This window comes from Citrobacter sp. ANG330 (genome assembly GCF_047467925.1).
In the GTDB taxonomy this organism is placed as follows: Bacteria; Pseudomonadota; Gammaproteobacteria; order Enterobacterales; family Enterobacteriaceae; genus Citrobacter_A; species Citrobacter_A amalonaticus_G.
Map to the genome: position 1 here is coordinate 288,357 of NZ_JASJUI010000004.1, position 115,343 is coordinate 403,699.

At 53.7% G+C, this 115,343-nt stretch carries 102 protein-coding genes and 1 pseudogene (2 of these 103 cut by a window edge); 33 read left to right on the forward strand and 70 right to left on the reverse strand.

What is annotated here, in order from left to right:
* The 3 genes from QNN88_RS12125 to QNN88_RS12135 all read right to left on the reverse strand — a co-directional run.
* On the reverse strand, nt 1-3,899 hold the start of the coding sequence (locus QNN88_RS12125; protein WP_414240445.1) for an autotransporter outer membrane beta-barrel domain-containing protein. It extends 5,425 nt beyond the left edge of the window; the window shows 3,899 of its 9,324 coding nt (coding positions 1-3,899); the start codon lies at nt 3,897-3,899; its stop codon lies beyond the left edge, outside the window.
* A 189-nt stretch (nt 3,900-4,088) separates the two neighbouring features.
* Nucleotides 4,089-4,667, reverse strand: coding sequence for a LuxR C-terminal-related transcriptional regulator (locus tag QNN88_RS12130; RefSeq protein ID WP_414240446.1), 579 nt, complete (start codon nt 4,665-4,667; stop codon nt 4,089-4,091).
* A gap of 555 nt (nt 4,668-5,222) precedes the next feature.
* The gene (locus QNN88_RS12135; RefSeq protein WP_414240447.1) at nt 5,223-6,398 is read right to left on the reverse strand and encodes a DNA repair protein; all 1,176 of its coding nucleotides are present in this window, start codon (nt 6,396-6,398) and stop codon (nt 5,223-5,225) included.
* A gap of 298 nt (nt 6,399-6,696) precedes the next feature.
* On the opposite strand from QNN88_RS12135, the gene QNN88_RS12140 reads away from it, so the two are divergent.
* From QNN88_RS12140 to pheP, 3 genes are all read left to right on the forward strand, one after another.
* On the forward strand, nt 6,697-7,782 hold the full coding sequence (locus QNN88_RS12140; RefSeq protein ID WP_414240448.1) for a YncE family protein: 1,086 nt from the start codon (nt 6,697-6,699) through the stop codon (nt 7,780-7,782).
* Between the two features lie 63 nt (nt 7,783-7,845).
* The gene (locus QNN88_RS12145; RefSeq protein WP_414240449.1) at nt 7,846-10,029 is read left to right on the forward strand and encodes a TonB-dependent receptor; all 2,184 of its coding nucleotides are present in this window, start codon (nt 7,846-7,848) and stop codon (nt 10,027-10,029) included.
* A 116-nt stretch (nt 10,030-10,145) separates the two neighbouring features.
* The gene (gene pheP, locus QNN88_RS12150; RefSeq protein WP_414240450.1) at nt 10,146-11,537 is read left to right on the forward strand and encodes a phenylalanine transporter; all 1,392 of its coding nucleotides are present in this window, start codon (nt 10,146-10,148) and stop codon (nt 11,535-11,537) included.
* A 44-nt stretch (nt 11,538-11,581) separates the two neighbouring features.
* Here pheP and QNN88_RS12155 read toward each other — a convergent pair whose 3' ends face one another.
* From QNN88_RS12155 to QNN88_RS12185, 7 genes are all read right to left on the reverse strand, one after another.
* Nucleotides 11,582-12,829, reverse strand: a complete 1,248-nt coding sequence (locus QNN88_RS12155) for a mechanosensitive ion channel family protein (RefSeq protein ID WP_414240451.1) — start codon at nt 12,827-12,829, stop codon at nt 11,582-11,584.
* A gap of 66 nt (nt 12,830-12,895) precedes the next feature.
* Nucleotides 12,896-13,288 carry a helix-turn-helix domain-containing protein gene (locus tag QNN88_RS12160; RefSeq protein WP_414240452.1) on the reverse strand — a complete coding sequence of 131 codons (393 nt, stop codon included), beginning with the start codon at nt 13,286-13,288 and terminating at the stop codon, nt 12,896-12,898.
* A 709-nt stretch (nt 13,289-13,997) separates the two neighbouring features.
* Nucleotides 13,998-15,677, reverse strand: a complete 1,680-nt coding sequence (locus QNN88_RS12165; protein ID WP_414240453.1) for a ShlB/FhaC/HecB family hemolysin secretion/activation protein — start codon at nt 15,675-15,677, stop codon at nt 13,998-14,000.
* A 101-nt stretch (nt 15,678-15,778) separates the two neighbouring features.
* On the reverse strand, nt 15,779-18,430 hold the full coding sequence (locus QNN88_RS12170) for a filamentous hemagglutinin N-terminal domain-containing protein (protein WP_414240454.1): 2,652 nt from the start codon (nt 18,428-18,430) through the stop codon (nt 15,779-15,781).
* A 395-nt stretch (nt 18,431-18,825) separates the two neighbouring features.
* Nucleotides 18,826-19,479 (reverse strand): oxygen-insensitive NAD(P)H nitroreductase, encoded by a 654-nt coding sequence (gene nfsB / locus QNN88_RS12175; protein WP_414240455.1) that lies wholly within the window; start codon nt 19,477-19,479, stop codon nt 18,826-18,828.
* A gap of 98 nt (nt 19,480-19,577) precedes the next feature.
* Complete coding sequence (locus QNN88_RS12180; RefSeq protein WP_414240456.1) at nt 19,578-19,946, reverse strand: MmcQ/YjbR family DNA-binding protein; 369 nt, start codon at nt 19,944-19,946, stop codon at nt 19,578-19,580.
* Nucleotides 19,946-20,527 (reverse strand): TetR/AcrR family transcriptional regulator, encoded by a 582-nt coding sequence (locus QNN88_RS12185; RefSeq protein WP_414240457.1) that lies wholly within the window; start codon nt 20,525-20,527, stop codon nt 19,946-19,948. The genes QNN88_RS12180 and QNN88_RS12185 overlap by 1 nt, the downstream gene beginning before the upstream one ends.
* A 191-nt stretch (nt 20,528-20,718) precedes the next feature.
* Here QNN88_RS12185 and QNN88_RS12190 point away from each other — a divergent pair, with 191 nt between their 5' ends.
* Nucleotides 20,719-21,852 carry an MBL fold metallo-hydrolase gene (locus tag QNN88_RS12190; protein WP_414240458.1) on the forward strand — a complete coding sequence of 378 codons (1,134 nt, stop codon included), beginning with the start codon at nt 20,719-20,721 and terminating at the stop codon, nt 21,850-21,852.
* Nucleotides 21,849-22,190 carry a RamA family antibiotic efflux transcriptional regulator gene (locus QNN88_RS12195; protein ID WP_043001487.1) on the forward strand — a complete coding sequence of 114 codons (342 nt, stop codon included), beginning with the start codon at nt 21,849-21,851 and terminating at the stop codon, nt 22,188-22,190. Before QNN88_RS12190 ends, QNN88_RS12195 begins: the two co-directional genes overlap by 4 nt.
* A gap of 67 nt (nt 22,191-22,257) precedes the next feature.
* Here the strand turns inward: QNN88_RS12195 and QNN88_RS12200 are convergent, their stop codons facing one another.
* The gene (locus QNN88_RS12200) at nt 22,258-22,506 is read right to left on the reverse strand and encodes a DUF1158 domain-containing protein (protein WP_043001486.1); all 249 of its coding nucleotides are present in this window, start codon (nt 22,504-22,506) and stop codon (nt 22,258-22,260) included.
* Between the two features lie 69 nt (nt 22,507-22,575).
* On the reverse strand, nt 22,576-23,691 hold the full coding sequence (locus tag QNN88_RS12205; protein WP_414240459.1) for a YbdK family carboxylate-amine ligase: 1,116 nt from the start codon (nt 23,689-23,691) through the stop codon (nt 22,576-22,578).
* Between the two features lie 144 nt (nt 23,692-23,835).
* On the opposite strand from QNN88_RS12205, the gene QNN88_RS12210 reads away from it, so the two are divergent.
* The gene (locus QNN88_RS12210) at nt 23,836-24,537 is read left to right on the forward strand and encodes a GNAT family N-acetyltransferase (RefSeq protein ID WP_414240460.1); all 702 of its coding nucleotides are present in this window, start codon (nt 23,836-23,838) and stop codon (nt 24,535-24,537) included.
* Nucleotides 24,538-24,542: 5 nt separating this feature from the next.
* On the opposite strand, the gene betA is transcribed toward QNN88_RS12210, so the two are convergent.
* From betA to betI, 3 genes are read right to left on the reverse strand one after another with little or no spacing between them, the layout of a single operon-like run.
* On the reverse strand, nt 24,543-26,219 hold the full coding sequence (betA, locus tag QNN88_RS12215) for a choline dehydrogenase (RefSeq protein WP_414240461.1): 1,677 nt from the start codon (nt 26,217-26,219) through the stop codon (nt 24,543-24,545).
* Between the two features lie 13 nt (nt 26,220-26,232).
* Nucleotides 26,233-27,705, reverse strand: a complete 1,473-nt coding sequence (gene betB / locus QNN88_RS12220; RefSeq protein WP_414240462.1) for a betaine-aldehyde dehydrogenase — start codon at nt 27,703-27,705, stop codon at nt 26,233-26,235.
* A 17-nt stretch (nt 27,706-27,722) separates the two neighbouring features.
* A complete protein-coding gene (gene betI / locus QNN88_RS12225; protein ID WP_414240463.1) occupies nt 27,723-28,313 on the reverse strand; it encodes a transcriptional regulator BetI in 591 nt (196 codons plus the stop codon).
* A 126-nt stretch (nt 28,314-28,439) separates the two neighbouring features.
* On the opposite strand from betI, the gene QNN88_RS12230 reads away from it, so the two are divergent.
* Nucleotides 28,440-30,473, forward strand: coding sequence for a choline transporter (locus QNN88_RS12230; RefSeq protein ID WP_414240464.1), 2,034 nt, complete (start codon nt 28,440-28,442; stop codon nt 30,471-30,473).
* Between the two features lie 158 nt (nt 30,474-30,631).
* A pseudogene (locus tag QNN88_RS12235) lies at nt 30,632-30,781 on the forward strand (Hok/Gef family protein); the annotation flags it as partial.
* A 109-nt stretch (nt 30,782-30,890) separates the two neighbouring features.
* Here QNN88_RS12235 and QNN88_RS12240 read toward each other — a convergent pair.
* Genes QNN88_RS12240 through QNN88_RS12255 form a run of 4 tightly spaced genes read right to left on the reverse strand, consistent with a single transcriptional unit; the run spans nt 30,891 to nt 35,663 of the window.
* Complete coding sequence (locus QNN88_RS12240) at nt 30,891-32,405, reverse strand: FGGY family carbohydrate kinase (RefSeq protein WP_414240465.1); 1,515 nt, start codon at nt 32,403-32,405, stop codon at nt 30,891-30,893.
* A 32-nt stretch (nt 32,406-32,437) separates the two neighbouring features.
* On the reverse strand, nt 32,438-33,856 hold the full coding sequence (locus QNN88_RS12245) for an L-fucose/L-arabinose isomerase family protein (protein ID WP_414240466.1): 1,419 nt from the start codon (nt 33,854-33,856) through the stop codon (nt 32,438-32,440).
* Between the two features lie 36 nt (nt 33,857-33,892).
* A complete protein-coding gene (locus tag QNN88_RS12250) occupies nt 33,893-34,840 on the reverse strand; it encodes a transketolase family protein (RefSeq protein WP_414240467.1) in 948 nt (315 codons plus the stop codon).
* Nucleotides 34,833-35,663, reverse strand: coding sequence for a transketolase (locus tag QNN88_RS12255; RefSeq protein ID WP_414240468.1), 831 nt, complete (start codon nt 35,661-35,663; stop codon nt 34,833-34,835). The genes QNN88_RS12250 and QNN88_RS12255 overlap by 8 nt, the downstream gene beginning before the upstream one ends.
* Nucleotides 35,664-35,975: 312 nt before the next feature.
* Between QNN88_RS12255 and QNN88_RS12260 the strand changes: the two genes are divergently transcribed.
* Nucleotides 35,976-36,929: a sugar-binding transcriptional regulator gene (locus QNN88_RS12260; RefSeq protein ID WP_414240469.1), complete on the forward strand. Its 954-nt coding sequence runs from the start codon at nt 35,976-35,978 to the stop codon at nt 36,927-36,929.
* Between the two features lie 52 nt (nt 36,930-36,981).
* Here QNN88_RS12260 and QNN88_RS12265 read toward each other — a convergent pair whose 3' ends face one another.
* From QNN88_RS12265 to QNN88_RS12290, 6 genes are all read right to left on the reverse strand, one after another.
* A complete protein-coding gene (locus QNN88_RS12265; protein ID WP_414240470.1) occupies nt 36,982-38,073 on the reverse strand; it encodes an ABC transporter permease in 1,092 nt (363 codons plus the stop codon).
* A 1-nt stretch (nt 38,074) separates the two neighbouring features.
* The gene (locus QNN88_RS12270; protein WP_414240471.1) at nt 38,075-39,601 is read right to left on the reverse strand and encodes a sugar ABC transporter ATP-binding protein; all 1,527 of its coding nucleotides are present in this window, start codon (nt 39,599-39,601) and stop codon (nt 38,075-38,077) included.
* Nucleotides 39,601-40,209, reverse strand: a complete 609-nt coding sequence (locus tag QNN88_RS12275; RefSeq protein ID WP_414240472.1) for a DUF2291 family protein — start codon at nt 40,207-40,209, stop codon at nt 39,601-39,603. The genes QNN88_RS12270 and QNN88_RS12275 overlap by 1 nt, the downstream gene beginning before the upstream one ends.
* Nucleotides 40,210-40,220: 11 nt before the next feature.
* A complete protein-coding gene (locus QNN88_RS12280; RefSeq protein ID WP_414240473.1) occupies nt 40,221-41,162 on the reverse strand; it encodes a D-ribose ABC transporter substrate-binding protein in 942 nt (313 codons plus the stop codon).
* Nucleotides 41,163-41,279: 117 nt separating this feature from the next.
* Entirely contained in the window at nt 41,280-41,942 is a 663-nt protein-coding gene (gene entD, locus QNN88_RS12285; protein ID WP_414240474.1) for an enterobactin synthase subunit EntD, read from the reverse strand.
* Between the two features lie 51 nt (nt 41,943-41,993).
* The gene (locus tag QNN88_RS12290; RefSeq protein ID WP_414240475.1) at nt 41,994-44,267 is read right to left on the reverse strand and encodes a TonB-dependent siderophore receptor; all 2,274 of its coding nucleotides are present in this window, start codon (nt 44,265-44,267) and stop codon (nt 41,994-41,996) included.
* Nucleotides 44,268-44,504: 237 nt separating this feature from the next.
* Here QNN88_RS12290 and fes point away from each other — a divergent pair, with 237 nt between their 5' ends.
* The 4 genes from fes to wzz(fepE) all read left to right on the forward strand — a co-directional run bounded on the left by fes (nt 44,505) and on the right by wzz(fepE) (nt 51,199).
* Nucleotides 44,505-45,713: an enterochelin esterase gene (gene fes, locus QNN88_RS12295; protein ID WP_414240476.1), complete on the forward strand. Its 1,209-nt coding sequence runs from the start codon at nt 44,505-44,507 to the stop codon at nt 45,711-45,713.
* Between the two features lie 30 nt (nt 45,714-45,743).
* A complete protein-coding gene (locus QNN88_RS12300; protein ID WP_414240477.1) occupies nt 45,744-45,962 on the forward strand; it encodes an MbtH family protein in 219 nt (72 codons plus the stop codon).
* Nucleotides 45,959-49,855, forward strand: coding sequence for an enterobactin non-ribosomal peptide synthetase EntF (gene entF / locus QNN88_RS12305; protein ID WP_414240478.1), 3,897 nt, complete (start codon nt 45,959-45,961; stop codon nt 49,853-49,855). Before QNN88_RS12300 ends, entF begins: the two co-directional genes overlap by 4 nt.
* 210 nt (nt 49,856-50,065) lie before the next feature.
* Nucleotides 50,066-51,199, forward strand: a complete 1,134-nt coding sequence (wzz(fepE), locus tag QNN88_RS12310; RefSeq protein ID WP_414240479.1) for an LPS O-antigen length regulator Wzz(fepE) — start codon at nt 50,066-50,068, stop codon at nt 51,197-51,199.
* Nucleotides 51,200-51,232: 33 nt separating this feature from the next.
* Here the strand turns inward: wzz(fepE) and fepC are convergent, their stop codons facing one another.
* From fepC to fepD, 3 genes are read right to left on the reverse strand one after another with little or no spacing between them, the layout of a single operon-like run.
* Nucleotides 51,233-52,027, reverse strand: coding sequence for an iron-enterobactin ABC transporter ATP-binding protein (gene fepC, locus QNN88_RS12315; protein ID WP_414240480.1), 795 nt, complete (start codon nt 52,025-52,027; stop codon nt 51,233-51,235).
* Complete coding sequence (fepG, locus tag QNN88_RS12320; protein ID WP_414240481.1) at nt 52,024-53,016, reverse strand: iron-enterobactin ABC transporter permease; 993 nt, start codon at nt 53,014-53,016, stop codon at nt 52,024-52,026. The genes fepC and fepG overlap by 4 nt, the downstream gene beginning before the upstream one ends.
* Nucleotides 53,013-54,017, reverse strand: coding sequence for a Fe(3+)-siderophore ABC transporter permease (gene fepD, locus QNN88_RS12325; protein ID WP_414240482.1), 1,005 nt, complete (start codon nt 54,015-54,017; stop codon nt 53,013-53,015). Before fepD ends, fepG begins: the two co-directional genes overlap by 4 nt.
* 111 nt (nt 54,018-54,128) lie before the next feature.
* Between fepD and entS the strand changes: the two genes are divergently transcribed.
* The gene (gene entS, locus QNN88_RS12330; protein ID WP_414240483.1) at nt 54,129-55,367 is read left to right on the forward strand and encodes an enterobactin transporter EntS; all 1,239 of its coding nucleotides are present in this window, start codon (nt 54,129-54,131) and stop codon (nt 55,365-55,367) included.
* Between the two features lie 33 nt (nt 55,368-55,400).
* On the opposite strand, the gene fepB is transcribed toward entS, so the two are convergent.
* Nucleotides 55,401-56,339 carry a Fe2+-enterobactin ABC transporter substrate-binding protein gene (gene fepB / locus QNN88_RS12335; RefSeq protein WP_414240484.1) on the reverse strand — a complete coding sequence of 313 codons (939 nt, stop codon included), beginning with the start codon at nt 56,337-56,339 and terminating at the stop codon, nt 55,401-55,403.
* A gap of 184 nt (nt 56,340-56,523) precedes the next feature.
* Here fepB and entC point away from each other — a divergent pair, with 184 nt between their 5' ends.
* The 7 genes from entC (at nt 56,524) to QNN88_RS12370 (ending at nt 63,904) form a co-directional block, all read left to right on the forward strand.
* Nucleotides 56,524-57,699, forward strand: a complete 1,176-nt coding sequence (entC, locus tag QNN88_RS12340) for an isochorismate synthase EntC (RefSeq protein WP_414240485.1) — start codon at nt 56,524-56,526, stop codon at nt 57,697-57,699.
* 9 nt (nt 57,700-57,708) lie between these two features.
* Nucleotides 57,709-59,316, forward strand: a complete 1,608-nt coding sequence (gene entE, locus QNN88_RS12345) for a (2,3-dihydroxybenzoyl)adenylate synthase EntE (RefSeq protein WP_414240551.1) — start codon at nt 57,709-57,711, stop codon at nt 59,314-59,316.
* A gap of 13 nt (nt 59,317-59,329) precedes the next feature.
* Nucleotides 59,330-60,187, forward strand: coding sequence for an isochorismatase family protein (locus tag QNN88_RS12350; RefSeq protein WP_414240486.1), 858 nt, complete (start codon nt 59,330-59,332; stop codon nt 60,185-60,187).
* On the forward strand, nt 60,187-60,942 hold the full coding sequence (gene entA, locus QNN88_RS12355; RefSeq protein WP_414240487.1) for a 2,3-dihydro-2,3-dihydroxybenzoate dehydrogenase EntA: 756 nt from the start codon (nt 60,187-60,189) through the stop codon (nt 60,940-60,942). The genes QNN88_RS12350 and entA overlap by 1 nt, the downstream gene beginning before the upstream one ends.
* Nucleotides 60,943-60,944: 2 nt before the next feature.
* Nucleotides 60,945-61,358: a proofreading thioesterase EntH gene (entH, locus tag QNN88_RS12360; protein WP_414240488.1), complete on the forward strand. Its 414-nt coding sequence runs from the start codon at nt 60,945-60,947 to the stop codon at nt 61,356-61,358.
* Between the two features lie 185 nt (nt 61,359-61,543).
* Entirely contained in the window at nt 61,544-63,649 is a 2,106-nt protein-coding gene (gene cstA, locus QNN88_RS12365; RefSeq protein WP_125368887.1) for a pyruvate/proton symporter CstA, read from the forward strand.
* Nucleotides 63,650-63,706: 57 nt separating this feature from the next.
* A complete protein-coding gene (locus tag QNN88_RS12370) occupies nt 63,707-63,904 on the forward strand; it encodes a YbdD/YjiX family protein (RefSeq protein WP_043001453.1) in 198 nt (65 codons plus the stop codon).
* A 47-nt stretch (nt 63,905-63,951) separates the two neighbouring features.
* Here the strand turns inward: QNN88_RS12370 and QNN88_RS12375 are convergent, their stop codons facing one another.
* From QNN88_RS12375 to dsbG, 3 genes are all read right to left on the reverse strand, one after another.
* Complete coding sequence (locus tag QNN88_RS12375) at nt 63,952-64,569, reverse strand: IbrB-like domain-containing protein (RefSeq protein ID WP_414240489.1); 618 nt, start codon at nt 64,567-64,569, stop codon at nt 63,952-63,954.
* Complete coding sequence (locus QNN88_RS12380) at nt 64,554-65,777, reverse strand: phosphoadenosine phosphosulfate reductase (protein WP_414240490.1); 1,224 nt, start codon at nt 65,775-65,777, stop codon at nt 64,554-64,556. The genes QNN88_RS12375 and QNN88_RS12380 overlap by 16 nt, the downstream gene beginning before the upstream one ends.
* Nucleotides 65,778-66,091: 314 nt before the next feature.
* Entirely contained in the window at nt 66,092-66,838 is a 747-nt protein-coding gene (dsbG, locus tag QNN88_RS12385; protein ID WP_414240491.1) for a thiol:disulfide interchange protein DsbG, read from the reverse strand.
* A gap of 376 nt (nt 66,839-67,214) precedes the next feature.
* On the opposite strand from dsbG, the gene ahpC reads away from it, so the two are divergent.
* Both ahpC and ahpF read left to right on the forward strand, forming a co-directional pair.
* Entirely contained in the window at nt 67,215-67,778 is a 564-nt protein-coding gene (gene ahpC, locus QNN88_RS12390; protein WP_004859485.1) for an alkyl hydroperoxide reductase subunit C, read from the forward strand.
* Nucleotides 67,779-67,966: 188 nt separating this feature from the next.
* Nucleotides 67,967-69,532 carry an alkyl hydroperoxide reductase subunit F gene (ahpF, locus tag QNN88_RS12395; protein ID WP_414240492.1) on the forward strand — a complete coding sequence of 522 codons (1,566 nt, stop codon included), beginning with the start codon at nt 67,967-67,969 and terminating at the stop codon, nt 69,530-69,532.
* Nucleotides 69,533-69,606: 74 nt separating this feature from the next.
* Here the strand turns inward: ahpF and uspG are convergent, their stop codons facing one another.
* From uspG to rnk, 3 genes are all read right to left on the reverse strand, one after another.
* Nucleotides 69,607-70,035: a universal stress protein UspG gene (uspG, locus tag QNN88_RS12400; RefSeq protein ID WP_414240493.1), complete on the reverse strand. Its 429-nt coding sequence runs from the start codon at nt 70,033-70,035 to the stop codon at nt 69,607-69,609.
* Nucleotides 70,036-70,145: 110 nt separating this feature from the next.
* Entirely contained in the window at nt 70,146-70,235 is a 90-nt protein-coding gene (yldA, locus tag QNN88_RS12405) for a small membrane protein YldA (RefSeq protein ID WP_414240494.1), read from the reverse strand.
* Between the two features lie 147 nt (nt 70,236-70,382).
* A complete protein-coding gene (rnk, locus tag QNN88_RS12410) occupies nt 70,383-70,793 on the reverse strand; it encodes a nucleoside diphosphate kinase regulator (protein WP_414240495.1) in 411 nt (136 codons plus the stop codon).
* 274 nt (nt 70,794-71,067) lie between these two features.
* Between rnk and QNN88_RS12415 the strand changes: the two genes are divergently transcribed.
* Together QNN88_RS12415 and QNN88_RS12420 are read left to right on the forward strand one after the other, a co-directional pair.
* The gene (locus QNN88_RS12415) at nt 71,068-71,904 is read left to right on the forward strand and encodes an alpha/beta fold hydrolase (protein ID WP_414240496.1); all 837 of its coding nucleotides are present in this window, start codon (nt 71,068-71,070) and stop codon (nt 71,902-71,904) included.
* Nucleotides 71,905-72,000: 96 nt separating this feature from the next.
* On the forward strand, nt 72,001-72,624 hold the full coding sequence (locus QNN88_RS12420) for a flavin reductase family protein (protein WP_414240497.1): 624 nt from the start codon (nt 72,001-72,003) through the stop codon (nt 72,622-72,624).
* Between the two features lie 37 nt (nt 72,625-72,661).
* Here QNN88_RS12420 and rna read toward each other — a convergent pair whose 3' ends face one another.
* From rna to citC, 8 genes are all read right to left on the reverse strand, one after another.
* Nucleotides 72,662-73,468 carry a ribonuclease I gene (rna, locus tag QNN88_RS12425; protein ID WP_414240498.1) on the reverse strand — a complete coding sequence of 269 codons (807 nt, stop codon included), beginning with the start codon at nt 73,466-73,468 and terminating at the stop codon, nt 72,662-72,664.
* Between the two features lie 111 nt (nt 73,469-73,579).
* Nucleotides 73,580-75,043: a citrate/succinate antiporter CitT gene (citT, locus tag QNN88_RS12430; protein WP_414240499.1), complete on the reverse strand. Its 1,464-nt coding sequence runs from the start codon at nt 75,041-75,043 to the stop codon at nt 73,580-73,582.
* A gap of 25 nt (nt 75,044-75,068) precedes the next feature.
* Nucleotides 75,069-75,977 (reverse strand): triphosphoribosyl-dephospho-CoA synthase CitG, encoded by a 909-nt coding sequence (gene citG, locus QNN88_RS12435; protein WP_414240500.1) that lies wholly within the window; start codon nt 75,975-75,977, stop codon nt 75,069-75,071.
* Complete coding sequence (citX, locus tag QNN88_RS12440) at nt 75,949-76,500, reverse strand: citrate lyase holo-[acyl-carrier protein] synthase (RefSeq protein WP_414240501.1); 552 nt, start codon at nt 76,498-76,500, stop codon at nt 75,949-75,951. The genes citG and citX overlap by 29 nt, the downstream gene beginning before the upstream one ends.
* 3 nt (nt 76,501-76,503) lie before the next feature.
* Nucleotides 76,504-78,036 carry a citrate lyase subunit alpha gene (citF, locus tag QNN88_RS12445; RefSeq protein WP_414240502.1) on the reverse strand — a complete coding sequence of 511 codons (1,533 nt, stop codon included), beginning with the start codon at nt 78,034-78,036 and terminating at the stop codon, nt 76,504-76,506.
* A gap of 10 nt (nt 78,037-78,046) precedes the next feature.
* Nucleotides 78,047-78,955, reverse strand: a complete 909-nt coding sequence (gene citE, locus QNN88_RS12450) for a citrate (pro-3S)-lyase subunit beta (RefSeq protein ID WP_102602295.1) — start codon at nt 78,953-78,955, stop codon at nt 78,047-78,049.
* A complete protein-coding gene (gene citD, locus QNN88_RS12455; protein ID WP_042320725.1) occupies nt 78,952-79,248 on the reverse strand; it encodes a citrate lyase acyl carrier protein in 297 nt (98 codons plus the stop codon). Before citD ends, citE begins: the two co-directional genes overlap by 4 nt.
* Complete coding sequence (gene citC, locus QNN88_RS12460; protein WP_414240503.1) at nt 79,245-80,321, reverse strand: [citrate (pro-3S)-lyase] ligase; 1,077 nt, start codon at nt 80,319-80,321, stop codon at nt 79,245-79,247. Before citC ends, citD begins: the two co-directional genes overlap by 4 nt.
* 388 nt (nt 80,322-80,709) lie before the next feature.
* On the opposite strand from citC, the gene dpiB reads away from it, so the two are divergent.
* Together dpiB and dpiA are read left to right on the forward strand one after the other, a co-directional pair.
* The gene (gene dpiB / locus QNN88_RS12465; protein ID WP_414240504.1) at nt 80,710-82,371 is read left to right on the forward strand and encodes a sensor histidine kinase DpiB; all 1,662 of its coding nucleotides are present in this window, start codon (nt 80,710-80,712) and stop codon (nt 82,369-82,371) included.
* The gene (dpiA, locus tag QNN88_RS12470; RefSeq protein WP_414240505.1) at nt 82,340-83,017 is read left to right on the forward strand and encodes a two-component response regulator DpiA; all 678 of its coding nucleotides are present in this window, start codon (nt 82,340-82,342) and stop codon (nt 83,015-83,017) included. Before dpiB ends, dpiA begins: the two co-directional genes overlap by 32 nt.
* 55 nt (nt 83,018-83,072) lie before the next feature.
* Here dpiA and dcuC read toward each other — a convergent pair whose 3' ends face one another.
* Nucleotides 83,073-84,458 (reverse strand): anaerobic C4-dicarboxylate transporter DcuC, encoded by a 1,386-nt coding sequence (gene dcuC, locus QNN88_RS12475; protein WP_414240506.1) that lies wholly within the window; start codon nt 84,456-84,458, stop codon nt 83,073-83,075.
* A 445-nt stretch (nt 84,459-84,903) separates the two neighbouring features.
* On the opposite strand from dcuC, the gene pagP reads away from it, so the two are divergent.
* Entirely contained in the window at nt 84,904-85,482 is a 579-nt protein-coding gene (pagP, locus tag QNN88_RS12480; RefSeq protein WP_414240507.1) for a lipid IV(A) palmitoyltransferase PagP, read from the forward strand.
* A 173-nt stretch (nt 85,483-85,655) separates the two neighbouring features.
* Nucleotides 85,656-85,865, forward strand: a complete 210-nt coding sequence (gene cspE, locus QNN88_RS12485) for a transcription antiterminator/RNA stability regulator CspE (protein ID WP_000034826.1) — start codon at nt 85,656-85,658, stop codon at nt 85,863-85,865.
* A 51-nt stretch (nt 85,866-85,916) separates the two neighbouring features.
* Here cspE and crcB read toward each other — a convergent pair whose 3' ends face one another.
* Nucleotides 85,917-86,300 (reverse strand): fluoride efflux transporter CrcB, encoded by a 384-nt coding sequence (gene crcB, locus QNN88_RS12490; RefSeq protein WP_414240508.1) that lies wholly within the window; start codon nt 86,298-86,300, stop codon nt 85,917-85,919.
* A 92-nt stretch (nt 86,301-86,392) separates the two neighbouring features.
* Between crcB and QNN88_RS12495 the strand changes: the two genes are divergently transcribed.
* Together QNN88_RS12495 and tatE are read left to right on the forward strand one after the other, a co-directional pair.
* Nucleotides 86,393-87,181: a deaminated glutathione amidase gene (locus QNN88_RS12495; protein ID WP_414240509.1), complete on the forward strand. Its 789-nt coding sequence runs from the start codon at nt 86,393-86,395 to the stop codon at nt 87,179-87,181.
* 128 nt (nt 87,182-87,309) lie between these two features.
* Entirely contained in the window at nt 87,310-87,513 is a 204-nt protein-coding gene (gene tatE / locus QNN88_RS12500; RefSeq protein ID WP_414240510.1) for a twin-arginine translocase subunit TatE, read from the forward strand.
* Between the two features lie 99 nt (nt 87,514-87,612).
* On the opposite strand, the gene lipA is transcribed toward tatE, so the two are convergent.
* The 11 genes from lipA to QNN88_RS12555 all read right to left on the reverse strand — a co-directional run bounded on the left by lipA (nt 87,613) and on the right by QNN88_RS12555 (nt 98,343).
* Nucleotides 87,613-88,578 carry a lipoyl synthase gene (gene lipA, locus QNN88_RS12505; protein ID WP_414240511.1) on the reverse strand — a complete coding sequence of 322 codons (966 nt, stop codon included), beginning with the start codon at nt 88,576-88,578 and terminating at the stop codon, nt 87,613-87,615.
* Nucleotides 88,579-88,786: 208 nt separating this feature from the next.
* Nucleotides 88,787-89,740 (reverse strand): YbeF family transcriptional regulator, encoded by a 954-nt coding sequence (locus tag QNN88_RS12510; protein ID WP_414240512.1) that lies wholly within the window; start codon nt 89,738-89,740, stop codon nt 88,787-88,789.
* A 298-nt stretch (nt 89,741-90,038) separates the two neighbouring features.
* Nucleotides 90,039-90,680 carry a lipoyl(octanoyl) transferase LipB gene (gene lipB / locus QNN88_RS12515; RefSeq protein ID WP_414240513.1) on the reverse strand — a complete coding sequence of 214 codons (642 nt, stop codon included), beginning with the start codon at nt 90,678-90,680 and terminating at the stop codon, nt 90,039-90,041.
* 102 nt (nt 90,681-90,782) lie between these two features.
* Nucleotides 90,783-91,046 carry a DUF493 family protein YbeD gene (gene ybeD / locus QNN88_RS12520; protein ID WP_042320704.1) on the reverse strand — a complete coding sequence of 88 codons (264 nt, stop codon included), beginning with the start codon at nt 91,044-91,046 and terminating at the stop codon, nt 90,783-90,785.
* 107 nt (nt 91,047-91,153) lie between these two features.
* On the reverse strand, nt 91,154-92,365 hold the full coding sequence (gene dacA, locus QNN88_RS12525; RefSeq protein ID WP_414240514.1) for a D-alanyl-D-alanine carboxypeptidase DacA: 1,212 nt from the start codon (nt 92,363-92,365) through the stop codon (nt 91,154-91,156).
* A 147-nt stretch (nt 92,366-92,512) separates the two neighbouring features.
* Nucleotides 92,513-93,628, reverse strand: a complete 1,116-nt coding sequence (rlpA, locus tag QNN88_RS12530) for an endolytic peptidoglycan transglycosylase RlpA (protein ID WP_414240515.1) — start codon at nt 93,626-93,628, stop codon at nt 92,513-92,515.
* Between the two features lie 10 nt (nt 93,629-93,638).
* Nucleotides 93,639-94,751, reverse strand: a complete 1,113-nt coding sequence (gene mrdB / locus QNN88_RS12535) for a peptidoglycan glycosyltransferase MrdB (RefSeq protein WP_061076819.1) — start codon at nt 94,749-94,751, stop codon at nt 93,639-93,641.
* 2 nt (nt 94,752-94,753) lie between these two features.
* Nucleotides 94,754-96,655 carry a peptidoglycan DD-transpeptidase MrdA gene (gene mrdA, locus QNN88_RS12540; RefSeq protein WP_414240516.1) on the reverse strand — a complete coding sequence of 634 codons (1,902 nt, stop codon included), beginning with the start codon at nt 96,653-96,655 and terminating at the stop codon, nt 94,754-94,756.
* A 29-nt stretch (nt 96,656-96,684) separates the two neighbouring features.
* The gene (gene rlmH, locus QNN88_RS12545; RefSeq protein ID WP_414240517.1) at nt 96,685-97,152 is read right to left on the reverse strand and encodes a 23S rRNA (pseudouridine(1915)-N(3))-methyltransferase RlmH; all 468 of its coding nucleotides are present in this window, start codon (nt 97,150-97,152) and stop codon (nt 96,685-96,687) included.
* A gap of 3 nt (nt 97,153-97,155) precedes the next feature.
* Nucleotides 97,156-97,473, reverse strand: a complete 318-nt coding sequence (rsfS, locus tag QNN88_RS12550) for a ribosome silencing factor (protein ID WP_012904988.1) — start codon at nt 97,471-97,473, stop codon at nt 97,156-97,158.
* 258 nt (nt 97,474-97,731) lie between these two features.
* Nucleotides 97,732-98,343 (reverse strand): adenosylcobalamin/alpha-ribazole phosphatase, encoded by a 612-nt coding sequence (locus QNN88_RS12555; protein WP_414240518.1) that lies wholly within the window; start codon nt 98,341-98,343, stop codon nt 97,732-97,734.
* A 97-nt stretch (nt 98,344-98,440) separates the two neighbouring features.
* On the opposite strand from QNN88_RS12555, the gene cobD reads away from it, so the two are divergent.
* Nucleotides 98,441-99,526, forward strand: coding sequence for a threonine-phosphate decarboxylase CobD (gene cobD, locus QNN88_RS12560; RefSeq protein WP_414240519.1), 1,086 nt, complete (start codon nt 98,441-98,443; stop codon nt 99,524-99,526).
* Here cobD and nadD read toward each other — a convergent pair.
* The 4 genes from nadD to leuS are packed head-to-tail and all read right to left on the reverse strand — an operon-like array spanning nt 99,501 to nt 104,362.
* Nucleotides 99,501-100,142 (reverse strand): nicotinate-nucleotide adenylyltransferase, encoded by a 642-nt coding sequence (gene nadD / locus QNN88_RS12565; RefSeq protein ID WP_414240552.1) that lies wholly within the window; start codon nt 100,140-100,142, stop codon nt 99,501-99,503. The genes cobD and nadD overlap by 26 nt on opposite strands.
* 1 nt (nt 100,143) lies before the next feature.
* The gene (gene holA, locus QNN88_RS12570; protein ID WP_414240520.1) at nt 100,144-101,175 is read right to left on the reverse strand and encodes a DNA polymerase III subunit delta; all 1,032 of its coding nucleotides are present in this window, start codon (nt 101,173-101,175) and stop codon (nt 100,144-100,146) included.
* Complete coding sequence (gene lptE / locus QNN88_RS12575; RefSeq protein WP_414240521.1) at nt 101,175-101,765, reverse strand: LPS assembly lipoprotein LptE; 591 nt, start codon at nt 101,763-101,765, stop codon at nt 101,175-101,177. Before lptE ends, holA begins: the two co-directional genes overlap by 1 nt.
* Before the next feature lie 14 nt (nt 101,766-101,779).
* Nucleotides 101,780-104,362 (reverse strand): leucine--tRNA ligase, encoded by a 2,583-nt coding sequence (gene leuS, locus QNN88_RS12580; RefSeq protein WP_414240522.1) that lies wholly within the window; start codon nt 104,360-104,362, stop codon nt 101,780-101,782.
* 235 nt (nt 104,363-104,597) lie between these two features.
* Between leuS and QNN88_RS12585 the strand changes: the two genes are divergently transcribed.
* Complete coding sequence (locus QNN88_RS12585; RefSeq protein ID WP_044266378.1) at nt 104,598-105,080, forward strand: zinc ribbon-containing protein; 483 nt, start codon at nt 104,598-104,600, stop codon at nt 105,078-105,080.
* Between the two features lie 90 nt (nt 105,081-105,170).
* Here the strand turns inward: QNN88_RS12585 and rihA are convergent, their stop codons facing one another.
* The 10 genes from rihA to miaB form a co-directional block, all read right to left on the reverse strand.
* Nucleotides 105,171-106,106 (reverse strand): pyrimidine-specific ribonucleoside hydrolase RihA, encoded by a 936-nt coding sequence (gene rihA / locus QNN88_RS12590; RefSeq protein WP_414240523.1) that lies wholly within the window; start codon nt 106,104-106,106, stop codon nt 105,171-105,173.
* A gap of 116 nt (nt 106,107-106,222) precedes the next feature.
* A complete protein-coding gene (gltL, locus tag QNN88_RS12595) occupies nt 106,223-106,948 on the reverse strand; it encodes a glutamate/aspartate ABC transporter ATP-binding protein GltL (protein WP_043001415.1) in 726 nt (241 codons plus the stop codon).
* Complete coding sequence (gene gltK, locus QNN88_RS12600; RefSeq protein WP_414240524.1) at nt 106,948-107,622, reverse strand: glutamate/aspartate ABC transporter permease GltK; 675 nt, start codon at nt 107,620-107,622, stop codon at nt 106,948-106,950. The genes gltL and gltK overlap by 1 nt, the downstream gene beginning before the upstream one ends.
* Nucleotides 107,622-108,362 carry a glutamate/aspartate ABC transporter permease GltJ gene (gltJ, locus tag QNN88_RS12605; protein WP_414240525.1) on the reverse strand — a complete coding sequence of 247 codons (741 nt, stop codon included), beginning with the start codon at nt 108,360-108,362 and terminating at the stop codon, nt 107,622-107,624. Before gltJ ends, gltK begins: the two co-directional genes overlap by 1 nt.
* Before the next feature lie 163 nt (nt 108,363-108,525).
* Nucleotides 108,526-109,434: an amino acid ABC transporter substrate-binding protein gene (locus tag QNN88_RS12610; RefSeq protein WP_414240526.1), complete on the reverse strand. Its 909-nt coding sequence runs from the start codon at nt 109,432-109,434 to the stop codon at nt 108,526-108,528.
* A 419-nt stretch (nt 109,435-109,853) separates the two neighbouring features.
* Nucleotides 109,854-111,392, reverse strand: coding sequence for an apolipoprotein N-acyltransferase (lnt, locus tag QNN88_RS12615; protein ID WP_414240527.1), 1,539 nt, complete (start codon nt 111,390-111,392; stop codon nt 109,854-109,856).
* 23 nt (nt 111,393-111,415) lie between these two features.
* On the reverse strand, nt 111,416-112,294 hold the full coding sequence (gene corC / locus QNN88_RS12620) for a CNNM family magnesium/cobalt transport protein CorC (RefSeq protein WP_414240528.1): 879 nt from the start codon (nt 112,292-112,294) through the stop codon (nt 111,416-111,418).
* A gap of 98 nt (nt 112,295-112,392) precedes the next feature.
* Nucleotides 112,393-112,860 carry an rRNA maturation RNase YbeY gene (gene ybeY, locus QNN88_RS12625; RefSeq protein ID WP_414240529.1) on the reverse strand — a complete coding sequence of 156 codons (468 nt, stop codon included), beginning with the start codon at nt 112,858-112,860 and terminating at the stop codon, nt 112,393-112,395.
* On the reverse strand, nt 112,857-113,906 hold the full coding sequence (locus QNN88_RS12630; RefSeq protein WP_414240530.1) for a PhoH family protein: 1,050 nt from the start codon (nt 113,904-113,906) through the stop codon (nt 112,857-112,859). The genes ybeY and QNN88_RS12630 overlap by 4 nt, the downstream gene beginning before the upstream one ends.
* Before the next feature lie 209 nt (nt 113,907-114,115).
* Nucleotides 114,116-115,343 carry the 3' portion of a tRNA (N6-isopentenyl adenosine(37)-C2)-methylthiotransferase MiaB gene (gene miaB / locus QNN88_RS12635; protein ID WP_414240531.1) on the reverse strand. 197 nt of this gene lie beyond the right edge of the window, so the window shows 1,228 of its 1,425 coding nt (coding positions 198-1,425); its start codon lies beyond the right edge, outside the window — the gene reads right to left on this strand; its stop codon occupies nt 114,116-114,118.

Below are 115,343 nucleotides of genomic sequence, written 5' to 3' on the forward strand. Positions count from 1 at the left end.
GCCAGCGATACATTACCGATGTTGGCCTTGTTGTTGGCCGTCCCTGCGAAGTTCACCTCCCCGGCGAACGTTCCGCTGTTCCAGATAAATCGATCGCTACCGGCGCCGGTATTGATGATACCGCGCGTATTGCCGCCGCTGATGTCGATGATGTCATTGCCTTTACCGGACTGAATTACGACATCCCTGTCGGTGGCCGCGAGGATCGTCCCGGTGTTGGTGATGGTTTTGCTGCTGTCGCCACTGGCATCCACCACCGGACCGTTCACGCTGTTAGAGGTGATTTTGCCACTGTTGGTGATGGCGGAAACGTCTTTTGCCAGAATCGCTGAACCGCCCGTCGCGTCCTGAATGGTAATATCGGCGCGGGTGGTCAGTTTGCCGTTGGTACGGGCATCGATCCCATTCCCCGTGGCGTTTCCGGCATCGTTGTGCACCAGCACCGTATAACCAGTGCCGATAGCCAGATCGCCGGTCGCGTTGTCGCCGTTGTCTTTCATGAAGGCAAAGCCTGAACCCGCGCCGGTGACGTTGAGTAGATTGTTGGCACCGTCTTTCACGTTCAGCGCCACGCTGGTGCGGATCCCCGGACCGTCGTTGGCGTTAATCGTCACGTCGTTCAGCGTGATATTTGAACTTTCGGCATGGTTTTGAATCCCGGCGCCGCTGCCCAATGCGCTAATGGTGACGCCTTTGGCGGTCAGCGAACCGGCCCCTGCTTCGAGGCGAATCCCATCTGCCGAGCCGTTGGTGGTAATGGTATCGGCTACGCCACCGGTTCCCGTCGTGATATTCAGCGTTGCGCCGTTGGTAAGCAGCACCCCCGCAGTACCGTCATCCACCTCAATCGCGCCCAGCTTTTTGATCTGCGCATCTTTGCCGGAGGCGCGAACGCCGATCCCGTTGCTGACATGCAATGCCTTTAATGCATTGTTGGTGAAGCGTCCTCCCTCCTGCACGTCGACGCCGATGCTATCTTTACTGGCGAGATCGATAACTGCGTCCTGTTGCAGAACGATGTTGCCAAGATTCTTCGCCACATAGGCGATGACGTTCAGCCCGTTTTCCAGGGATTTAATAATGGCGCTGGAGTTAAGAATGGTTTCGACAGGGGTGCCCTGTTTGTTACCGTTCAACTGGTGCGCCTGACCATCGACAATCCCGGCGGTGGTGTTTGATCCGGTCAGGTCGATAAGCGTCTTTTCGCTGATGGTCCCTGTTGCGCCCCCTTCGAGCAGCAGGGCGGCAGCCCCCTTACCACTAACGGTGAAGGTCGCCTCGCCCGTATCCACGATGCTGCCTTTACCGGTCGCAAAGACGCCTATGGATTGCTCACCAGTTAAGGTCATCTTCAGTGAAGACGACTCTTTATTCGCTGGATTGATCGTATTTCCGGCAAAGTTTGCGCCATTAGCAATGCGGAACAACGTGGTGCGCGCCTGACCATTATCGTTCATATCGGCTTTGCCGATATTGGCGGTCGCGCCATTTCCGTACAGGTAGTAGCCAATTTGATCGCTACTTTTGAACAACGGACTGCTGGAACTGTTAATGTTTGCCACCGCGTTATCGCGAAGATGAACGCCGATGTTGCCGACTTCTTCGAGTGTGATCGACGAAGATACGTCTACGGTTGCCTGAGCAGTCTTACTCCCTTCGGCCCAGATCGCATAGTTACGGTTTGATGTGCCACCGTCGCCCGCGACCGTGATCACACCAGTATCGCTGGATGTTACATGCGCGTTCTTCGAACTGGCGGTCAGATGGATACCGACGTTGTTGTGACCATTGACGGTAATTTCACCGTCATTGCGGATCTGCTGGTTGCTTTCGCTGCCGCTGTCGCGCACCGAAATACCGAAGTTGTGGCTGGTGCCGCAGGACGAGTCGCCATTGAGGATGATTTTACCCGTGTTAGTGACGTTTCCGCTGGCGTTGCCGACCAGGATCCCCGCAGCGTTACGTACGCCGGTTCCAAGGGTGATCGTTCCGGCATTGGTGACATCGCCTGAGCTTCGGGTCAGGATCCCGGCGCTGGGGCTTGCGCCGCCTGCCATATCGACATCCTGTGTGAGATCGTTAGCGTTACGTCCCAGAGAGATGGCGGCATCAAGGGCGTTTGTGAAGGTGGCATTGTCGGATACTTCAACGCCGTAAGCTGTCCCCTTACCAAATGAGACGCCGTTACTGCGCCCGTCAACGACGTTAATCGCGCCCTTGTTCATCCCGGTGGTATTTCCGGCCAACTGCATACCGATGGCAAGCGTCAGCGAACTGTCAGGATTATCTGTTGACCACGGATCGGCCGCCGCCGCGGTTCCGTAGTTGTTCGTTGTAATGGCCTGGTTAATGGTTCCTTCGTTCACTACGGTACTGTTTCCCAGCCCCTGCATACCGTAGGCACCGTAACTGTTGACCTTTTGATTACCATCCTTATCGATAAACAAACCGGCGTTGATCGTACCGCGGTTAGTGGCGCTGGCGTCACTGGCCAGCATGCCAATCGCCAGTCCCTGCCCGGTAGAGGTCCGCAGCACGTTCAGGTTGCCGTCATTAACGACAGACCCCTTGCTATCGGCCTTCATTGCGCCATTGATGCTGCCATCGACAGCCAGAGTCGCTCCCGCGGCCAATGTGCCGGTGGCGCCGTCTCCATTAGCATAGATAGCATGCAGTTCCCCTCGACCAGCCGTGGTGTTGTTGATGTGGGCCTCTCCGTCGGTCCAGACATCGTAATCCCAGGTCAGCAGGTCGGCATTGGTGCTGGAGGTCAGCAATTGATTGATGAGACTGGCATAGTACGCCTGTGCATCAGAAACTTTACTGATGGTGCCAGAATCCAGCCATAGCTGAATCTGGCTGATATTTTGCCCGTCAGGTGTTTTGGCGCTCTCACTGCCAGCGCCAATCAGCCAGTCGTTGAAATTCGCCAGATCCGCCGCGCTTTTGATGGAAAAGGTACGGCTGCCCGTTTCAACAACCTTGCCCTCTTCGTCGTAGCCCCAGGTCATTAAGGTAATATCATCGCCAAATACGGTGGTCTGTTTCGAACCGGCAAAGGTTTGGGTCGGAACGACGGGGGCCGCACCGAACTGGATGTAGTTATTGGATTGCCAGTTGACCTTACTGCCTGAGCCTTGCGCTTCGAGCAGAGAAGAATCTTTTGCCAGCAGACGGATAGCATTGTCACGTGCGTTAAGTGGGGTATTGCTGATATTCAGATTGGCGGTTGCGCCATTTTTGGCAACAGCAAAACCAAACTGCTTATAGATTTGCGATACATTGGCATCAAACGTATTAAGCACCGCGTCACCAATCTGCGAAACGCTAATAAAGTTTGCCAGGCTTGCGGTATCAAACACTTTCAGGGTAGAGGTTGTCTCTGGATCCGCCGGGTCAATCACCTGAAACTCCACGCTTTGCTGCGGGGTAGACGACTGCGTATGACTGAGGTATTCCGCGAGTTCTTCAATGGTGTTGATGGATTTTGGCTCGTGGGCGGGGCTGGTGGCGGTAATCGTAATTTTGTTACTTTCCAGCAGATCCCGGATGGTTGACGATTCCACAATGCCGCTCTGTCCGAAGGCGATGTCGGGGATCGCGCCGGTGATGTTCAGTTCGCTGCCAGCAGTAATGTTTTCATATAAAAAACCGTAGTTGTGGACGTTTTGATGGACGCCAGCGGTGATTCTGTCCTGATAATCCTCGGTGATAACATGTGTGCCCGTGGCCTCAAGCGGCACGGCGACGGCGGTGAGAGAAACGCCGGCGAATAAACCAGAGGCGACAAGCAGTACGGTTTTGCGCGAGCTGCTTTTTTTCTTCCCTTTTGATAATTCGGAGGCGACAACCCAAAGCCCGAGCGCCGCATTCCATATAATGTTGTAAACCTTATTCATAATAACCTCGTCTGCATTTCTGATTTTTGTTGGTTGGTATGTTGCGTTTGTGGTTAGTGGCGGCTCAAAATGTGTGCGGCCTGGTTGCCAATTTTCGAAAACGGGAATCCCTTCCGCAGGGCGGAATAATTTTTACTGATTGAAAACGCCTTAAAAAATAGTCAGTCGTCCGTGTCTTATTTCCTCTTTTTAAAGTTGTCGATAATGGGAAAGCATATATTTCAGATGGGTATTGCTGTGCCCCAGTTTTTTGGCAATATTGCTTTTATAGGCACCGATTGTTTTTTCACTTTTATGCGAGAAATGGGCGATCCTGGTCAGTGACCAGCCCCGTGAAAACATCATCATGACGTTAAATTCATTAGCGCTTATGGCATTATCCAGCGGGTGGTTCACGCTTTGGTTCTTGCTGTTAATAAGTTCAGTCAACCGCCGAAGCAGTGCGTCAAGGCCCAACGCCTGGTCGATAAAGTGCATCTGCATACCGCAAATGGCCTGGAACACCGTAAAGGTTTCGGCATCCGTCAGAACGAGAAGCACCAATGACGACTGTGAAGAGAGATGGCGAAGGGTGCTGGCGTATTTTAGAATATTGTTTGGTTCAGGATGAATAATGAGGTAATCATTATTCTGGACCACAGGAAGAGAGGAAGGGGATGAATTAGCCGCGTAATATTGCATGCCATAATAAATTGATGTGCCGCGCAGGATATTTTTCATGCCAAGCCAGGCGTAATAATTATCACCATAAAAAATAGCGTTTGACATAAATTTCTCCTTGCGTCGTCGATAGCATCCTGCCCCTCTTTATTCATTAAAAAGGGTTCTTTCACGGGTTGGTGATCCGTTTTAATCCGTATCCTGTATTGGGATTATTCTCAATTGAAATATTACGCTTTGTTAAAATTTAAGATAAATCGTTTATTTCGCCCTCCGGAGAATGATTGATAGATTTTACTTATTGATTGATGAAAACAGGAGAGAAAATAATGAAGGATATACGGGGTTGTCCTAAAAAATAATAGAGACAAAAGAGAAAAGAGCAGCACAAGCTGGTGAAGTGGAATAAGCGTGGCGTGACGACGTATCGCAGCTTAAGAATTTTCCTGGTAAACAGGAGGGTGGTGAAATGTCGCGCGGATGAAGATGTCTGAAAAATTCAATTATATAGCTCATTGTTCTGGATTATATAAATTTTAATGTAATTAAATCCTGTTTTAAGTTAGATGTCTGAATTTAAACTTTGTTTTTGACTATTCGTGCTTATTCCGTCCCGGTGGGTAAATCCGGGTTTACCAGTAAGCAACTTGTTGCAAAAAAGCGTTAACCTGCCAGCAGATCCTGCTCAACGTGTTTGACCTGGGTCTCCAGCGTATCGCGTAGTTCGGCCAACGCGCGTTCCTGCTCGGCAAAATAGGCCTCTTTATCGCGAAGCGATGTCGCCAGACGCCAGGCATTTTCTGCTTCCAGCCCGGCAATTTCTTTCAGCAGCGCCTCTATCTGACTTCTCAATTGCTGGATTTTCTGCCGCAGATGCTCGAGGTTGTTCAGTCGATCGCTTGCCATCATCGGCTCCAGACCGCTTTGCAACTGAGTGAGCAGGGCACGAATGGTTGCCAGATCGGCGTTTTGTCGTGCCAGATTAAGCTGCACCATCATCTGGTGTGCTTTCTCTTTCAACTCATCGGCGACGACGTCCGGGTGACACAAACGGCTGGCCTGACGCCACAGACGTTTAAGCTCATTGCGCTCATCCATCGAAAGGCGCTGATCGCGAGCGAAACGGTGCTGAGCATCCTGCTGCTGTTCCTGATACTCCTCATATTCATGCGCTGCCTCTTCTTGCGCCTGTCGTGTGTCACTGTCGTCCTGGCGGGAAAAATTATCTTCCAGTTCACGGATCTCGGCGAGGAGATCGGTAATCAGCTCCGTTTGTTGCTGGATACGCTGACGGATGTCGACCGCAGCGCGAGAGGCCGAATCCATGCCCATCCACTGCTGTTTAAGCTGGGCTAACCGATCGACCGCCAGTGAGATGTACTGCTGACAGGAGAGGTAATCTTTCTCGCGACGTCTGCGTTCCGCTTCCTGACGGCGCAGGGCGCTGGCTGCGAGCTGTTTACGCAGCTCGAGAATACGGCTCATTAAAGGCCCGAGGCGCAGATGATACTGGTCGTTAAACTCATCCAGAATCTGAATGCGGGTATTACGGGTGTCGATCAGCTCACGCAACTGATTTTCCAGCGCCTTAAGTTCCAGCTTGCTGGCGGCAATCGCCGGATCCTGCCAGTGGGTTATGGCGTGCTGATTTTGTAGCCAGGCGGCAATCTCACGCATCGCATCACTGAACCGGCGCGTCCCGATAGCCTGGACAATTGCCGTTATTACGGGATCGCCAGATTCCCGCTGCAGATGCACAAGCTGCTGCTGGATGATCTCTTCATCCTCAAGTTCGATGGCGCTTTTAATGATTTCGAGTCGTTTGATGATTTTATTCATGACACCGTTGCCTGGCGTGACCGACACATGAATGACGATATTTAGCTTAAGTCATTCGTTTGAAAAATATAAAAAAAGTGCAAATCGCATTCTGTGGCCTGCGGGGCCTGTTCGTCCAGAATAATTCGCAGAAATTATCATTCACTCGCCATTTTCGTTTGGGCTCTCACAATTCGAACCTCTGTTTCATGAAGGGTATTTTTTGCGCGAAATACGCTTGCTTCGAAAAAGAGAATAAGTATAGTTCTCATTCTCTTTATTATTTAATGCGTGTCTTTTTTTGGTAAGGAACCCAGGAATGAAAAAAAATATTACGGCGCTGGCCGTGCTGATCGCAGCAACATTAAGCGGTTGCGCCACCACTACGCCCGCCACTACCCCGTCAAATAACGTTGAAAAAGCGACGACGCCAGCGGTGGCGACCGATTCGTTAAAACGCGATCTGGCGGATGGCCTGTATGAGATGGCGTTAAATCCCGCCGGGGATGCGCTGTATGTCGCCAGTGCCGAAGGTTTTAAAGATGTTCAGGGCGGGGTGGTTTACAAGCTGGATGCCAAAACCCTTAAGACTACGGGTCGCAGCCACACGGATCTGAAAAACTTTGGTATGGCGATTTCACCTGATGGCAAAACGGTGTACGTCACCAACTCGCTGGACGGTGGCCTGAGCGCGCTGAACACTGCGGATGGCAAAGTCAAAAATCGCGTCCTGTTCCCGGAGCGGAACGCGGAGGGCTTCCCATATGGCGCCCGCCAGGTACTGCTGCATAACGGCCTACTGTATATCGGGGCAGTCGCCGATCCTGCAGTGATCTGGGTGGTTGATGCCGAAACGCTGAAGCTGAAAACGCGCATTAAAAACACCGGCAAATGGATGACCGGTCTGCACTACTCTGAAGCGACCCAGCGCATCTATGCCGCAAATGGCGGCGGTGAAATCCTGGTGATCAACCCGCGTAACCAGCGCGTTGAGAAACGCTGGAAGCCGCTGGGCGACAAACCGGCTCTGCTGCTGAATATGGCAGAAGACCCACAAACAGGACGCCTGTTTGTGACCGATAACTCCAAAGCGAAAACCACGCTGGTGCTCGATATCCGCACCGGCAAGGTGCTGAAGCAACTGGACGTGGGGGATTCTCTGGCGGTGACATTCAACGCGAAACGCAACGAAATTTACATCACCCAGCGTGATTCCGGGAAGCTGCTCAGCCTTAACGCGAGCGATTACAGCGTGAAGAAAAGCTGGGACCTGTCGCCGAATCCAAACAGCCTGCTGCTCTCTGCTGACGGCCAGACGCTGTATGTCACCGTAAAACAGAAATTTAATAAAGATCACTCAACCGACGCGCCTGACAGCGTTGTACGTATTGAGTTGAATAAATAATAAAAATCAGCCGGGGGACGGATGTTGTCCCCCGACACATTGACTCTTTTTAATGGCATTCACATGAACAACACCAAAACGATTCTGGCGCTGACGATGGGCGCAATCTCTGGCTCGGCCTGGGCGGCTGACACCGCGAAAAAAGCGGAAGACACCATTGTGGTTCAGGCAACAACCCAAAATGATTTCAAACCCGGTGGCGACACGCTGCTGCCGGCATTTCTTGATGGACAAGTCGCCAACGGCGGCAGACTGGGCATGCTCGGTCAACAAAGTGCGATGGACGTACCGTTCAATGTCATCAGCTACACTTCTAAACTGGTTGAAGATCAACAGGCGAAAACCATCGCCGACGTCGTGGCAAACGATGCGGGCGTGCAGTATGTCCAGGGCTACGGCAACAGCGCGGAAAGCTTTCGCATTCGAGGTTTGAAATTTGACGGCGATGATATGACCTTTGGCGGCCTTTCGGGTGTCCTGCCGCGTCAGGTGGTGGATGCGCAGATGGTGGATCGCATCGAAATCTTCAAAGGGGCGAACGCCCTGATGAACGGCGCCGCGAGTTCTGCCGTCGGCGGGATGATCAATCTTGAACCGAAACATGCAGGCGACATCCCGCAGGCTAAAGTCGGCGTGGACTACACGTCGGATTCACAGATTGGTACTACGCTGGATGCCGGTCGTCGTTTTGGCGACAACGATCAGTTTGGTGCGCGGGTGAATCTGGTCCACCGTGAAGGCGAAACCCGAATTCAGGACGATCGCCGTCGCACCACGTTGCTCTCCACCGGTCTGGACTACAGAAGCGATAACTTCCGCACCTCACTGGACGTGGGTTATCAGAAAAAAACCTTCCACGGCAGCCCAACCAGCGTCAACATTTCTGCGGTTGATTTCGTTCCAACGCCGCCCAAAAATGACCGCAACTTCTCGCAGAAATGGGCGTATAGCGACATTGAAAATGAGTTCGGCATGTGGCGTAGCGAATACGACATCTCTGACAACTGGACTGCCTACACCGGACTTGGCGCTCAGCACGCGCATGAGGAAGGTCTCTACAGCGCGCCGAAACTGTTGGATAAGAGCGGGACGGCCACTGTCAGTCGCCTTGATACCAATCGCATCAGCGACACGGTCAGCGGCATGGCGGGAATTCGTGGTAATTTCGCGACCGGCGTTGTCTCGCACAAAGTGAACGTTGGCTACTCGGCACAAAGCAAAAACGAAAAAATCGCGTGGAAGATGTCAAAAGCGGCGGATAACCCGTATACCAACATCTATCACAACCGCGGCGTTGACGCGCCGGCCAGTACCAACTCGAACGGTAAAGGCGGTAACTACAGCGATCCGCTGACCAGCGGACGTACCCGGACCCAGGGTTGGCTGCTGAGCGACACGCTGGGCGTGCTGGATGACAAACTGCTGTTTACCGTCGGGGCACGCCATCAGAAAGTGGTGATTCGGGGTTATGACAAAGTCACCGGCGCGGAAAACGCTGCCGACGGTTTTGACGGTAGCCGCTGGATGCCGACTTACGGCGTCGTCTACAAGCCGTGGGAAGAGATTGCTTTCTACGCCAACCACACCGAAGCGTTACAGCCGGGTAAAACAGCGCCCAACACGGCGACCAACTATGGTCAGAGCACCGGCATTGTCCATTCCAAACAGAATGAAGTGGGGGTGAAGGCGGACTTCGGGCGTGTTGGCGGTTCGCTGGCGCTGTTTGAGATCAAGATGCCATCGGCGATCCTCGATAGCGAAACCAAACATTATGGTCTGGATGCCGAACAGCGTAACCGTGGCGTTGAGCTGAATGTCTTCGGTGAGCCGATGCTGGGCATGCGTCTGAACGCCAGCACCACCTGGCTGCAGGCGGAGATGACCAAAACCAACAACGGTCTGAACCAGGGCAACGATGCGATCGGCGTGCCGAATTTTTACGCCGTGCTGGGCGCCGAGTATGACATCAAGCCGATTGAAGGTCTGACCGCTACCGCGCTTGTGAACCATTCCGGTTCTCAGTATGCGGATCTGGCTAATAGCAAAAAGCTCGATAGCTACACAACGCTGGATCTGGGCATGCGCTATCGCTTCGCGCTTAACCAGAACCAAAATCAGATGACCGTTCGCGCGGGCATCGATAATGTGACCAACGAAAACTACTGGGCCAGTGTTGATGATTCCGGCACGTACGTCACCCAGGGGAAAGCGCGCACCTTTAAAGTGTCCGTTGGTTACGAGTTCTGAGTTCCACCTCGTTATCAGGGGCAAGGATGCCCCATCCATTCCAGTGCCTTTAACTTGCTACCTCCAGCATGAAGTGTTAAAACGTGCCCCTTCTAAAAAAGAGACAGGGGTAGGACGTGAGAAACGCGTCATCCGCTTCAGGCATCGGTCGTTCTGAAGCTTCGTCGGAGCAGAGTCCGACGCTGCAACGTGGTTTGCAAAATCGACATATTCAGTTAATCGCCCTCGGCGGCGCGATTGGTACCGGGCTGTTTCTCGGCATCGGGCCCGCGATTCAGATGGCGGGGCCAGCGGTGCTGCTGGGGTACGGCATCGCCGGAATTATTGCGTTTCTGATAATGCGCCAGCTCGGCGAGATGGTCGTTGAAGAACCGGTATCGGGCTCCTTCGCGCATTTTGCCTATAAATACTGGGGGCCGTTTGCGGGCTTTCTGTCAGGCTGGAACTACTGGGTCATGTTTGTACTGGTCGGGATGGCTGAACTGACGGCTGCCGGCATCTATATGCAGTACTGGTTACCCGAGGTTCCCACCTGGGTCTGGGCCGCGGCCTTCTTTATCATCATCAATGCCGTCAACCTGGTGAACGTTCGTCTGTACGGCGAAACCGAATTCTGGTTTGCGCTCATCAAAGTGCTGGCGATCATCGGTATGATCGGCTTTGGTTTGTGGTTGCTGTTCTCGGGGAATGGCGGCGAGCGGGCGACCATCGATAATCTGTGGCAGCACGGCGGTTTTCTGGCGACAGGCTGGAAGGGACTGATTTTGTCGCTGGCGGTGATTATGTTCTCCTTCGGCGGCCTGGAACTTATCGGGATCACCGCTGCGGAAGCTCGCGATCCGCATAAAAGCATCCCCAAAGCGGTTAACCAGGTGGTATATCGTATTCTGCTGTTCTACATCGGCTCGCTGGTGGTTCTGCTGGCGCTCTACCCGTGGGTGGAAGTGAAATCCGACAGTAGCCCGTTTGTCATGATTTTCCACGATATGAACAGCAATGTGGTGGCGTCAGCGCTGAACTTCGTGATTCTGGTGGCATCCCTGTCGGTTTATAACAGTGGCGTGTATTCCAATAGTCGTATGCTGTTTGGTTTGTCGGTGCAGGGCAATGCACCGAAGTTTCTGACCCGCGTCAGCCGTCGTGGCGTGCCGGTGAATTCACTGCTGCTCTCTGGTGCTATCACCTCGCTGGTGGTGTTGATCAACTACCTGTTGCCGAAAGAGGCCTTCGGTCTGCTGATGGCGCTGGTGGTCGCGACGCTGCTGCTGAACTGGATCATGATTTGTCTGGCGCACCTGCGTTTTCGTGCCGCGATGCGCCGCAAAGGGCGCGACACGCAGTTCAAGGCGCTGCTGTACCCGGCAGGTAACTATATCTGTATCGCCTTCCTGGCGATGATCCTCGTGTTGATGTGCACCATTGACGACATGCGTCTGTCAGCCCTGTTGCTGCCGGTATGGGTCATCTTTCTGTTTGTCGCGTTTAAACTTTCTCGCAAAGTACGCTGAGGGTAAGCCGATCTCATTCGCATAATGAGATCGGCGTTTTCGCATTATCGTTGAAATACCCCCGCCAGCGAGCGAATGTCATTGCCCGTTGGTGACTGATGAATGCGCAATCCAAACTCTTCTAAGACAGCAAAAATATGGTCGAAAATATCGGCCTGAATGCTTTCATATTCCAGCCAGACTACGGTATTAGTAAACGCGTAAATTTCGAGAGGGAGACCGTGATCGTCGGGCGCCAGTTGACGTACCATTAAGGTCATATCTTTGCGAATGCGTGGATGATTTCGCAGATATTCATTCAGATAAGCGCGGAAAGTCCCAATATTGGTCATCCGCCGGTGGTTTAATACCGATTCCGGCGCATCCAGCTGTTGATTCCACTCATCGATTTCCTGATGGCGTGTCTCCAGATAAGGCTTCAGCAGACGCGCTTTATACAGTTTTTGCTTTTCATCATCGTCCAGAAAATGAATGCTGGTGGCGTCAATATTAATACTGCGTTTAATGCGTCGACCACCGGAGGCTGACATGCCGCTCCAGTTTTTAAACGAATCAGAAACCAGCGACCAGGTTGGAATTGTGGTGATAGTATTGTCCCAGTTGCGGACTTTCACCGTCGTCAGGCCAATATCAATGACCGCGCCGTCAGCACCGTATTTCGGCATCTCCAGCCAGTCACCCAGTTTTAGCATGTCGTTAGCAGAAAGCTGAATACCGGCAACCAGCCCCAGAATCGGGTCTTTAAATACCAACATCAGCACTGCCGCCATCGCGCCCAGGCCGCTAATCAGAATCGCGGGCGACTGGCCGATTAATAGCGATATCATTAAGATACCGACAATTATCGCGCCAATGAGCTTTATCCCCTGAAATATCCCCTTGAGAGGAAGTTGAGAGGCGGAAGGAAATTTTTGCGCCAGATTTAATATGACATCCAGTAACGAAAATAATGAAAGCAGGGCATATATCATGATCCACAACTGTGCGCAGACAGTGAGAATTTCTGCGGCTTCGCTGCCTTTTTGCAACCACAGCGCGGCCTGAATATTGACAATAATACCCTGCAGGGTGAATGCCAGACGGTGAAATAATTTATTCTGCGTAATGATTTGTAGCCACAGACGGGAGCTGGCAACGGCGCGCCTTTCAAATGTACGCAACACCACCCAGTGCAAAATAATATGCACAATGACGGCGGTTAGAATAATAATACCAAAGATCATCACCAGCGAAGTGGTGTGATCCATTTCAATACCTGCTAAATCCTCGACCCGGGTAATTAATTCCTGCATAACCTCTCCTTTACAAAACAGCGGCCTATGATGACCGCTGTAAGGGAATTATGCAAATGAGCCGGGTCAGTACTGTTCGGGAAGACGGTTGATCCGGATAAGAATACCCCGCTCCATTTCGATATGGTTGCCCAGACGCAGATCGCTCAAAATTTTCATCACCCGGCTACGCGAAAGATGCGTTTTTTCCTGGATGTAATCACTCGCGTTAACCGCCAGACGCAGCTCTTCTTTCTCTGCCATCAACGCGATGAGATTAGTGCGAATCAGTTCATAGGTAGATAAACCAACAGAGGAACGGTGTGCTTCCAGCAGCTTTTTAATCGCGTACATATAGGTATATGAGGCATCCTGCCAGAGGTCGTTCTGCGCAATGATATCCAACACCTGCGATGTTGGAATGATCTCAAACTGGATTTCCCCACTGGCCTGATAAAAGAAATCGGCATTAGTATTCATTAACGCATTCATGCCAACAATCATAGGTGCTTTAAGATGTTTAAGTAACAACGGGTCGCGGCTACGGTAAACACCTACGGTGCCTTTATGCAACACAAAACTCATCGATTCAGCATGGTGTTCGAGAGAAATAATTTGACGTTCCCGGCCCTGGCGAATGCGGGAAGGGTCAGAGATAGCATCAATTATTTGTATGACATGGTGTTCTGGCTTCATATAGGCATAGCAATTCGAATTAAATTATCTAAAGATTATACTCTATTATATTAAAAGGCGAATGTTTTATGGGATAGTGTAAGAGGATGTTTGGGCTAAAGTTGAAAGTAAATATTGCAATTCATTGAAATTAAATAAATCACACTGAGTGATGATGACTTCAGGTAGTGGGAAATATCACTTTTAGTGAGTACTCGTTTAATTTGCCTGCCAGAGTCAGTGTTACCGGACCTTGTTAGCGACAAAACTCTATCGTCCTCAAATTGACAGATAAGCACTACATTATTTTGAGTGACAGGTTAAGACGTTATTCGCTTCAGCACGAGTTTTCAGGATGCGAATGGCGGTATAAATATCGACTCAGATTTGAGAAAAGCGAACATTCGGGCGGGCATCATATTTTTAAGTGGATAAACCGGTATTGTATTTACCCACTCAAAAGGGCGCTATTTAAGCTCTGTCCATTCTAAGACATATCCATTCAGGTATCGGTTTAATATTGCCACTGCACCGAAAAGCCTAGCGCGAACGGGCTGGTTTGCATATCGTCAGGTTTTATCACCGGAATGCCAGCGAAAAGATCATAGCCAAAATTGCCTTTGACGCCGCGTACACCCGCAACTGCACCGGCGATGCGCGTGCCGCTCCAGTAATCATTTTTCGAACCGCTGACTTCCCCGTAATCGAAACCAAGATAGGGCTGCATTCCCCATCTGGGGAGGTTCAGGTTAATGTCATTACGCAGATACCAGCCCTTATCGGCATAAATGGATGATTCACCATCGAAACCACGCACCGTCCAGCGGTTACCAATAGTGAATTTATCCGGCTGCGTCAGCTTATCCGGCGACGTTTGCTGCATAAAGTGAGGCTCATAGCTCATCGACAGATCGCCTGCTTTAAACGGAAACGTGCCGTCGACGCTCAGCGTGATGATGCGCGCTAACGGATCGGCGCTGCCTGCCATCTCTTCGGCATCGGCTTGTTCACCAAACCAGTGTGCGGCGTGCTGATAACCGAGACGGGAGGTGAGCTGTCCAAAGGGCAGATAGGCCAAATGCTCCAGACTGAATTGCCAGCTACTGGTATCCCGGTGCTGCACTTCTACTTCGACATCGTTGAGTTTATATTGCGAATCACGTTTGATGCCTTTAAAACCCAGCGTCGTTTTTTGGCTGGCGCTGCGGTAGATAACGCGCTTAATTTCGGCAGTCAGTAACTTTTCAGTGCTGCTGTACTGATAGTGGAAATCGCCACTGTGTATTGTCTGCACCGTACGATATTTACTGCCATAAAGCTCAAGTAGCCAGTAGCCCCAGGGAACGGAATAGAAGGCGGAGGTGTTGTCGTTGCGCCGGCCATCTTCATTTTTAAAGCCGCCGCCGTATGCGACGTACAGAATGTCATTCAGCGTCGTTGGGTTATTGAGATAAAAGGCCAGCCCGCCTTCATAACGCCCCGTTTTTTTGCTTCCCGCATCATCCATCCACGTCCCCAGACGCCACGCTTTACCCTGACTTCGACTCACTTCCACCTGCGTATCGCCAGGATTTTCACCTGGTACGAGATGAATACTTGCCTGCGAACCGGGAATACGTTGTAAATTTTCCAGCCCTTGTTCCAGTCCGCGTAAATCAAGAACTTCGCCTTCTCCTTCCGGAAAGTTATTCCAGCTATGAACAGTACGACCTTCCTGGTTTTGTAATAACCATTTACTGATGCGTCCGGGCAAAATTTTCAGGGTTAATGTCCCTTCTTTTAAATTTTGTTCGGGCACTAAAACGCGACTGGTAATATATCCATGAGAGATTAACCGGTTCTGTACGGCTTTATGCAGGGCTTTTATTCCTTCAATGCCGACACACCGGTATTCCGTCTGATGAATCAGATCGTTAAAAGTTAGCCAGTGGGGGAGGGCTGCTGTTTTATCAATGATGACATGTTTCATGTTATAGCAGACCGATTCTTCTGGCAGGGTCAGCTTATCACTATCCTGCACATTTTCCGCTGTGAGTACTGTTTTACTTTGTGGTGCAAGCTGGTTATGTCTGGCCTGGTCTTGTTGTTGAGTTGTGGCACTTTGGCCTGAAACTGGCTCGGCTTTCGCGATATCCGGGCGTATTCCAAACAGTGAAAAAAGGATGAGACTGAGGCTGATACGATAAATAATCATGGTCTTTTTACTATTCCCTGTAGGTACTGAACCTCAGAAGCATTTTGTGAATAAATTAATAAAGCCCCATTGAAAACATGGGGCTTTTGAATTAATGAAAATTATATGGCAGTGTAAATAGCATATCCGCCTGGGTAATAAACAATATCCTGAACCACATAACCATAGTAAAGATCGCCTGGATGGTAGACTACGCCATCCTCCCAGACGCCATTACCTTCCGGCGTACCGTTAGGCTGAATTACAGTATTACCACCGTTGTTGGCAGAACCACCTTCATCAGTATTACCACCGTTATTGGTCGAACTGCCATTATCGGTATTATTGTTGTCAGGAGTATTCGCGCCATCATCCTGATTAGTCGAACCCGTTTGGGTGATGACGCCCATATTGTTGACGTTACCGGTGGTGTAAACGTGATCGCCTGTAATGGTACCGGTGCTTTCGTTAAACATACCATTCGCGTTATTCAGCGTAACATCGCCCGCACTGGCGATCACTCCACTGTTACTCAGGGTATTAGTGGACAGAATAACGCCGTTATTGGCTGTCAGCGTACCGGCATTCATCAATGTGACGCGGTCCATTTGCGCATTTAACGTATTACCAGCAGCAATAGTACCGTTGTTATAGACCGTCGTACGTGAATAACCATAGCTGCCCATGACATTGAGATTTACATCATGCTCTGCACGGATATCACCGGTGTTGTTCATGCCGGACATGACAAACAGGTTTGCGTCTTCGCCTGCATGGATGGTGCTTCCGGTATCGGTCATCAGAGAAGAGGTATTAATGCTGATGCTATGACCCGCATTCATGTTGCCATGCATCAGGTTATAGACATTGTTGGCGTTAACGTTGATGTCATTGCTACTGGAGATCGTACCGCTGTTAGCAAGATCGGACAGTTGCAGGTCCATTTGATTAGCGTGGATTGAACCGCTGTTATTAAACACGCTGCTATTCATCTGCAGATTCAGATTACCGTCGGCGGTAATAGAACCACTGTTCTGGGCTGGGCCACCGTAACTGTTCCAACCGTTGGAACCGATGGTTAATGACATATTCTGTCCCGCAGCAAGAGTCCCTGCGTTCTGGAAGGTATTGGCTACCGTCATATCAATGTTGTGACCCGCTTCCAGCTTGCTGGCAAGATCAGAATAATAAGACGAACCATACATGAAGATATCTTGACCGGCTGAAATCGTGCCGGACGTGTTATCCAGTGCGCCATTGATAGAGATGGAACCATCGTTATGAATAATGCCGTTATGGTTAGAGAGCATATTATTGCCGCTTACCTGTAACTGGCTGTCACGTCCCTGAGCCTGAATAACGCCGTTATCATTATTCAACACAGAGGCGTTAATCATATTCCAGCCATTACCTGCAGAAATTACCCCGTTATTGTTGGTCAGCGTATCGACGTTAACACTCATCGAGCCGTTGCTTGTCAGACTGCCAGACGAGTTGTCCAGATTTGCCGAGTCCACGGTCAGTGTGCCTTTAGCATTGATACGACCGTTTGTATTATTGACGCCGGTCGCTCCCCAGGAGTGATAGTTGTTAGAATGGCGAGCGATGCTCAGAGAGCCTTCGCTGGTGATTTCACCCTGGTTGTTATCCAGCGAATCCGCTATGACGGTGGTCTGGCGATTGCCCTGAATTTTCCCCTGGGTGTTCACGGTGTCTTTGCCAGAGACATCGACGTATTCGCCTTTGATTTGACCCTTGCTGTTGTCCAGCAATTCATCGGCAGAAACGGAAACCATGCCATCAGACGTGATCTGACCATTATGGTTCAGAACGGATGAACCCATGACAACCGCGGAGTTTTTACCACTAATATGGCCGCCATTGTTTTCGATAACACCGTCAACATTGAGAGAGAGAGTATCAGTCGCGGTCAGATCCGCATGATCGATACGCACGCCGACGCCGCTATCTGTACCTTCCATGTAAATTTTATTGGCATACATGGAGCCCAGTGCGGATACATCCAGCGCGACATCCGGGCTGGCGCTGGCGTCATATTTCTTCTGCACGCGACCATTTTTATCAATACGGTTATTACCGGTAATGATGTTCAACTCATTCGCTTGCAGTTTTGCATTGACCTTCACGGAGCGGGCAATAATGTCGGTGTACTGAGTGGAGCGGGTGTCCATACCTTTACCGGTAATAGAAACCTGGCCTTTGCTGACGTCCAGACCGGTTACGTTACCCTGGTTATCATATGTGGCGGTACCCGTGGTTAGCGTCGCGTGGTTGGTGTTAATAAAACCGCAACCGTCGCAGGTAATGCCTGATGGGTTAGCAATAATAACCTGAGCGGACTGACCGGCGACTTCGATCATGCCGTTAAGCTGGCTGGGGTCGGAGGAGCGCACTTCGTTAAGAATCACTTTTGCACTGCCATTCGCCATATTAGCGTTGCCATCAATCTGGCCGGCTAACTGAGTATTCGAATTGCTGCTGCTGTTGTTCAGAATAACGCCGTTGCTGTCTACGTTGAATTCAGAATAAACGTTATGCGAAACGCCACCCGCACTGGCTTTATTAATATCAACAACGGTAGTGCCATTTGCGTTGGTATGAATACCCGGTTGGTTAGTATTACCTGCGACAACCGCAGCGTGAGCTGGCATAATCATTCCAAGCGCAAGCATCGTTGCAAAGCAGGTCGGAGCCAGCTTTGCATGTAAAACCTGACGATTATTGCGCATGATATTAATGTTTTTGCTTTTCATTTACTTATCCTTGTATTTCCTTGACTATAAATTCCCCATTCCAATGATGAGAAATGGGGGGAATATGAAAGCATGCGTTCTCTACAATCCTGAAAAGGACTTGTAACGATTCATTTTAGTTACACAGGAAATATGAGTGGCAAGGGAAAGTGAGCTATTGCTGGTTGCGCAAAAAAATAGCGTAATTATTCGCTATGGAAATGTGATTATGCGGTGATCGAGTAATATGAAAAAGAGGCTGTATAACAAATGAAAAAAAACATTGATCATGGGTATGGATGATTTCTGCGCGACATATTTCTGAGGTGTTACACAATGTGTAAGAAATTTGGAAAAGCCTTAAGGAGGAGGGGAAATAAGAACAGGCACGCCGCAGCGCAACGTGCCAGAAGGTGTTAGCATTCGGTCATAATCGTGCTCAGCGGCAGGCGAGATTTCGGCAGCGAGGCATTAAAATCTTCCACGCTGTGATGACCGACAGGCACCACCACCACGCTGGTGAAGCCTTTTTCTTTCAGGCCAAATTCCGCATCAAGAATGGCGGCGTCGAAACCTTCGATGGGCACTGCGTCCAGACCCAGTGCGGCAACGCCTAACAGGAAGTTACCGACGTTCAGATACACCTGCTTTGCCATCCAGTGTGCATCGTCTTTCAGCTCTTTACGGTGCATGTCGGCAAAAAACGTGCGACCTTTGTGATTAGCGGCTTTCGCCTCCGCGGAAGCAAAACGCCCATCGGCCTCTTCCTGATCAACCACGCGTTCCAGCCAGGCATCATCCATTGCCGTTTTGGCGCAGAACACCACGACATGCGAAGCATCAAGCATTTTTCGCTCGTTGAAGACAAAGTTACCGGCGGCAGATTTCGCCACGCGCGCTTTGCCTTCCTCTGTGCTGGCGACGATAAAGTGCCACGGTTGAGAGTTAGTACTGGATGGGCTGAACTGCAGCAGTGTTTTGATTTTTTCGGCTTCTTCAGCGGTCAGCTTTTTAGCTGGGTCGAATGCCTTGGTTGAATGACGCTTTAAGGCAACTGAAACGATATCCATAACGACTCCCGGTTGGTTTTAATCTTCGCAGGTTACAGGGTTCTCCCGGAGATGATAAGAGAGAAATGGCGAACACAGTTTTCGTTATTTGAGACTAATCAGACAGGGCGGATGCGTTTCTGGCTGCGTTTGGGCAGGCCATCGACCACTAAATTCCACGAGTCGTTCACCAGTTCTTCCAGTAACGACTCTGTAATATCGTCACCGGGCGCAACGGAAATCCAGTGCTTTTTATTCATGTGATAACCGGGGGTTATGCTGGGGTAAATCTGCTGATTTAACAACGATTTTTCCGGGTCGGCTTTCAGGTTAATCACCGTGCGACGGTTAACGTCGGTGACGATCATAAAAATCTTTCCTTCGACTTTAAACACGTCGTACTCCGGGCCGAACGGCCAGCAGTGCTCAGTATAGGGGAAGGCTAATGCCAGGCGTTTCGCGCACTCGTGCAGCGTTTTTTCGTCCATTAATTTTCCTCGCGGGTGAGGGCGCGCCACATCGCTTCAAAGCCCAGAGAAATAAACTCTTCGGCGCGAGCCGGTTCACGGGCGGCAAATTCCATCGTTGTTTCTGCCAGCGTTAAAAACAGCGCATCGCCGAAGGCGCGATATTCATCGGACATAAAGACCGGCAGCACCGAGCGGTGACAGAGATCGCGCAGTTCAGGAAACAGATCGTCGGCTTTCTGTTCTGTCTCTTTGGTGATTTTTTCGCTGACGGCCAACTGGCGTATGGCGCGATGCCCCTGCGTATGGTTTATCCCCCAACTGATATAGCTGCGCCAGATATAAAAGGTCAGCGCTTTGGCATCGGTCAGTGAACGATCCAGATTGGCGATCATTGACTGGCAGAGACTCTGCTTAAGATAAAGATACAGTTCGTTGATTAACTCGTCTTTGGTTGCGAAATAGCGAAACAACGTTCCTTCCGCCACGCCAGCATTGCGGGCAATCACTGCGGTTGACGCCGCGATCCCGGACTGCGCAATTGCCGTGGTTGCTGCCTCCAGTAATGCCTGTTTTTTGTCTTCACTCTTCGGACGAGCCACTACACTTTACCCTCAGGTTGGTCTAAAACTGTGATTGAAACACGGCGTATGCAGCGCCGCAACGGTGAATGTCAAAGATTGAAAATCATCTTGACGCGAAACGTCCGATTTCTATAATGAGTGCTTACTCACTCATAATCAAGAGTCAGTCGCGCAAACCATCGGACAGGCGCGCGTTTTCAGGTCAGGATATGAAGCGTCTCACAGTTTGTGTGGTTGTTATTATGCTCATTGCCAGTGCAGCAGCGTTACCGTTTGTCCTTAATGCTGGCTTCGGCCAGGCGCCGCAGGGGGCTCAGCTTAGCCAGGTTGAACAATCTGCAAACTACCGGGACGGACAATTCCATAATCAGATACCGACACCGGGCTATACCGGAAACAAAAGTATGCTCGCGGCGTGGTGGGAGTTTCTGGTCGCAAAGCGTGAGAATGCGCGCCCCGCTCAGCCGCTGCCGCTGGTTGCGACCGATCTTGCCAGTCTGCCTGCTACTGAAGATACCCTGATCTGGCTCGGGCATTCTTCGTGGTATCTGCAACTGGACGGCAAACGTATTCTGATTGACCCGGTGCTCAGCAGTTATGCCGCGCCGTTTTCCTTCCTTAATAAGGCCTTTGCGGGAGACTATCCGTGGACGGCGCAGGCGATGCCGGCAATCGATCTGCTGGTCATCTCGCACGACCACTATGACCATCTGGACTATGCCACCATCAAGGCGTTAATGCCCAAAGTGAAGCGTGTGCTGACTCCGCTGGGCGTCGGTTCGCATTTGCGTTATTGGGGAATGAATAGCGACATCATTGAAGAGCGCGACTGGAATCAGTCCGTGCGAATTGACGATTCGCTGATGATTCACGTTCTGCCTGCGCGGCATTTTTCTGGCCGCGGCATCAAGCGCAACCAGACGCTGTGGGCCAGTTTTCTGTTCGAAACGCCGGAACAGAAAATTTATTACAGCGGTGACTCCGGCTACGGGCCTCATTTCCGGGCCATCGGCGAACAGTTTGGCGGCATCGATCTCGCCATTATGGAAAACGGTCAATATGACCAGGACTGGAAGTACATTCATATGATGCCGGAAGAGACCGCTCAGGCCGCTGTGGATTTGCGGGCAAAAGCGATACTGCCCGGCCACGCCGGCCGCTTTGTGCTGGCCAAGCATACCTGGGACGACCCGTACAAACGGCTGGCGCTGGCCAGTCGACATAAAGCGTACCGTCTGCTCACGCCGATGCAGGGTGAACCGGTAAAACTGGACGACCCGGCGCAGCCGTTCACCGTCTGGTGGCAGCAGACCTCAAATTTGCAGGAGAGGAGTTCCGAATGACCATTTCTGCTCAGGTTATCGACACGATTGTCGAGTGGATAGATGATAATTTGAATCAGCCGCTGCGCATCGACGACATTGCGCGCCACGCGGGGTATTCCAAGTGGCATCTGCAGCGTCTGTTTTTACAGTACAAAGGGGAGAGTCTGGGACGCTACATTCGTGAGCGCAAACTGCTGCTCGCGGCGCGGGATCTGCGTGAGTCCGACGAAAAAGTGTATGACATTTGTCTGCGTTACGGGTTTGACTCTCAACAGACCTTTACCCGCATTTTCACCCGCACATTCAACCAGCCGCCGGGTGCCTACCGTAAAGAAAACCACAGTCGGGCGCACTGAAGTGACAGAGAACCGTGTTGTATGACAGCACGGTTCTGTTCACCACAAATTGCGGGATTTCACCGGCTCAGTGAGCCAGCGAAAACCAGCGACGCCAGACGTAGCGAATCACGAAATATTCAACAGCGCCAAGTGCTAAAAACCACAGGCAGAACAGCAGCGTATAGAACTGGTTGAGATCCATCAGATGGAAGGTCGCAACCAGCTTTTGCGCCAGCACCAGCCCCAGCGAAGGCGCTGGCAGCAACAGGCAGGAGAGAAAGGCCATCAGCAGAATACCGGCGGCGGTCATCAGTGATTCAAGCGGGTGTTTCATGGCAATGTTAAAGGTGAGTTAAAAAAGCCATTGTCCGGGATCTTCACCGCTAACGCAAACCGGCGCCGCTTACCCGGCCCAAATCTCACCATGTTTTTTCACCAGCCCGATGAGCGATCCGCCATCGCTGACAAACTCACGCATTTTTTGCGCTTCGCTGGTACCCTGTTTAACCTGCCGGGTCACGGCTTCAATCGCGCTTGCGGCGCCAACTTTATCGGCGGATGGCGCGACTTTTTCCAGCAGGCGCAGCGTGTCCTCTGAGATCGAACGATGGTCGCCGGTATGCACGTCGGTCAGAATCCCCTCCAGTCCGTAGCGACAGGCCTGAAAACGATTGAATTTATACAGCAGATAGTCACGCTCTTGATGCTTAAACGGCCGTTCCGTCAGTATCCAGTGCGCGGTCGCCTGAATTAAACCGGCCATATTGATAGCATGGCTGAGCGTGAGCGGTGTATCCATCACTCGCACTTCGACCGTACCAAAATGGGGGCTGGGGCGAATATCCCAGTGCAAATCTTTAATGCTGTCGATCATGCTCGTATAGCTGAGTCGACGGAACAATCCTTCAAATTCCTGCCAGTTGCTGACCCACGGCATGGGGCCGTTATCCGGAAAACCAGAGAAGATGTTCAGTCGCGACGAGGCGAAGCGGGTGTCTGATCCTTGCATGTAAGGTGAAGAGGCTGAAAGGGCAATAAAATGCGGGACAAAGTGCGACAGCCCGTGCAGCAGGTAAATCGCATCATCTCCACTGGCGCAGCCGACGTGAACATGCTGGCCAAATACGGTGGCCTGTTGAATGAGATAGCCAAAGTTTTCCAGCGTGCGTTGATAGCGTTCGTTATCGCATACTTCCTGGCGCTGCCATTTCTGAAACGGATGCGTACCGCCGCCGCAAATCTCCAGATGATGTTCCGCCGCCGCTTGCAGGATCACCTGCTGCATCGCGGAAAACTGCGCCGCCGCCTGATCGATATTGTGGCAAACGTCAGTGGCCATCTCCAGCATGCTTTCGGTGATATCGTGCTTCACTTCGCCGGCGCGCACCCGGTCTTTCACTGCGGCAATCAGCGTCGAAGAGTCCTGGCTCAAATCATATCCCGGCGGATTAACCACCTGCATTTCCAGTTCAATGCCGAGGGTGTACGGTTCAGAAACGTGAAAATCGGGTAGTGGCATAGTGTTCGCTTCTCCTTTGATTTGTCAGATGAGTATAGAAGCGAGCGCGGGTTTCGGCGTGGCGGAAGAAATCTGAATTCGCTGCTTTGAAGGTGCATCGGGAACTGCTATAACCAGATTTTATCCTTGCGTAAGGAGTAATCGGTGCCGGAAATAAATGAATACGGTCAGACGGTGGGCGACGCGCTACCGGACTGGCATGGCGCGTCCGTTCTGCAACGGAGCGTGCTGGAAGGCCGCTACTGTCGTCTTGAGCCGCTCGATCCTGAACGTCATGCCGCCGATCTGTTCGATGCCTATGCGCAAGCGAACGACGAGCGGGACTGGACGTGGCTGGCGAGCCGCCGACCCGATAGCGTTGCGGCGACGCTCCACTGGCTCAGTGGAAAAGCGAACGATGACGCGCTGGTGCCATTTGCCGTCGTGGATAGTCATGCGGAACGCGCGGTAGGTCTGGTCTGTTATATGGCTATCGAACAGGCGCATGGCTGCGTTGAAATTGGCCATGTCACCTGGTCGCCGCGGATGAAAAATACGGTTCTCGGCACTGAAGCTGTCTGGTTGCTGTTGCGCTACGCCTTCGCCCAGGGATATCGCCGTGTGGAGTGGAAATGCGACTCGCTGAATCTGGCGTCGCGCCGCGCGGCAGAGCGCCTGGGATTTGTCTTTGAAGGCCGCTTTCGCCAGAAAATCGTCCGTAAAGGCCGCAACCGGGACAGCGACTGGCTATCGATGATTGATGGCGAGTGGCCTGAATGTGACCGCGCGTTGCAGCGCTGGTTAGCGGCGGAGAATTTTGACGCGCAGGGCCAGCAGATCAAAACGCTGGCCCAGTGTCGACAGTAACAGACTTAACGTCGCGCCGGTTTGCGTACCGGCGCATCGCCTGCCACGTAATAACGCGCTGTGCTTTTCGCCAGCGGAGCGCGACCGCGAATGGCATCGGCAATTTTCTCGCCAATCATAATGGTCGTTGCATTCAGATTGCCGGTGATAATTTGCGGCATGATCGACGCATCCACTACGCGCAGATTCTCAACGCCATGCACTTTCCCTTCACCGTCGACCACCGCCATCTCGTCAAAGCCCATTTTACAGGTGCCGCAGGGGTGAAATGCCGTTTCTGCATGCTCACGCACAAACGCGTCCAGTTGTTCGTCAGTTTGACATGCGATGCCGGGGCTGATCTCGCGCCCGCGGAATTTATCCAGCGCCGGTTGGTTGATGATTTCCCGCGTGATACGAATCGCATCGCGGAACTCCTGCCAGTCTTGTTCTGTTGACATATAGTTAAACCGAATCGCCGGATGTTCGCGTGGGTCGCGGGATTTCAAATGTACATGACCGCGACTCGGCGAGCGCATTGACCCGACGTGGCACTGGAAACCATGTTCTTTCACTGCGTTAGAACCGTTGTAATTGATCGCCACCGGCAGGAAATGGTACTGAATGTTCGGCCAGGCAAAGGCTTCGCGGCTGCGGATGAAACCGCCCGCTTCAAAGTGATTGCTCGCCCCGATGCCGGTTCCGCCAAACAGCCATTCAGCGCCAATCTTCGGCTGATTCCACCATTGCAGAGCGGGGTAAAGCGACACAGGCTCTTTGCACTCATATTGCAAATACATTTCGAGATGATCCTGCAGATTTTCCCCAACGCCGGGCAGGTGATGAACCAGCGGGATCGCAAAGGCCTTTAATAACGCAGCATCACCCACGCCGGAGCGTTGCAGGATTTGCGGTGAAGCAATCGCCCCTGCGCACAGCAGTACTTCTTTGTTTGCCCTGGCGCGGGTCGGGATCGTGCTGTCGCCTTCCAGCCACTCCACGCCGACGGCTTTCTTGCCGTCAAAGACAATATGGTCAGTCAGCGCATGGGTCACAATGGTGAGGTTAGGGCGCTTTCTCGCCTGATCCAGATAGCCTCGCGCGGTGCTGGCGCGGCGTCCATGAGGCGTGACGGTACGATCCATTGGGCCAAAGCCTTCCTGCTGATAGCCGTTCAGGTCGTCAGTCCGCGGATAGCCTGCCTGAACACCTGCCTCGATCATCGCTTCAAATAACGGATTTACGCCCGGTTTTGAGGTGGTCACGCTAACCGGACCGTCGCCGCCGTGATAGTCATTGGCGCCGATATCGCGTGCTTCCGCTTTACGGTAATAGGGCAGGCAGTTGAGATAACTCCAGTGTTCGAGTCCAGGCTCTTGTGCCCAGTTGTCGAGATCCATCGCGTTGCCACGAACATAGCACATGCCGTTAATCAGCGAAGATCCACCAAGTCCTTTTCCGCGTCCGCACTCCATCCGGCGGTAGTTCATATGCGGTTCGGGTTCGGTTTCGTAGGCCCAGTTGTAGCGTTTTCCCTGTAACGGAAAGGCGAGTGCTGCCGGCATCTGGGTACGGAAATCCGCACGGTAATCCGGGCCGCCCGCTTCCAGCAGCAGGACGGTGGTATTGCTGTCTTCTGTCAGTCGTGTAGCCAGTACGTTACCGGCAGAGCCGGCACCAATAATGATGTAGTCAAAATGCAATGAAACCTCCTGGTTAAAAGACGGACTGGAAGGGGGCCATCTCGAGCTGGATGGACTTCACCTGGGTGTAGCTTTGCAGCGTCATCAGGCCATTTTCGCGGCCGATACCGGAATGTTTGTAGCCGCCAACCGGCATTTCGGCAGGGGATTCACCCCAGGTGTTGATCCAGCAGATCCCTGCTTCAAGCTGATGGATGACGCGATGGGCGCGGTTGAGATCCTGAGTGACCACCCCCGCCGCCAGGCCGTAATCGGTGTCGTTGGCGCGACGAATAACCTCGTCTTCACTCTCGTAAGTCAGAATGGTCATCACCGGTCCGAAGATTTCCTCGCGCACAATGCTCATGTCGTCGCGGCAATCGGTAAACACCGTTGGTGCCACCCAGGCTCCCTCATCGAATGCTTTTCCTTTCAGCACATCACCGCCGCAGAGCAGCGTCGCACCTTCTTTTTTACCGCTTTCGATATAGCGCAGGACGTTTTCGCGGTGGGGGAAGCTGACCAGTGGGCCAAAGTTGGTGGCGGGATCAAACAGATCGCCTGCGCGGATCCGCGCGACGCGAGCAAGAAGGGTCTGTTCGAAAGCACTTTTCATCCGCGCCGGAATGAACACGCGGGTTCCGTTGGTGCAGACCTGTCCGGAACTATAGAAATTTGCCATCATCGCGATGTCTGCGGCGAGATTAACGTTAGCATCCTCGAAAACAATCAGCGGCGATTTACCGCCCAGCTCCATCGTTACCTCTTTTAGCGACGAGGCGGCAGCGTTTGCCATCACTTTTTTACCGCTGGCGACGCCGCCGGTGAAGGAGACTTTGGCGATGCCCGGATGGTCGGTCAGATAGTGGCCCGTTTCCGCGCCCTCGCCCGGCAGGACATTAAAGACGCCGTCCGGCAGACCCGCTTCGCTGTAGATTTCCGCCAGCTTCAGAGCGGTCAGTGGGGTGACTTCGCTGGGTTTGAAGATCATTGCATTGCCTGCTGCCAGCGCAGGTGCGGATTTCCACAGCGCGATTTGAATCGGGTAGTTCCACGCGCCAATCCCGGCGACGACGCCCAGCGGCTCGCGGCGAGTGTAGACGAACGCGGTCTCGCGTAGCGGGATTTGGCTCCCTTCAAGCGCGGGAATCAGCCCGGCGTAGTATTCCAGTACGTCTGCGCCGGTGACGATATCGACACTGGCGGTTTCGCTGAATGGTTTGCCGGTATCCAGCGTTTCCAGTCTCGCCAGTTCATCATTGCGTTCGCGCAGGATGTCCACTGCACGGCGCAGAATGCGCGAGCGCTCCATAGCGCTCATCGCCGCCCAGATTTTTTGTCCGCGCTGAGCACTTTTTACTGCGCGATCAACATCTTCACGTCCGGCGGCCTGGACGGTTGCCAGGGCTTCACCCGTGGCCGGGTTGATCGTCTCGAAGGTACGACCGCTGGTGGCGTTGGTATAGCCACCATCAATATAAAGCTGTTGTTCTGCCATTCGGGACATGCATTCTCCTCGGTGAGTCAGTGGCTTTTGGGTAAGTGCTGCCTGATGAAATGGGTGGTCAACGCCTGCGCAAGACTGAGATTAAACGGCTTACCGCTTAGCGCGGCGCGTAGCCACAGCCCGTCGATCAGCGCCGCAAGTCCATAGCCTGCCTGTTGCGCCTGTTCACGAGGCAGTTCACGCGTAAATTCGTACACGATATTCGATAACAGACGTTTGCTGGCGACCTGTTGCAGGCGATACAGCATCGGCTGATGCATGCTGCTGGCCCAGAAGGCCAGCCAGGCTTTCATGGCGGCATGGCTTATCTGCGTCTCGTCAAAGTTTCCCGCCACGATGGCCCGCAGGCGCAGTTCGGCGCGTGCTCCCTGTAACGCATGGAGTCGATGCAAAACGGCGTGACGAAGCTGGCTGGTGATGTCGCGCATCGTTGCCTCAAGCAATCCATTTTTATCCTTAAAGTAATGGCTAATGATCCCGGTTGAGACCCCGGCACGGCGGGCGATTTGCGCAATCGTCGCATCATGCATTCCGACTTCATTAATCGCTTCCAGCGTGGCGTCAATCAGTTGCCTGCGCCGAAGGGTTTGCATCCCCAGTTTGGGCATGTTACGGCTCCATTCATCAGTAATGTTTATGTATTTAACCTTTTATTGATTGAACGTTCAATATAAATGTGTCTTAATTGTTGCGGATTTGATTTCAAATAGTTACAGGAAAAGTGAGGATAATTGATGTCAGACCTTCCGCAGAGCAGAGAAAAGGACAAAATCAATCCGGTGGTGTTTTACACCTCCGCCGGGCTGATTTTGTTGTTTTCCCTGACGACCATTTTCTTTAGTGATTTCTCCGCCGTCTGGATTGGCCGGACCCTAAACTGGGTCTCAAAAACCTTTGGCTGGTACTACCTGCTGGCCGCCACGCTGTATATCGTCTTTGTGATTTTTATCGCCTGCTCACGCTTTGGTTCGGTGAAACTCGGTCCGGAACAATCGAAGCCGGAATTCAGCCTGCTGAGCTGGGCAGCGATGCTGTTTGCCGCCGGCATTGGGATCGACCTGATGTTTTTCTCGGTGGCGGAACCCGTCACGCAGTATATGCAGCCTCCGGAAGGGGCAGGGCAGACCATTGAGGCAGCGCGTCAGTCGATGGTCTGGACGTTGTTCCACTACGGGCTGACCGGCTGGTCGATGTATGCCCTGATGGGCATGGCGCTGGGTTATTTCAGCTACCGCTATAACCTGCCGCTGACCATTCGTTCTGCGCTCTATCCGATCTTTGGTAAACGCATCAACGGACCGATAGGGCATAGCGTTGATATTGCAGCGGTCATCGGCACCATTTTCGGGATCGCCACCACTCTGGGCATTGGTGTGGTGCAGCTTAACTACGGTCTGAGCGTGTTGTTTGATATTCCTGACTCGATGGTGGCAAAAGCGGCGCTGATTGTCCTGTCGGTGGTGATCGCCACCATCTCCGTTACCTCCGGGGTGGATAAGGGCATTCGCGTACTTTCAGAGCTGAACGTTCTGTTGGCGCTGGGGCTGATCCTGTTTGTGCTGTTTATGGGCGACACCTCGTTCCTGCTTAACGCGCTGGTGCTCAATGTGGGCGACTATGTGAATCGCTTTATGGGGATGACGCTCAACAGCTTTGCCTTTGACCGCCCGGTTGAATGGATGAACAACTGGACGCTCTTTTTCTGGGCGTGGTGGGTGGCCTGGTCGCCGTTTGTCGGCCTGTTCCTCGCGAGAATCTCACGTGGGCGCACTATTCGCCAGTTTGTTTTCGGCACGCTGATTATTCCGTTTACCTTTACCCTGTTGTGGCTGTCGGTGTTCGGCAACAGTGCGTTGTATGAAATTATCCACGGCGATGCGGGTTTTGCCCAGGAAGCGATGGCGCATCCGGAGCGCGGATTCTATAGCCTGCTGGCACAATATCCCGCATTCACCTTTAGCGCTTCCGTCGCCACCATCACCGGTCTGCTGTTTTATGTGACGTCAGCCGATTCCGGCGCGCTGGTGCTGGGCAACTTCACCTCGAAGCTGAAGGATATCAACAGCGATGCGCCAAACTGGATCCGTATCTTCTGGTCGGTGGCCATCGGGCTGCTGACGCTGGGAATGCTGATGACCAACGGGATTTCAGCCCTGCAAAACACGACGGTGATCATGGGCCTGCCGTTCAGCTTTGTGATTTTCTTTGTGATGGCCGGATTATATAAATCGCTCAAGGTAGAAGATTACCGCCGCGAGAGCGCCAGCCGCCATACCGCGCCGCGCCCCATGGGAACACAGGATCGGCTGAGCTGGAAAAAACGCCTCTCGCGACTGATGAATTACCCCGGTACGCGCTATACCCGCGAGATGATGAAAACGGTCTGTTATCCGGCGATGGAAGAGGTCGCGCAGGAGCTACGGTTGCGTGGCGCGAGGGTTGAACTGCAAAGTATGCCGCCAGAAGAAGGGGATAATCTCGGTCACCTCGATCTGCTGGTGCATATGGGCGATGAACGTAACTTTATCTACCAGATCTGGCCGCAGCAGTATGCCGTGCCTGGTTTCACCTACCGTGCGCGCAGCGGGAAATCGACCTATTACCGGCTGGAGACCTTCCTGCTGGAAGGCAGTCAGGGCAATGATCTGATGGACTACAGTAAAGAGCAGGTGATTACCGATATCCTCGACCAGTACGAACGTCATCTGAACTTCATTCATCTGGATCGTGAAGCGCCAGGAAATGGCGTGTTGTTCCCGGGCATGTAGGACTTTCTAAACGTTTTCCGAAAATGCGTTTGAGCTGTATAAATATACAGTGATGAATAAAAAGAAAGCCCCAGGGTGACAGTACTATCAACCTTGAGGCTACTACTCCAAACCTGAACAATTCGGATTGCAGTCTCTTCTTCGCATGGAGGCAATATATGCTGACGAAATATGCCTTAATGGCAGTCATCGCACTTTGCATTACGGTGCAGGGATTCACGCTCCTGGTGAGGGACTCACTCTGTGAGTTCAGCGTCAGGGAGCGTGGCATTGAGTTTAAGGCAGCTTTCGCTTACGAATCGAAGAAGTCGCCGTTATGCGGGGAGTTATCCCCGCGTATCCGCTTGCCTGGTCTGGATGAGACGGCACCCGCTTAATCACCTCGCCCGCAGTCAGTCATGGCTGCGGGCGAATTTTTTAATTCTCCTGCGTTTGCCAGCGGGTACGTTCAACGGCGTGCTGCCATTCATGCCAGCGTTTTTGTAACCGCCCATGGCGTTCGGCGTTGGGCTGGAAGGTAACATGTTCGGGCAGATAACGTCGGAGCTGATCAGTATTAACGTTGAGCAGGGCTTTGCGTGCCAGTAATGCCGCGCCGATCGCCGAAAGTTCAGGCACGTCGCTGCGCATCACCGGGCAGCCCAGCAGATCGGCCTGATATTGCATCAGCCAGTCGTTTTTGGTCGGGCCGCCATCCACCATCAGCGCCGTCAACTGAAAGTCACTGTGCTGGCGCATCGCCAGCATCACATCGGCAATTTGATAAGTGATCGATTCCAGCGCCGCACGAACCAGATGAGCACGCTTCACGCCGCGGCTTAATCCGTGAATGAGTCCGCGGGCATTCTCATCCCACCAGGGTGCGCCCAACCCGGTCAGGGCTGGAACAAAATAGACGCCCAGCGTGGAATCGACCGTGGCGGGTAGCGTATTGAGTTCATGAGCCAGTTGCGCTTCAGGAAGCTCGCTTAACCCGGTGCTGTCCACCATCCAGGCCACGGCGTCACCGGTATGGGGAATATTGCCTTCCAGGCCATATACCCGTTTGTCGCCATCGTGCCAGGCGACCGTCGTGGCCAGCGCGCTGACGTCGCACTGTGCTGACAGCACGGGCGCCATCACCGAGGAACCTGTTCCGTAGGTGGCTTTGACGCATCCCTGCGCGCCCAGTCCGTGAGCAAACAGCGCCGCATGCGAGTCGCCAATCATCGCCAGAATCGGAATGCCGTCGGGGATCTCGCTCAGTCCCTGGGTTACGCCGAAATGGGCACTGGAAGGTGAAATCTCCGCAAGCGCCTGTCGTGGGATACCAAACAGCGCCAGCATGTCGTCGTCCCACTCGCCGCGGGTCAGATTAAGTAATTGCGTACGTGATGCATTGGATTGGTCGCAGTGAAATGCGTTGCCACCGGTCAGATTCCACAGCAGCCAGCTGTCAATCGTTCCCAGGCAAATTTCACCTTGCTGTGCGAGTTGAAAGCCATTGGGAACGCTCTGTAGCAGCCAGCGCATTTTAGAGGCGGAAAACAGAGGGGCGACGGGGAGACCGGTCACGGCTTTAATTTGCGCCTCCCGGCCGTGTTCACGTAATGTTCGGCAAAAATCAGCGGTACGCGAACATTGCCAGGTTATCGCCGGGCCGAGGGGCCGCCCACTGGCCCGATACCAGCCGATGGCCGTTTCACGCTGGTTGCTGATGGCCAGCGCCGCTACGCGATTCGCCCCGACGGCCTTTATCGCCTGCGCCACCACCGCCAGCGATGCGGCGATCAGCGCCTCGCCGGATTGTTCAACCCAACCCTCTCGCGGCGTTTGAATCGTCAACGCCCGGGAAAACTTCGCCACCACGTTGCCATTGCCATCCAGCGCGACCGCCTTTGCGTTCGTGGTTCCTTCATCGAGCGCAATAATAATGTCTTGTTCTGCTGACATAGTCTTCTCCAGCCTTATATTGTCCCGATGGCTTAGCGATGGAAAAACGTATCCACGCCGAGGTAACGGGTGAAGGCTTCATGCAGAATTTCGGCGCTGGCTGAATGGTTCATGGCAACATGGTGCTCAAAGCCATTACGACAGATCCACGCCAGCAGGTTTTCCAGGTGAGGCACCTGAATCACCGCCCGGCAACCGACAGTATCGAGCGCATCGTCCACCGACTGTCCTTCGCCGACGTAGGCCTTGATTTCCCCGGTCAGATCGTCAGTGCTCATGCGGAAGTAGGTTAACGTACCGGGCTTCATCCTGCCGTGTACGGCGCCGCAAGTATTCTCTTTGCCAACGGTGGTGCCGATGATGTCTGCGGTCCCCATTTTGGGGTTTTCCAGACTGGCTGAGGCGAAGTTCCCACAGTGGAACAGGACGCACTTATCGCGATCGTCGCCGAAGTTATTGTTCCAGTCGGCGATTGAGGCCGGACTGAGATTACTGCTGGCGAGCGCATACATTGAGAGCGCGCCCATCACGTCCACTTCACAGGCGCTGGGCATCAGTTGCCCGGACATGACGCTCATGATCGAGCAGACGTTGATGCCGAGATTTTCCTGTAACGAGGTCCAGCACTGGATGGCAGTGGTATCAATATCATTGGCGATCACCCAGTCGCTTATCACCACAAACAGTTTTGCCATGGTGACGAGTTTATCTGCGGGGATCGCACTGGCGTCGGCGTTATCGATCAGCAGACGGCGTTTTTCATCCACGCGGATATCGTCATCGCGCAGCTGTTTGATACGGGTAAATACTTCGGACAAATCCAGCGTTTCGACGGCAATACCCAGTCTTTCCAGCAGTTTTTCGCTATAACGAACGGTGTTGAACCCGGCAGGCCGCGCGCCAATGGCCCCCACACGCACGCCGCGCATACTGCTGACAACGCGGCAAATTTGCTCAAAGCGTTTGAGATCTTTTTCAAATACCTCCCCCGCTAAATCACACACATGCTGGGTGGTCAGGGTGAACGGAATCCCGTACTGACGCAGGTTATTACATAGCGAGATTTTACCGCAGAAGCTGTCGCGGCGGGTCGCCAGTCCCATTTTATCAAGATTATCTTCCTGAGCCTGAACCAGTACGGGGACATTCAGACCGGAGAGGCGCAGCGTCTCGGCCACCGCTTTTTCATCGCCAAAGTTGGGCAGCAGGACCACGACACCGTGGATCTCATCGCGATGCGCACGAAACAGTTCTGCGCAAATTTTGGCATCCTGGCGGGTTTCCACACCGCCGAGCTCGGTTTGGGTGTCGTCGAGCATGATGGTTTTGATGCCGAGGCGGTTAAATAAAGCAGTTGCCTGTTCGCGGGCTTCTGCGACCAGATAACTCGGGAAGAAACCCCGGTTACCAATGATCACCGCCATGGTCAGCTGTTGAGGGATTCGGGACATAGCTTTCTCCAGTAAGGGTTCTGAGTTGTTATTGTTTTATCTTGCTGTCTTCAGTAAGGCCGTCGCATTCTTCACGATACCCGCGACGTCTATTTCATGGCGCGCACGGGTTGCCGCTCTGTCCGCCGCGATAGCGTACTGACCATCGGCGATGCCCAGACGACGCAGGGGAATCGCGCTGGCGGCTTCTGCCAGTACTTCCGCAACCAGGCTTCCCACACCGCCGTTGATGTTATGTTCTTCCACACTCACCACTGCACGGCATGGCGTCAGCGCCGCCAGCAGTTGTGCGGTATTGCAGGGACGAATAGACGGTACACTGATTACGCTGGCTTCAATACCGGCTTGTGCCAGCTGTGCGGCAGCGTCGACAATTTCATGCACCGTCGACCCCATTGCGACCAGGGCGACGTCTTTTCCCTCGCGCAGAACGTCGATGTGTCCCGGCACGAAGCGGTAAGCATCATCGTGTAATTCCGGCAGGGCTTTACCGTCCAGACGGATATAAACCGGGCCGACATGCGACAGGGCGTAATCGATGATCTGTCGGCACTCCACCGGGCAGGACGGGGCATAAATTTCAATGTTGCCAAAGCCGCGCAGTACCGCAATATCATCAATACTGTGGTGAGTACTGGCGAGTGGGCCATAGCTGGCGCCAGCGTTCAGACCAAAGAGCTTGACGTTGGTGTTGTTGTAGCAGATGTCGACTTTAATCTGCTCATTCGCGCGTGAGATTAAAAAGGGCGCAGCGTTACAGGTGGCGGCGATTTTACCGCCAAGCGCCAGACCGGCGGCGGTGCCCACCAGCGTTTGTTCGGCAATGCCGACGTTGACCAGTCGGCCAGGAAACTTCTGCATAAATGGCGCAATTTTGGCGGTGGAGGTGGAATCCGCAACAACCGGCACCAGATCCATTCCGCCTTCGACCGCGTCGATAAAGGCATTCACCATCACTGTGGCGAGATGTTCACTTTTACTCATCTTTCAGTTCCTCCAGCGCCAGTTCCACTTCGTCACCTTTAGGCACGCGGTGATGCCATTCCGGACGTCCCTGAATAAAGGAAACGCCGGCACCCTTGGTGGTATTTGCAATTACCACATGGGGCTTGCCCTGCGGTGTTAATCCTTCCAGTGTCCTGACGACATCGGCCATATCGTTGCCGCGACACGTAGTGACCTGCATACCGAATGCACGCCATTTTTCATCAAGAGGATCGGTGTTCATGATCTCTTTGGTTGCTCCGGCCAACTGGAGATTATTCTTGTCATTAATAATGATCAGGTTGTCGAGCTGGTAGTGCGCAGCGACCAGGGCGGCCTCCCAGTTGCTGCCTTCGGCGAGTTCGCCGTCGCCGGTAATGACGAACACGCGACGCTTGCTGTTACTGCGTTTTGCCGCAAGCGCGAGGCCGACCGCGACCGGTAAGCCGTGTCCCAGCGCGCCGGTATTGAGTTCGATGCCGGGCGTTTTATGTTTCACCGGATGGCCGGGTAAATGCGAATCGGCATGCTGATAGCTGGCCAGCCAGTCCAGCGGAATAAAGCCGGCTTCGGCCAGAACGCAATAGTATCCGCCGACCGCATGGCCTTTTGACTGGATATAAATATCGCGTTCATCGCTCTCTTGTAGGGCGGGAGAGCAGTTAAGAATACGAAAGTAAAGCGCCGTCAACAGCTCAACCTGCGACAGATCAGCTCCGGTATGGCCGCCCGCCGGGCTCTCAGCATTCAACACAATGATGCGACGGCGTACCGCACGCGCTTTCTTTTCAAGCTCCGCAACAGAGAGCAAAAACGGATTCATATAACACCTCTTGAATGTTTAATCCTGCTTGAATATATATTCAAGCAGGATGTAATAACCTGACGACTTCCTAAGGTAAGAGATTTTCTCCTTATTACGTGACTTTATAGGTCAATGGAATATATATTCACTATTGATTTATTATTCATGATTAAAGATATTCCTTGTCCTGAGGTTTGTCTACGCTTTGTGCAGGCAAATTTTGGAGAAAGGAGAAAAGGATCACACTTGCCTGGCGGGCGGGATGCAGGAGATCGCTTGTTATCTATTCAGGTATGAATAAAAATAACGGGACTTTACAGGGGGATTGCCATGTCGAAGCAGGATGAACAACGGTTGTTGGTGAAGATTGCCACACTCTATTACGCCGAAAATAAAAAACAGTCAGAAATTGCTACGCTGCTGCACCTTTCGCAGTCCTTTGTGTCACGAGCGTTAACGCGATGCCAGAAAGAAGGGCTGGTAAAAATAACGGTGGTACAGCCGACCAATATTTTTGTCTCGCTGGAAAAGGCGCTGGAAGAACAATACGGCATTCGCCAGGCGATCGTGGTGGATGTTGGCGACAACCCGACGGGAGCGCAAATCAAGCACGCGATTGGCAGTGCGGCGGCGCATTATGTTGAAACCCGCATTCGTCCTGAGGATCTGGTAGGAATTTCTTCCTGGAGCAGTACGATTCGTTGCATGGTCGATGAGATGCATCCGCAGAATATTCGTGCGGCGGGTGTGATCCAACTTTTGGGTGGTGTTGGGCCAAATGGCAATGTACAGGCGACGATCCTCACGCAACAACTGGCCGCGCATCTGGGCTGCCCATCGTGGCTATTACCCTCGCAAAGCATTGAGCACTCTGTTGAAGAACGCACCCGGTTGGTGAATAGCCCGGATGTTGCCGCTGTAGTCGATAAATTTGCCGAAGTGGACGTGGCGATTGTGGGGATAGGCGAACTGGAGCCGTCGCAACTGCTGAAAAATTCCGGCAACTACTATAACGAAGAGATGCTCAAACTGTTGGCTGAACGCGGGGCGGTGGGCGATATTTGCCTGCACTATTATGATGCGGCCGGAAAACCGGTTCTGAGCCATGAAGAAGATCCCGTGATTGGTATGGAACTGGCGCAAATTCGTGACTGTAAGCATGTGATTGCGCTGGCGGGGGGAAAAGACAAGCGTAACGCCATTCGCGGCGCGCTGCAGGGTAACTACATTGACGTGTTGATTACCGATTATCCGACTGCGCGCAGCCTGATAAAGAAAGCGTAGCGAGATGAAAATCTGCTCCGGGAATTTTACCCGGAGCAAGTTGAGCCGGGCTTTACGACGTGCTTTCCATCGCCGCTTTTTGCGCAACCACTGCGGCTTTTTGCTGCATCCGGTTCTGCATCTGGTCGATGATGACGGCAACGATAATCACGATCCCCTTAATCACCATCTGCCAGAATTCGCTCACCCCCATCATCACCAGTCCATCGGCGAGAAAGCCGATGACAAATGCGCCGATCAGGGTCCCGAGAATGGTACCGCGCCCCCCGGCGAGCGAGGTCCCGCCCAGTACGACCGCTGCAATCGCATTCATTTCAAACGCGGTGCCGTTAGCCGGGTGGCTGGCGGAAAGCTGCGCCGATACCACAATTCCCGCGATAGCGGCGCACAGGCCGGAAAGGGTATACACCCAGATCTTAACCTGTTTAACCTTCACGCCGGAGAGTTCAGCGGCGCGTTCGTTATCGCCAATGGCATAGACATGACGGCCAAACGGCAGGCGTCGCGCCACATAGGCAATGATTAACGCCAGCACTATCATCATCCAGATAGCCCAGGGGATGCCAAATAGCGTACCGGCGCCAATTTCATCAAAGCCGGTATTACCGAGTTGCGGATTACCGGAAAGCCCCGGAAAGGTCTGTCCATCGGAGGTTAACATCGCCGCCCCCCGCAGAACGTACATGGTGCCCAATGTACAGATGAACGGCGCAACGTTATAGCGTGTGATAATCCAGCCGTTTGCGGCGCCAATGAGTCCACCAATCAACAGCACCAGCGGGACGATTACCCAAACGCTGGGGAAAATGGCGATGCCAAACATCGGCAGCACAATCCCTTTGGTTATCAACCAGCCGGCAATCATGCCGCACAGCCCCAGCGTTGCGCCAATCGACAGATCGATACCTGCCGTGATAATGACAAAGGTGATCCCCAGCGCCAGGAAGGCGTTGATGGCGATATGTTTGATCATGATGACCATGCTACCGCCGGAGAGAAATCCCGGTACGGTAAAAGCAAAGAATCCGACTATCAGAAACAGCGCAATAAAGGTCCGCAGCTTCAGGATCAGCAGCAGGATATTTTCTCGTGAAAATGACACCCCGGAGCGGGGGGCAATGGCGACGGATTGAACAGTTTTCATGTCAGAACCCCTGAGCACTTGCGGTTACCAGCGCCGATTCTTCGGCCCGATCGCGTACGATATCGGCGGTCAGTTTCCCGCCGGACATCACCAGAATGCGGTCAGACACCGCCATAATTTCTTTTAAATCTGAGGTGGAAAAGACCACGGCAATCCCCTGCTGTGAGAGTTGCACCATCATGCGAAAGACATCGGCTTTCGCGCCTACGTCTATACCGCGCGTGGGTTCGTCGAGAAAAAGGATTTTCGGATTGGTCAGCAACGAGCGGCCAATGACCACCTTTTGTTGATTGCCGCCGCTCAGTGCCTGAATTTCCACGTCGGGTGACGAGACTTTGATCGACAGATCGCCAATCGTACTGGCTACCACGGCCTCTTCATCACGGCGAGAAATGGCAAAGCCGCGCTGAAGTCGTCGCCACAGGCTGGCGATGGTCAGATTGGTGGCGACAGACGATATCGGGAAAATTCCGGTGCGCTTGCGGTCTTCCGGCACCAGACTCATCCCCATACGGATACGTTCGGCGGTGGTGAGTCGCTGCGGAACCGGCTTGCTGTCCAGCCACAGCTTGCCCAGATAGTTTCGTTCGGTACCGAGAAGACATTCAAACAGCTCAGTGCGTCCCGCCCCCATCAGCCCATATATCCCGACAATTTCCCCGGCATGGACGCGGAAGCTGACATCGTTCACGACCGCGTTCCCGGCTGCGTTCACGCAGGTGATGTGTTCCGCTTCGAGTACTGGCGCGCCAAAGGTGCGTCCAGGTTCGAGGAAGTTGCTGACCGGATCGCTCCCCAGCATTTCACGGACAATCCACGGCACGTCGATATCGCAGACTTTTGCTTCGGCCTGGAATCTGCCGTCACGCAAAATGGTGATCACGTCACCGATCGCCATCAGCTCTTCCAGACGGTGTGAAATGTAGATAATTGACACGCCCTGGCGGGTCAGCTCGCGGATCACCCGGAACAGAATTTCCACTTCGGTTTTGCTCAGTGCAGAAGTGGGTTCATCCAGAATCAGAATGTCGGCGTCTTCTGCCAGCGCTTTGGCGATTTCGATGAGCTGCTGTTGTCCCACCTTAAGATTGCCCACCAGTTCGCGTGGCGAGATGGGCTGGTCGAGACGTTGTAACAGGGCTTCGGCGCGCTTTTCCTGTTCTGCCTCATTAATGGGCGTGACGCCTTTTTGTAACTCCCGGCCCAGAAAGATGTTCTCAGCCACGTTCAGGTTTTCGAACAGATTCAGCTCCTGATGCACCATGCCGATACCGTGCGCGGCGGCATCCCGGGTGCTGGCAAAGCGCACGGGTTGACCGTTAAGCCGCATTTCACCGCTGCTGGGCTGCTGAACGCCGGCAAGGATCTTCATCAGCGTGGATTTCCCCGCGCCATTTTCGCCAATAATGACGTTCACTTTGCCGCGCCAGACGCGGTAATCCACCGCATCCAGCGCAACTGTACCGGGAAACAGCATTGAGATAGCCTGCGTTTCCAGGATGACTTCATCAGCAGGGACATCGTTCATTACGGAGCCTCCTGTTTCAACGCCAGGGCGGCGGCATTCTCTGGTTTACCGCCGTTAAGGGTCACCGCGAGGGTCACCGTCGCGGTTTTGCCTGACCAGCTCTCATCCACCGGCGGCAGCGCGTTTACCGCCTCCCGGTTATAGGCACGGGAAAGCTGTGCAAACTGCACCTGGTTGGTAAAGTCCTCAAACTTAAAGCCCGCGGCATCACGAATCGCGTTACCGCGCATCACTGGTCCTGTCTGAATTTCTATCGGGTGTCCGTTGACGTTCATCACAAATGATTTCTCCCTGGTGTTGGAGATATCGACTTTTTCGATCCGACTGGTCAGACGAACGAACACGCTTTCCGGCGCGGCTGTTGGTGTCGCCATACGGGCGCTCAGCGCGGTTGCATCCAGGGCGTGTTGATTCGCGGCGTCCAGTACGCGAGGCTGCCAGGTTTGTTGCGCGATCTGCTGGGGCGTCAGATTGTCGAAGCTGGCTTTGGCATTCGGATCGGCGGGGATCACGGGCTTACCATTTTCGTCAAGATCGACTACCGTGCAGGCCGTCAGCAACAGGGTGGTGCAACCTAACAACGCAGCACCCCATTGTGTTAACGACATAACGCCTCCGCTTAGTGGCTCAGATTGAATTTGTTCAGCTTGCTGGCGTTGGTCTCATCAATCAGCACGCAGTCCATCAGCTGTTTTTCGTCTTTCTGGGCTTTTCCGTTTTTCAGGTAAAAGTCAGCCTGCTCGACAGCCATTTGAGCCTGCTGCCAGCCGGGTTGCAGAACGGTTGCTTTGATATTGCTCTTGTTGATGATGGAGTCGCGGGTGTAGTCGCTACCGTCGAAGCCCACCACAATGACGTTATTTTTCCCGGCGGCTTTCAGCGCCGCTTCAGCACCGAGCGCCATGGTGTCGTTACCGGATATAACGCCCACAATATCGGGGTTGGTTTGCAGGATGGCTTCCATACGGGTGAAGGCTTCCGTCTGGCTCCAGTTAGCGGTCTGTTGAGCCACCATCTTCATGTCCGGATAATCGTCCAGTATGTCGTGATAGCCCTGTGAACGTACGTGGGCGTTGGTATCAGACTGGCGGCCCAACAGCTCAACATACTGGCCTTTACCGCCCAGTAATTTGGCGAATTTTTCAGCGCCAAGCTGCGCGCCCTGATAGTTGTTAGAGACAATCTGCGCCACGGCAACCCCGGTTTTATTGATCTCTCTGTCGATAAGAAATGCCGGAACGCCAGCGGCTTTCGCTTTCTCCAGTGGGCCGACGGTCGCATCGGCGCCTGCGTTATCCAGAATGATGGCTTTTGCTTTACGGGCAATCGCCGTTTCAATGAGCTGGTTCTGCTTGTTCACATCATCATCGTGCGATGCGACGAGCGTGGTATAGCCCAGTTCTTTCGCTTTCGCCGCCGCGCCATCAGCCTCGGCTTTAAAGAACGGATTATCATGGGATGGGGTAATGATGGCGATGAGTCCATTATCGGCTGCGTAGAGCGAGCCGGATGCAGTAAGGATCGAAGCCAGTAAGACGGATTTTACAAAGGTCGTGTTCATCGTTTTCTCCACATTGAATATATATTCAAATATGATTTATTATTCAAAGTAACGATAAATCGACTTTATTGAACTGTCTACGTTTTGTGCGGCTAATTGTTTAAAAGGAGAAAAGGATCACGATCCTGATGCGAGATGAGGGAATAACGTGATGACCGTGTCCTGATGTTGTTTCCAGTACACGTTGGCTTCATGATAGGCAAAATTAGGCGAAAATAGGGGTGATAAACGTAGCGTTAGCTGCGTAGTTGTCAGTGCGGTGACTTTTGCGCTCGCAAAGCCCGGTAGGGGCAGCGCCCATTGGGACAGCGCTTTGAATACGCTCTCTCTGGCTGAAAAAGCCAGCGTTAAGGCAAGAGGGAAAGGCAACGCGCTGGAACGTAAAACACGTTCTTCTTCATTATCAACAAAAGATGAGCACAATTCTCCTGCCGTCTGCGGCGTCATTATTTCTTCAATATCAACCCCCACTGGCTGATGGGAAACAACAGCCAGCGCGCGGGTAGCACAGTGACTGATGCTGCCGGACAGACCTTCCGGCCATAACGGTTGTCGTTGTTCGCCCATTCCCGGGACATTTTTATGTCCCTGCTCGCGTAGCGCATAAACCGCGGCAATACGACCAGCCAGATGTTCGGCCTTACGTTTACGCCCGGCATGTGCCAGTTGTGCATGATGGGGAAGCCACAGCAGATCGTGTTCATGAAAGGTGTCTGGTTCAAACGTCACACAATGCACGGTGTGGTGAGCCAGAATGAGAGGGGAGTGCGTTGTCTGCATCGTGTCATTAAAACCAAAAACCCTCCTCCGTATGGAGGAGGGGAGTGGGTATCAGAAGTGGGTGTTAACGCTCATGTACCACGTACGACCCGGTTCATTATAGGTGTACGCGCCCGCGCCACGCATATAGGAGACATCGGTCGTGCTACCGGTCGTTTGCGCATTACCTTCACGCCACAGACGCTTGTCGAAGACGTTATCCACGCCGCCGGTCAGGCTGACATTTTTGGTCACGTCCCAGGTTGCGCTCAGACCCACGATGCTGTACGGGCTGATGGACTGTTTATCCGAACCTGTCACCGGTTTACCCTGGTAATCGTATTTCTTCGGCTCCTGTTTGCCATACCAGGTAAAGGTGGATTGCAGAGAAACATCCTGATGTACCTGCCAGCTCAGCGTTGAGTTCAGCGTGTACTCTGGAATAATCGACAGGCGTTCGCCGGTCTCTTTGTTTTTACTCTGCAGCATGTAAGTGATGTTGTTGGTCCAGTTAACGGTGTTGCTAACCGGTACGTTCAGCGTTCCTTCCAGCCCTTCCACGACCGCTTTAGGTACGTTCTCCCACTGATAGATATCGGTGTAGGTGGTTTTACCTTTGCTGGTAATAGAGGTGCGGTCCATTGGTACAGTGCCGGCTTCGATCTTATTGCGATAATCATTACGGAACCAGGTCACACCCGCCAGCCAGCCATCGCGTTTGAACTCAAGGCCAATCTCTTTGTTGATACTGGTTTCCGCTTTCAGATCGTCGTTACCCATCATGTAACAGCCGATACCGGTCGCGGCGCCTGTGGCATAGCAGCCCTGGCCTTTACTGTAGAGAATGTAGTTCGGGTTGGTCTGATACAGGCTCGGTGCTTTATACGCCCGCGCAATGCCCATCTTCAGGGTGAAGTCATCGCCCAGACCCTGTGACAGGTTCAGCGACGGGCTCCAGTTGTTCCCCACAATGGTATGGTGATCAAAACGCAGACCCGGCGTCAGCATGGTGCTGTCGGTCAGCTCCATATTGTTCTCAGCAAACAGCGAGAAAATTTCCGCTTTCGAATAGGGGCTGCGGTCGGTACTGCTGGAACCCGGAATATCGCCGCCCATAAAGGTCTGCGAGTTAGAGAGCATGTCCTTCATGCGCTGTTGGGTCCATTCGGTGCCCAGCGTCAGGTTCTGGTTAACCAGAAAATCGAACGGCATGCTGATTTCACTGTGCAGCGTGACGTCGTTCAGGTCGGCATCAACATATTTCTGTGACGCTTTCGGGTCGAAGATCCCTTCCGTACCCCCCGCCAGGCCTTCCGGCGTACGGGAGTTACGGGTATGTTCGTACTGCACCCAGTTGGTGGTGGTGACGCCGTTATCCCAGCCGCCGTTCCAGGTCAGCGAGTAGTTCTGACGATAGAGACGGTTAGTCTCTTTGCCGTAGTTATCTTTCACCAACTGGTTGGTATTGGTGTTCTGCGTGTCCCCGGCATACAGGTTACCCTGACGGCTGTATCCGGCTTCCAGTTCAAGAGACTGCATCGGTGCGAAGTCCCAGCGCACCACGCCGTTAATGTCCTTGTTGATGACGCCTTCACGACCGGCTGGCAGCGTGTCGGCATAGGTGCCGGTTCGTTCAGACTGATGGCCCTGGTTGATGTTACGCGCGTCGGCCTGGGTTTTATCGAGATTACCGAACAGGCGGAAGCTGAAATCACCGCCCAGCGGGCCGTTCAGGCTAAAGTTGGTGCGTTTGGTCGCGCCTTCGTCTTTGTGTTCCGGTGCGTTGAAGTAGGTGTTCCAGGATCCGTGCCACTCGTTGCTGCCTTTTTTGGTGATGATATTCACCACGCCGCCGGCGGCACCGTTTCCGTAGCGCGCAGCCGCAGGCCCACGCAGAACTTCAATGCGTTCAATCATCTCAGGTGGCACCCAGGAGGTATCGCCACGGGTATCACGCTCGCCGCGCCAGCCGAGGCGTACGGAGTTACGGCTGGTCACCGGTTTACCGTCGATCAGGATCAGCGTGTTTTCCGGCCCCATACCGCGAATATCAATCTGACGGTTATTACCGCGCTGACCGCTGGTTGAATTGCCGGTCAGGTTCACGCCGGGCATAGTACGAATGATTTCAGCAACGTCACGTGCGGGAGGGTTTTTACGAATTTCATCCGCGGTAATCGTCGATACGCCTGGTGCCTGCAGGTTCTGCTGGGCGGCGGTGACGACAATCGTATCTTCATGAGAGACTGCAGTGTTATCGGTGGTGTCTTCTGCCATCGCAGGCAGTGCGACGCCGTAAATCCCTAAGTTGACCAATATGGCCAGGTAATGAATCTTCTTGTTCATTGTCTTTCCTGCTTTTCTTTAGCCACGTGTACCAGACACCTGAGATCGGTATCCGGCCCGATGTCGCCCGCCTCTGCGAAACCCCCTCATTCCAGAAAAGCCCGCAGCGCGGTTGGTTAAAAACTGTTCGCGCTTCCCACGGCGCGTCAATACGCTATTGCAAATGCAAATAGTTATCAATAATATTATCAATATATTTCATCAAACAATGAAAAAAATCACAATAAACATGAGGTTATGAAGGTGACGGCGTTGACGGTAGGCAGCGAGACCTGGTGGCAGTCAAAAAACGGTCCGCAATGGACGCGTGAAGCAGACGGAAATTACCGGGTGACCTTCTGGTGGCGCGATCCGCAGGGAAGTGAATGTCACTCTGCTATTCAGCGAGTCTGGGTGTATATCACCGGCGTCACCGATCATCACCAGAATATCTTTCCTCAGACGATGCAGCGCATTGCCGGAACAGATGTCTGGCAGTGGCAGACCGTGTTAAGCGCTAACTGGCGCGGCAGCTACTGTTTTATTCCTACAGAACGCGACGATACGTTTACTGCCCTCAATGCGGACGACGTCCCGGACCGCGCGGCGTTGCGCGAAGGCTGGCGACAACTGTTACCGCAGGCGATTGCCGACCCGCTTAATCCGGTGAGCTGGAAAGGCGGGCGAGGGCACGCCGTTTCCGCGCTCGAGATGCCGCAGGCCCCTGTACAGCCCGGCTGGGATCTCCCGCAGACACCCGCGACACCGCCAGTGGTTTTGCGCTGGAACAGCACGCGTCTCGGCAATACGCGTCGCGTGTGGGTTTTTACTACTGGCGATGCGCAGTCAGAAGACCGACCGTTGGCGCTCCTTCTCGACGGGCAATTCTGGGCGCAGAGCATGCCCGTCTGGCCTGCGCTCACTTCACTTACTCAGCGTGGTCAACTTCCACCGGCGGTTTATCTGCTCATTGATGCGATCGATAACACCCATCGCGGCCGGGAACTTCCCTGTAATGCAGATTTCTGGCTGGCAGTGCAACATGAGTTATTGCCGCAGGTGCAAAGCGTTGCGCCGTTTAGCTCTAACCCGCAACGGACGATCGTCGCAGGGCAAAGCTTTGGTGGACTGTCATCACTGTTTGCTGGTCTGCACTGGCCGGAACGCTTTGGCTGCGTGCTCAGTCAGTCCGGCTCTTACTGGTGGCCTCATCGCGGTGGTCAACATGACGGGCTGATTATTGAACAACTTAAAGCCGGTACGCTGTCTGCGAAGGGCCTGCGGATTGTCCTCGAAGCGGGAGTCCGCGAACCGGTTATCTTCCGGGCGAACCAGGCGCTTTACACACAACTACAGACGACACAGCAGCCGGTTTTCTGGCGTCAGGTTGACGGCGGACATGATGCGCTTTGCTGGCGTGGTGGCCTGATGCAGGGGTTAATTGATCTCTGGAATCCGCAGCGCTGAGCAAGCGATTTTCCACGACAGGAGTTGAGTATGGAATTCAGTAATCCCTTCGATAATCCGCAGGGACAGTTCTACATTCTGCGAAATTCGCAGCAACAGTTTAGCCTCTGGCCGCAGCACTGTACATTGCCTGCCGGCTGGCAGGTGGCATGCGAACCGCAATCTCAGGAGGCCTGCCAGCAGTGGCTTGAACGTCACTGGACCACGCTTATTCCCGGTCATTTTGCCGTTTCGCAGGAGGCGCAATGAGCCCACGTTTACCGCTTGTCGCCGCACAGCCTGGCATCTGGATGGCTGAAAAACTCTCTACGCTACCTTCCGCCTGGAGCGTCGCCCATTATGTGGCGCTAACCGGCGAACTGGATGCACCGTTGCTGGCGCGTGCGGTGGTCACCGGCATGCAGCAGGCCGACACCTTACGGATGCGTTTTACCGAGGATAACGGCGACGTCTGGCAATGGGTGGATGAGGCCTGTACCTTTGCCGAACCGCAGATTAGCGATTTTCGCACCGCTGCGAACCCGCATGAAGCCGCGCTGGCGCGGATGCAGGCCGATCTCCAGCAAAACCTGCGCGTCGACGGCGGTCAGCCGCTGGTACATCATGAGTTAATTCGGGTCGGGGATCGCCAGTGGTACTGGTATCAGCGCTATCATCATTTACTGGTCGATGGTTTCAGTTTCCCGGCAATTACCCGCCAGATAGCGGCGATTTACAGCGCCTTGCTCCGGGGAGATGCAACGCCTGCCTCGCCCTTCACGCCGTTTGCCGGGGTGGTGGAAGAGTATCAGCAGTATCGTCAGAGTGAGGCCTGGCAGCGCGACGGTGCGTTCTGGGCGGAGCAACGTAAACAGCTGCCACCACCAGTGTCGCTTTCACCGGCTCCGCTACCGGGTCGCGCGGCGACGTCAGAAATTTACCGCATGAAGCTGAATGCTCCCCAGGGCGCGTTTCGCCATCTGGCGACGCAACTGCCTGACGTGCCGCGAACCGATCTGGCGCTGGCGCTGGTCGCGCTCTGGCTGGGACGGCTGTGCGGTCGGATGGAATATGCGGCCGGTTTTATCTTTATGCGTCGCATGGGATCGGCAGCACTGACCTCGACCGGCCCGGTACTCAATGTATTGCCGCTGGGCGTGCGTCTTGATGTCACAGAAAGTCTGGCCGAACTGGCAAAACGACTTTCCGCACAGCTTAAGAAAATGCGCCGCCATCAGCGCTATGATGCGGAGCAAATCGTGCGCGACAGTGGGCGAGCGGCAGGGGAGACGCCGCTGTTTGGCCCGGTGCTTAACGTCAAAGTTTTTGACTATCAGCTGGATATGCCGGGCGTTTCGGCGCAAACCCACACGCTGGCAACCGGGCCGGTTAACGATCTGGAACTGGCGCTATTCCCGGATGAAGAAGGTGGGCTGAGCATAGAGCTTCTTGCCAACCAACAGCGTTATGATGAGGCAATACTCAAACAGCACGCATTGCGTCTGATGGCGCTGATTGAACAGTTTGCCGCCAATCCTTCCCTGGCCTGCGGTGATGCCGATCTACTGCTTGCGGCTGAATATCAACAGATTGCGCAGATTAATGCCACGGCGGTTGATATCCCGTCCACGACGCTGAGCGCGCTGGTGGCGGAGCAGGCGAACAGAACGCCGGACGCGCCGGCGCTGGCCGATGTCCGCTATCAATTCAGCTACCGCGAAATGCTCGAACAGGTGGTGGCGCTCGCCACCGTGCTGCGCGAACACGGCGTGCAGCCGGGCGACAGCGTCGCGGTGGCCTTACCGCGTTCTGTATTTCTGACGCTGGCGCTGCACGGGATCGTTGAAGCGGGTGCGGCCTGGCTGCCGCTGGACACCGGTTATCCTGACGACCGCCTGCGGATGATGCTGGAAGACGCGCAACCGAAGCTGCTGATCACTACCGAAGAACAATTACCGCGCTTTAACGATATTCCGGGACTGAAAAGCCTCTGCTATAACGCACCGTTGCAGGCAGGGGATAGCGCGCCGCTAAGGTTATCGCAACCACAGCATACGGCGTACATCATCTTTACCTCCGGTTCAACGGGCAGACCGAAAGGGGTGATGGTCGGGCAAACCGCCATCGTCAACCGGCTGTTGTGGATGCAAAACCAGTACGGCCTGACGGCGAAGGACGTGGTGGCGCAAAAGACGCCTTGCAGTTTTGACGTTTCGGTATGGGAGTTTTTCTGGCCGTTTATTGCTGGCGCAAAGCTGGTAATGGCGGAGCCGGAGGCGCACCGCGATCCGCTGGCCATGCAGCGCTTCTTTGCTCACTACGGGGTGACAACAACCCACTTTGTGCCGTCGATGCTGGCGGCGTTCGTTGCCTCGCTAACGACGGAAAGCGCTGGTGAAAGCTGCGCAACGTTACAGCATGTCTTTTGCAGCGGCGAAGCCTTACCCGTCGATTTATGTCGTGAATGGGAGCAACTGACGCAGGTCCCGTTGCACAATTTATATGGTCCAACGGAGGCGGCGGTTGATGTCAGTTGGTATCCGGCCTGGGGCACTACGCTGGCAGAGGTCACCGGCAGCAGCGTACCGATTGGCTTCCCGGTCTGGAATACGGGACTGCGGATCCTCGATGCAATGATGCACCCGGTCCCCATCGGCGTGGCGGGCGATCTTTACCTGACCGGCATCCAGCTCGCACAGGGTTACCTCGGCAGACCGGACCTCACGGCGAGTCGTTTTATCGCCGATCCCTTTGCGCCGGGAGAGCGGATGTACCGCACCGGAGATGTTGCGCGCTGGCTGGAAAACGGCGCGGTGGAGTATCTGGGGCGCAGTGACGACCAGCTTAAGATCCGCGGTCAGCGTATCGAACTGGGTGAGATCGATCGTGTGATGCAGGCGTTGCCTGACGTTGAACAGGCGATCGTTCACGCCTGCGTCTTTAATCAGGCGGCGGCGACGGGAGGCGATGCCCGTCAGCTGGTGGGGTATCTGGTCTCGCAATCAGGACTTCCGCTCGATATCCCGGCACTGCAGGCGCAACTGCGTGAGAAACTTCCACCCCATATGGTGCCTGTGGTGTTACTGCAACTGGCGCAGTTGCCGCTCAGCGTTAACGGAAAGCTGGATCGTAAAGCGCTGCCGATGCCGGCGTTGACGCCGCGTGCTAAAGGTCGCGCTCCGCGAGCGGGCAGCGAAGCGGCGGTGGCGGAGGCTTTCAGTGAACTGCTGGGCTGCGATATCAACGACGTTGAGGCGGATTTCTTTGCGCTGGGCGGCCATTCGCTGCTGGCCATGAAGCTGGCAGCGCAACTGAGCCGGACCTTCGCCCGTCCGGTGACGCCGGGACAGGTCATGGTGGCCTCGACGGTAGCGCAACTGGCGGCATTGCTGGAGGCGAACGATGACGTACAGACACAACGTCTGGGGTTTGAAACGCTGCTGCCGTTACGTAAAAGCGACGGCCCGACGCTGTTTTGCTTCCATCCGGCATCAGGATTTGCCTGGCAGTTTAGCGTCTTGTCACGCTATCTCAGTCCGCAATGGTCGATTACGGGTATTCAGTCGCCACGTCCACAGGGGCCGATGCAGACGGCAAGTAATCTGGATGCGGTGTGCGAACACCATCTGGCGACGCTCCTTGAACAGCAACCACACGGCCCGTATTATCTGTTGGGCTATTCTCTTGGCGGCACGCTGGCGCACGGTATTGCGGCACGTCTACGGGCGCGGGGCGAAACGGTCGCTTTCCTCGGCTTGCTGGATACCTGGCCGCCAGAAACACAAAACTGGTCAGAAAAAGAGGCCAATGGACTCGACCCGGAAGTGCTGGCGGAAATTGATCGCGAGAGGGAAGCGTTTCTGACCGCGCAGCAGGGGAACGCATCAGACGAATTGTTCAGCACGATAGAAGGTAATTACGCTGATGCCGTGCGCTTACTCACCAGTGCGCACAGCGTTCCCTTTGATGGACGCGCGACGCTGTTTGTTGCCGAGCGTACGCTGCCTGTAGGCGTAAGCCCGGAGCAGAGTTGGGCTCCGTGGATTGCGGAGCTGGAGGTGTATCGCCAGGACTGCGCGCATGTGGAGATTATCTCTCCGTCAGCCTTTGAGCATATTGGTCCAATTATTGCCGCATGCTGTAATAAATATCATCATCGCTGATGACTATTTCGGCTCTCTATTTCCCCCGTAATCATGAGTCATGGCTACGGGGGAATTTATAATATTAATTTATTACATTCAGAATTTTACCGCCAGAGGACAAATTCCGAAATTAGCCTCATCTTTGAATTAACATTTCGGAATGCTCTGAGGGTTTGCTACGCTGTTGCCCGGAAATGTTTTAATGGAACATGTAGCAGGACATTCAGTATGCCGTCACTTAATATTAAGCAAGGTAAGAATAAGGACGTTACGGGTTTTACGTTACCTGATGCTCAGCATAATGAAATCGATTTATTAAACCTTATCGATATTTTATGGCAGGCTAAAAAGCAGATTATTACGTGTACACTCGCGTTTGCATGCGTGGGGTTATTCGTCACGTTCTTTTTGCCACAACGCTGGACCAGCGAAGCGGTGGTCACACCCGCCGAATCCATTCAATGGCAGGCCTTGCAGAGAACGCTGACGGGACTGCGCGTTCTGGAACTCGACATCAATGTTGATCGCGTCAGTACCTTTAATCTTTTTATCAAGAAATTTCAATCGACTTCACTGCTGGAACAATATTTACGCTCATCCCCGTATGTCATGGAACAATTAAAAGGCGCGAAAATCGATGAACTGGAATTACATCGGGCCATTGTCGCGCTGAGCGAAAAGATGAATGCGGTGGACAGCAATACCGGTAAGAAAAATGAAACGGCACTGTTTACGTCATGGGTACTGAGTTTTACGGCACCGAACAAAGAAGAGGCACAACAGGTGCTGGCGGGATATATCCAGTTTATCTCTCAGATTGTGGTACAGGATTCGCTGGAGAATATTCGCAATCAACTGGAAGTCAAAACCCGCTTTGAGAAAGAACGTCTGGCGCTGGATCGGGTGAAACTTAAAAATCAGCTGGATACGAATATTAAGCGACTCAATTATTCGCTGGAGATTGCTAACGCAGCCGGTATTAAAAAACCGGTTTACAGTAATGGTCAGGCGGTAAAAGACGATCCGGATTTTTCTATTTCTCTGGGGGCTGATGGGATCCAGCGAAAACTAGAGATTGAAAAGTCGGTCACCGACGTGGCTGAATTGAATGCGGAATTACAGAACCGTCAGTATTATGTAGAACAACTGGAGTCAGTGAATATTCGTGATGTGACATTTTCGCCGTTCAAATACCAACTCGAACCGTCATTGCCGGTAAAACAACAGGGGCCGGGTAAAAAGATTATCGTTTTGCTGGCGGCTTTGTTGGGAGGGATTGTGGCCTGCGGTGGCGTACTTCTCCGGCATGCGATGGCATCGCGTAAAAGTGATGAAGCCACGGTCAGTGAAGGTCCGATCTGACAGCCGGAAAGGGCTGAGCTTTCCGGCTGTCGGCTAACGACGGCCCAGCGGCACCACCAGCGGTGTGCCCGCGACAGGGTCGTCAATAATCGTACAGCGTAAGCCGTAGATTTTCTCAATCAGTTCCGCTGTGACAATCTCTTTCGGCGCTCCTTCAGCGACAATTTTACCTTCACGCAATGCAATCAAATGCGTGGCATAGCGGCAGGCCTGGTTGAGATCATGCAGAACGGCGGCGAGGGTGTAGCCTTTCTCACGATTTAGTTCGCTTAACAATTCCAGTAGATCAATCTGATGGCTGATATCCAGCCAGGTGGTCGGCTCATCGAGCAGCATGATTGACGTTTCCTGCGCCAGAACCATGGCTATCCATGCGCGTTGGCGCTGCCCCCCGGACAGCGTATCCACACTTTGACCGGCCAGGTGCGTAATACCGGTGGCGCGCATCGCCTGTGTTACGGCATTTTCATCTTCCTGGCGCCAGCGGGTGAAGAGTGGTTGGTGCGGATAGCGCCCGCGTGCTACCAGTTCCTGTACGGTGATATCGCCTGGCGTCGTGGCATTTTGCGCCAGCAAACCGATGCGGCGAGCGACCTCTTTGCTGGGATAACGCTGAATCGGCTCGCCGTCCAGCCAGACGTGACCGTTTGCTGGCGTCATCAGTCGACTGAGGGTCCGCAGCAGCGTTGATTTTCCACAGCCGTTTGGTCCGATGATGGCGGTGAAATGGCCATCGGGAATGGTAACGTTAAGGTTTTCGGCAACGGTAAATTTTCCATAACCCAGCGTTAACTGGTCGCCACGCAAACGGGCTACTGATTCGGTCATTTCTTGCGGGACTCCTGAATTAACAAAGCGATAAGATAAATACCGCCGATGCTCACGGTGACCACACCCACCGGAAGCTGATAAGGCATAAACAGTTGCTGCGCGCACAGATCGGCCGCCAACAGTAACAGCGCGCCGCAGAGCGCGGCCTGGGTTAATCCCCAACGCGCGGTGCCGCTCAGGCGACGGGCGATATGCGGGGCAACCAGCGCAATAAAGGAAATCGGTCCGGCCAGCGCGGTAGCGGCAGCGGTTAACACCACGGCCACCAGCATCATAGCGAGCCGCGAGCGCTCCACGCTGACACCCAGCGCGCAGGCGCTGTCATCCCCCATCTCCAGCAGACGCATGCGACGCACCAGCAGTCCGGCGCCTGCCAGCATGAGAATAATGATTGGCGCCGAAGGCCAGATTTTGGCCCAGGTCAGGCCGTTAAGCGATCCGGCGTTCCACAATCCGGCGGTCAGTGCGGTGTCCAGCGAGGCCTTCAACAACAACCAGGTGTTAAACGCAAACAGCATGGCGCGAATACCGATGCCGATAATGATCAGGCGGAAGGTCTCAATACCGTTGCGCCAGGCCAGTAGCCAGACGACCAGTGAAGTCAGAATACCGCCGGCCATTGCCGCCAGCGCGATAGCCGTCAGATGCTGACCAAACAGCACCATCGCCACCAGTACGCCGCTCCAGGCGCCGGTATTAAAGCCCATGACGTCCGGGCTGCCGAGCGGGTTGCGCATCAGAGACTGAAAAATTGCTCCACTGACCCCGAGTGCAGCACCAATCAGCAGCGCCATCAACACGCGCGGTAAACGCCATTCGGTTACGACCATCGTCAGGCTGCGCGGCGCATCGCCGGTAAAGGCAGCAATAATTTGTGAGATTTCCAGCGTCACTGCGCCGCTGCGCAGACCCCAGAGCGCGAAGAACAGGCAGCCGACCGTCAGTAGCAGGCACGCGATCAGCAAACGACGCGATACGTACGTCATACGGCACCTCGCGGACGACGACGAACCAGAAAGATCAGCACCGGGGCCCCGATAAAAGCGCTTACTACCGACACGCGCAGTTCACCGGGAACAATCAGGCGGCCAATGATATCGGCAAAAAGCAGCAGAGCAGGCGTGGCGATAAGCGTCACCGGGAGTAACCAGCGGTGATCGGCACCCACAAGCCAGCGTGCCATATGCGGCATCATCAGGCCGATAAACGCAATTGGCCCGACAATTGCCGTCGCGCTGCCGCACAGGATGGTGATAGCTAACAGGCCGATGAGTTGAGTACGCGCAACTTTGCTGCCCAGCGCAGTGGCGGTATCACTTCCCAGACTGAGACTGTTCAGCGCCCGGCTGAGCATCAGCGCGGTAGCACCCGCAATCAGTACCGGCACAATAACCACTTTGAGGGTTTGCAGGCTACGGATATCCAGTGAGCCGGCCTGCCAGTAACGAAGCTGATCGTAGACGTCCGGATTCAGCAAGGAGATACCGCTGGTGAGCCCTTCCAGAACCGCAGCGAGCGCGACGCCCGCCAGCGTCAGACGTACCGGGCTTAATTGACCGCCGCCCTGGCTGCCGGTAAATGCCACCACCAGCGACGCCACCAGTGCGCCGATAAAGGCCATCACCAGTTGTTCCTGGGGTGTAGAAAAACCAAACAGCGCCGCGCCCAACACAATGGCAAAACTGGCGCCGGCGTTAACGCCAAGCAGACCCGGATCGGCCAGCGGATTGCGGGTGAGCGTTTGCATCAACGCGCCAGCCAGCCCTAACGCGCCGCCTGCAAGTAATCCGGCGAGAGTGCGCGGCAGACGGGCATCGAGCACGATGGTGCAATCGGCACTTTGACAGGTGCCGGTGAGCGCTTCCATAACCACGGAGACGGGCAAGGATTTTGCGCCGATGATCAGACTTAATGCCGTGGCGATAACCAGTAATAACAACAATCCGGGCACGGCAATGGCACGCGTCACGGAAACAGAACATGACATATCAACTTCCCTGATAATGATAGTAATTATCGTTATCGATCTTATTTGATTATGTTAGCATGTGCAGCCATTGAATGGATAATGAAAATAAGATCGCATTAAGGCGTTGTAATGAATCGACAATCCTGGCTGCTTAACCTCAGTTTGCTGAAGACACACCCGGCTTTTCGCGCTGTCTTCCTGGCCCGCTTTATCTCTATTGTCTCTCTTGGACTGCTCGGCGTTGCGGTACCCGTGCAGATCCAGATGATGACGCATTCTACCTGGCAGGTGGGGCTCTCCGTGACGCTGACCGGCAGCGCGATGTTTGTCGGTCTGATGGTAGGCGGTGTCCTGGCCGATCGTTATGAACGCAAGAAAGTCATTCTGCTGGCGCGCGGTACCTGCGGGATTGGCTTTATCGGCCTGTGTCTGAATGCCATGCTGCCAGAACCTTCGCTGTTGGCGATTTATCTGCTGGGTCTGTGGGATGGCTTTTTCGCTTCGCTGGGCGTGACGGCCTTGCTGGCGGCAACACCTGCACTGGTGGGCCGCGAAAACCTGATGCAGGCAGGTGCGATTACCATGCTGACCGTGCGTCTTGGCTCGGTGATTTCACCCATGCTGGGTGGGTTACTACTCGCCACCGGCGGCGTGGCCTGGAACTACGGTCTGGCGGCGGCAGGTACCTTTATCACCTTACTGCCGCTGTTGAGTCTTCCGGCACTGCCGCCCCCGCCACAGCCGCGTGAACATCCATTGAAATCCTTGCTGGCGGCATTTCGCTTCCTGCTTGCCAGCCCGCTTATCGGCGGGATTGCGCTGCTCGGCGGCTTATTGACGATGGCCAGTGCCGTACGTGTGCTCTATCCGGCACTGGCAATGAGCTGGCAGATGTCAGCGGCGCAGATTGGCATGTTGTACGCTGCCATTCCGCTTGGGGCGGCGGTCGGCGCACTGACCAGCGGTCAACTGGCGCACAGCGTGCGTCCAGGATTAATTATGCTGGCTTCAAGTGTGGGGTCGTTTCTGGCGATTGGCCTGTTTGCCCTGATGCCCGTCTGGGTGTTAGGCGTGGTGTGCCTCGCGCTGTTCGGTTGGCTGAGTGCTATTAGCTCGCTGTTGCAGTACACGATGCTGCAAACGCAGACGCCAGAGAATATGTTAGGGCGTATCAATGGCCTGTGGACGGCGCAGAACGTCACCGGAGACGCCATTGGGGCAGCATTGTTAGGCGGACTGGGAGCCGTCATGACGCCAGTGGCTTCGGCGAGCGTCAGCGGGTTTGGCCTGGTGATTGTGGGACTGCTTTTGTTGCTGTTGCTCAGTGAGTTGCGTCGATTCCGGCAAACGCCGCCGGAACCGGCATAGCGACAGGCAGGCCGGTGCGACCCGGCCACATTATTAAAACAGCGTGGAGAGACGGTCGAGAACTCGCATCGCACTGTAATAATCCAGGCGGAAAGATTCAGTGCCCAGGGCGTAAACGCGCTTGTTCTGTACCGCCGGCAGATGCGCCAGCAGAGGATTGGCGTAAATCGCCAGCTCATCTTTCTCGTCACCGGCAAACAGGAACAACGCTTCACCGTTCAGCCCGGCCGCCAGATTCTCACCGCCAAGCTGAATGATATCGTGACGTTTCCCCTGGCTTTGACTGGCATTGAGTCCAGCAGGCAGCGCGGCGAGGGTAAAGCCAAGCTGCTCCAGCATTTTCCCCTGTGCGGACTCAGGCGTCCACAGGTTGGCTTTATGGGCTGCAGCGGTATAAACCAGCGCGCTTACCGGCTGCGGAGGCAATTTTAATTGCTGTTTAACAACAGTCAGTTTTTCATCAAATTCAGCAATACGTTCGGCGGCCTGTTTCTCCTGACCGGTGATCTCGCCTAACTGCGTCAATAGCGACTGCCAGCTTTTATCGTCGTAATTAATGATAAGCGTCGGCGCAATAGGGGAGAGCTGATCGTACAGCGCCAGTGCGGAGTCGCCACCGGTCGCGCTAATCAAAATAAGATCGGGCATTTGCGCCGCCACGGCTTCTGCATTCGGTTCACCAATATAAAGGCGCGTCAGCTTGCGTGCTTTCGCCACGTCGCCCCACTGACGTAAGAACCCCTGATCGTCGGCTACGCGGTTGTTTGGCGTCGTCGCCCCGCTGGCGATCACCGGCGCATCAATCGCCAGCAATGAACCAGTGAGTGTGACGCTGGTAGAGACGATGCGTTCAGGTTTGTGTTCCAGCGTATGGCTGCCGCGGACGTCGGTCACCTGACGCGGCCAGTCCGCCGCGTGCGCTGAGGAGAATCCGAAAACAAAGAGCGTAACGAGCAGGGAAGGCAATCTCACAAATCAGTTCCTGTGCAGAGTTATTAATGCTTCTCATTTTCATTATTAAGCGAAAGGGATGCAAGCGTTAGTCGCACTTTGTGCGACCTCAAGAGTTGACATGTCGCCTGTTTGCTTTTAGGTTAGCGCCCGAAAATATAAATGATAATCATTATTAAAACCTTTATCATTTTTGGAGGATGATATGGATACGTCTTTGGCCGAGGAAGTTCAGCAGACCATGGAAACACTTGCGCCCCATCGCTTTTTCTTTATGTCGCCGTATCGGAGTTTCACGTCGTCGGGATGCTTCGCCCGGTTCGATGAACCCGCCATTCACGGCGATTCGCCAGACAGCCCCTTCCAACAAAAATTACACGCCCTGTTCACCGATGCCAAAGCGCAGGGTATCGCAAACCCGGTTATGGTGGGGGCGATTCCGTTCGATACTCGCCAGCCCTCATCGCTATTTATTCCCGAGAGCTGGCAGACCTTTTCTCGCCAGGAAAAACAACAGTCATCTCGCTACTTTACTGCTCATCAGGCGCTGAGCGTTACGGCGCGTAAAGCGATTCCAGAACAGGATACGTTCGAAGAGATGGTCGCGCGCGCTGCCGCGCTAACGGCGACGCCGGACGTCGACAAAGTGGTGCTCTCGCGACTGATTGATATCACAACCGACGCTGAGATCAACAGCGGCGCGCTGCTGGAGCGTCTGGTCGCGCAAAACCCGGTTAGTTACAACTTCCATGTGCCGCTGGCGGACGGCGGCGTTCTGCTCGGCGCGAGCCCGGAACTGCTGCTGCGCAAAGAGGGCGATCGCTTTAGCTCATTGCCGCTGGCGGGTTCCGCGCGTCGCCAGCCGGATGACGTGCTGGATCGGGAAGCCGGCAACCGTCTGCTGGCCTCTGAAAAAGATCGCCATGAACACGATCTGGTTACGCAGGCAATGAAAGCCGTGCTGCGCGATCGCAGCCAGAACTTACGGTTTCCGTCTTCTCCACAGCTTATTACCACGCCAACACTCTGGCACCTCGGTACGCCGTTTGAAGGAAAGGCCAATGTCGGTGAAAACGCCCTGACGCTGGCCTGCCTGCTGCACCCAACGCCAGCGCTGAGCGGCTTCCCGCATCATGTGGCGAAACAGTGGATTGCTGAACTGGAGCCGTTCGACCGCGAACTGTTTGGCGGCATTGTCGGCTGGTGCGACGCCGAAGGTAATGGTGAATGGGTAGTCACGATCCGCTGTGCGACGTTACGTAAAAACCAGGTGCGTCTGTTTGCGGGGGCAGGGATTGTCCCGGCCTCTTCGCCGGTCGGGGAGTGGCGCGAAACGGGCGTCAAACTCTCCACTATGTTGAACGTTTTTGGATTGCATTAAGGAGCGATGATGAGCATTCCTTTCACCCGGTGGCCTGACGAATTTGCCCGTCGTTACCGTGAAAAAGGCTACTGGCAGGATCTGCCACTCACGGATATTTTAACCCGTCACGCCGAAAACGATCATCCGGCGGTGATCGACGGTGAACGTTGTTTGAGTTATCGCCAGTTGAACCAGGCGGCGGATAACCTTGCCTGTACGCTGCGCCGCCAGGGGATCAAATCCGGCGAAACCGCGCTGGTGCAATTGGGCAATGTTGCTGAGTTGTACATTACGTTCTTTGCGCTGCTGAAGCTTGGCGTCGCGCCGGTGTTGGCCCTGTTCAGCCATCAGCGTACTGAACTGACTGCGTATGCGAAGCAAATCGAACCCGCGCTGCTGATTGCCGATCGCGAGCACGCGCTGTTTGCCAGTGACGATTTCCTGAATACCTTTATCGCTCAGCATAGCGCCATTCGCGTCGTGCATCTGCTCAATGACGCGGGTGAACATAATTTGCAGGCAGCAATCAATCAGCCTGCGGAGAATTTTATCGCCACGCCGTCGCCTGCGGATGAAGTAGCTTACTTCCAGCTCTCCGGCGGCACGACCGGGACACCGAAGCTGATCCCGCGGACCCACAATGATTATTACTACAGCGTCCGCCGCAGCAATGAAATTTGTCACTTCACGGCGGACACGCGTTTTTTATGCGCAATCCCCGCCGCCCATAACTATGCCATGAGCTCGCCAGGTTCGCTGGGGGTGTTTCTCGCCGGCGGAACCGTGGTACTGGCGGCGGACCCGAGCGCCACGCTGTGCTTCCCGCTGATTGAAAAACATCAGATCAACGCGACGGCGCTGGTTCCGCCAGCGGTCAGCCTGTGGCTGCAGGCGATTAATGAATGGGGCAGCAATGCGCAACTGGCTTCGCTGAAGCTGTTGCAGGTCGGCGGTGCGCGTTTGTCCGCTTCGCTGGCTGCACGGATCCCGGCGGAGATCGGCTGCCAGTTGCAGCAGGTCTTCGGCATGGCGGAAGGCTTAGTGAACTATACCCGGCTCGACGACAGCCCGGAGCGGGTAATCAATACCCAGGGGCGTCCGATGTGCCCGGATGATGAAGTATGGGTGGCGGATGAAGACGGCAACCCGCTGCCACAGGGCGAAACGGGACGCCTGATGACGCGCGGTCCGTACACCTTCCGCGGCTACTACAAGAGTCCGCAACATAACGCCAGCGCTTTTGATGCCAACGGTTTCTACTGCTCAGGCGATCTGATTTCCATCGACCCGGATGGTTACATCACCGTTCAGGGACGAGAGAAAGATCAGATCAACCGTGGCGGCGAGAAAATTGCAGCAGAAGAGATCGAAAACCTGTTACTGCGTCATCCGGCGGTGATTCATGCGGCTCTGGTCAGTATGGAAGATGAGCTGATGGGTGAGAAAAGCTGTGCGTTTCTGGTGGTGAAAGAATCGCTGCGTGCGGTTCAGGTGCGCCGCTTCCTGCGTGAGCAGGGCGTTGCTGAATTCAAGTTACCGGACAAGGTGGAGATTGTTGAGGCGCTGCCTCTGACCCCGGTCGGTAAAGTCGATAAAAAACAATTACGTCAGTGGCTGGCAACACGTTCGGCCTGAAGGAGAACACGAAATGGCAATTCCTAAACTGCAGGCTTATGCACTGCCAACCGCGCTCGATGTTCCGGTCAATAAGGTTAACTGGGCGTTTGACCCGGATCGTGCAGCGCTGCTGATCCACGATATGCAGGACTACTTCGTCAGCTTCTGGGGTGAAAACTGTCCGATGATGGCGCAGGTGATCGCCAATATCGCCGCCCTGCGTAGCTACTGCAAAGCGCATAACATTCCGGTCTATTACACCGCGCAACCGAAGGAACAAAGCGATGAAGATCGCGCCCTCCTTAACGACATGTGGGGGCCGGGATTGACGCGCTCGCCGGAACAGCAAAAGGTGGTCGCGGCGCTGGCGCCCGACGAAGCCGATAATGTACTGGTGAAATGGCGCTACAGCGCGTTCCATCGCTCGCCGCTGGAACAGATGCTGAAAGAAACGGGCCGCGATCAGCTGATTATCACCGGCGTGTATGCGCACATCGGCTGCATGACTACCGCGACGGACGCTTTCATGCGCGATATCAAACCGTTTATGGTGGCGGATGCGCTGGCCGATTTCAGCCGGGAAGAACACCTGATGTCGCTGAAATACGTTGCAGGACGCTCAGGCCGTGTGGTGATGACCCAGGAGCTTCTGCCCACGCCGGTTCCAGCCAGCAAAGAGGAATTGCGGGCGCTGATTTTACCGCTTCTGGATGAGTCTGATGAGCCGATGGATGATGAGAATCTGATCGATTACGGTCTGGACTCGGTACGGATGATGGCGCTGGCTGCGCGCTGGCGTAAAGTGCATGGCGATATCGACTTTGTGATGCTGGCGAAAAACCCGACCATTGATGCCTGGTGGGCACTGCTCTCTCGCGAGGTACACTAATGGCCGGATTTGATTTTCACGGCAAAACGGTGTGGGTCACCGGGGCGGGTAAAGGCATTGGTCACGCCACGGCGATGGCGTTTGTTGAGGCCGGAGCACAGGTTACGGGCTTCGATCGCGAGTTCGCTTTACAGGATTATCCGTTTGCCACTGAGGTGATTGATGTGGCGGATGCCGGGCAGGTGGCTGAGGTTTGTCAGCGCCTGCTGGTGCAAACCGACCGGCTGGACGTGCTGGTGAATGCGGCCGGGATTTTGCGCATGGGCGCAACTGATGCGCTGAGTCCGCACGACTGGCAGCAGACGTTTGCAGTTAACGTTGGTGGTGCCTTTAACCTGTTCCAGCAGACAATGGCGCAGTTTCGCCGTCAGCAGGGCGGGGCGATCGTAACCGTGGCTTCAGACGCCGCACATACGCCGCGCATCGGTATGAGTGCGTATGGCGCGTCGAAAGCGGCGTTGAAAAGTCTGGCGCTGACCGTTGGGCTGGAACTGGCGGGCAGTGGAGTGCGCTGTAACCTGGTGTCGCCAGGATCCACGGATACTGACATGCAGCGCACACTGTGGTTCAGCGATGACGCGGAACAGCAGCGCATTCGCGGCTTTGGCGAGCAGTTTAAGCTCGGTATTCCTTTAGGCAAAATAGCCCAACCGCATGAGATCTCCAGCACGATTCTGTTCCTCGCCTCCGATCTGGCCAGCCACATTACGTTGCAGGATATCGTCGTGGACGGTGGCTCCACGCTGGGAGCATAACGATGATCTGGAAACGTCACTTAACGCTCGACGAACTGAATGCCACCAGTCAGAACACGCTGGTGGCGCACCTGGGCATTGTCTATACCCGGCTTGGGGACGATGTACTCGAAGCGGAAATGCCAGTAGATACCCGCACGCATCAACCGTTTGGTTTATTACACGGCGGCGCATCGGCGGCGCTGGCTGAAACGTTAGGATCCATGGCGGGTTATCTGATGACCCGCGACGGGCAATGCGTCGTCGGGACAGAACTGAACGCCACGCATCATCGGGCGGTGTCGCAGGGCAAGGTGCGCGGTGTCTGTCAGCCGCTGCATCTGGGACGGCAAAGCCAGAGCTGGGAAATCGTGGTGTTTGATGAGCAAGGGCGGCGGTGCTGTACCTGTCGGCTGGGAACGACTGTGTTGGGTTGAGCACACATAATGTTATGAGCTTGCAGTGTTAACGGGTGAATGAAGTGATCCAGTTAACAATGCAATGTAAATAGTCGGTGATACTTCGGGTTTATTGGGTTGTCAGGTTGTTAAAACCAGAAAAGATGTTATAGAAACAAAATGTAACATCTCTCTTCTCTGGAAAATGCAAACGGATAACAACCATGAATAAATCAGGGAAATACCTCATCTGGACAGTGCTCTCGGTAATGGGTGCATTTGCTCTGGGTTATATTGCGCTAAACCGTGGGGAACAGATCAACGCACTGTGGATAGTCGTGGCGTCGGTCTGTGTCTATCTCATTGCCTATCGTTTCTACGGTCTGTACATCGCGAAAAATGTGCTGGCGGTTGACCCGACACGTATGACGCCTGCAGTACGCCATAACGACGGGCTCGACTACGTCCCCACCGATAAAAAAGTCTTGTTTGGTCACCATTTTGCGGCGATTGCCGGCGCGGGTCCGTTAGTCGGACCGGTACTGGCGGCGCAAATGGGCTATCTGCCGGGCATGATCTGGCTGCTGGCTGGCGTGGTTCTGGCCGGGGCCGTTCAGGATTTTATGGTGCTTTTTGTGTCTACGCGTCGCGATGGTCGCTCGCTGGGTGAACTGGTCAAAGAAGAGATGGGTCCCACCGCCGGCGTCATTGCGCTGGTGGCCTGTTTCATGATCATGGTGATTATCCTCGCTGTGCTGGCGATGATTGTGGTGAAAGCGCTGACCCACAGTCCGTGGGGAACTTACACTGTCGCGTTCACCATCCCACTGGCGATCTTTATGGGGATCTATTTGCGCTATCTGCGTCCGGGTCGTATCGGCGAAGTGTCGGTTATCGGTCTGGTGTTCCTCGTGTTCGCCATTATTTCCGGCGGCTGGGTCGCGGAAAGCCCAACCTGGGCGCCGTATTTTGACTTCACCGGCGTGCAGTTAACCTGGATGCTGGTGGGCTACGGCTTCGTGGCGGCGGTACTGCCGGTGTGGCTGCTGCTGGCGCCGCGCGACTACCTCTCAACCTTCCTGAAAATCGGGACGATTGTCGGTCTGGCGGTTGGCATTCTGATCATGCGCCCGACTTTGACGATGCCTGCACTGACTAAATTCGTCGACGGCACCGGTCCGGTGTGGACGGGTAACCTGTTCCCGTTCCTGTTTATCACTATTGCCTGTGGTGCGGTATCCGGTTTCCACGCGCTGATCTCCTCCGGCACCACGCCGAAGATGCTGGCGAACGAAGGTCAGGCCTGCTTCATTGGCTACGGCGGTATGCTGATGGAATCGTTTGTGGCCATCATGGCGCTGGTTTCTGCCTGTATCATCGATCCGGGCGTCTACTTTGCCATGAACAGCCCGATGGCCGTGCTGGCACCTGCCGGTACTACGGATGTGGTGGCGTCTGCCGCTCAGGTGGTCAGTAGCTGGGGCTTTGCGATTACGCCGGATACGTTGCATCAGATTGCCAACGAGGTGGGTGAGCAGTCGATCATCTCCCGTGCAGGTGGTGCGCCGACGCTCGCAGTGGGGATGGCCTATATTCTGCACGGCGCGCTGGGCGGCATGATGGATGTGGCCTTCTGGTATCACTTCGCCATTCTGTTCGAAGCGCTGTTTATTCTGACCGCGGTTGACGCCGGTACGCGTGCAGCACGTTTTATGCTGCAGGATCTGCTGGGCGTGGTTTCGCCAGGCCTTAAACGTACGGACTCACTGCCAGCCAACCTGCTGGCGACTGCGTTGTGCGTACTGGCGTGGGGCTATTTCCTGCATCAGGGCGTGGTGGATCCGTTAGGTGGCATTAACACCCTGTGGCCGCTGTTCGGCATTGCCAACCAGATGTTGGCAGGTATGGCGCTGATGCTCTGTGCAGTTGTTCTGTTTAAGATGAAACGTCAGCGTTATGCGTGGGTGGCGCTGGTCCCGACCGCATGGTTGCTGATTTGTACCCTGACGGCAGGCTGGCAGAAATCTTTCAGCCCGGATACGAAAGTGGGCTTCCTGGCTATCGCCAATAAGTTCCAGGCGATGATCGACAGCGGCAATATCCCGCCGCAGTACACTGAATCGCAGCTGGCGCAACTGGTGTTTAACAACCGTCTGGATGCGGGCCTGACCATCTTCTTCATGGTGGTGGTCGTGGTACTGGCGCTGTTCTCCATCAAGACGGCGCTCGCCGCTCTCAAAGAGGACAAGCCGACGGCGAAAGAGACACCGTATGAGCCAATGCCAGAAAATGTGGAAGAGATTGTTGCGCAGGCCAAAGGCGCGCACTAACGTGTAATTATGCCCCTCTCCCGATCGGGAGAGGGGATTTTCTGACAGGTGGTAATGATGTTTGATACGCTTTCGAAAGCCGGGAAATATCTGGGCCAGGCCGCAAAACTAATGATTGGCGTGCCAGATTATGACAACTACGTCGAGCATATGCGGATCACCCATCCGGATCAGACTCCAATGACCTATGAGGAGTTTTTCCGTGAGCGCCAGGATGCACGCTATGGCGGTAAAGGCGGAGCGCGCTGCTGTTGAAGGTGAGAGGATTCGGGCCGGATAGCGCGCCATCCGGCACACTCAGGTTATTTCACCGTCCAGGCTTTTGAAAACCGACGGCCAGCAAACAGTTCCTGAAGACCGTTGATCTGTTTCAGGCGCAGGACTTCGTCTTCGTCCATCCCAAGTTCCTTACCGATTCTTTCGTCTTCCCATCCCAGTAATGCCAGTTCACGGACGATCTCAGACATCGCGTGGATCTGATGACGGCCACGGGCTCGGTTGTGGCGAATGGTCGCCGCCATGCGGTCATGGCGCTCTCCCTCCAGACAAGTAATGGGTAAATAGCCTTTGAGGCGGGATTTGAGCGTGGTTTTACTTTTCCCCAGTTCATGGCGGTGAAAACCATCGACGATCTCATACTCTTCCGGACTGGATTGGGTGGCAACAATGGGCTGGGTGAAGCCATCCGCCTCAATGGATTTCAGCAGCAGCTTTTTCTCCGGGGGGGCGACGTTATTGGGATTGTAATCGTTAGGCGAAATATGTTCGTTTTTTATCCATAATACACAGTCAACTGGCTCGTCACGAAACGGACTGACGCTGTGAATCGCTTTTCTGAACTCATTGATGGCCTTAATTCGTTCGTCATCAGACAAGCCAGAGAGATAGCTAAGGAGATCCTGAGTTAATCGTTGTTGCATAAAATTCCCCATTCCTTGCGTTTTGCTTTCATGCGTTCGCTATAACGCTGGTAACTTTTCGGTTTAGTTGGGCTGAAAGAGAGCGCCCGACACCAGTAATCATTGTTCAATAACACTTTGCAGATGCGTCGCCAGGAGGGGATATCTTTCGAACCAATATCACCAGTCTGCGTTTGCGGGATCTCACCGAGGCCGTTTTTCTTGTACCACTGTAAATAGACGGCGATTTTGTTGCGGTAATGCTCTGCCGTGGTGACTGGCATGCTGAGCAGTAACAGCATGGCGTAGTCCTGCCAGCTCAAGTGATCGGGCTTGAGAATTTTTCGATGGCCGTAGAAGTGATTATCCTGCCCGGCGTAGATCCCGCCGCTTCTGACGCCATTCACGCGCTCGCACATCGCTGCCCATCTTTCTGGCTCAACAACATGATAGAGCCATAATCCCTGGCGCTGTTCAGGGCCAAATGGTTCACAAATACGCATGTAACGGGACGGGACACCGGCCTGATACATCAGGTTATAGAGCGGATTACAGGGTAAATTTGTGCGACCAAACCAGGTCCAGATATCGGCTGTTTTCCAGTCATACAGCGGATAGATATACCAGGTATGTCCGCCTGGCGCGGCGGTCGTCCAGGGTTTGTCATCGGCAAAACGCTGTTTACGTAGACTGGCGATTGCCACAAAACGGTTATAGGACTCATCGGCCCGAATCCCGATCATCATGGCTGCCGGGCGTTTATTCGAAAACCAGTCGGCAAATTCACGCACAAACTGTTCGAAGGTCATGCCGGATTGATAGAACGGAAAATAGCCGGGATCGGTAATGGCGTCTGGCGGCGGTTGACGAACCCACTGGGCATTGGGTTCCCAGCATTGCCATTCAGGTTGAAACTGCGACAGTGAGTTTTGGGTGGTGAGCGGAAGGGCAACCCAATAGAAATGGTCGATGACATCGGCATACATTTCGCGCAACGCGGTAATATAACTAATGGTACAGGAAAATTGCGCTTCCCAGTCAATGAATAACACATTGATTTTTTTGTGTAGCTTACGCGCAATATTTGCCGTCAGATGTAACATCAAGCCGGAATCTTTACCACCAGAAAAAGAAATACACACGCGGGGAAGATTTTCGAGAGTCCAGGTAATGCGTTCTTCAGCGGCTTCAAGAACATTTTGGTTTAATGGTACTTTATAAATTGACATATCTCGCTCATCCTTAAAGTCGAGCTGTATGAAACAGATATCTCTCTATAATATAAGAATTTTTTTCAAGCGTGCAATGCTTAAGTCGTTTCGGTGAATAAATTAACGCATATTTAATATATAAAATTTGAATATATCTCATAAATATTATATACACGCTATGCAAGGAGTTGTGGCTAAAAACAACATAATTTGCAAAGAAATGTTTCTCTGTAATTTATTTTGGAGTGGCTTACCTATAAAGTATTTATAATGGTTGTCATAAAAATATTTAGGGTAATTATATTTTAATTACATATAATTACCCGTATTAATTATGGATGAGCCATCATAGCATCCAGTTGCGCTTTTTCAGGTAAGCCAACGACCTGCTGGAGAACGTTATCTTTATTCATATAATAAATTGCAGGCGTGACGTTTGCGCCTAAATCATCCATGATTTTCTGGTTTACATTGAGGATTTTCATGTGGTCCGGAGAAATCGCGCCAGGTACAGTAAGCGCCATTTTTCCGCCAGAGGCTTCATAATCATGCCAGGTTTTTGCCGGATCGTTCGATGCCAGAATGGCAGCGGCGGTGGCAGGACTTTCTGGTTTGATGACGCCGACGAGTAGCGTACGTAACTGTACTTTGCCGGACTCCACCCATGGCCGAGCCTGTTGCCAGAACTGTTTGCAGTACGGACAGAAAGGATCAGCAAAAACATAGAGCACCACCGGAGCGTCTTTCTTGCCATCGAGAAGCCAGTCGGCTTTCTCCATGCGCTGCCACATTTCCCGTCCGGCAGGCGTATAGATCTCTTTCTCTATCAACTGATTGCTCAGGTTTTCGCCTTTTTCATTGTACATGTAGCCTGAAATGGCCTGTTTGCCATCAGGCGTCAGGTAGATAGTGACCCCCATATCCTGATATTTCCCAAGATAGCCTTTCATCCCGCCGGGTGCATCGAACGACTTTATAATGGTAATCCCTTGTTTTTCTATCGCTTTAACGGGCGCAGGCAGGTCTTCGGCCCAGGCAATAAGAGGAAAGAGGGAGAGCAAAAGCGTACGTTTTAACATCTTTTATCCTTATAAATCAGAGCGATTGCGAGAACGGTGGGGAAACCTATCACAGCCATAGATAAGACCTCAGACTGGAACGTTGCCCTTTGAAGTGTGGGGTGGTGTAATCCATCTCGCTGTTACAGCCTTTGTTAAGGTAATGTAGAGCGCAACACATAGCCAGTTTCACTGGCGCTGAAGTTACCCACGGGTAGTTCAGGTAACGGGGCTGCCTGCAAAGGTGGCCCTTTTTACTTTGCGTCGTAGCACGTTCACAACGTTGAATTGAGAGGTTTGTTAGCTAACGCTTATTGATTTGATAAAGGAAACGCATTAGCCCTGTCAGTCAATCTTCGGTAACTTATCCCTCAACGAAAACACGGAGGAAGTACAGATGTCTTTGATTAATACCAAAATTAAACCTTTTAAAAACCAGGCGTTCAAAAACGGTGAATTCATCGAAGTGACCGAGAAAGATACCGAAGGCCGCTGGAGCGTCTTCTTCTTCTATCCGGCTGACTTTACTTTCGTATGCCCGACCGAGCTGGGCGACGTTGCAGATCATTACGAAGAGCTGCAGAAGCTGGGCGTAGACGTTTACTCTGTCTCTACCGACACCCACTTTACCCACAAAGCATGGCACAGCAGCTCCGACACCATCGCCAAAATCAAATATGCGATGATCGGCGACCCGACTGGCGCCCTGACCCGTAACTTCGACAACATGCGTGAAGACGAAGGTCTGGCTGACCGTGCAACGTTCGTTGTTGACCCGCAGGGTATCATCCAGGCGATCGAAGTTACCGCTGAAGGTATCGGCCGTGATGCGTCTGACCTGCTGCGTAAAATCAAAGCCGCTCAGTACGTTGCTTCTCACCCAGGCGAAGTGTGCCCGGCTAAGTGGAAAGAAGGCGAAGCGACGCTGGCTCCATCCCTTGATCTGGTCGGCAAGATCTAAGTCTGTAAAGCCTGGCGGCACTGCGCTTGCACAGGCCTACAGTATCGTAGGCCGGGTAAACGAAGTGCCACCCGGCAATCAATGGGCGCACCCGCGCCCATTTCATTCCAGCACCATGACGCAAGTTGTATTGATGCAGACTCAGCCAAATCAGCTTGCATGATGATGTTTTCAGAGAGGGAAGAACAATGCTCGACACAAATATGAAAACCCAGCTCAAGGCCTATCTTGAGAAACTGACCAAACCTGTTGAGTTGATTGCGACGCTGGACGACAGTGCTAAATCGGCTGAAATCAAGGAACTGCTGGCTGAAATCGCCGATCTGTCAGAGAAAGTGACCTTCAAAGAAGATAACAGCCTGCCGGTGCGCAAGCCCTCTTTCCAGATAACCAATCCAGGTTCTACTCAGGGGCCGCGTTTTGCCGGTTCTCCGCTGGGACACGAATTTACCTCGCTGGTTCTTGCGCTGCTGTGGACCGGCGGACACCCGTCAAAAGAAGCGCAGTCTCTGCTTGAGCAGATCCGCGATATTGACGGCGATTTTGAGTTTGAAACTTATTACTCACTCTCCTGCCATAACTGCCCTGACGTGGTGCAGGCGCTGAACCTGATGGCGGTGCTGAACCCGCGTATCAAGCATACGGCGATTGATGGCGGCACGTTCCAGAACGAGATCACCGAGCGTAATGTGATGGGCGTTCCGGCCGTTTATATGAACGGAAAAGAGTTTGGTCAGGGTCGCATGACACTGACGGAAATCGTGGCGAAAGTGGACACCGGCGCAGAAAAACGCGCCGCCGAAGAACTGAGCCAGCGCGATGCTTATGATGTTCTGATTGTCGGTTCCGGCCCGGCGGGCGCGGCGGCGGCGGTGTACTCTGCGCGTAAAGGCATCCGTACCGGTCTGATGGGCGAGCGCTTTGGCGGTCAGGTGCTCGATACCGTAGATATCGAAAACTATATCTCTGTACCGAAAACAGAAGGGCAGAAACTGGCCGGCGCACTGAAGGCCCACGTCGATGATTATGACGTGGATGTCATCGACAGCCAGAGCGCCAGCAAACTGGTTCCGGCTGCCAGCGAAGGCGGTTTACACCAGATTGAAACCGCGTCCGGCGCGGTGCTGAAAGCACGCAGCATTATCATTGCGACCGGCGCCAAATGGCGCAACATGAACGTACCGGGCGAAGATCAGTATCGTACCAAAGGCGTCACCTACTGCCCGCACTGCGACGGTCCGTTGTTTAAAGGTAAGCGTGTGGCGGTGATCGGCGGCGGGAACTCCGGCGTGGAAGCGGCGATTGACCTCGCGGGCATCGTTGAACACGTGACTCTGTTGGAATTTGCCCCGGAAATGAAGGCGGACCAGGTACTGCAGGATAAAGTTCGCAGCCTGAAAAACGTCGATATCATTCTGAACGCGCAGACGACAGAAGTGAAAGGCGATGGCACGAAAGTCGTTGGTCTGGAGTACCGCGACCGTGTGAGCGGCGACGTTCACAACATTGAACTGGCGGGGATCTTCGTCCAGATTGGCCTGTTGCCGAACACCACCTGGCTGGACGGGGCGATTGAACGCAACCGGATGGGTGAAATCATCATCGACGCGAAATGCGAAACCAGCGTGAAGGGCGTATTCGCGGCGGGCGACTGCACCACCGTACCATACAAACAGATAATCATAGCGACCGGCGAAGGGGCGAAAGCTTCTCTGAGTTCCTTTGATTACCTGATTCGTACGAAGACGGCATAAAAAGAAAGTAAGACTATACCTGCAAAATGAAAGAGGTGCCGATGGGCACCTCTTTTTTGTTAGTCATAAGATGATTAACGCACAACCAGTACCGGCAGCGTGGCATGACGTACCACGCTTGAGGCATTAGAACCCAGCAGATGTGTGGATATTGACGGATTACGCGAACCAATGACCACGACGTCAGCATTCAGCTCTTCACCCAGCTCATTGACGACGTCACGGACGCTGCCAAAGCGGACATGCTGCTTAATACGGGAAGGATCGATACTGAAGTGACCGACCATCGTTTGCAGTCGGGTTTCGGCTTCATGCTGTAAATGTTCTTCAAAACGACGAACGTCGGCGGCGAAGCGATGCAGGCTCAGGCTGGCAGAACCTGGCAGCACATGCAAAAGATGAATGACGCCATCCTGCTGCGCCAGAAATTCAGCGTGGCGAATCGCCTTATCGCTGAGTTCCATTTCAAAAACATCAACCGGCATAATGATTGTCTTATACATACCCGTTTCTCCCTGTTAATGAATACTTAAATCATTCAAGCATATAATAATATTTCTGTCTGCTTTCTGCAGGGGATTTTTCGCACAGGCGTCGATTCCTCACTCATTCGTTACCAGTGATTCTCCAGGTAAAGCACGGCTCCGACGATGATCGCCGCCATGATGAAGAATCCCAGTAATATGCTGACTGTTTCGTTCATGACCGCACCTGCCAATGAAACCGATTCAGTGTGGACGAGTCAGGCGAAAGGATAACCAGGAAGAATGGGTGATTTTACGGAAGAATGCCGGAAAGAGGATGCGAGCGCATCCTCTGGGTAAAGCGGAAATCGCTTATACAGATGGGATTAGCGCAGGAAGTCGCCTGCCGCTTCGGGCTGGTATTCCAGCTCCAGCACTTCGAGGTGGGTGGATACGCCGCCCGGAAGCTCCCAGTGAATGGTGTCGCCCACCCGCAGACCCAGCAGCGCCGCACCGACGGGCGCCATCACAGACAGTTGTGTATTGCTGTCGGTCATCGCCGCAGGATACACCAACGTACGCACGCGAATTTCGCCATCGCTGAGATTGCGGAATTTAACGCGGCTGTTCATGGTCACGACGTCATGCGGCATGGTTTCCGGCGAACACATTTGGGCACGATCCAGCTCGTCATTCAACGCGTCGGCAATGGGTAAATCTGCATACGCGGGTTGTTCCAGTAAGCGATCGATGCGTTCTGCATCAAGGTCGTTAATGATGATAGTTGGTCTGGACATTTTTACTCCATGTCGTCAGTACTGCGTTTTGCCGCAGGTAATATTCCCAAAAGAAAACCCTCACCGTCAGGCGGCAAGGGTTTAACTCTCCCGATGATACTGAGACTTACCCTGGGTTTGAAGTGATTTAGTTCACATTCGGGCAAATAGCTAAAAAAGCATCGCCAGTATGAATTTTATTCGATAAACGTGATCGTTCTCCAATTTGCATTATGCTTTTTAAGCGCGTGCCGCGAGTGCGCCACACTCTCAGTGTTCCATTACAGGAGATCTCATGAGCCAGTACGACAAAATTACTCTCAAAGATGGCAGCTATCTGTATTTCAAAGACTGGGGTGACCGCAATGGGCAACCCATTGTCTTCAGCCATGGCTGGCCATTAACGTCTGATGCCTTTGAAGATCAGATGCTTTTTCTTGGCTCGAAAGGATTTCGGGTGATCGCCCACGACCGTCGCGGGCATGGGCGCTCCGCGCAACCGTGGGAGGGGCACACGATGGATCAGTATGCTGACGATCTGGCTGAACTGACCGCACACCTGAACCTGCAAAATGCGGTACACGTCGGTCACTCGACGGGGGGTGGCGAAGTGGCGCGTTATATCGGACGACACGGTACGCAGCGGGTGGCAAAAGCAGTCTTGATTGGCGCGGTGACGCCCATCATGATAAAAACCGAGTTCAACCCGAACGGCGTGCCAAAAGAAGTGTTTGATGGTATCCGTGAAGGCGTTGTCAATGACCGCGCCGCCTTCTTCTATGAACTCACTGCCGCCTTCTACGGCTATAACCGTCCGGGAGCGAAAGAGTCGAAAGCGGTGCGGGAAAGTTTTGTAGAGCAGGGATTACAGGGCTCAATAAAAGCACTGTACGACTGCATCAAAGCGTTCTCGGAAACGGATCTGCGCGAAGACTTGCGCAATATGACCATTCCAACACTGGTCATTCATGGTGATGACGATCAGATTGTCCCGTTTGAAACCTGCGGCAAAGTGGCGGCGGAAATCCTGCCTGATGCACAACTAAAAGTTTATGCAGGTGGTTCCCACGGTATCTGTACCACCCATAAGCAGCAGATAAATCAGGATCTGCTCAACTTTATTCAGTCGTAATCTTTAACGGATTGCTCTACGCTGATCCTCTTCCATCAGGGGGATGAGCGGAGCGCATTTCGTGCTTCGCCGACGTTAAATTCATCAGAGAATACTATGTATTTCTATCAACCTTCGCAGGGACACGGCTTGCCGCACGACCCGTTGAATGCCATTGTTGGCCCCCGGCCGATTGGCTGGATTGCCTCTCAGGACACCGCTGGCCGGGATAACCTGGCACCTTACAGCTTCTTCAACTGTTTCAATTATCATCCGCCCATTATCGGTTTTGCCAGCACCGGCTGGAAAGACAGCGTGCGCAACATCATGGAAACCGGCGAGTTTGTCTGGAACCTGACCACACGAGAGTTAGCCAGCGCGATGAATGAAACCTCTGCCAGTCTGCCACATGGCGAAGATGAATTTTTTGCCGCCGGGTTGACGAAGGCGGAAAGTCGGTTGGTGAAAGTGCCACGCGTTGCGCAAAGCCCGGTGAATTTTGAATGTCGTCTGTCGCAAAGTATTCAACTGACGACCGCGCAGGGTGAAGCCATCGAAACCTGGCTGATCCTCGGTGAGGTAGTCGGGATTCATATTGCCGAAACGCTGCTGGAAGAGGGGATTTACCAGACCGCAAAAGCACAGCCCGTGCTGCGCGCTGGCGGCCCAACGGCCTACTATGCGATCAGCGAGTCGCACCGTTTTGATCTGGTGCGCCCGGATGCGCGTACGAAACGTTGATTTTGACCCGGCGCGGATTTCACGTCGGGTCAAAAGATCAGTAACCCGCCTTATCGATGATAAACTGTTTACCACAGTTTCCCGGATGGGGTTGCGGGGAAAACGAGTCGGCGGAGAGCGGTGCGTTGATGGCGCTGGCCTTCAGCGAGAACTGAATCTCCGTCAGATAAGCCGGATTGCCGTGACAGCTCAGCTTAACCGCTTTGACGGCTTCTTTTCCCCAACGTCGGGCCACCGCGGTATCGAAGGCGCGGCGACTGACGCTCTTACCGTAATTCTCGCCCAGAAATGCCCCTAATTCGCTGGCCTTGATCTCTTTGTTCAACCGTACCATGGTGCCGAAGTACGCATCCGGGTCGAAGCCAAAGCAGGCGCCGTGTTTCGCGTATTCATAGCGTTCGAGGCAAGAACGTCCACCCGCTCCAGGCATGACGTCACTGAGTTTAGCGGCAGTTTCCAGCGAAAGCCCTGTTTCTGGAGCCGCACATTTACGGCTGGCGCGCGCTTCTGGCTGATTGGGGACAGGGCGCGTGGCGCAGCCAAAACGCATCCACCGACGTTCATCGACCCCACGCGAAGCGATCGACTTCGGCAACCCCGGCCACAAACCGTGAACGGTCAGATAATCGACTTTGTTGGCGGTCTCTTTTTGCAGGCGACATTCGTCCGGTTCACGACGATCGCGATCATGCTGACTTTGGCAAAATCCCGTTTGCCAGGAGAGAGCCAGCACGTAACGGTCGAAATCACCGTACTGCGTTGCCTGTAATTCGTTTGCGGTTGCCGTAGAAAAGGGAAGAAGTGCGGCGACGAGCCATCCCCATTTTTGCCTGGTCGGTTTCATGATGATTCTGAACTTATATAAAATCTGAATAGTATCTATTTAACCATAAAAAAAGCCCGCGAGGTGTCTTTACCCCGCGGGCCTTGATCCATTCAGCGTTTTATCTCAGGGCTAGCTCCACATCGCCAGAATCGGCCAGCCAACCAGCAACAGCATCGCAATGTAAATCACCCCGAAGATGGCGCCAAGACGCCAGTAATCTTTGGATTTCACATAGCCGCAGCCGTAGATGATGACCCCAGGGCCTGTTGCGTACGGCGTCAGACAGCCCATGATCCCGATGGACAGCACCAGCAGGATACACAGATGTTCCATCGGCACGCCCGGGATACCTTTACCGACCGCCAGAATAACCGGCAGCATGGTTGCCGTGTGCGCCGACAGGCTGGCAAACAGGTAGTGAGCAAAGTAAAACACCAGCACCAGCACAATCACCGTCGCGTTAGGCGAGAACCCTTCCAGATGGGTGCTCATAGTACCGGCGAACCAGTCAATAAAACCGGAGCGGGTTAAGCCGTTTGCCATGACCACAAGGGTGGCAAGGTTCACCAGCGTGTTCCAGGCGCTGTTGTATTTAGTGATGTCTTTCCACGGCACCACGTGCAGCGCCAGCATCAAAGAAACGGCTAACAAACCGACGGCGGTGGCGTCAATCATTTCACCACCAAAAACCCACAGTCCTAAGCTCAGCAGAACCAGACCAATTAGCGTCCACTCTTTGCGCGACAGGGAGCCCATGGTTTTGAGTTCGTCGCCCGCCCAGGCCGCCACTTCCGCACTGTGCGTCACTTCAGGCTTGTAGAGAACATAAGAGAGCCACGGTGCAACGATCAGCAAAATGATACCGACCGGCAGGAAGCTCAGGAACCACTGCAGCCAGCTAATCTGCACACCGGCGATTTTGCTGACAAATTCCAGACCCAGCACGTTTGGCGCAGCGCCCGTAACAAACATCGAAGAACTCAGGCTGGTACTGATGACCATCATCCACATCAGGTAACCGCCAATACGACGCGCGGACGGATCGTTGGGGAACGATTTAAACAGCGGCGGCAGGTTTTTGATTACCGGGAACACGGTGCCCCCGGTACGGGCGGTATTGGATGGCGTAAACGGTGCCAGCAGAATATCGATGATGACAATCGCATAGCCCAGCGTCAGGGTGCGTTTGCCCATGAATTTCACCAGGAACAGCGCGATACGACGGCCAAGACCGGTGACTTCGTAACCCAGCGCGAAGATAAACGCACCGAACACCAGCCAGACGGTAGTACTGGAGAAACCCGCCAGACCCCATTTCAGCGCCTGCTTACCGGCATCGAATGCCGGATCTGCCAGCTCTTTGGCATCAAACAGCAGATAGTTGCTGCCGATGACGCAGATGGTCACGGCGATAAAGCTGATCGCGGTAGCCGGGATCGGCTCCAGGATCATCCCGACGATCATCGCCACGAAAACGGCGAAGTAATGCCATGCCTGAGGGGGCATGCCGTCCGGGACAGGGATAAGAAACATGACGCCCATGACGACCAGGGGAGCCAACAACTTCCATATACTATCTTTCGATAAAGACATAAGTGATTCTCCGGAAAGGATCTTTTCAATAATTGTGTAAATGTTTAACTTGAGAAATCTGGGCTAAAAACCACGTGACGATCAGCAGGTCGGCGCTGCCGCCTGGGCTGAGATTGCGTTCAATACAGTGGCTGTCGAACTGATGCAGATGATCGAGATCGGCGGGGGTTCGGATGCCCCCTTGTTGTAACAATGCGTTTGCCTGCTGCTGTATCCAGTGCAGTCCTGCCGCACCGCCGCGCGAGGCCACGTTGGTGTCGCCATTGCGTGCAATCAGCAGAAGTAAGGTGTCCAGCAGCGCCAGCTCGGGATCGCGTCCCTCGGCTAACAGGGCGCGATAGTGCGGAAGCGCATGGCGGATAACCAACGGATATCCTGCTTCGGCTTCACCACGGGCACCGGTTAATCCCAGTTGTTGATAAAGTCGCTGGCCTGCCGTGAGTTGTTGATTGTTATTGCGCAATTCGCGCTCGGTCAGACCGCGGCAAAAGCGGGCGGCGGTAGTACAGATCGTTTCCGGGGTAACAGGTTGCTGCTGCTGATGCAGTCGACCAATAGCGGCACAGAGCAGACCAAGAGAAAAAATGCTGCCTTTATGGGTGTTCACGCCTGCTGTGGCGCGAAACATGTCCGCTTCACAGGCCATGCCTAACGGGCGTAAGCCGTTTAATACGGCGTCAGCTGGCAGGTGGGCGCAGCATGCGCCGTATTCAATAAAACGCGGCAGCCAGGCCTGAATCGCCAGCGCGCTGCGATGAAAATCCGTTAGCGACATGTCTTTATGCGCGCCGCAGTTCAGACGATCGACCAGTCCGGGTTTCGGCGACAGGTTGACTTCCGTCAGCATTGCGCGCCACGCCAGATAGCCGTACGCATCAAACAACGAGCTGGGCAGGGCGGTGGTTTCAACGCGCATATCGGGAATCGGCAGCATTCAGCAGCGCCTCCATGTGGGCGATTAGATCGGAGAGCGTATGGGTTTTTCCACGCGCGCATTCCGCTGCGCTCTGCTCGCACAGCAGACAGCGACGAGCGGGAAGCGCGAAATGACGGCGGGAGAGGATTTCGCCTCCGGGAGTGAGTACATCGATGTCCCACAAACGTCCCAGAGGATGGGTATGTTCGAGCTCAATGGTCGCGAGCTTGATGTCACGGGCCGGTGCCTCGATTGAGAGCATGCCTTCCGGCCCGCTGGCTGAGGCCAGCGCAGCCTGTTCCCTGATGCGCCAGTCCGCCTGTGCCGCCAACGTACGCAGGGCAGCGACGCCATGATTAAAGAGGCGACGGGTGAGCTCGCTGTCTTTCATCGGGCCAGGCGCTACCACGGTAAAGGAGACCAGTGGAATGGGATGGCGCGCCAGCCAGACGTGTTGCCGTGCTTGTCTTTCATCCCGGCTGACGAGCAGCTCGGGAATGGAAACGGCGTGGCGGGTGGCAAGTTCAGGGAGCAGGTGCATGGCTTATTCCTTCACCTGATGAACAACATCGATCACGGAACCGTCGCGATAGCGCACCACGGCGATAACACGGTCGGTGAATTCGATGGGACGTGGTTCGCCAGTAAGCTGTTGCGCACGTTCACGCAGCCACTCGATGGAGACCACCTTCATTCCGGCTTCTTTCAGGCGTTCCGCCAGTTCCGGACGTGCCGGGTTAACCGCAATACCATGATCGGTAACCAGAATATCGACGCTGGAACCCGGCGTGACGCAGGTCAGCACGTTATCCACCAGCGTCGGAATGCGGCCGCGTACCAGCGGTGCGACGATGATTGACAACGCAGCGGCGACGGCGGTATCGCAGTGGCCGCCGGACGCGCCGCGAATGACGCCGTCAGAACCGGTCAGCACGTTGACATTAAACTGGGTGTCGACTTCCAGCGCACTCAGCACAACGACGTCCAGACGGTCAACGGAAGCCCCTTTTGAACCCCAGTTGGCATACTGGTTCGCGCTGATTTCGATGTGATTCGGGTTGCGCGCCAGTGACTCTGCGGCATTGCGGTCGAAGCTCTGTACGTCCAGCAGTTTGCGAATCAACCCTTTTTCATGCAGATCGACGATGGTGGCCGTAATGCCGCCCAGCGCGAAGTCTGCGCGGATATCGCGGCTACGCATTTTGTCTTCCAGGAAACGCGTGACCGCCAGTGAGGCGCCGCCGGTACCGGTTTGCAGTGAAAAACCTTCTTTGAAATAGCCGGAGTGGGCGATGACCTCTGCCGCACTGCGGGCAATCAGCAGTTCGCGTGGGTTGGTGGTCATTCGGGTGGCATCAGCCCCGATTTTATCGGCATCGCCGACCTGGTCTATCTGCACAATCAGATCAACCTGATCCTGGGGAATGCTGGCCGGGTTGTGCGGATAAGGCAGCAGTTGTTCTGTCAGTAGCACCACCTGGTTAGCGCTTTCAGCGTCAACGCGGGCATAGCCGAGGGAGCCGCAGCAGGCTTTACCGGTATAGCCGTTAGCGTTACCAAACGGGTCGCAGGACGGGACGCCGAGGAAGGCGACATCAATGTTCAGTTCGCCGCTCTGAACCAGATGTACGCGGCCGCCGTGGGAGTGAACCTGAACGGGTTCGGCGAGCAGGCCGCGAGAGATCTCTTCTGCCAGCGGTCCGCGCAAACCGGAAGTATAAATGCGGCTGACGACGCCATTACGGATATGGTCGACCAGCGGTGCGTGGCAGTCGCTCAGCGAACTGGAGGCCAGCGTCAGGTTTTTAAACCCCATGTTGGCGAGGGTTGCCATCACGAGGTTAATGGTCAGGTCGCCGCCGCGAAACGCATGGTGGAAGGAGATGGTCATGCCATCCTGCAAACCGGAACGGCGGATGGCCTCTTCCAGGCTGGCGCACAGTTTCTGGTCGCGCGGTTTTTGTTCCTGCAGGGCCTGTTTTGCGGCGCTGGTATAGGTGGAAAGGTCGCTTTCAGCCTGACGGCTCCAGGCCGTTACCCGTTCCTGTCGTTGAGACTGTTCGTTTTTCTGGGTCATTGTTTTTGCCTTATTCTTCGCGGATGCCGGAAAGTTCTGCACGGGAGAGCACCAGACGTGCGCGCTCGATCACCGGGCTGTCGACCATCTTGCCGTTCAGGGAGACGACCCCAAGGCCTTCACGGGCGGCGGCTTCTGCGGCTTCAACGACCAGACGCGCGTGCGTCACTTCTTTTTGCGTTGGGGCATACAGGTTGTGCAGCAGGTCAATCTGACGCGGGTTGATCAGCGATTTGCCGTCAAAACCCAATTGTTTGATGTGGGCCGCCTCATGCAGGAAGCCCGCTTCGTTGTTGGCATCGGAATAGACGGTATCGAAGGCCTGAATCCCGGCGGAGCGTGCGGCCTGCAAAATGGAGCAACGGGCAAACAGTAATTCTGTACCCTCTGGCGAACGCTCCGTGCGCAGGTTGCGTACGTAATCTTCCGCGCCCAGTGCGATCCCGATCAGACGTTCGGAGGCGTGGGCGATTTCCACGGCACGCGTGATGCCTAACGGTGACTCGATGGCAGCCAGCAGACCCGTGCTACCAGGCTCGCGACCGCAGGCTTTTTCAATGCGCAGAATTTCGCTTTCGATATCGATAACATCCTGAGCGGTATCGGTCTTCGGCAGACGAACCACGTCAGCGCCGCCGCGAACGACCGCTTCCAGATCGTTGATCCCCCATTCGGAATCCAGTGCGTTAACGCGCACGATGGTTTCGACGTCGTGATACAGCGGATGCTGCAGCGCGTGGTAGACCAGGCGACGAGCGGTGTCTTTTTCACGCAGCGCGACGGAGTCTTCCAGGTCAAACATCAGGGCATCTGCCGGATAGATAAACGAGTTGCTGACCATCGCGGCATTGGCGCCGGGGACAAACAGCATGCTGCGGCGAGTGCGCGTTTTGCGCTGTTGCAGAGAAGCGGAAATCATTGGCGATCCTCCCAGGGCAGGGCCGGGATACCGCTGGCGCGTGCCAGTAATGCTTCCAGTCGGGCACGTAAAATACAGTCCAGCGCGCCTTTATCATCGACATTCAATTGCACGCCGCGCACGTTATACTGCGCGAGAACATCCAGAATGGTGGCGCGAATGGCCTCGCCAAACTGTTTCTCAACGCTGCTGTTGATCTGCAGGTCAATATCCTGCGTATCGAGAGGGGCGATGCGTATCATCACATCTCCGGACTCAAGTGTGCCGGCGACGGCAGCCTGGTTTATTTTCATTTTTCACCTGTTACTAATGCGGGGGTCTTTTGGCGGACTATCGCGCGAGCGGGCGCACGTTCAGGCATGCTTTGCAGGTACTGCAAAGTGGCTGAAGGCACCAGCGACGCGATAGCCGTGAGATCTTTTTTCACGAGCAGTTTGCGCACCAGAGAAGCGGAGATCGGCGTCCCCTGGAAACACAGCCGCTCTATTTCCACCAATTCAATGGGTGGGGCGGGGAGGGTCGGCGTTTCCAGCCAGAAACGCATATCGTGGTTATACTGAGCGGTTACGTCGCAAAACGGTTCTGTACCGACAAAGCGATGGGTGATCCCCAGCGCGGGGGCCAGATACTGACGGAAAATCTTTAAATCGATTTCGGTATAGCAATGGTTGATGACGCTCTGCTCTTTGATGAAATAGCACGGGAACGTCGCCCGAGAAATGATGTATTCCGACCCGCGATGGACGGTGAGGCGCGCGATATCCGCCGTGCCTTTAAGCACCAGATCGAGTCGGTCCTCATACGGGAAACGTGAAGTGTCTTCTTTCACCAGAAACAGATGAAGCCAGTCACACTGTGCCGCCGCCTGTTGGATCAAATAGCGGTGGCCATTGGTGAATGGGTTGGCATTCATCACGATGCAGCCGATTTTCTGGCCATCATGACGTAGTTTGCTTAATGATTCTGCGTAGCGTTTGAGACGTGTGGTGCTGTTTTCCATCAGCACCATGATGCCAGGAACGCGAGTCAGCGTTGAAAATCCGCATTGCCTGAACAACGTCTCATACTCGGTTTTGGTATAAATGAAGAGATGCGTGCAATGTCTTTCGTAGGCGAGATTGATCAGTTCCGTTGCCAGCGTGAGTGCTAAACCTTCGCCGCGTACCGATTCGCTAATGGCAACGCACTTAATGATATTTCCGGCGATACCACCGCAGGCTATGAGCTTTTCGTTACGGGTCACGGTAATAAAAACGTCAACGGTGGTATCGATGCTCAGATCATTTTCTTTCAGGAATTGCGTGATCGCCGCTATCTTTATATTTTCTGAGCGTTTGACGCGCGTGAACACATTATTACCAAACATAGTGGAAGAGTCCTGAAGATATATTGTTGTTGCCAGTTTTATTCGTATGTTGTATGAAAATACGATTTGATAACGTTTTGTTTTCATTTCGGGAAAAGGACGATTTTGCAACGGTATATTTCTTTATTTCCCGAATACGTACATCGTAAGGAGTATCTTTGAGGTAAATTTTGATTTATTTCACAAAGAGTTAGATGGTTTTTATGGGTTTAATGGTTTTAAGTTTTTTAATTATTCTTATTGCAGATTGTGACGTGGAGTTAAATGACTTAATTGATTTAATGTGGTGAATCTGTAACGATTGACTTTATTTGCTGCCTGTCAGGATAAAACAATTTTATTACATATGCTGGCAGCTTTTACCGAATAATGCCTTTAAGGAACCGCCATGTTGGTTCAAAAAAATAAAAAGCCGTTTTCTTTTTTTCGCCGACTGGCATTTCCGTTGCGCATTTTTCTGCTTATTCTCGTTTTTTCGGTGTTCATTATTGCCGCGCTGGCACAGTATTTTTCTGCCAGCTTTGAAGATTACTTGAGTACGCACGTTCGCGATATGGCGATGAACCAGGCGAAGATTATTGCCGCCAACGATAGCGTCATTGCGGCGGTGAAGGATCGCGATTACAAACGACTGGCAACCATTGCCGGCAAGCTGCAGAGCGATACTGATTTTGACTATGTGGTGATCGGCGACAGTCACTCTATCCGACTTTATCACCCTAATCCGGAAAAGATCGGCTACCCGATGCAGTTCACTAAGCCGGGAGCGCTGGAGAGGGGGGAGAGTTATTTCATTACCGGAACAGGGTCAATTGGTCTGGCGATGCGTGCTAAAACGCCAATCTTTGACGATGACGGTAACGTTATTGGCGTCGTCTCTATTGGCTATCTGGTCAGCAAAATTGACAGTTGGCGGCTGGACTTTATTCTGCCGATGGCCGGTGTGTTTGTTTTGTTGCTGGTGGTACTGATGTTGCTCTCCTGGCTTTTTGCCGCCCACATTCGTCGCCAGATGATGGGGATGGAGCCGAAGCAAATTGCGAGGGTCGTGCGTCAGCAGGAAGCACTATTCAGCTCGGTTTATGAAGGGCTGATTGCCGTGGATCCGGACGGCTATATTACGGCCATTAACCGCAGTGCGAGAAAGATGCTCGGCCTGCGTTCGCCTGGCCGACAATGGTTGGGCAAACCCATTCATGAGGTTGTGAATCCGTCTGATTTTTTTACCGAGCAGATTGCCGAAAAGCGTGTTGATGCGATGGTGAACTTTAATGGTCTGAGCGTCATTGCCAACCGTGAGGCGATCCGTTCAGGAGATGAACTGCTGGGGGCGATTATCAGCTTTCGCAGCAAAGACGAAATCGCGACCCTGAACGCGCAACTGACACAGATTAAGCAATATGTGGAGAGTCTGAGAACGTTACGCCACGAACACCTGAACTGGATGTCAACGCTCAACGGCCTGCTACAGATGAAAGAATACGATCGGGTCAGGGAGATGGTGCAGGGGGAATCGCAGGCGCAGCAGCAGTTGATCGACAGTCTGCGCGAGGCGTTTGCCGATCGCCAGGTGGCAGGGCTGTTATTTGGCAAGGTTCAGCGGGCGCGGGAACTGGGACTCAAAATGACGATCGTGCCCGGCAGTCAGCTTCATCAACTACCGGAAGGGCTCGACAGTACCGAGTTTGCGGCGATCGTCGGGAATCTTCTCGATAACGCCTTTGAAGCCAGCTTGCGTACCGGGGAAGGTAATAAGGTCGTGGAACTGTACCTCAGCGATGAAGGTGACGATGTGGTGATAGACGTTGCCGATCAGGGATGCGGAGTCCCGGAAGCATTGCGCGAGAAAATATTCGAACAAGGTGTGAGTACGCGTTCCGATGAGCCAGGTGAGCACGGCATCGGACTGTACCTGATTGCAAGTTATGTGGGGCGCTGTGGTGGAACGATTACTCTGGAAGATAACGATCCCTGCGGCACCTTATTCTCTCTTTTTATTCCGAAAGTGAAAAAGAACAATGACGGAACCATTAACCCTACTAATCGTTGAAGATGAAATGTTGCTTGCTGAGATGCATGCAGAATACATCCGCCATATTCCTGGTTTTAATCAGATCTGGTTAGCCGGTAATCTGACGCAGGCGAGAATGATGATTGAGCGTTTCAAGCCGGGACTCATTTTGCTGGATAACTACCTTCCGGATGGGAAGGGGATCACGCTGCTGCATGAGTTGACGGCGTCGCATTATCCCGGCGGGGTGGTCTTTACGACCGCCGCCAGCGATATGGAAACGGTGGCGGATGCGGTGCGCAGCGGAGCGTTCGATTATCTGATCAAACCTATCGCCTATGAGCGGCTTGGGCAGACGTTGACCCGTTACCAACAGCGCAGACGGATGCTGGCAGAAAACAATAGCGCCAGCCAGCGTCAAATTGATGAGATGTTTAATGCCTACGCGCGAGGCGAGCCGAAAGATGAGCTGCCCACCGGCATTGATGCATTAACGCTTAATGCGGTTAAAAAATTGTTTGCGGATCCTCAGGTGCAGCATACCGCCGAAACGGTCGCGCAAGCACTGACCATCAGTCGTACGACCGCCAGACGCTATCTCGAATATTGTGCCAGCCGGCATTTGATTATTGCGGAAATTGTGCATGGCAAGGTGGGGAGACCGCAGCGTATTTACCACGGTTAATGACGTGTATAGCCGGATGAGACGCACAGCGCCACCATCCGGCATTGGCTCTGAATCAGCCCCCCGTCACCGCTGAAGATGAACCCGGCACCATGACTTCAGTCGCTATGATAACGATCAACAGCCCGACCATGACCGGCACGGATGTGCGTTTAACAACTTCGAACGGCGAGATTTTTGCCATCCCCGCCACCGCCACGACCACACCGGAGACCGGGGAGATCGTCCGGCCCAGGTTGGATGCCTGCAGCATTGGAATCGACAGATACGCCGGGTTGATGCCCGATGACTGCGCCAGCTTAGGGATCATTTCGACGAAAGCATAGAACGGGGCGTTACCAGAGCCGGTGGTCATTGCTGCCAGCATAGTCAGAATCACCAGCACCAGCATCAGAATGATGCTTGCCGACCCAAACGAGGTGGCGATGGAGATCAGGCTCTGGATGAAGCCAATTGTACTCAGACCCTGCGCGAAAACACCTGCTGCGACTAACAGCATCACCACATTCGCAAACGCATCGGCCATACCGCGATACGCCACTTCCAGACCTGAATACACTTTCTGGGTATTGAAACCCCGGACAAATTCCAGCACCGCCGCGATAAGCATACAAAGCACCAGAATCGTGATGATATGTAACTGCGGTCCCCACTTACCATCAAAAATCAGCACCCCGATAATCGGCGTAAACGGCAGAATGGCATAGAATGCCGGTGCTGTGGTGGTGATTTCATTCACGTCCAGCATTTCGTGGGCTGCATTCTCTTTTTTATCCAGATAGCGCTGCCAAAAATAGTGCGCAATTGCCATCCCGATAATTGCCGCAATAGAGATGGGCAGCGTGGTTTTAAAGGCAAAATCGATCAGCGGCATTTCGGCTGCTTTGGCGGCCAGCACCACGTCGCCGGAGGTGGGGGAAAGGATAATCGCGGCAGGTGAGGCACAAATAGCCGCCGCAGCACCACGGCTAATTCCCACGTTGACCATGATGGGGAAAAGTGTTGCCATCAACAACACGCCAAGTCCGGTGGCGGAAGAAACCGCAAGGGACATCAGACAGGCGACAAAATAGGCGGCAATCATCAGCAGATAAGGTGAGTTGATGTACTGCAACGGTTTTGAGGCCAATTTCACGACCATATCATTCGCGCCGATGTGGGTCATGTAGGCGGCAAAACCGCAGAGCATCATGATCATCATGCCGAGATCGCCGCCGCGACTCATCAGCAGGATCTTGATGTATTCAACAATATCCGTCGCAGAATAGCCCGTCGTAGCCTCGCTGGAGGGTAGCACTTTATGGCCCATTAATGCGCTGATAATCAGTAGCGCCAGGCCGCCAACAAAGAGCACGCCGGTTGCTGAATACCCTTTAATGATGTAGCGCGCTACACCCACAATAACGACAACTCCAATTAGGAGTTCGATAAATGTCAACATTGTTTCCCCTGTCGCGTAGACACCCAGAAGTAAAATTAAGAAAATGCTAATAAGCTGGTGTAAAAATGTGCCGAATAAGTGCCTGCTACTTGCTGATTAAAATCAATAAACAGAACGATTAGTCAATCGTAAGCAATTATTTTTACGGTGGCGTGATGAAAACGAAATTATTTTATTTTTTATATTTTGGAAAATTCTTAATTGTTTCTTATTTGTTTTATTCGAGATGCTTTATTGTTAATGAATGGCATCGAAAGAGTGTTTGTAGCGTAAATGGATGAAAATCATACAACATCTCACTGATAATCTAGTGATAAATAACCTTGCTAAGAACGAGGCTTAATTACGGTATTTCGAATCTTGGAACAATCTGATTTATCTCAGCGCAGCCGCTGTTAAGGTTTCATTCAAGTTATTATTGATACAATACAGACTGAACTTAAGAATGGTAATAAACGTTGTGAGTACAGTTAAAAAATATTTTCTTCTTTTTTCATTTCTTTTTATTCAGTTAGCGATACTGCCGCGTGCAGTAGCAGAAGAAAAAGGGTGGTTTACGACCTTTACAGACAATGTTGCCGAGACCTGGCAGCAGCCTGAACATTACGATTTGTATATTCCCGCCATAACCTGGCATGCGCGTTTTGCCTATGATAAGGAAAAAACCGATCGCTATAACGAGCGTCCGTGGGGCGGTGGCTTTGGTCAGTCGCGCTGGGATGAAAAGGGGAACTGGCACGGCCTTTACATAATGGCCTTTAAAGACTCATGGAATAAATGGGAGCCGATTGGCGGTTATGGCTGGGAAAGTACCTGGCGACCTCTGCCGGATGACAATTTCCGTCTGGGTCTCGGGTTTACCGCCGGTGTGACGGCGCGCGATAACTGGAACTATATCCCTATTCCTGTCCTGCTGCCGCTGGCCTCCATCGGCTACGGTCCGGCAACGTTTCAGATGACCTATATCCCGGGTACTTATAACAACGGTAACGTTTACTTTGCATGGATGCGATTTCAGTTTTGACCTGGAAAATGGGTAAAAATGAATATAAAACAAATAGTTATAAGGTTGCTCGGAAAAAATAACGCGACATTTATCACTTTTTACCAAAGTTGGACTGGACAAAGCGTACCACAATTGGTGTACTGATACCCGACACAGCATTTGTGTCTATTTTTCATGTAAAGGTAATTTTGATGTCTAAGATTAAAGGTAACGTTAAGTGGTTTAATGAGTCCAAAGGATTCGGTTTCATTACTCCGGAAGATGGCAGCAAAGACGTGTTCGTACACTTCTCTGCAATCCAGACCAATGGTTTTAAAACTCTGGCTGAAGGTCAGCGTGTAGAGTTCGAAATCACTAACGGTGCCAAAGGCCCTTCTGCTGCAAACGTAACTGCTCTGTAAGCTTTCGTCAGCAAGATTTCAAAACCCGCTAATAAGCGGGTTTTTTTGTCTCTAGTGAGCGCTTGAGGCGGAAAACAGCCAGAATGCTAACGCCGTCATCGCGAACGATCCCAGCAGGTTGATTAACACATTCAGCAACGCCCAGCCCAGTCGCCCTTCCTGAAGCAGGAAGACCACTTCCGCTGAAAAGGTGGAGAAGGTCGTCAGTCCGCCGCAAAAGCCGGTAGTAATCAGCACTTTCCACATTGGGTCGATGTTAGTCATGCGACTAAACCATGCCAGCCCCATCCCAATGATAAATGCACCCAATAAATTTGCAGTCAGGGTTCCCATTGGAATCGCCTGATGCAGGGGATTAAACCTCATACTGAGCATCCATCTCGCTACACTTCCTGTGCCACCACCGATAAAAACCGCTAAAAGAAGTTGTAACACCGCATAATCCTGCTATTTGGTTTGATATATAAGATAAGTGTAACGCTGAATAATCATCGTTGGCGAGCCTGATAAACCTGAACGGAGGAATTATGCTGGTTGCTGCGGGGCAATTTGCCGTCAGTCCTGTGTGGGAAAAGAATGCAAAGACCTGTGTCACGCTCATGTCGCAGGCGGCGAAAAACGGTGCGTCATTACTGGTTTTGCCAGAGGCGTTGCTGGCGCGAGACGACTCGGATCCCGAGTTGTCGGTGAAATCCGCCCAGCATTTAGAGGGCGATTTCCTGAAAATACTGCTGCGGGAAAGTGCATCGAATACGATGACCACTATCCTCACTGTTCATGTTCCATCGCTACCCGGTCGCGCAGTGAATACGCTGGTGGCGCTGCGCGAGGGCAAAATTGTGGCAAGCTATGCCAAGCTACACCTTTATGACGCATTCTCCATTCAGGAGTCCCGCAATGTTGATGCCGGCAACGCCACCGCGCCGTTGCTGGACGTTGAGGGCGTCAAGGTGGGCCTGATGACCTGCTACGATTTGCGCTTTCCCGAACTGTCGATAGCTCTCGCGCTCCAGGGGGCAGAGATATTGGTTCTGCCGGCAGCATGGGTGAAAGGATCGCTAAAGGAACATCACTGGTCGACATTGCTGGCGGCTCGCGCGCTGGACACAACCTGCTATATAGTTGGCGCAGGGGAATGTGGAAACAAAAATATTGGTCAGAGCCGTATTGTCGATCCGTTTGGCGTGACCATTGCCGCAGCTGCAGAGTTGCCGACGCTCATTATGGCGGAATTCTGCGCTGAACGGATCCGTCAGGTCCGGGCGCAATTGCCGGTCCTGCGTAACCGTAGATTTGCGCCACCGCAATTATTATGACGTTTTTTTAAACACTGCTTGATTCACCTTGTTACAGATTGCTATTGTGTGCGCGCGTCAAATGACCGTTAATATTCTCAGGTTAATAAGGCGTTCTATGCAGCCTGTTTTAAGTCAAGAAGGTATCTATGGGTGAGATTAGTATTACCAAACTGCTGGTGGTTGCCGCACTGGTCGTTCTGCTGTTTGGGACCAAGAAGTTACGTACGCTGGGCGGAGACCTTGGCACGGCAATTAAGGGTTTTAAGAAAGCGATGAATGATGACGATGCGGCCGCGAAAAAAGACGCAGACAGCACCATTCAGGCTGAAAAACTCCCTCATAAAGAGTAATGCCCGGAGCAGGATGCTCATCCGTTGACTCTGACGATAAAAAAACCCGCGAATTTAGCGGGTTTTTTTATCGGCGAAATGTAAGTATTCATTACGGAATTACTTCACTTCCATTCCTTTTGCCTGCAAATCGGCATGATAAGATGAACGGACGAAGGGTCCACAGGCTGCATGGGTAAAGCCCATCGCCATCGCTTCCGCTTTCATCTCTTCAAACTCATCAGGGCTCACATAACGCTGCACCGGCAGGTGATGGCGGCTAGGTTGCAGATACTGCCCCAGCGTGAGCATGGTTACACCGTGACGACGCAAATCACGCATCACTTCAATAATTTCATCATTTGTCTCGCCAAGACCGACCATCAGACCCGATTTGGTCGGGATTTCCGGATGCGCTTCTTTAAAGCGTTCCAGCAATTTGAGTGACCAGTTGTAGTCTGCGCCCGGGCGAACCTGACGATAAATGCGAGGTACGTTTTCAAGGTTATGGTTAAAAACGTCCGGCGGCGTCGCCGTCAGAATCTCCAGCGCGCGATCCATACGGCCACGGAAGTCGGGCACCAGCGTTTCAATCTTAATCGTAGGGCTTTTCTCACGAATAGCGGTAATGCAATCGGCAAAGTGCTGAGCGCCACCGTCACGCAGGTCATCACGGTCAACGGAAGTGATCACTACATAGCGCAGAGCCATGTCAGCAATCGTTTGTGCCAGCTTAACCGGTTCGTTGGCGTCAGGTGCCACAGGGCGACCGTGGGCGACGTCACAGAATGGGCAACGACGGGTACAAATGGCGCCGAGGATCATAAACGTGGCGGTACCGTGGTTGAAACACTCAGCCAGGTTTGGGCAAGAGGCTTCTTCACAAACAGAATGCAGGCCATTCTTACGCATTGCTGCTTTGATGCCCTGGATACGAGTGGAGTCCGCTGGAAGCTTAATTTTCATCCATTCCGGTTTGCGCAGCAGGGCTTCGCGCTCTGTTGCCACATTTTTGACCGGGATAAGGGCCATCTTATCGGCATCGCGGTATTTAACACCGCGTTCCATCACAATGGGTTTACTCATAGCGTGCGTGTTCCAGTTGCGAATAACGAGGGAAAGCGTTTTAATTCAAGGAAATGTTGTATTTATCAACTATTTTTGAATTCACTGCATGCAGTATATCATTGAAACGGGTCTTAAAGCAGCCAGAGTGGCCGGCAAAATGTAAAATAGTTGTTGTTTTGTGCCATTTGACCAGCATCAGTTTTGACCAGGTAGCAACAATTCATTTTCAGAAAGCGTCGCGGATCACCTTGATAACGCTCTCCAGTATGGGATCGCGTAAGCTCAGCTTATTGTAGTGCAGCGAGAAATCGATTTTTTCATGATTCAGGGAGGGGTGGGGGACCCGCTGAAGCGGCCAGCAGTGGCTGAACAATGTGAAGAAACGCGCGGGCATAACACCCACCAAATCGCTATGGGCAATGATCGATGCCAGCGTGAAAATGTTGTAGCTGCTAAAGCTGATTTGCCGATCGGGGAACAGCTCCTGGATACGCTGGCGCAGGAGTGTGAAGCTTTGTCCTTCGATCATTAACAAACTATGTTCTGCGTCATCGAGGGCTTCAGGGGTCAGGGAGCGCGTCAGGGAAGGGTGGTTCTGGCGACAGACCAGTTCGATTTTATCTGAAAACAGAACATGGTTCTCTACTGCGCGGTTGCTGTAGATGTGGTTATCAATAATGAAGTCACTCTGAAACTGACTGAGTTGTGTTTCGGCGTCATGGACGGGGATATTACGCAGATGCAGTTGCGGATGGCGCGTTTTAACGGCGTGATAAATCGTCGGCATCACCAGTGCGCCAATAGATGGTGTCGTTCCAATCGTAATCGTGCGTTGTTTATCGTAACTGCCGGTGAGATCCAATGCGCCGAGAATGGACTCCAGCCCCTGGCTAATATACTCGTGCAGATGAGTGGCATAGGTGGTGGGTGTCACGCCCTGGCCTTTTCGAATAAACAGAGGGTCGGGAAATATCGTTCGCAGTTTCTGAATGGACTGGCTGATCGCGGAAGGCGTCAGATTGAGAATTTTCGCGGCGTTGACGATCCCTTTATGGACATAAACAGCTTCGAAAATAGTCAGCAGGTTCAGGTCAATATTTCTTAGCGTTCTGAAAATTTGCGGCTTATCTTCGGCTCGATGTTCGTAGAATTGTCCTTTCGGCTTACTATTTTCACTCACGTTCTTACTCCAATTTAATTCACATCATAAATAATAGTGATGCTTGTATTTGTTGTAAGCATGCGTTTTACACCACTATTGTTCATCTCGCGGTATCGATAACCATTTATGGCAATTGATTGAAGGTTTAACGTTCGTATAAAGAAAAATCCTACTTCGTTTTTTTATGACGAAGTAAACTCGTTAAAAATTCAAGCTAAGACAAACAGAAAATATAGAAACCAGGGGACATTGTAAAGCATTTGAACGGGAAGGGGAGCAATGGCTCGTGAATTTTTGGGCCATTGCATTCAATAAGTTAAGCAGTAATATATTCGCAAGTTGGATTATTTAGCAGCGCTAAAATATTGGCTAATAATCGTGGTTGGATATTATCTGTTGTCGCCTGAGTATTCCATTGAGATATTTTCGCCATTTCCATACCGGCATAGCCGCATGGATTAATTCTTAAGAAAGGCGAAAGATCCATATTAACGTTTAATGCGAGTCCGTGAAATGAACAGCCGCGACGAATACGCAAACCAAGGGAACATATTTTCTTTTCGCCGACATAAACGCCAGGCGCATCCGCACGTGGGTGGGCCTCAATATCCAGCTCCGCCAGAGTATTCACGACGGTCTGTTCCAGCAGCGTGACTAATTCCCGCACGCCCAGTTTGCGACGTTTAAGGTTGAACAGGACATACATGACCTGCTGGCCCGGTCCGTGATAAGTCACCTGCCCACCGCGATCGCTTTGAATGACCGGAATATCACCGGGCATTAAAACATGTTCTGCCTTCCCTGCCTGACCCTGAGTGAAAACCGGATAGTGCTCAACCAGCCAGATTTCATCGGGAGTCTGTTCATCGCGAGTGTTGGTAAAGTCGTGCATGGCCTGGGAGACGGGTTCGTAGGGTTGAAGACCGAGCTGGCGGACCAGTATTTTATCCTGAGACAAAACAGCATCTCCGTAGAGAAATAACCAATAGGGGAGAGAAGTATATCACAGTGAAAAGGAGGCGAGGTGGGCACCCGAACACGGTCGGGGCCCGAACCTGGATTACAACACCATACGCACGATTTCGATGTTACCGAGTTCTTCGTACAGCGTTTCAACCTGCTCAATATGGGTCGCGTTGATGGTAATCGAGACCGAGTGGTAATTGCCTTTGCTGCTGGGTTTTACCGTCGGAGAGTAATCACCTGGCGCATGGCGCTGTACCACTTCAACCACCTGTTCAACCAGCTCAGGTAACGCCTGCCCCATAACTTTGTAAGTAAAAGGAGTAGGGAATTCAAGCAGTTCGTTAAGTTTGGTTTTCATGTCAGCTCCGGCGTAACGTAAATAAATAACAACTCCCGCCAGAGGGCGGGAGTTTTACTGATGCTTAGTATATGGGGATGGAAATCACACTTTCAAGTGTTCGATTTTTAACCAAACCAGTGATGGAACATTAATTTAATGTAATCAATGATTTTGCTGAAGAAGTTCCCTTCCGGGATTTCCTGCAGCACGACCAGCGGGCGCTGCTCAATGGTTTTACCGTCAAGCTGGAAGTTGATGGTTCCGACAACCTGATTCTTCTGTAGCGGCGCATGCAGCTCTGTGCTGTTCAGTACATAGCTGGCTTTCAGGTCCTTCATGCGGCCACGCGGAATGGTCAGATAGACATCTTTATCAACCCCTAAGGAGGCGCGATCGGTATCACCAAACCAGGAGGGTTCAGACGCGAACTCTTTGCCTGCTTTCAGCGGATTAACCGTTTCGAAGAAACGGAAGCCCCAGGTCAGCAGTTTCTTACTTTCGGTTTCACGCCCTTTATAGGTACGCCCACCCATGACCGCTGAGATCAAACGCATCTGACCTTCCGTCGCGGAGGCAACCAGGTTGTAACCCGCTTTGTCCGTATGGCCTGTTTTGATGCCGTCCACCTTCAGGCTGTTATCCCATAAAAGCCCGTTACGGTTCATCTGACGAATACCGTTAAAGGTGAATTCTTTCTCTTTGTAGATAGAATATTCGTTCGGCACATCGCGGATCAGTGCCTGACCAATCAGCGCCATATCACGGGCAGAGCTGTACTGACCGTCGGCATCCAGACCGTGAACCGTCTGGAAGTGAGTGTTTTTCAGACCCAGCACGTTCACGTAGCTGTTCATCAGCCCGACAAACGCATCCTGGCTGCCAGCTGCAAAGTCAGCCATCGCAACGCAGGCGTCATTACCAGACTGAAGGTTAATCCCGCGAATCAGTTGAGATACCGGCACCTGCATGCCCGGCTTCAGGAACATCAGCGATGAGCCTTTAAAGACCGGATTACCTGTAGCCCAGGCGTCATTACCGATAGTGACCAAATCCGTTTCTTTAAATTTGCCCGCTTTCATTGCCTGACCGATAACATAGCTGGTCATCATTTTGGTCAGACTGGCCGGGTCGCGACGCGTATCGGCGTTTTGTTCCGCCAGCACTTTACCGGAGTTATAGTCAATGAGGATGTAAGACTCCGCGTCGATCTGCGGAACACCCGGGATCATGGTTTTGATATTCAGGTCATCGGCATGCGCGCCTGAAATAGCGGCTGTGCAAAGAGCCGTGGTGAGCGCCATGCGCTGCAGGAAACGAGCGGAAAAAGTGGTCTTCATGGTCTGAACTACGACGTCCGTGATGGAATTAAAAAAGTGCCCTACTATAGCAAATGCAATACCGGCAGGCATCTGACTTTCCGCATGACTTTGTTAACGTAGTTAACGTCATTTACAGAAACTGACACTTCAGATGCCTGTGTTACATTATTGTGCGCCGGTAATGAAGGACTGTAATTGGGCTTCAGATTGTAAGCGCTGCTGCAGTGCGCTGGCCTGCGCTTTGCTGGCGAACGGCCCGAGCTGAATGCGCCACACCGCGCCGTTCTGCGTGACGCGTCCCGGAACGCCAAACTGCTGGCTTAAGCGCTGTTGATATTGTTGGGCACGCCCCTGATCGCTCACCGCGCCGACCTGTACTACGTAACTGCCGCTGGCGGAAGCGGCGGCAGGCGCAGCCGTCGCAGCGGGTGTTGCTGCCGGTGCACTGACTGGCGCGCTAACGGGCGCCGCAGCCGTGGGCTGTGGTGCTGGTGTCGGTTCACTGCCTTCCAGTACGCCTGCGGCCAGGGTCGTTGGTGCGCCCAGGAACCCGCTGCTTTGAACCGGCGCGCCGGCATTATCTTCACTTTGCAACGTGGAATTACTGATGGCGCGAACGTCACCCTGAGGCTGCATCGCTTCCGGCGCAGAGGAGGCGCTGCCCATACCGCCGCTCAGGTCCGGGCGAGCGGGAAGGGCGTATGTCTGTTTTGCCACTGTGGTACAGGCCATACCCGGACCAGAGAGTGAACCATCTTGTGCCACAATAATCGGATCGATACGCACTTTGGTGTTATTGGAGGTATTCAGACGGTCGGCAGCGGCACGCGACAGCGAAATCACGCGATCGTTGCCATAGGGACCGCGATCGTTAATGCGCACCACGATCATTCGCCCATTGGCGAGGTTAGTGATTCGCGCATAGCTCGGGATCGGTAACGTCGGATGCGCAGCGGTGAGCTGCATCGGATCAAACGCTTCCCCTGAGGCGGTCAGATTGCTACCGGGTTCGGCATCGTAGATCGCCGCGAACCCAGCCTGACTAAAGCGTGAGGCATCCTGCACAATTTTGTAGCTCTTACCGTCTCGCTGGTAATCCTGATTAGCGGTCGGGTTGAGCGGTTCAAAACGCGGATCGGCCCCGCTGATTTCAACGACGGGTCCATTACATACCGCCGGCTGCGGCGCGACGGTATTCTGTTGCTGACCATCATCACTTGTACATGCCGCGAGCAGCATAATTCCTGCCGCGACGCAGACACCAGGCAACTGCTTACGCATTGCACACCCCTTACACGCTTTTCGATAACATTTTTCTGTGGGTGTGGATCGACATGACAATCCCAAACCCGGCCATCAACACAATCAGTGCTGAGCCTCCGTAACTGACTAACGGAAGCGGAACGCCTACAACAGGCAGAATTCCACTTACCATACCAATATTAACGAAGACATAAACGAATAAAATCAGCATTAAACCACCGGCCATCACGCGACCAAAAGTGGTTTGCGCGTGGGCGGCAATCCACAGGCCACGCATAATCAGCAGTATATACAGCGCCAGCAGGATCAGTATCCCAATCAGACCAAGCTCTTCCGCCAGCACGGCGAAGATAAAGTCGGTGTGGCGTTCGGGTAAAAATTCCAGTTGCGACTGGGTACCGTGTAGCCATCCCTTACCGCTCAAACCGCCGGAACCAATCGCAATTTTAGACTGAATGATGTGATAACCGGCGCCCAACGGGTCGGTTTCCGGGTCAAGTAACATCATTACACGCTGGCGCTGATAGTCATGCATCAGGAAGAACCACAGGATCGGGATGAATGCCGCGACCAGCAGCACAGCGACGCCAATTAAACGCCAGCTCAGACCCGAGAGGAACAGCACGAACAGCCCGGAAAGCGCGACCAGAATCGAAGTTCCGAGGTCAGGCTGTGCCGCCACCAACAGCGTCGGCATAAAAATCAGCACCAGCGCGATGGCCGTGTTCTTCAGGGACGGCGGACAGACGTCGCGGTTGATAAACCGGGCGACCATCAAAGGAACCGCGATTTTGGCGATTTCAGAAGGCTGAAAACGGACGATACCGAGGTCGAGCCAGCGCTGCGCGCCTTTAGAGATTGCCCCGAAGGCATCGACCGCCACCAACAAAATAATACAAAAAATATAGAGATACGGCGCCCAACCTTCATATACGCGGGGTGGGATCTGCGCCATGACCACCATGATCACCAGGCCCATCGCAATTTGACCGACTTTACGCTCCATCATGCCAATGTCCTGACCGCTGGCGCTCCAGATAACCAATGAGCTATAAACCAGCAGAGCCAGTAAAATCAACAACATGGTGGGATCAATATGGATTTTATCCCAGAATGTTTTTTTGTTCGGATTATCCGTCATGATTATTGATCCTCCGCCGCTGCAACCGCCGGGTTTTCCGCAGGCAGGTCGGTGTTGTTATCGCCCAACATGATGTGGTCAAGAATCTGGCGCATAATAGTCCCCACCGCCGGGCCCGCCCCCCCGTTTTCCAGGATGATGGCGACGGCCACCTGCGGATTGTTATAGGGGGCAAATGCGGTCATCAGTTTATGGTCACGCAGACGCTCGGCAATTTTATGTGCGTTATAGGTTTCGTTGGCCTTCAGGCCAAAGACCTGGGCGGTACCGGATTTAGCGGCAATTTTATACGGCGCGCTGGCAAAATATTTATGCGCGGTCCCGTTGCCACGGTTGGCGACGCCATACATGCCGTCTTTCGCCAGTTCCCAGTAGCCAGAGTGAATATCGCCGACCGGAGGTTCCTGCGGTTGTACCCAGGGAACCTTCTTGCCGTTTTCTGCGGTACTCATCAGCAGATGAGGTACCTTCACCACGCCGTCATTAATCAGGATCATCAGCGCCTTACTCATCTGAATCGGCGTTGCCGTCCAGTAACCCTGACCGATGCCGACCGGAATGGTGTCGCCCTGATACCAGGGTTTTTTAAAGCGTTTGAGCTTCCATTCGCGGGTAGGCATGTTGCCGGAACGCTCTTCCGCCAGATCGATACCGGTATAGTGACCATAACCGAATTTGCCCATCCACTCGGAAAGGCGATCGATCCCCATGTCATAGGCGACCTGATAGAAGAAGGTATCGGCAGATTCTTCCAGCGATTTGGTGATGTTCAGGTGTCCGTGACCCCATTTCTTCCAGTCGCGGTAGCGTTTTTCTGAACCAGGCAACTGCCACCAGCCAGGGTCAAACAGGCTGGTATTGCGGGTGATAACGCCTGCACTTAACGCAGAAACAGCGACATACGGTTTCACCGTTGATGCTGGTGGATAAACCCCCTGCGTTGCGCGGTTAACCAGCGGCGTGTTCGGATCGTTTAGCAGGCCGGAGTAATCTTTGCTTGAGATGCCGTCGACAAACAGGTTCGGGTCATAGCTGGGCATCGAAACCAGTGCCAGCACGCCGCCGGTGCGCGGATCCGTGACCACGACCGCAGCCCGGCTACCGGCGAGGAGCGTTTCGATATACTGCTGTAGTTTGAGATCCAGCGTCAGATAGATGTCGTGCCCGGCCTGCGGCGGAACTTCTTTGAGCTGGCGAATAACGCGGCCCCGGTTGTTGACTTCGACTTCTTCGTAGCCGGTCTGACCGTGCAGCACGTCTTCGTAGTAGCGCTCAATCCCCAGTTTCCCGATGTCATGGGTGGCAGCGTAGTTAGCCAGTTTGCCGTCTTTATCCAGTCGCTCAACGTCTTTATCGTTAATCTTCGACACGTAGCCAATGACGTGGGTGAGCGCAGAACCGTACGGGTAGAAGCGGCGTTTATAGCCTTTCACTTCGACGCCGGGGAATCGATACTGGTTAACGGCAAAACGCGCCACCTGCACTTCGGTCAGGTTAGTTTTAACGGGAATAGAGGTAAAACGGTGCGAACGCGCGCGCTCTTTCTTGAACGCCGCAATATCGTCATCGGTCAGGTCGACGATATTGCGCAGGGCATCCAGCGTTTGCTGCACGTTATCGACCTTCTCGGGCATCATTTCGACCTGGTAAATGGTGCGGTTCAGGGCGAGAGGAATGCCATTACGGTCATAGATGATGCCGCGGCTGGGGGCGATGGGCACCAGCTTAATCCGGTTCTCATTCGAGCGAGTCTGGTAATCGGTAAAACGGACGATCTGCAGATTATACAGGTTGGCGATAAGCACGCCGGTGAGCAGTAAAATACCCAAAAAAGCGACCAGCGCCCGGCGCACAAATAGCGCGGACTCAGCCGTATAGTCGCGAAAAGAATTCTGTAATTTCATCCGCTGCTTAGTCTACTCAAGCTCAATGATCACTCACGGTGATAAGGGTGATTAGTGGTAATGCTCCACGCCCGATACAGGCTCTCTGCCACCAGCACCCGGACAAGCGGATGGGGAAGTGTGAGTGCAGAGAGCGACCAGCTTTGTTCTGCCGCCGCTTTACAGGCAGGGGATAACCCCTCCGGCCCGCCGATTAACAGGCTGACATCACGACCGTCAAGTTTCCAGCGCTCCAGTTCGGTCGCCAGTTGCGGCGTGTCCCAGGGTTTACCGGGAATATCCAGGGTGACGATGCGGTTTTTGCCCGCGGTAGCCAGCATCTGCTCACCCTCTTTGTCGAGAATACGCTTGATATCCGCGTTCTTGCCGCGTTTGCCGGCCGGAATTTCGATCAGCTCAAAAGGCATGTCTTTAGGAAAACGCCGCAGGTACTCGGTAAAACCGGTTTGTACCCAGTCGGGCATTTTCGTGCCTACCGCGACAAGTTGAAGCTTCACGCATTAACTCCAGAGTTTTTCCAGCTCATACAGGCGACGGCTCTCTTCCTGCATAACGTGGACAATCACTTCACCCAGGTCAACGACGATCCAGTCGGCGACGCTTTCGCCTTCCACACCCAGCGGCAGCATTCCCGCGGCGCGAGATTCCTGGACGACGTGGTCAGCAATAGACATCACGTGACGGCTGGAAGTACCGGTACAGATGATCATGCAGTCGGTGATACTGGATTTGCCCTGAACGTCTAAGGCGATGATGTCCTGACCTTTAAGGTCATCAATTTTGTCGATTACAAAATCCTGGAGTGCTTTACCCTGCAAGTTTTCCCCCTGGGTGCATGAATGAGTATTAATAAGCCTGTCAGTATACCTGAACCCACCGCCCTTTCGGGACAAATGTTACCGGGCGGCTTTTGAAAGTGGGCTATCATCCCACCCCATGCAACAGAATGCATCGCCATTTTTGTAAAACAATTTCTGCAACAGGCTGAAGGGCGGGAAAAGTCTGGCAGCGGAGAATAGCAGCCTCTCCGGGGGTGTCAATGGGCGGAGCGTTTCTGGCGATAAAAAACAGATATTTTACTCGACGGGCGTCCATACCGCTCTGCTATTGAGCACCCGAAGCGTGGCAAAATCGCCAGTGAAATCAATGGCGCTCCAGCAACCTTGCTCAACGCGAAAATGCCACATTGCAGCGGCGGGCAGGGCAAGCAACCGGGCGATCAGCAGGCTGAGAACACCCTGATGGCTGACTATCAGCACATGAGAATGATGCTGATAATCGGCAAGCAGATGGATTACCTGCTCCACACGTTGTGCAAACGCCTGAAATCCTTCCCCATTGGTGGGAACGGCATTTTGCCAGTCGTTGCACCAGGCCGCATAGTTCTCGGCATCCTCACGAGCCAGATCCTGATGATGGCGCATTTCCCAGTCGCCAAAGAACATCTCATTGAGTTCAGGCTTCACCTGCAATGGCAGTTCACGTCCCTGAAGCACTAAACGCGCCGTGTGCTGCGCGCGCTCCAGTTCGCTACACAGCACCTGCTCAAAGGGAACCTGGCTGAGCAGCGTATTCAGCGTTTGCGCCTGCGCCACGCCGCGCCTGGTCAACGGCGTGGGAGCATGACCGCTGTACAATCCCGCTACATTGGCTTCGGTTTCACCGTGACGAACTAACCAGAGTCGCATTTTTCCCTCATGATACGTATTCGCGCAAAACATGATATTCGCCCTGAATGCGCGCGCTGTTTTCTCTAAAATAGCCTCTTTTGCCAGGAGCGGCACGATGTCTCTATTCAACAGCGCCCACGGCGGTAACACCCGTGAGGCTGCCGAACTGCTCGGGATCTCACCCGGGAAGTTGCTGGATTTTAGCGCGAATATTAATCCGCTGGGTATGCCTGAAAGGGTAAAACGCGCCCTTGTCGACAATTTACACCTTGCCGAACGTTATCCTGACGTCGATTACACCCATCTGCACGAGGCGCTTGCCCGGCATCATCAGGTGCCAGCCGAATGGATCCTCGCCGGCAACGGTGAGACCGAGTCGATCTTTACTCTGGCCAACGGCCTGAAACCGAGACGGGCGATGATCGTCGCGCCGGGATTTGCCGAATACCGCCGCGCGTTGCAGTGTAGCGAATGCGTCATTGATACGTTCATGCTCCGTGAAGAGGATGGCTGGCAGTTGACCGGGGCGATTCTCGATGCATTGACGGCAGAGCTGGACTGCCTGTTTTTGTGTACGCCAAACAATCCAACTGGCTTGTTGCCGGATCGCATCTTGTTGCAGGCGATCGCTGAACGCTGTAAAACGCTGGATATCGCGCTGATTCTTGATGAAGCGTTTATCGATTTTATTGCTGACGAGGCGGGATTCATTCCACTGTTAAAGGATAACCCGCATATCTGGGTCCTGCGTTCGCTGACAAAATTCTATGCCATCCCGGGACTGCGGCTGGGGTATCTCGTCAACAGCGATGTGCAGGCGGTCGCGACGATGAGGGCGCGCCAGATGCCGTGGTCGATCAACGCCTTTGCCGCACTGGCAGGGGAACAGGTGCTGGAGGATACCGCGTATCAACAGGCGACATGGCAGTGGCTGCGGGAAGAGGGCGGACGCTTTTATCAGCAACTGTGTGCGCTGCCGGGACTGACGGTCTATCCCGGCCAGGCGAATTATCTTCTGCTGTGTTGCGAGACCAATCTTCAGCGCGCTTTGCTGGCACAGCATATTCTGATCCGCAGTTGCGCCAATTACCCCGGCCTTGATGAACGCTATTTCCGTGTGGCAATACGCAGTCAGGAAGAGAACGATCGCCTGCTGGCGGCGTTAACTGGGGTGCTTAGCGATACAAACCGTGCTGATTGATGTAGTCCAGTACCGCGTGCGGCATCAGATCATCACAGGGTTCGCCGTTTTCCAGACGTTCCCGGATGATCGTGGCGGAAATATTGAACCACGGCGTCTCGGCGAGATAAATTTTCCCGGCCGGAAGCTGGTGCAGATCGTCAGGCGTATTCGTCAGATGCTGATCCAGCCACTGCTGATGCTGTTCCTGCGCCATTTCAAGCGGATAGCCCGGGCGGCGGCAGACAATCAAATGAGTATTGTCGAGAATCGTTTCATAGTCATGCCAGGTCGGGAAGGTCAGCAATGAGTCCTGGCCTATGATAAACGCCAGCGGGACATCCGGGCCTTGCTCTTCACGCCAGGCCTTCAGCGTTTGCGCCGTATAGGAAGGGGTGTCGTGCTTCAGTTCGCGTTCATCAAGGATAAAGAGCGGCTTGTCAGCGATCGCCAGTTCCAGCATGGTTTTGCGTTGCTCGCTGGTCGCCTCTGGCTGCGGTCGATGCGGGGGGACGTTATTGGGCATGACGATGACCCGCGACAGACCAATCAGATTGGCCAGTGTTTCCACGGGCTTGAGGTGACCATAGTGCACCGGATCAAAGGTGCCGCCAAAGAGAGCCTGTAACGATTTCATATCAGCCATCAATAAAAACTTCAGCCAGCGCTTTGTGGCAAATCAGCAGTGAGAGCCCTTCAAGCTCCGCCCAGACCGACTGACCATAGTCCTGCTTCAGCGTTAATTCTGTACGTGTCAGTAATTTTACCGCCTGACGTAACTGCGCCGGAGTGAGCCGGTTCAGCGCGTCGCCGATCATGCCTCGCCGGTTTTGCCAGACGCGATGCTTATCAAAAAGCGTGCGCAGCGGGGCGTGGGCCGACTGGCGTTTCAGCGTAACCAGCAGCAACAACTCGCGTTGCAGGGTACGCAGCAGAATCACCGGTTCGCTGCCTTCCAGGCGTAATTGTTGAAGAATGTGCAGTGCGCGCTTACTTTTGCCCATCACCAGCGCATCAACCCAATGAAAAGGGGTAAAGTGAGCGGCGTCGTTAACCGCCTGCTCAACGCGAGGCAGCGTGAGCTTACCGTCGGGCCAAAGTAACGATAAACGCTCCAGCGCCTGCGCCAGCGCCAGCAGGTTACCTTCATAGCAATAGCACAACAGTTGATTTGCTGCGTCATCCAGTTGCAAATTATTTTGCTTTGCGCGCGCCGCCACCCAACGGGGGAGTTGCGCCTGCTCCGGCGTCTGGCAACTGACCTGTACGCTTCGATCGGTCAGCGCTTTAAACCACGCGGCATTTTCCTGGGCTTTGCTGAGCTTGTTACCACGCACGATCAGCAGCAGATCGTCATGCAGCAACTGAACCAGCGTTGCCAGTTGTTCATTTATCGCGGCATTCGGGCCATTTTCGGGCAGTAGCAACAACAGCGTCTGACGGCTGGCGAACAGGCTCATCGCCTGGCATTGTGAGAACAATGCGTTCCAGTCGGTATTGTTGTCGAGAGTAAACGCGTGGTGTTCGTCGAACCCCTGAGTTGCCGCAACCTGACGGATGGCATCCTGGCCTTCCTGCAACAACAGCGGGTCGTTTCCGAGGAGCAGATACGCCGCGCGCAACCCTTCAGAGAGTTGCGCGCGAAGTTGTTCAGGGTACAACCGAATCATCAGTTACCCAGCGTGCTGGAGACACGCGTTGAAGAGGAAGCGGGAGCCGCTTCTTTATCGTCAACGGCAACCTCTTCTTGCGATGAGCGACGCTCCGCAGCATGGACGCTTGGCAGCTTACGAATGAGTTGCTCCGCCGCTCTGTCGTACATTTCTTTGATGATCATATCCTGCTCGTTATCCTTCGCCAGCGCCATCTGCGGGTTGTCGAAGAACGAACGGAACACCCGGACGCTGATAGGATAAATATCGTGACCAGGAATCAACACAGAGGCACTGACCGTCATAATCATCTGATATTCCGCTGTCTGACCATTCTGGAAGACAGACGCGGTATCTTTCGAAATGCTGACCCGGCCCAGACGCAGAGACGGCACGTCTTTACGCAGCGTACTCTTATCCAGTAGCTCAATGTCATTCAGACGCAGTTGGTTACGCACCGCACGGCTTAACGGACCATTCGGATCCCCCGTGTCGAGGATCATGGTTTTCATGGTGTCCGGAACCTGCGTGGTATTGCGCAGGTGCCAGCCACATCCGGCGGTGGTTAACACCGCCAGAGATAACAACAATGTTGCCAGATATCGCACGCTTCCTCCCGCGCTTAGCCAACGACCAGATTGAGGAGTTTACCCGGTACGTAAATCACTTTACGCACGGTAACGCCATCAAGATATTTTGCGACCAGATGTTCCTGACCCGCACGTTCGCGCACCTGTTCTTCTGTCGCATTCACCGGAACGGTGATTTTGCCACGCACTTTGCCGTTAACCTGCACCACGACCAGCGTGGAGTCTTCGACCATTGCGGCGTCGTCCGCGACCGGCCATGGCGCGTTGTCGATGTCGCCTTCGCCTTTCAGCGCCTGCCACAGCGTAAAGCAGACGTGTGGGGTGAACGGGTTAAGCATTCGCACTACCGCCAGCAGCGCTTCCTGCATCAGCGCGCGATCCTGCTCGTCATTCTGCGGGGCTTTCGCCAGCTTGTTCATCAGCTCCATAACCGCCGCGATCGCGGTGTTGAAGGTCTGACGGCGGCCGATATCATCGGTCACTTTGGCGATAGTCTTGTGCACATCACGGCGCAGCGCTTTCTGATCTTCTGTCAGCGCGTCAACGTTCAGCGGCGCAACATCACCACGGGAAGTGTGTTCGTAGACCAGTTTCCAGACGCGTTTCAGGAAGCGGTTAGCGCCTTCTACGCCGGACTCCTGCCATTCCAGCGTCATATCCGCCGGAGAGGCGAACATCATAAACAGACGCACGGTATCCGCGCCGTAACGCTCAACCATCACCTGCGGGTCAATACCGTTGTTTTTCGACTTGGACATTTTGCTCATGCCGGTATACACCAGCTCATGGCCTGCCGCGTCCTTCGCCTTCACGATACGGCCTTTCTCGTCGCGCTCAACGATTGCATCCACCGGGGAAACCCAGTTACGCTCGCCGTTTTCGCCCACATAGTAGAACGCATCGGCCAGTACCATCCCCTGACACAGCAGCTGTTTTGCCGGCTCGTCAGAGTTCACCATCCCGGCATCGCGCATCAGTTTGTGGAAGAAGCGGAAGTAGAGCAGGTGCATGATGGCATGTTCGATACCGCCAATGTAAATATCGACTGGCAGCCAGTAGTTAGCAGCTTTGGAATCCAGCATCCCTTCCTGATACTGCGGGCAGGTGTAACGCGCGTAGTACCAGGATGACTCCATAAAGGTGTCGAAAGTGTCAGTTTCGCGCAGCGCAGGCTGACTGTTAACCGTGGTTTTCGCCCACTCAGGATCGGCTTTGATCGGGCTGGTAATGCCGTCCATCACGACATCTTCCGGCAGGATCACCGGCAGTTGATCTTCCGGCGTTGGCAGTACGGTGCCATCTTCCAGGGTGACCATCGGGATCGGCGCGCCCCAGTAACGCTGACGGGAAACGCCCCAGTCGCGCAGACGGTAGTTGATCTTACGCTCGCCCACGCCTTTGGCGGCAAGCTTATCGGCAATGGCGTTGAAGGCCGCGTCGAAGGCCAGACCGTCAAATTCGCCGGAGTTAAACAGCACGCCTTTATCGGTCATCGCCTGTTCGGAAAGATCCGGCTCTGAACCATCGGCTGCCAGGATAACCGGCTTAATGGTTAAGCCATATTTGGTGGCAAATTCGTAGTCGCGCTGATCGTGACCCGGTACGGCCATGACCGCGCCGGTGCCGTATTCCATCAGCACAAAGTTAGCCGCCCAGACCGGGATCGTTTCGCCGGTCAGCGGGTGAACCGCTTTAAAGCCGGTATCGACGCCTTTTTTCTCCATGGTCGCCATGTCGGCTTCGGCCACTTTGGTGTTGCGGCATTCGTCGATAAAGGCTGCCAGTGCAGGGTTATTTTCAGCCGCTTTCTGCGCCAGCGGGTGACCGGCGGCAACCGCCAGGTAGGTGGCGCCCATAAAGGTGTCCGGGCGGGTGGTGTAGACGGTCAGCGTGTTGTCATAACCGTTCACGTTGAAGGTGATTTCCACGCCCTCAGAACGGCCAATCCAGTTGCGCTGCATCGTTTTCACGGTGTCAGGCCAGTGATCCAGCTTATCCAGATCATTGAGAAGCTCATCAGCATAGGCAGTGATTTTAATAAACCACTGCGGGATCTCTTTACGCTCAACTTTGGTGTCGCAGCGCCAGCAGCAGCCGTCGATAACCTGTTCGTTCGCCAGTACGGTCTGATCGTTTGGGCACCAGTTGACCGCGGAGGTCTTCTTGTAGACCAGACCTTTTTTGTACAGTTCGGTGAAGAATTTCTGCTCCCAGCGATAGTATTCCGGGGTACAGGTCGCCAGCTCGCGGCTCCAGTCATAACCAAAGCCCAGCATTTTGAGCTGGTTCTTCATGTAGGCGATATTATCGTAGGTCCACGGTGCCGGCGCGGTATTGTTTTTCACCGCCGCGCCTTCCGCAGGCAGGCCGAAGGCGTCCCAGCCGATAGGCTGCAGCACGTTTTTACCCAGCATGCGCTGATAACGCGCAATCACGTCACCGATGGTGTAGTTACGTACGTGGCCCATGTGTAGTCGACCAGAAGGATAGGGAAGCATAGACAGGCAGTAATACTTCTCTTTGCTCTCGTCTTCGGTAACTTCAAATGTGCGCTTCTCATCCCAGTGAAGCTGTACTTTGGATTCTATCTCTTCCGGGCGGTATTGCTCTTGCATGGCAGCCAGTGGTCCTGTTTTCAATACAGCTACAAACGTAGCTTTCGATGTGGTGTTTCAGATCCGCATAGCATAGCCCAAACGCCTGCGTCAAAACAGCCTTTCGCGCATTCAGGTTCGAATTCACGCAACGGTAATCCTTGCACGAATTTACATACTCTGTGGACAGTCTTGCAAAGCGCAACCCAAATAACGTCTATTATTATAGACAGTTAACGACCCAGGAGGCGAAACGATGAACAAGGTTGCTCAATATTACCGTGAACTGGTGGCGTCATTAAGTGAACGTCTGCGAAATGGCGAGCGTGATATCGATGCGCTAGTGGAACAGGCGCGGCAGCGGGTTTTGCAGGCCGGGGAGTTAACGCGAACCGAAGTGGACGAACTGATCCGCGCGGTCCGACGTGACCTGGAGGAATTTGCCCTCAGCTACGAAGAGAGCCTGGAGGAGGAGTCCGACAGCGTCTTTATGCGGGTAATTAAAGAGAGCCTGTGGCAGGAGCTGGCGGATATCACGGACAAAACGCAGCTCGAATGGCGTGAGGTGTTTCAGGATCTAAGTCATCACGGGGTATATCACAGCGGGGAAGTGGTGGGGTTGGGCAATCTGGTCTGCGAGAAGTGCCATTTCCACTTAGCGGTGTATACGCCGGATGTGTTGCCACTCTGCCCAAAATGCGGACACGACCAGTTCCAGCGCCGACCATTTGAGCCGTAATATAGCCTGATGACGATGCTGACGCATCTTATCAGGCCTACGGTGACTGATTATGTAGGTCGGATAAGCGTCAGCATCATCCGGCATTGATCACGCGTAAAACTTCAGCCGTTCTGCCAGCAGATCGACAAATCCCTGACGATCGACATCCACCATCACGGTGGCATTAGGTTTATTGCCCGTCAGGAAGTAATAGTCCACCACGGTCATTCCCTGGGTGTATTTCCCCTGCGTTTCCACACCGACCCAGCGTTCAACAGTGGTAAACAGTTCAGGTTTCAACAGCCAGGCGATGGTGCACGGATCGTGCAGTGGTGCGCCGGTAAATCCCCATTTTTCGTCTTTGTGATACTCAAGGAAGAAATCGAGTAGCTCGGCAACGATCGTGGAAATCGGGTTACCAATGGCGCGGAAGCGTTCGGTATCTTCGACATGAATTTGCGCTTTATGCGTGACGTCCAGACCGGCCATCACCACCGGAATCCCTGACTGGAAGACGATTTCTGCGGCTTCAGGGTCGACATAGATATTGAATTCGGCGACAGGCGTCCAGTTCCCCAGTCCCATTGCGCCGCCCATGATCACGATGCGGGCGATGTTGTCATGCAGTTCAGGATGGCTGTTCAGCAACAGCGCGACGTTGGTTTGCGGTCCGGTTGAGACAAGGGTGACCGGTTGTGCGCTTTCGCGCAGCGTCTTTGCCATCAGCTCAACGGCAGTACATGGCTGTGGCGCAAAGGCGGGTTCCGGTAGCGCCGGGCCATCCAGTCCGCTTTCGCCGTGGACGTTATCGGCAATGATCAGCTCACGCATCAAGGGCCTGGGCGCGCCGCCCGCCACTGGAATGTCCGTACGGTTCAGCAGCGTTAACATTCGCAATACGTTGCGCAGCGTTTTATTGGGTGTCTGGTTGCCGGCGGAGGAGGTGATGGCTTTAACGTCAAGTTCCGGTGAGGCGAGGGCGAGAACCAGTGCGATAGCGTCATCATGACCCGGGTCGCAATCTATGATTATTGGCAGTGCCATTGTTGCTCCTTATGAATGCTACTTTGTGGCAAGGGTAACGCTGGGGTGAAAATGATTCGAGGAGCGAGGCAAGAAAGCGTGAGATGGCGCGCACTCTGACATGCGCGCCGAAAAGATTAATGCAGGATTTTGGCGAGGAAGTCTTTTGCGCGTTCGGATTTCGGGTTGGCAAAGAACTCTTCTTTCGGTGAGTCCTCAACGATTTTCCCTTCATCCATAAAGATCACCCGATTCGCCACTTTGCGGGCAAAGCCCATTTCATGGGTCACCACCATCATGGTCATGCCTTCGTTGGCCAGTTCAACCATAACGTCCAGCACTTCGTTGATCATTTCCGGATCAAGCGCCGAAGTAGGTTCATCGAACAGCATGGCGATAGGGTCCATACACAGCGCGCGGGCGATCGCCACACGCTGCTGCTGGCCGCCGGAAAGCTGTGCCGGATATTTATTGGCATGTGCGGCAAGGCCTACGCGCTCCAGCAACTTCTGCGCTTTTTCGCGTGCCGGGGCTTTATCTCGTTTAAGCACTTTCACCTGCGCCAGGGTCAGGTTTTCGATAATCGACAGATGCGGGAACAGCTCAAAGTGCTGGAACACCATCCCGACGCGTGAACGTAACTTCGCCAGGTCGGTTTTTTTGTCGTTGACCATAATGCCGTTCACGGTGATTTCACCTTTTTGCACCGGCTCCAGGCCGTTAACGGTTTTGATCAGCGTCGACTTTCCGGAACCTGATGGGCCGCAGACGACCACCACTTCACCTTTTTTCACTTCCGTGGAGCAGTCGGTCAGCACCTGAAAGTGACCATACCATTTAGAAACATTTTTCAGGGTAATCATTAAACTGTCCTTTTCTTCAAATAGCTGACCAACAACGACGCGCTCAGGCTGATAACAAAGTAAACGGCACCGGCAAACAGGATCATTTCGACCTGTGTACCATCACGCTCGCCAATCGTAGACGCGGTGCGGAAGAAATCCGCGAGGCTTAAGACGTACACCAGAGACGTATCCTGGAACAGGACGATGCCCTGCGTCAGCAGCAGCGGCACCATCGCGCGAAACGCCTGCGGCAAAATGATGAGCTTCATGGACTGCCAGTGGGTCATCCCCAATGCCAGCGCCGCGCTTGACTGTCCGCGGGAAATGCTCTGGATACCCGCACGGATAATCTCGGAGTAATAGGCTGCTTCAAACATCGAAAACGCGACCATCGCTGAAATCAGGCGAATATCGGCTTTCGGCGACAGCCCCAGTACATCCTGCAAGAAGCCAGGCACAATCAGGTAGAACCACAGCAATACCATCACCAGTGGGATGGAACGGAAGACGTTAACATACGCTTTTGCAAACCAGGCGACAGGCGCGAAGCTGGAAAGGCGCATAACGGCAAGAATCGTGCCCCAGACAATACCGATAACCACCGCGGTGACAGTAATTTTCAGCGTAATGAGTAGCCCATCCAGCAGATACGGCAGGGAAGGGACAATAGAACTCCAGTCGAATTCGTACATTATTTGCCTCCCAGATTGCCAGGCAGGCGGATTTTACGTTCCACCAGACTCATCACCAGCATGATGAAGGCATTAATCAACACGTACGCCAGGGTAATGGCGGTAAACGATTCCCAGGCATGCGCCGAGTAATCCAGCAGCTTCCCGGCCTGTGCGGCCATATCGACCAGACCGATGGTGGAGGCGATGGCGGAGTTTTTCACCAGGTTCATCATCTCAGAGGTCATCGGCGGGACGATCACACGATAGGCGTTAGGCAACAGCACGTAGCGGTACGCCTGCGGCAGGGTCAACCCCATTGCCAGCGCCGCGTTTTTTTGCCCACGCGGCAGTGACTGAATGGCGGCTCGAACCTGTTCGCAGACGCGGGCGGCGGTGAACAGTCCAAGGCAAAGCATGGATGAGAGGAAGAACTGAATGTTCGGATCCAGCTCCGCCTTAAACCACATGCCAAGATTTTCTGGCAACAGTTCAGGTATAACCAGATACCAGGTAAAGAACTGGACGATCAGCGGAACGTTGCGAAACAGCTCAACATAAAGCGTACCGATCCCGGAAAGAAAGCGGTTTGGGACGGTGCGTAAAATGCCGAACAAAGAACCGACCAGGAAGGCAATGATCCAGGCGGTGATGGATAGTGCGACGGTAACCTGGAAACCACTCCAGAGCCAGCCGAGATAGGTGGTGTTGCCGAATGGGGCCTGTTGTAAAAAAATGCCCCAGTTCCAGTCTATTGACATACATCTACTCCGAAAAAATAAGGGTAGCAGCGCTACCCTCGAAGATTGTTATCCAGCGTACTTCGGTTTTCAGGCCTGATGGGGAACGACCATCAGGCATATAGTCTGTCCGTGCTGCATAGCAATCGTGAGGGCAAGGAGTCCCCGCCCCATTTCATTTTTGTTAGTTGAGTGCTTTATCATTCGGTTCTTTGAACAGCGCTTTCATCTCGTCTGACAGTTCGAAGTTCATGTTCAGGTTTTTCGGTGGGATCGGATTTTTGAACCACTTATCAAACCATTTCGTGGCTTCGCCTGAGGTCTGCGCCTGGGCGATGGTGTCATCCATCAGCTTTTTGAATTCAGGATCGTTCTTACGCAGCATGCAACCGTAAGCTTCCTGAGACTGTGGTTTGCCGACGATTTCCCAGTTATCCGGTTTCTTCGCCTTCGCGCGCTCACCGGCCAGCAGGGCGTCATCCATCATAAAGGCAACGGCGCGACCGCTTTCCAGAGTACGGAAAGAGTCACCGTGGTCTTTAGCGCTGATGATACGCATATCCATTTTTTGCTCGTCATTCAGCTTATGCAGCAGAATTTCAGAGGTGGTACCAGAGGTCACAACAACCGCTTTGCCTTTCAGGTCCGGGAAGTCTTTAATGTCGCCGCCTTTTTTCGCCAGCAGACGGGTGCCGACGACAAAGATGGTGTCAGAGAAAGCGGCCTGCTTCTGGCGCTCAAGGTTGTTGGTGGTGGAACCACACTCAAAGTCGAACGTCCCGTTTTGCAGCAGCGGAATACGGTTCTGCGACGTAATCGGGATCAGCTTCACCTGCAGATCGGGCTTGTTGAGTTTTTTCTTCACGGCTTCAACGATGGCGTTGGAGTAATCCTGAGAATAACCCACCACTTTCTGCTGATTGTCGTAATAGGAGAACGGCACGGAGGATTCACGGTGACCAACGACGATGACGCCGTTTTTGGCGATCTTGTCCAGCGTGCTGCCTGCGGCAGGGGCCGCATCTTCAGCATGTACCAGACCGGCTGACATTCCCATAACCAGCATTGCTGTGGCTAGCTTACGTAATTGCATATCCAACTCCTTATCGTCTGCGCCGTCGACGCAGTGATACCTATTGTGAGTGTCTGTGTTGTTATCACCTGCAACTTAAGCGTGCAGTGTTTTACCTGTTTGTTAACATTTAGTCTGGCTTAATGTAAAGATATTGCTGCGTTATTGTTTATTTTTGCGAAGTGCGCCGCACCGTTTAGAGGCAAAAATCCCTCGTTGCACCGTTTCGGTGCTAGCGATGTTCCGCTTTGGGGCGACAAGGTTGCACCGGGTACGTAAAACAGCTTTACCTTGAATTACAAAGCAATAGACGTGCCAGAATGGTTTTTGGGAGGGAGGTTTGCTGGCCTGATAAGCGTAGCGCCATCAGGCACGATGTGGCACAACCGCCGGATGGCGGCGTACCGCCTTATCCGGCCTGTATTTGATGGTGGACTGTTTTATCTGCGCCGTTGACGCAAACTCATTAACACGGCGGCAAAACCGAACAGCGCGGTAATGAGCCACAGCGGCCAGTTACCGGTGCGAGCGTAGGGCGTTAATCCTGTCGCTGGCGTCACATCGGCGGTCAACACCTGGCGCGTAAACTGCGGGATCATCGCCTGAATCTCACCCTGCGGACCAATCACCGCCGTAATACCGTTGTTGGTACTGCGCAGCAGCGGGCGCGCCAGCTCCAGCGATCGCATCCGCGCCATCTGGAAATGCTGCCACGGGCCAATCGACTTACCAAACCACGCATCGTTGGAGATGGTTAGCAGAAAGTCTGTATCCGGGCGGAAGTTATCGCGTACCTGTTCGCCCAGGATTATCTCGTAGCAAATCGCGGCGGTCAGCGCTAAACCATGCGCATGCAACTGCGGTTGAATATACGGACCCCGGCTGAACGAGGACATCGGCAGGTCAAAGAACGGCGCTAACGGGCGCAGAATGGATTCCAGCGGCACAAACTCACCAAACGGCACCAGATGGTTCTTGTTGTAGCGGTTGGTAGAGTCATAGCGATAGGGATTATCTTTCCCCAGTGTAATGATGGTGTTGTAGGTATCGTAGCGGTTCTGTTTGTTCAGTCGGGCATCGACAATACCGGTAATCAGCGAGCTGTTCTTCGAACGCAACAGATCGTCCATCATGCTCAGAAAGCGCTGCTGGTTGATTTCCAGATCCGGAATAGCGGATTCCGGCCAGATGATCAGCTGCGATTTTCCCATTTCGGGCTGCGTTGCATCCAGATAGATCTTGAGCGTATTCATCAGCTGGCCTTCGTCCCATTTCAACGACTGAGGGATATCGCCCTGAACCATCGACACCCGGGTCGTTCTTTCCGGCTCCAGGGTGAACCACTGGATATAGCGCAGCGGGAAAGGGAGTGCGAACAGGACGATGGCGACCACCAGCGGACGCCAGTTACGGCTGACCAGCGAGAGGACCAGCAATCCGCTGACCATCATCAGCAGGAAATTAATGGCTTCGACGCCCATCACCGGCGCCAGTCCTTTCAGCGGGCCATCGATCTGACTGTAGCCAAACTGCAGCCACGGAAATCCGGTCAGCACCCAGCCGCGCAGAAATTCAGTTATCTGCCAGACCACCGGCGCGGCAACGGCAACCCGCAGCCAGTTAGTTTTCGGCCACAGACGTGACAGCACGCCGGCAAACAGCCCGGTATACAGAGAAAGATACGCAGCGAGTAGTACGACAAGGAAGACGTTCACCGGGCCAGGCATCCCGCCAAACTGCGCGATGCTGACGTAAACCCAGTTGATTCCCGTACCGAAAAGTCCCAGTCCCCAGAAGTAGCCGATAGCGGCTGACTGGTGCGGGCGACGATTCAGAGTTAATGCCTGCAAGCCCATCAGCGACACAATTGCAGCGGGCCAGATGTCATAAGGAGAAAAAGCCAGCGTACCGCAGGCACCGAATAATAACGCCAGCAGCAGGCGAATGCGCTGGCGTTCAATTAATGAGGCAAAAGCCATTGAGTTCTTCTTCCCGTTCGGTGTTATTCGTCCAGTTTTGGCTGGGGGGAGTCATCCGGAATTCTGACGTGAACCTGAATAATACGACGGCTGTCGGCCATTGCCACTTTAAACTGGTAACCATCGATATCAATGGTTTCCCCACGTGCGGGCAGGTGACCAAACGCCTGCATCACCAGACCCCCAATGGTATCGACTTCTTCGTCGCTAAAACTCGTACCGAAGGCTTCATTGAAGTCTTCGATCGGCGCAAGTGCACGAATGGTCCAGGTGTGGCGACTGAGTTGACGGAAGTCGATATCATCTTCTTCATCGTACTCATCTTCGATTTCACCGACGATCAGTTCGAGGATGTCTTCAATGGTCACCAGACCGGAGACACCGCCAAATTCGTCGATGACGATAGCCATATGGTAACGCTGCGAGCGAAACTCTTTGAGCATACGGTCAACGCGTTTGCTCTCCGGGACGACAACGGCCTGGCGTAACACTTTCTCCATGCTGAAGGCATCGGCATCGCTGCGCATAAACGGCAGCAAATCCTTGGCCATCAGAATCCCTTCAATGTGATCTTTATCCTCACTGATCACCGGAAAACGCGAGTGGGCGGACTCGATAATTACATCGAGGCATTCGTCCAGCGTCTGGTTGCGTTTCAGGGTAATCATTTGAGAGCGGGGAATCATGATGTCGCGAACGCGCTGGTCCGCAATGTCCATCACCCCTTCGAGCATGTCACGCGTATCTTCATCGATAAGGTCGTTCTGCCCGGAATCACGGATCAGCGCCAGCAATTCATCACGGTTTTTGGGTTCACCGTGGAAAAGTTGGCTCAGTAACAGGGAGAAAAATCCCTTCTTGCTGCTTAACGTGTCACTACTGTGTGAATTGTCGTCGCTCATGGCGTCGTATGGGTTCTCTTGTTAGTTAATCTCTAGCTCAATGCGCGCAAACACAGCGCATGGCGTCAGCGGAAACCACCGGGCATTCGCCCGGTCACTTATTCCTTCTCGGCAATGTACGGATCCTCATAGCCCAGAGCAAGCATAATCTCTGTCTCGAGGGCTTCCATCTCTTCTGCCTCGTCGTCTTCAATATGATCGTAGCCCAGCAAATGCAGGCTGCCGTGGACGACCATATGCGCCCAGTGGGCATCCAGCGGCTTACCTTGCTCCTGGGCTTCCTGTTCAACCACCTGACGGCAAATGATCAAATCACCGAGCAGCGGCAACTCAATCCCCGGCGGGGCTTCAAAGGGAAAAGAGAGCACGTTGGTCGGCTTATCTTTCCCACGATAGTTCAGATTAAGGTCGTGGCTTTCGGCCTCGTCCACCAGGCGAATCGTTACTTCTGATTCTTCCTGAAATTGCGGAATAACCGCATTCAACCAGGTCTGAAACTGGCTTTCTTCTGGCAAACCGCTGTTGTTCTCACACGCCAGTTGCAAATCAAGGATCACCTGACTCATTTCTGTTCCTGTTGTTCCTGAGCTTCACGCTTGCGCTCAGCTGCCTGCTCGGCTTTACGTTTTTGTTCCGCTTCTTCCCAGGCTTCATAGGCGTTAACGATGCGGGCAACCACCGGGTGGCGCACGACGTCTTCGCTGTGGAAGAAGTTAAAGCTGATTTCATCGACTTCCGCCAGCACCTCAACAGCATGACGCAGGCCAGATTTGATGTTGCGTGGCAGGTCAATCTGCGTAACGTCGCCGGTAATCACTGCCTTCGAGTTAAAGCCGATACGGGTCAGGAACATTTTCATCTGTTCGATGGTGGTGTTCTGGCTCTCATCAAGAATGATAAAGGCGTCGTTCAGCGTACGTCCGCGCATATAAGCCAGCGGCGCTACCTCAATCACGTTGCGCTCAATCAACTTTTCAACTTTCTCGAAGCCGAGCATTTCGAACAGCGCGTCATACAGCGGGCGCAGATACGGGTCAACTTTCTGGCTGAGATCGCCTGGCAGGAAGCCCAGTTTTTCCCCGGCTTCGACCGCCGGACGGGTCAGCAGAATACGGCGGATTTCCTGGCGCTCAAGCGCATCCACAGCGGCGGCAACGGCGAGGTAAGTTTTCCCGGTACCCGCAGGACCGACGCCAAAGGTGATGTCATGGTCGAGAATGTTGGCGATGTACTGCGCCTGGTTAGGCGTACGCGGTTTAATCACGCCACGCTTGGTTTTAATATTGACCGCTTTGCCGTACTCGGGAACACTCTCGGCGCTTTGCTCAAGCACGCGTGCCTCTTTAATGGCGAGGTGGATTTGTTCCGGTTCGATATCCTGCGTCTGTCCGCGCATCGGCGCGGTATCGACGTACAGACTGCGTAAGATATCCGCTGCGGCGGTGACGCAAATCGGGCGGCCGGTCAGTTTAAAGTGGTTGTCACGGCGGTTAATCTCGATGCCGAGACGGCGTTCCAGCTGTTTAATGTTGTCATCAAACGGGCCGCAAAGGCTCAGCAGGCGGGCGTTGTCTGCGGGCTCAAGGGTAATTTCGCGAGTGTCTGTGTTCAAACTGTTCCTCTTATGCATAGGGAGCCGGAAGATGAACATTCACCGGCCTGTCAGGAAATTATTCACGCCACAGGGTAAAGGCGCAAGCATTGCGATAAAGATGGGGGCAAAGAAGGGAATAACAAGGCCCGCCTGTACAGCGGGCCGGGAGTCTTTGTAGGCCCGATAAGCGCAGCGCCATCGGGCAAGTCGTCCGTTTTTGAGTAGGATTAAGGCTGCCAGAATCCGACGCCAGTCTCGTTCTCTTTACGGGTTCGCGCAATCACCGATTCCGGGGTTTCTGCAATGCGCAGACCCATTTCGTCTTCGGTGCGCACCACTTTCCCGCGCAGGGAGTTGGTCCAGACGTCGGTGATTTCCACATCGACAAATTTACCGATCATCTCCGGCGTGCCTTCGAAGTTCACCACGCGGTTATTTTCGGTACGTCCAGACAGTTCCATGATGCTCTTACGCGACGTACCTTCTACCAGAATACGCTGGACGGTGCCGAGCATACGACGGCTCCAGGCCATCGCCTGCTGGTTAATGCGATCCTGAAGAATATACAGACGCTGCTTTTTCTCTTCTTCCGGCACGTCATCGACCATATCGGCGGCCGGTGTTCCTGGACGCGCAGAGAAGATGAAACTGTAGCTCATGTCGAAATTAACGTCAGCAATCAGCTTCATGGTCTGCTCGAAGTCCTGGGTGGTTTCACCCGGGAATCCGACAATAAAGTCAGAGCTTATCTGAATGTCCGGGCGCGCCGCACGCAGTTTACGGATGATCGCTTTATATTCCAGCGCCGTGTGGGTACGCCCCATCAGGTTTAGCACACGATCTGAACCGCTCTGTACCGGCAGGTGCAGGAAGCTCACCAGCTCCGGCGTGTCACGATAGACATCAATGATGTCGTCGGTGAACTCGATAGGATGGCTGGTGGTGAAGCGGATGCGGTCAATCCCGTCAATGGCGGCAACCAGACGCAGCAGGTCGGCGAACGAACCGGTGGTGCCGTCGTAGTTTTGCCCACGCCAGGCGTTGACGTTCTGACCAAGCAGGTTGACTTCACGCACGCCCTGAGCGGCAAGCTGGGCGATTTCAAACAGAATGTCATCAGACGGACGGCTGACTTCTTCACCGCGGGTGTAAGGCACCACGCAGTAAGTACAATACTTGTTGCAGCCTTCCATAATGGAGACGAAAGCGGTCGGGCCTTCGGCACGCGGTTCCGGCAGGCGGTCAAACTTCTCGATCTCCGGGAAGCTGATGTCGACAACCGGGCTACGGTTGCCGCGAACGGAGTTAATCATTTCCGGCAGGCGATGCAGCGTTTGCGGCCCGAAGATAATGTCGACATAGTGCGCGCGCTGCCGAATATGGTCACCTTCCTGAGATGCCACACACCCGCCAACGCCGATAATCAGATCGGGATTCTTCTCTTTTAACAGCTTC

What these genes read in the sequence shown, in the direction of transcription:
- nadD (WP_414240552.1), bottom strand. Translation starts at nt 100,142, where the DNA reads ATGAAATCGTTACAGGCTCTCTTTGGCGGCACCTTTGATCCGGTGCAC.
- QNN88_RS12155 (WP_414240451.1), bottom strand. Translation starts at nt 12,829, where the DNA reads ATGCAGGAATTAATTACCCGGGTCGAGGATTTAGCAGGTATTGAAATG.
- betB (WP_414240462.1), bottom strand. Translation starts at nt 27,705, where the DNA reads ATGTCCCGAATGGCAGAACAACAGCTTTATATTGATGGTGGCTATACC.
- yldA (WP_414240494.1), bottom strand. Translation starts at nt 70,235, where the DNA reads ATGAACGAAACAGTCAGCATATTACTGGGATTCTTCATCATGGCGGCG.
- cstA (WP_125368887.1), top strand. Translation starts at nt 61,544, where the DNA reads ATGAATAAATCAGGGAAATACCTCATCTGGACAGTGCTCTCGGTAATG.
- QNN88_RS12380 (WP_414240490.1), bottom strand. Translation starts at nt 65,777, where the DNA reads ATGTCAATTTATAAAGTACCATTAAACCAAAATGTTCTTGAAGCCGCT.
- QNN88_RS12130 (WP_414240446.1), bottom strand. Translation starts at nt 4,667, where the DNA reads ATGTCAAACGCTATTTTTTATGGTGATAATTATTACGCCTGGCTTGGC.
- fepC (WP_414240480.1), bottom strand. Translation starts at nt 52,027, where the DNA reads ATGACCGAATCAGTAGCCCGTTTGCGTGGCGACCAGTTAACGCTGGGT.
- dcuC (WP_414240506.1), bottom strand. Translation starts at nt 84,458, where the DNA reads ATGTTGACATTTATCGAACTCCTAATTGGAGTTGTCGTTATTGTGGGT.
- QNN88_RS12245 (WP_414240466.1), bottom strand. Translation starts at nt 33,856, where the DNA reads ATGTCCCGAATCCCTCAACAGCTGACCATGGCGGTGATCATTGGTAAC.
- QNN88_RS12255 (WP_414240468.1), bottom strand. Translation starts at nt 35,663, where the DNA reads ATGAATCCGTTTTTGCTCTCTGTTGCGGAGCTTGAAAAGAAAGCGCGT.
- QNN88_RS12270 (WP_414240471.1), bottom strand. Translation starts at nt 39,601, where the DNA reads ATGAACGATGTCCCTGCTGATGAAGTCATCCTGGAAACGCAGGCTATC.
- ahpF (WP_414240492.1), top strand. Translation starts at nt 67,967, where the DNA reads ATGCTCGACACAAATATGAAAACCCAGCTCAAGGCCTATCTTGAGAAA.
- rihA (WP_414240523.1), bottom strand. Translation starts at nt 106,106, where the DNA reads ATGGCACTGCCAATAATCATAGATTGCGACCCGGGTCATGATGACGCT.
- nfsB (WP_414240455.1), bottom strand. Translation starts at nt 19,479, where the DNA reads ATGGATATCGTTTCAGTTGCCTTAAAGCGTCATTCAACCAAGGCATTC.
- QNN88_RS12290 (WP_414240475.1), bottom strand. Translation starts at nt 44,267, where the DNA reads ATGAACAAGAAGATTCATTACCTGGCCATATTGGTCAACTTAGGGATT.
- uspG (WP_414240493.1), bottom strand. Translation starts at nt 70,035, where the DNA reads ATGTATAAGACAATCATTATGCCGGTTGATGTTTTTGAAATGGAACTC.
- citT (WP_414240499.1), bottom strand. Translation starts at nt 75,043, where the DNA reads ATGTCTTTATCGAAAGATAGTATATGGAAGTTGTTGGCTCCCCTGGTC.
- QNN88_RS12165 (WP_414240453.1), bottom strand. Translation starts at nt 15,677, where the DNA reads ATGATTATTTATCGTATCAGCCTCAGTCTCATCCTTTTTTCACTGTTT.
- cspE (WP_000034826.1), top strand. Translation starts at nt 85,656, where the DNA reads ATGTCTAAGATTAAAGGTAACGTTAAGTGGTTTAATGAGTCCAAAGGA.
- corC (WP_414240528.1), bottom strand. Translation starts at nt 112,294, where the DNA reads ATGAGCGACGACAATTCACACAGTAGTGACACGTTAAGCAGCAAGAAG.
- entH (WP_414240488.1), top strand. Translation starts at nt 60,945, where the DNA reads ATGATCTGGAAACGTCACTTAACGCTCGACGAACTGAATGCCACCAGT.
- QNN88_RS12375 (WP_414240489.1), bottom strand. Translation starts at nt 64,569, where the DNA reads ATGCAACAACGATTAACTCAGGATCTCCTTAGCTATCTCTCTGGCTTG.
- dpiB (WP_414240504.1), top strand. Translation starts at nt 80,710, where the DNA reads ATGTTGGTTCAAAAAAATAAAAAGCCGTTTTCTTTTTTTCGCCGACTG.
- dpiA (WP_414240505.1), top strand. Translation starts at nt 82,340, where the DNA reads ATGACGGAACCATTAACCCTACTAATCGTTGAAGATGAAATGTTGCTT.
- QNN88_RS12610 (WP_414240526.1), bottom strand. Translation starts at nt 109,434, where the DNA reads ATGCAATTACGTAAGCTAGCCACAGCAATGCTGGTTATGGGAATGTCA.
- QNN88_RS12250 (WP_414240467.1), bottom strand. Translation starts at nt 34,840, where the DNA reads ATGAGTAAAAGTGAACATCTCGCCACAGTGATGGTGAATGCCTTTATC.
- QNN88_RS12420 (WP_414240497.1), top strand. Translation starts at nt 72,001, where the DNA reads ATGTATTTCTATCAACCTTCGCAGGGACACGGCTTGCCGCACGACCCG.
- QNN88_RS12280 (WP_414240473.1), bottom strand. Translation starts at nt 41,162, where the DNA reads ATGAACACGACCTTTGTAAAATCCGTCTTACTGGCTTCGATCCTTACT.
- fepD (WP_414240482.1), bottom strand. Translation starts at nt 54,017, where the DNA reads ATGTCATGTTCTGTTTCCGTGACGCGTGCCATTGCCGTGCCCGGATTG.
- QNN88_RS12140 (WP_414240448.1), top strand. Translation starts at nt 6,697, where the DNA reads ATGAAAAAAAATATTACGGCGCTGGCCGTGCTGATCGCAGCAACATTA.
- QNN88_RS12135 (WP_414240447.1), bottom strand. Translation starts at nt 6,398, where the DNA reads ATGAATAAAATCATCAAACGACTCGAAATCATTAAAAGCGCCATCGAA.
- rlpA (WP_414240515.1), bottom strand. Translation starts at nt 93,628, where the DNA reads ATGCGTAAGCAGTTGCCTGGTGTCTGCGTCGCGGCAGGAATTATGCTG.
- QNN88_RS12190 (WP_414240458.1), top strand. Translation starts at nt 20,719, where the DNA reads ATGAAGCGTCTCACAGTTTGTGTGGTTGTTATTATGCTCATTGCCAGT.
- entD (WP_414240474.1), bottom strand. Translation starts at nt 41,942, where the DNA reads ATGCAGACAACGCACTCCCCTCTCATTCTGGCTCACCACACCGTGCAT.
- cobD (WP_414240519.1), top strand. Translation starts at nt 98,441, where the DNA reads ATGTCTCTATTCAACAGCGCCCACGGCGGTAACACCCGTGAGGCTGCC.
- QNN88_RS12415 (WP_414240496.1), top strand. Translation starts at nt 71,068, where the DNA reads ATGAGCCAGTACGACAAAATTACTCTCAAAGATGGCAGCTATCTGTAT.
- lnt (WP_414240527.1), bottom strand. Translation starts at nt 111,392, where the DNA reads ATGGCTTTTGCCTCATTAATTGAACGCCAGCGCATTCGCCTGCTGCTG.
- QNN88_RS12585 (WP_044266378.1), top strand. Translation starts at nt 104,598, where the DNA reads ATGAACAAGGTTGCTCAATATTACCGTGAACTGGTGGCGTCATTAAGT.
- citD (WP_042320725.1), bottom strand. Translation starts at nt 79,248, where the DNA reads ATGAAAATAAACCAGGCTGCCGTCGCCGGCACACTTGAGTCCGGAGAT.
- entE (WP_414240551.1), top strand. Translation starts at nt 57,709, where the DNA reads ATGAGCATTCCTTTCACCCGGTGGCCTGACGAATTTGCCCGTCGTTAC.
- tatE (WP_414240510.1), top strand. Translation starts at nt 87,310, where the DNA reads ATGGGTGAGATTAGTATTACCAAACTGCTGGTGGTTGCCGCACTGGTC.
- QNN88_RS12200 (WP_043001486.1), bottom strand. Translation starts at nt 22,506, where the DNA reads ATGAAACACCCGCTTGAATCACTGATGACCGCCGCCGGTATTCTGCTG.
- citG (WP_414240500.1), bottom strand. Translation starts at nt 75,977, where the DNA reads ATGCTGCCGATTCCCGATATGCGCGTTGAAACCACCGCCCTGCCCAGC.
- QNN88_RS12260 (WP_414240469.1), top strand. Translation starts at nt 35,976, where the DNA reads ATGTCGAAGCAGGATGAACAACGGTTGTTGGTGAAGATTGCCACACTC.
- leuS (WP_414240522.1), bottom strand. Translation starts at nt 104,362, where the DNA reads ATGCAAGAGCAATACCGCCCGGAAGAGATAGAATCCAAAGTACAGCTT.
- mrdA (WP_414240516.1), bottom strand. Translation starts at nt 96,655, where the DNA reads ATGAAATTACAGAATTCTTTTCGCGACTATACGGCTGAGTCCGCGCTA.
- betI (WP_414240463.1), bottom strand. Translation starts at nt 28,313, where the DNA reads ATGCCCAAACTGGGGATGCAAACCCTTCGGCGCAGGCAACTGATTGAC.
- rna (WP_414240498.1), bottom strand. Translation starts at nt 73,468, where the DNA reads ATGAAACCGACCAGGCAAAAATGGGGATGGCTCGTCGCCGCACTTCTT.
- QNN88_RS12265 (WP_414240470.1), bottom strand. Translation starts at nt 38,073, where the DNA reads ATGAAAACTGTTCAATCCGTCGCCATTGCCCCCCGCTCCGGGGTGTCA.
- QNN88_RS12180 (WP_414240456.1), bottom strand. Translation starts at nt 19,946, where the DNA reads ATGGACGAAAAAACGCTGCACGAGTGCGCGAAACGCCTGGCATTAGCC.
- lipA (WP_414240511.1), bottom strand. Translation starts at nt 88,578, where the DNA reads ATGAGTAAACCCATTGTGATGGAACGCGGTGTTAAATACCGCGATGCC.
- pagP (WP_414240507.1), top strand. Translation starts at nt 84,904, where the DNA reads ATGGTAATAAACGTTGTGAGTACAGTTAAAAAATATTTTCTTCTTTTT.
- citE (WP_102602295.1), bottom strand. Translation starts at nt 78,955, where the DNA reads ATGATTTCCGCTTCTCTGCAACAGCGCAAAACGCGCACTCGCCGCAGC.
- holA (WP_414240520.1), bottom strand. Translation starts at nt 101,175, where the DNA reads ATGATTCGGTTGTACCCTGAACAACTTCGCGCGCAACTCTCTGAAGGG.
- ybeD (WP_042320704.1), bottom strand. Translation starts at nt 91,046, where the DNA reads ATGAAAACCAAACTTAACGAACTGCTTGAATTCCCTACTCCTTTTACT.
- entA (WP_414240487.1), top strand. Translation starts at nt 60,187, where the DNA reads ATGGCCGGATTTGATTTTCACGGCAAAACGGTGTGGGTCACCGGGGCG.
- fepG (WP_414240481.1), bottom strand. Translation starts at nt 53,016, where the DNA reads ATGACGTACGTATCGCGTCGTTTGCTGATCGCGTGCCTGCTACTGACG.
- QNN88_RS12240 (WP_414240465.1), bottom strand. Translation starts at nt 32,405, where the DNA reads ATGTCAGCAGAACAAGACATTATTATTGCGCTCGATGAAGGAACCACG.
- entS (WP_414240483.1), top strand. Translation starts at nt 54,129, where the DNA reads ATGAATCGACAATCCTGGCTGCTTAACCTCAGTTTGCTGAAGACACAC.
- QNN88_RS12145 (WP_414240449.1), top strand. Translation starts at nt 7,846, where the DNA reads ATGAACAACACCAAAACGATTCTGGCGCTGACGATGGGCGCAATCTCT.
- entF (WP_414240478.1), top strand. Translation starts at nt 45,959, where the DNA reads ATGAGCCCACGTTTACCGCTTGTCGCCGCACAGCCTGGCATCTGGATG.
- QNN88_RS12275 (WP_414240472.1), bottom strand. Translation starts at nt 40,209, where the DNA reads ATGTCGTTAACACAATGGGGTGCTGCGTTGTTAGGTTGCACCACCCTG.
- mrdB (WP_061076819.1), bottom strand. Translation starts at nt 94,751, where the DNA reads ATGACGGATAATCCGAACAAAAAAACATTCTGGGATAAAATCCATATT.
- gltK (WP_414240524.1), bottom strand. Translation starts at nt 107,622, where the DNA reads ATGTACGAATTCGACTGGAGTTCTATTGTCCCTTCCCTGCCGTATCTG.
- QNN88_RS12555 (WP_414240518.1), bottom strand. Translation starts at nt 98,343, where the DNA reads ATGCGACTCTGGTTAGTTCGTCACGGTGAAACCGAAGCCAATGTAGCG.
- QNN88_RS12230 (WP_414240464.1), top strand. Translation starts at nt 28,440, where the DNA reads ATGTCAGACCTTCCGCAGAGCAGAGAAAAGGACAAAATCAATCCGGTG.
- ahpC (WP_004859485.1), top strand. Translation starts at nt 67,215, where the DNA reads ATGTCTTTGATTAATACCAAAATTAAACCTTTTAAAAACCAGGCGTTC.
- QNN88_RS12195 (WP_043001487.1), top strand. Translation starts at nt 21,849, where the DNA reads ATGACCATTTCTGCTCAGGTTATCGACACGATTGTCGAGTGGATAGAT.
- citX (WP_414240501.1), bottom strand. Translation starts at nt 76,500, where the DNA reads ATGCACCTGCTCCCTGAACTTGCCACCCGCCACGCCGTTTCCATTCCC.
- entC (WP_414240485.1), top strand. Translation starts at nt 56,524, where the DNA reads ATGGATACGTCTTTGGCCGAGGAAGTTCAGCAGACCATGGAAACACTT.
- QNN88_RS12495 (WP_414240509.1), top strand. Translation starts at nt 86,393, where the DNA reads ATGCTGGTTGCTGCGGGGCAATTTGCCGTCAGTCCTGTGTGGGAAAAG.
- QNN88_RS12160 (WP_414240452.1), bottom strand. Translation starts at nt 13,288, where the DNA reads ATGAATACTAATGCCGATTTCTTTTATCAGGCCAGTGGGGAAATCCAG.
- QNN88_RS12370 (WP_043001453.1), top strand. Translation starts at nt 63,707, where the DNA reads ATGTTTGATACGCTTTCGAAAGCCGGGAAATATCTGGGCCAGGCCGCA.
- dacA (WP_414240514.1), bottom strand. Translation starts at nt 92,365, where the DNA reads ATGAAGACCACTTTTTCCGCTCGTTTCCTGCAGCGCATGGCGCTCACC.
- gltJ (WP_414240525.1), bottom strand. Translation starts at nt 108,362, where the DNA reads ATGTCAATAGACTGGAACTGGGGCATTTTTTTACAACAGGCCCCATTC.
- rnk (WP_414240495.1), bottom strand. Translation starts at nt 70,793, where the DNA reads ATGTCCAGACCAACTATCATCATTAACGACCTTGATGCAGAACGCATC.
- QNN88_RS12205 (WP_414240459.1), bottom strand. Translation starts at nt 23,691, where the DNA reads ATGCCACTACCCGATTTTCACGTTTCTGAACCGTACACCCTCGGCATT.
- dsbG (WP_414240491.1), bottom strand. Translation starts at nt 66,838, where the DNA reads ATGTTAAAACGTACGCTTTTGCTCTCCCTCTTTCCTCTTATTGCCTGG.
- QNN88_RS12170 (WP_414240454.1), bottom strand. Translation starts at nt 18,430, where the DNA reads ATGAAAAGCAAAAACATTAATATCATGCGCAATAATCGTCAGGTTTTA.
- fes (WP_414240476.1), top strand. Translation starts at nt 44,505, where the DNA reads ATGAAGGTGACGGCGTTGACGGTAGGCAGCGAGACCTGGTGGCAGTCA.
- ybeY (WP_414240529.1), bottom strand. Translation starts at nt 112,860, where the DNA reads ATGAGTCAGGTGATCCTTGATTTGCAACTGGCGTGTGAGAACAACAGC.
- QNN88_RS12350 (WP_414240486.1), top strand. Translation starts at nt 59,330, where the DNA reads ATGGCAATTCCTAAACTGCAGGCTTATGCACTGCCAACCGCGCTCGAT.
- QNN88_RS12300 (WP_414240477.1), top strand. Translation starts at nt 45,744, where the DNA reads ATGGAATTCAGTAATCCCTTCGATAATCCGCAGGGACAGTTCTACATT.
- citC (WP_414240503.1), bottom strand. Translation starts at nt 80,321, where the DNA reads ATGTTTGGTAATAATGTGTTCACGCGCGTCAAACGCTCAGAAAATATA.
- gltL (WP_043001415.1), bottom strand. Translation starts at nt 106,948, where the DNA reads ATGATTACCCTGAAAAATGTTTCTAAATGGTATGGTCACTTTCAGGTG.
- citF (WP_414240502.1), bottom strand. Translation starts at nt 78,036, where the DNA reads ATGACCCAGAAAAACGAACAGTCTCAACGACAGGAACGGGTAACGGCC.